This window comes from Streptomyces sp. NPDC093109, assembly GCF_040701725.1.
Lineage (GTDB): Bacteria > Actinomycetota > Actinomycetes > Streptomycetales > Streptomycetaceae > Streptomyces.
Map to the genome: position 1 here is coordinate 56,273 of NZ_JBFBEZ010000012.1, position 112,418 is coordinate 168,690.

Annotated in this window: 105 protein-coding genes and 1 pseudogene (1 of these 106 cut by a window edge); 34 read left to right on the forward strand and 72 right to left on the reverse strand. The window is 71.4% G+C overall.

All coding sequences use genetic code 11. The annotated features are described in order from the left end of the window. Positions 1-1,022: 1,022 nt before the first annotated feature. Positions 1,023-1,163 (reverse strand): hypothetical protein, encoded by a 141-nt coding sequence (locus AB0389_RS14120; protein ID WP_366395642.1) that lies wholly within the window; start codon positions 1,161-1,163, stop codon positions 1,023-1,025. Between the two features lie 601 nt (positions 1,164-1,764). On the opposite strand from AB0389_RS14120, the gene AB0389_RS14125 reads away from it, so the two are divergent. From AB0389_RS14125 to AB0389_RS14160, 8 genes are all read left to right on the forward strand, one after another. Continuing rightward, on the forward strand, positions 1,765-2,232 hold the full coding sequence (locus AB0389_RS14125; protein ID WP_366395643.1) for a hypothetical protein: 468 nt from the start codon (positions 1,765-1,767) through the stop codon (positions 2,230-2,232). Between the two features lie 72 nt (positions 2,233-2,304). Continuing rightward, positions 2,305-2,742, forward strand: a complete 438-nt coding sequence (locus AB0389_RS14130; RefSeq protein WP_366395644.1) for a phage tail protein — start codon at positions 2,305-2,307, stop codon at positions 2,740-2,742. Positions 2,743-2,745: 3 nt separating this feature from the next. Beyond that, positions 2,746-3,477 (forward strand): LysM peptidoglycan-binding domain-containing protein, encoded by a 732-nt coding sequence (locus AB0389_RS14135; protein ID WP_366395645.1) that lies wholly within the window; start codon positions 2,746-2,748, stop codon positions 3,475-3,477. Next, positions 3,477-5,360, forward strand: coding sequence for a VgrG-related protein (locus AB0389_RS14140; protein WP_366395646.1), 1,884 nt, complete (start codon positions 3,477-3,479; stop codon positions 5,358-5,360). Before AB0389_RS14135 ends, AB0389_RS14140 begins: the two co-directional genes overlap by 1 nt. After that, the gene (locus tag AB0389_RS14145) at positions 5,360-5,803 is read left to right on the forward strand and encodes a GPW/gp25 family protein (RefSeq protein WP_366395647.1); all 444 of its coding nucleotides are present in this window, start codon (positions 5,360-5,362) and stop codon (positions 5,801-5,803) included. The genes AB0389_RS14140 and AB0389_RS14145 overlap by 1 nt, the downstream gene beginning before the upstream one ends. Next, a complete protein-coding gene (locus tag AB0389_RS14150; protein WP_366395648.1) occupies positions 5,803-7,761 on the forward strand; it encodes a putative baseplate assembly protein in 1,959 nt (652 codons plus the stop codon). Before AB0389_RS14145 ends, AB0389_RS14150 begins: the two co-directional genes overlap by 1 nt. 116 nt (positions 7,762-7,877) lie before the next feature. Further along, positions 7,878-8,456, forward strand: a complete 579-nt coding sequence (locus AB0389_RS14155; RefSeq protein ID WP_366395753.1) for a phage tail protein — start codon at positions 7,878-7,880, stop codon at positions 8,454-8,456. Beyond that, positions 8,453-9,883, forward strand: coding sequence for a zinc ribbon domain-containing protein (locus AB0389_RS14160; RefSeq protein WP_366395649.1), 1,431 nt, complete (start codon positions 8,453-8,455; stop codon positions 9,881-9,883). The genes AB0389_RS14155 and AB0389_RS14160 overlap by 4 nt, the downstream gene beginning before the upstream one ends. Before the next feature lie 93 nt (positions 9,884-9,976). Here the strand turns inward: AB0389_RS14160 and AB0389_RS14165 are convergent, their stop codons facing one another. Further along, positions 9,977-11,203: a peptidoglycan DD-metalloendopeptidase family protein gene (locus tag AB0389_RS14165; protein ID WP_366395650.1), complete on the reverse strand. Its 1,227-nt coding sequence runs from the start codon at positions 11,201-11,203 to the stop codon at positions 9,977-9,979. A 344-nt stretch (positions 11,204-11,547) separates the two neighbouring features. Beyond that, positions 11,548-12,612, reverse strand: a complete 1,065-nt coding sequence (locus AB0389_RS14170) for a medium chain dehydrogenase/reductase family protein (RefSeq protein ID WP_366395754.1) — start codon at positions 12,610-12,612, stop codon at positions 11,548-11,550. 123 nt (positions 12,613-12,735) lie between these two features. Between AB0389_RS14170 and AB0389_RS14175 the strand changes: the two genes are divergently transcribed. Further along, positions 12,736-13,485, forward strand: a complete 750-nt coding sequence (locus AB0389_RS14175; RefSeq protein ID WP_366395651.1) for a TetR/AcrR family transcriptional regulator — start codon at positions 12,736-12,738, stop codon at positions 13,483-13,485. Positions 13,486-13,627: 142 nt separating this feature from the next. Here AB0389_RS14175 and AB0389_RS14180 read toward each other — a convergent pair whose 3' ends face one another. From AB0389_RS14180 to AB0389_RS14205, 6 genes are read right to left on the reverse strand one after another with little or no spacing between them, the layout of a single operon-like run. Then, positions 13,628-14,869, reverse strand: coding sequence for a chorismate-binding protein (locus tag AB0389_RS14180; protein WP_366395652.1), 1,242 nt, complete (start codon positions 14,867-14,869; stop codon positions 13,628-13,630). Further along, positions 14,826-15,902, reverse strand: a complete 1,077-nt coding sequence (locus tag AB0389_RS14185; RefSeq protein WP_366395653.1) for an alkene reductase — start codon at positions 15,900-15,902, stop codon at positions 14,826-14,828. Before AB0389_RS14185 ends, AB0389_RS14180 begins: the two co-directional genes overlap by 44 nt. Before the next feature lies 1 nt (position 15,903). Beyond that, on the reverse strand, positions 15,904-17,118 hold the full coding sequence (locus AB0389_RS14190) for an AMP-binding protein (protein ID WP_366395654.1): 1,215 nt from the start codon (positions 17,116-17,118) through the stop codon (positions 15,904-15,906). An 11-nt stretch (positions 17,119-17,129) separates the two neighbouring features. After that, on the reverse strand, positions 17,130-18,158 hold the full coding sequence (locus AB0389_RS14195) for a 1,4-dihydroxy-2-naphthoyl-CoA synthase (RefSeq protein WP_366395655.1): 1,029 nt from the start codon (positions 18,156-18,158) through the stop codon (positions 17,130-17,132). Positions 18,159-18,175: 17 nt separating this feature from the next. Further along, entirely contained in the window at positions 18,176-19,909 is a 1,734-nt protein-coding gene (gene menD / locus AB0389_RS14200) for a 2-succinyl-5-enolpyruvyl-6-hydroxy-3-cyclohexene-1-carboxylic-acid synthase (protein WP_366395656.1), read from the reverse strand. Further along, on the reverse strand, positions 19,899-21,461 hold the full coding sequence (locus AB0389_RS14205) for an AMP-binding protein (protein ID WP_366395657.1): 1,563 nt from the start codon (positions 21,459-21,461) through the stop codon (positions 19,899-19,901). The genes menD and AB0389_RS14205 overlap by 11 nt, the downstream gene beginning before the upstream one ends. Positions 21,462-21,912: 451 nt before the next feature. On the opposite strand from AB0389_RS14205, the gene AB0389_RS14210 reads away from it, so the two are divergent. Further along, a complete protein-coding gene (locus AB0389_RS14210) occupies positions 21,913-23,862 on the forward strand; it encodes an FAD/NAD(P)-binding protein (RefSeq protein WP_366395658.1) in 1,950 nt (649 codons plus the stop codon). Between the two features lie 4 nt (positions 23,863-23,866). Further along, positions 23,867-25,315 (forward strand): 3-carboxy-cis,cis-muconate cycloisomerase, encoded by a 1,449-nt coding sequence (gene pcaB, locus AB0389_RS14215; protein ID WP_366395659.1) that lies wholly within the window; start codon positions 23,867-23,869, stop codon positions 25,313-25,315. Here pcaB and AB0389_RS14220 read toward each other — a convergent pair. The 7 genes from AB0389_RS14220 to AB0389_RS14250 form a co-directional block, all read right to left on the reverse strand. Continuing rightward, the gene (locus AB0389_RS14220; protein ID WP_366395660.1) at positions 25,303-26,307 is read right to left on the reverse strand and encodes an o-succinylbenzoate synthase; all 1,005 of its coding nucleotides are present in this window, start codon (positions 26,305-26,307) and stop codon (positions 25,303-25,305) included. The two genes, pcaB and AB0389_RS14220, sit on opposite strands and share 13 nt — an antisense overlap. Beyond that, positions 26,304-26,768, reverse strand: a complete 465-nt coding sequence (locus AB0389_RS14225; RefSeq protein WP_366395661.1) for a helix-turn-helix domain-containing protein — start codon at positions 26,766-26,768, stop codon at positions 26,304-26,306. The genes AB0389_RS14220 and AB0389_RS14225 overlap by 4 nt, the downstream gene beginning before the upstream one ends. Before the next feature lie 90 nt (positions 26,769-26,858). After that, positions 26,859-28,286, reverse strand: a complete 1,428-nt coding sequence (locus tag AB0389_RS14230) for a class II 3-deoxy-7-phosphoheptulonate synthase (protein WP_366395662.1) — start codon at positions 28,284-28,286, stop codon at positions 26,859-26,861. Positions 28,287-28,422: 136 nt separating this feature from the next. After that, a complete protein-coding gene (locus AB0389_RS14235; protein ID WP_366395663.1) occupies positions 28,423-29,349 on the reverse strand; it encodes an NADP-dependent oxidoreductase in 927 nt (308 codons plus the stop codon). A 49-nt stretch (positions 29,350-29,398) separates the two neighbouring features. Further along, positions 29,399-30,106 (reverse strand): bifunctional 2-polyprenyl-6-hydroxyphenol methylase/3-demethylubiquinol 3-O-methyltransferase UbiG, encoded by a 708-nt coding sequence (gene ubiG / locus AB0389_RS14240; protein WP_366395664.1) that lies wholly within the window; start codon positions 30,104-30,106, stop codon positions 29,399-29,401. A gap of 72 nt (positions 30,107-30,178) precedes the next feature. Beyond that, positions 30,179-31,399 (reverse strand): FAD-dependent monooxygenase, encoded by a 1,221-nt coding sequence (locus AB0389_RS14245; RefSeq protein ID WP_366395665.1) that lies wholly within the window; start codon positions 31,397-31,399, stop codon positions 30,179-30,181. Between the two features lie 117 nt (positions 31,400-31,516). After that, positions 31,517-32,509: an aldo/keto reductase gene (locus AB0389_RS14250; RefSeq protein ID WP_366395666.1), complete on the reverse strand. Its 993-nt coding sequence runs from the start codon at positions 32,507-32,509 to the stop codon at positions 31,517-31,519. A 260-nt stretch (positions 32,510-32,769) separates the two neighbouring features. Here AB0389_RS14250 and AB0389_RS14255 point away from each other — a divergent pair, with 260 nt between their 5' ends. Next, complete coding sequence (locus AB0389_RS14255; RefSeq protein WP_366395667.1) at positions 32,770-33,150, forward strand: DUF4267 domain-containing protein; 381 nt, start codon at positions 32,770-32,772, stop codon at positions 33,148-33,150. Positions 33,151-33,428: 278 nt separating this feature from the next. Here the strand turns inward: AB0389_RS14255 and metK are convergent, their stop codons facing one another. The 27 genes from metK to AB0389_RS14390 all read right to left on the reverse strand — a co-directional run bounded on the left by metK (position 33,429) and on the right by AB0389_RS14390 (position 61,356). Continuing rightward, complete coding sequence (gene metK / locus AB0389_RS14260) at positions 33,429-34,646, reverse strand: methionine adenosyltransferase (protein WP_366395668.1); 1,218 nt, start codon at positions 34,644-34,646, stop codon at positions 33,429-33,431. Positions 34,647-34,694: 48 nt separating this feature from the next. Then, positions 34,695-34,943, reverse strand: a complete 249-nt coding sequence (locus tag AB0389_RS14265; protein ID WP_366395669.1) for an acyl-CoA carboxylase epsilon subunit — start codon at positions 34,941-34,943, stop codon at positions 34,695-34,697. Positions 34,944-34,961: 18 nt separating this feature from the next. Continuing rightward, the gene (locus AB0389_RS14270; protein WP_366395670.1) at positions 34,962-36,521 is read right to left on the reverse strand and encodes an acyl-CoA carboxylase subunit beta; all 1,560 of its coding nucleotides are present in this window, start codon (positions 36,519-36,521) and stop codon (positions 34,962-34,964) included. Next, entirely contained in the window at positions 36,521-37,372 is an 852-nt protein-coding gene (locus tag AB0389_RS14275; RefSeq protein ID WP_366395671.1) for an ester cyclase, read from the reverse strand. The genes AB0389_RS14270 and AB0389_RS14275 overlap by 1 nt, the downstream gene beginning before the upstream one ends. Positions 37,373-37,451: 79 nt before the next feature. After that, positions 37,452-38,567, reverse strand: a complete 1,116-nt coding sequence (locus tag AB0389_RS14280; protein ID WP_366395672.1) for a 3-oxoacyl-[acyl-carrier-protein] synthase III C-terminal domain-containing protein — start codon at positions 38,565-38,567, stop codon at positions 37,452-37,454. A 14-nt stretch (positions 38,568-38,581) separates the two neighbouring features. Further along, entirely contained in the window at positions 38,582-40,963 is a 2,382-nt protein-coding gene (locus AB0389_RS14285) for a beta-ketoacyl-[acyl-carrier-protein] synthase family protein (RefSeq protein WP_366395673.1), read from the reverse strand. 47 nt (positions 40,964-41,010) lie between these two features. Continuing rightward, the gene (locus tag AB0389_RS14290) at positions 41,011-42,297 is read right to left on the reverse strand and encodes a beta-ketoacyl-[acyl-carrier-protein] synthase family protein (protein WP_366395674.1); all 1,287 of its coding nucleotides are present in this window, start codon (positions 42,295-42,297) and stop codon (positions 41,011-41,013) included. Next, complete coding sequence (locus tag AB0389_RS14295; protein ID WP_366395675.1) at positions 42,294-42,755, reverse strand: hydroxymyristoyl-ACP dehydratase; 462 nt, start codon at positions 42,753-42,755, stop codon at positions 42,294-42,296. Before AB0389_RS14295 ends, AB0389_RS14290 begins: the two co-directional genes overlap by 4 nt. Then, positions 42,752-44,020: a beta-ketoacyl-[acyl-carrier-protein] synthase family protein gene (locus AB0389_RS14300; RefSeq protein WP_366395676.1), complete on the reverse strand. Its 1,269-nt coding sequence runs from the start codon at positions 44,018-44,020 to the stop codon at positions 42,752-42,754. The genes AB0389_RS14295 and AB0389_RS14300 overlap by 4 nt, the downstream gene beginning before the upstream one ends. Further along, complete coding sequence (locus AB0389_RS14305; RefSeq protein ID WP_366395677.1) at positions 44,017-44,469, reverse strand: 3-hydroxylacyl-ACP dehydratase; 453 nt, start codon at positions 44,467-44,469, stop codon at positions 44,017-44,019. The genes AB0389_RS14300 and AB0389_RS14305 overlap by 4 nt, the downstream gene beginning before the upstream one ends. A 33-nt stretch (positions 44,470-44,502) precedes the next feature. Further along, positions 44,503-45,270: an SDR family NAD(P)-dependent oxidoreductase gene (locus AB0389_RS14310; protein WP_366395678.1), complete on the reverse strand. Its 768-nt coding sequence runs from the start codon at positions 45,268-45,270 to the stop codon at positions 44,503-44,505. A 21-nt stretch (positions 45,271-45,291) separates the two neighbouring features. After that, a complete protein-coding gene (acpS, locus tag AB0389_RS14315) occupies positions 45,292-45,786 on the reverse strand; it encodes a holo-ACP synthase (protein WP_366395679.1) in 495 nt (164 codons plus the stop codon). After that, positions 45,776-46,186: a phosphopantetheine-binding protein gene (locus AB0389_RS14320; protein ID WP_366395680.1), complete on the reverse strand. Its 411-nt coding sequence runs from the start codon at positions 46,184-46,186 to the stop codon at positions 45,776-45,778. Before AB0389_RS14320 ends, acpS begins: the two co-directional genes overlap by 11 nt. Before the next feature lie 165 nt (positions 46,187-46,351). Beyond that, complete coding sequence (fabD, locus tag AB0389_RS14325; RefSeq protein ID WP_366395681.1) at positions 46,352-47,356, reverse strand: ACP S-malonyltransferase; 1,005 nt, start codon at positions 47,354-47,356, stop codon at positions 46,352-46,354. A 256-nt stretch (positions 47,357-47,612) separates the two neighbouring features. Beyond that, entirely contained in the window at positions 47,613-49,550 is a 1,938-nt protein-coding gene (locus AB0389_RS14330; protein ID WP_366395682.1) for a BTAD domain-containing putative transcriptional regulator, read from the reverse strand. Between the two features lie 151 nt (positions 49,551-49,701). After that, entirely contained in the window at positions 49,702-50,175 is a 474-nt protein-coding gene (locus AB0389_RS14335) for a DUF1772 domain-containing protein (RefSeq protein ID WP_366395683.1), read from the reverse strand. A gap of 285 nt (positions 50,176-50,460) precedes the next feature. Continuing rightward, a complete protein-coding gene (locus AB0389_RS14340; RefSeq protein WP_366395684.1) occupies positions 50,461-51,966 on the reverse strand; it encodes a DHA2 family efflux MFS transporter permease subunit in 1,506 nt (501 codons plus the stop codon). A gap of 106 nt (positions 51,967-52,072) precedes the next feature. Beyond that, a complete protein-coding gene (locus AB0389_RS14345) occupies positions 52,073-52,447 on the reverse strand; it encodes a TetR/AcrR family transcriptional regulator (protein ID WP_366395755.1) in 375 nt (124 codons plus the stop codon). Positions 52,448-52,577: 130 nt separating this feature from the next. Next, entirely contained in the window at positions 52,578-53,174 is a 597-nt protein-coding gene (locus AB0389_RS14350) for a TetR/AcrR family transcriptional regulator (RefSeq protein ID WP_366395685.1), read from the reverse strand. Between the two features lie 92 nt (positions 53,175-53,266). Next, the gene (locus AB0389_RS14355; RefSeq protein ID WP_366395686.1) at positions 53,267-54,502 is read right to left on the reverse strand and encodes an ABC transporter permease; all 1,236 of its coding nucleotides are present in this window, start codon (positions 54,500-54,502) and stop codon (positions 53,267-53,269) included. A 98-nt stretch (positions 54,503-54,600) separates the two neighbouring features. Further along, complete coding sequence (locus AB0389_RS14360; RefSeq protein ID WP_366395756.1) at positions 54,601-55,278, reverse strand: ABC transporter ATP-binding protein; 678 nt, start codon at positions 55,276-55,278, stop codon at positions 54,601-54,603. Positions 55,279-55,355: 77 nt separating this feature from the next. Beyond that, on the reverse strand, positions 55,356-56,858 hold the full coding sequence (locus tag AB0389_RS14365; protein WP_366395687.1) for a peptidoglycan-binding domain-containing protein: 1,503 nt from the start codon (positions 56,856-56,858) through the stop codon (positions 55,356-55,358). Continuing rightward, a complete protein-coding gene (locus AB0389_RS14370) occupies positions 56,855-57,835 on the reverse strand; it encodes a hypothetical protein (RefSeq protein ID WP_366395688.1) in 981 nt (326 codons plus the stop codon). The genes AB0389_RS14365 and AB0389_RS14370 overlap by 4 nt, the downstream gene beginning before the upstream one ends. A 99-nt stretch (positions 57,836-57,934) precedes the next feature. Continuing rightward, on the reverse strand, positions 57,935-58,759 hold the full coding sequence (locus AB0389_RS14375) for a hypothetical protein (protein ID WP_366395689.1): 825 nt from the start codon (positions 58,757-58,759) through the stop codon (positions 57,935-57,937). Positions 58,760-58,761: 2 nt separating this feature from the next. Continuing rightward, positions 58,762-59,361 carry a SigE family RNA polymerase sigma factor gene (locus tag AB0389_RS14380; protein ID WP_366395690.1) on the reverse strand — a complete coding sequence of 200 codons (600 nt, stop codon included), beginning with the start codon at positions 59,359-59,361 and terminating at the stop codon, positions 58,762-58,764. Positions 59,362-59,451: 90 nt separating this feature from the next. Continuing rightward, the gene (locus tag AB0389_RS14385; RefSeq protein ID WP_366395691.1) at positions 59,452-60,243 is read right to left on the reverse strand and encodes an SDR family oxidoreductase; all 792 of its coding nucleotides are present in this window, start codon (positions 60,241-60,243) and stop codon (positions 59,452-59,454) included. Positions 60,244-60,357: 114 nt separating this feature from the next. Then, complete coding sequence (locus AB0389_RS14390) at positions 60,358-61,356, reverse strand: Gfo/Idh/MocA family oxidoreductase (protein WP_366395757.1); 999 nt, start codon at positions 61,354-61,356, stop codon at positions 60,358-60,360. 176 nt (positions 61,357-61,532) lie between these two features. On the opposite strand from AB0389_RS14390, the gene AB0389_RS14395 reads away from it, so the two are divergent. Continuing rightward, positions 61,533-62,969 (forward strand): multidrug effflux MFS transporter, encoded by a 1,437-nt coding sequence (locus AB0389_RS14395; RefSeq protein WP_366395758.1) that lies wholly within the window; start codon positions 61,533-61,535, stop codon positions 62,967-62,969. A gap of 17 nt (positions 62,970-62,986) precedes the next feature. Here AB0389_RS14395 and AB0389_RS14400 read toward each other — a convergent pair whose 3' ends face one another. Then, positions 62,987-64,315, reverse strand: coding sequence for a hypothetical protein (locus tag AB0389_RS14400; protein ID WP_366395692.1), 1,329 nt, complete (start codon positions 64,313-64,315; stop codon positions 62,987-62,989). 254 nt (positions 64,316-64,569) lie between these two features. Here AB0389_RS14400 and AB0389_RS14405 point away from each other — a divergent pair, with 254 nt between their 5' ends. Further along, positions 64,570-65,628 carry a small ribosomal subunit Rsm22 family protein gene (locus AB0389_RS14405; protein WP_366395693.1) on the forward strand — a complete coding sequence of 353 codons (1,059 nt, stop codon included), beginning with the start codon at positions 64,570-64,572 and terminating at the stop codon, positions 65,626-65,628. Between the two features lie 25 nt (positions 65,629-65,653). On the opposite strand, the gene AB0389_RS14410 is transcribed toward AB0389_RS14405, so the two are convergent. The 3 genes from AB0389_RS14410 to AB0389_RS14420 are packed head-to-tail and all read right to left on the reverse strand — an operon-like array spanning position 65,654 to position 67,858. After that, positions 65,654-66,235: an HD domain-containing protein gene (locus tag AB0389_RS14410; RefSeq protein WP_366395694.1), complete on the reverse strand. Its 582-nt coding sequence runs from the start codon at positions 66,233-66,235 to the stop codon at positions 65,654-65,656. Positions 66,236-66,275: 40 nt separating this feature from the next. Further along, entirely contained in the window at positions 66,276-66,842 is a 567-nt protein-coding gene (locus AB0389_RS14415; protein WP_366395695.1) for a GNAT family N-acetyltransferase, read from the reverse strand. Beyond that, positions 66,839-67,858: a hypothetical protein gene (locus tag AB0389_RS14420; RefSeq protein ID WP_366395696.1), complete on the reverse strand. Its 1,020-nt coding sequence runs from the start codon at positions 67,856-67,858 to the stop codon at positions 66,839-66,841. The genes AB0389_RS14415 and AB0389_RS14420 overlap by 4 nt, the downstream gene beginning before the upstream one ends. Positions 67,859-68,436: 578 nt before the next feature. On the opposite strand from AB0389_RS14420, the gene AB0389_RS14425 reads away from it, so the two are divergent. The 4 genes and pseudogenes from AB0389_RS14425 (at position 68,437) to AB0389_RS14440 (ending at position 72,839) form a co-directional block, all read left to right on the forward strand. Then, a complete protein-coding gene (locus AB0389_RS14425) occupies positions 68,437-68,859 on the forward strand; it encodes an ATP-binding protein (RefSeq protein WP_366395759.1) in 423 nt (140 codons plus the stop codon). 877 nt (positions 68,860-69,736) lie between these two features. Continuing rightward, a complete protein-coding gene (locus AB0389_RS14430) occupies positions 69,737-70,384 on the forward strand; it encodes a hypothetical protein (RefSeq protein ID WP_366395697.1) in 648 nt (215 codons plus the stop codon). Between the two features lie 1,187 nt (positions 70,385-71,571). Continuing rightward, a pseudogene (locus AB0389_RS14435) lies at positions 71,572-72,009 on the forward strand (NUDIX domain-containing protein); the annotation flags it as partial. Positions 72,010-72,407: 398 nt separating this feature from the next. Then, a complete protein-coding gene (locus tag AB0389_RS14440; protein ID WP_366395698.1) occupies positions 72,408-72,839 on the forward strand; it encodes a hypothetical protein in 432 nt (143 codons plus the stop codon). Positions 72,840-72,997: 158 nt separating this feature from the next. Here AB0389_RS14440 and ddaH read toward each other — a convergent pair whose 3' ends face one another. Further along, a complete protein-coding gene (ddaH, locus tag AB0389_RS14445) occupies positions 72,998-73,816 on the reverse strand; it encodes a dimethylargininase (protein WP_366395699.1) in 819 nt (272 codons plus the stop codon). 156 nt (positions 73,817-73,972) lie between these two features. Here ddaH and AB0389_RS14450 point away from each other — a divergent pair, with 156 nt between their 5' ends. Further along, positions 73,973-74,686: a TetR/AcrR family transcriptional regulator gene (locus AB0389_RS14450; RefSeq protein WP_366395700.1), complete on the forward strand. Its 714-nt coding sequence runs from the start codon at positions 73,973-73,975 to the stop codon at positions 74,684-74,686. Between the two features lie 290 nt (positions 74,687-74,976). Then, complete coding sequence (locus AB0389_RS14455; RefSeq protein WP_366395701.1) at positions 74,977-75,732, forward strand: bifunctional DNA primase/polymerase; 756 nt, start codon at positions 74,977-74,979, stop codon at positions 75,730-75,732. Positions 75,733-75,837: 105 nt separating this feature from the next. Here AB0389_RS14455 and AB0389_RS14460 read toward each other — a convergent pair whose 3' ends face one another. The 7 genes from AB0389_RS14460 to AB0389_RS14490 all read right to left on the reverse strand — a co-directional run bounded on the left by AB0389_RS14460 (position 75,838) and on the right by AB0389_RS14490 (position 83,505). Then, a complete protein-coding gene (locus tag AB0389_RS14460; RefSeq protein WP_366395702.1) occupies positions 75,838-76,761 on the reverse strand; it encodes a hypothetical protein in 924 nt (307 codons plus the stop codon). After that, positions 76,712-77,692, reverse strand: a complete 981-nt coding sequence (gene efeU / locus AB0389_RS14465) for an iron uptake transporter permease EfeU (protein ID WP_366395703.1) — start codon at positions 77,690-77,692, stop codon at positions 76,712-76,714. The genes AB0389_RS14460 and efeU overlap by 50 nt, the downstream gene beginning before the upstream one ends. 34 nt (positions 77,693-77,726) lie before the next feature. Further along, a complete protein-coding gene (gene efeB, locus AB0389_RS14470; protein ID WP_366395704.1) occupies positions 77,727-79,040 on the reverse strand; it encodes an iron uptake transporter deferrochelatase/peroxidase subunit in 1,314 nt (437 codons plus the stop codon). Between the two features lie 2 nt (positions 79,041-79,042). After that, positions 79,043-80,182, reverse strand: coding sequence for an iron uptake system protein EfeO (gene efeO, locus AB0389_RS14475; protein ID WP_366395705.1), 1,140 nt, complete (start codon positions 80,180-80,182; stop codon positions 79,043-79,045). Between the two features lie 302 nt (positions 80,183-80,484). Further along, positions 80,485-81,321, reverse strand: coding sequence for a heme ABC transporter ATP-binding protein (locus AB0389_RS14480; protein WP_366395706.1), 837 nt, complete (start codon positions 81,319-81,321; stop codon positions 80,485-80,487). Next, positions 81,318-82,439, reverse strand: a complete 1,122-nt coding sequence (locus tag AB0389_RS14485) for an iron ABC transporter permease (RefSeq protein ID WP_366395707.1) — start codon at positions 82,437-82,439, stop codon at positions 81,318-81,320. Before AB0389_RS14485 ends, AB0389_RS14480 begins: the two co-directional genes overlap by 4 nt. A gap of 1 nt (position 82,440) precedes the next feature. Further along, positions 82,441-83,505, reverse strand: a complete 1,065-nt coding sequence (locus AB0389_RS14490) for an ABC transporter substrate-binding protein (protein WP_366395708.1) — start codon at positions 83,503-83,505, stop codon at positions 82,441-82,443. Positions 83,506-83,637: 132 nt separating this feature from the next. On the opposite strand from AB0389_RS14490, the gene AB0389_RS14495 reads away from it, so the two are divergent. Together AB0389_RS14495 and AB0389_RS14500 are read left to right on the forward strand one after the other, a co-directional pair. Beyond that, positions 83,638-85,182 (forward strand): HtaA domain-containing protein, encoded by a 1,545-nt coding sequence (locus tag AB0389_RS14495; RefSeq protein ID WP_366395709.1) that lies wholly within the window; start codon positions 83,638-83,640, stop codon positions 85,180-85,182. A 125-nt stretch (positions 85,183-85,307) separates the two neighbouring features. After that, positions 85,308-86,939 carry an HtaA domain-containing protein gene (locus AB0389_RS14500; RefSeq protein WP_366395710.1) on the forward strand — a complete coding sequence of 544 codons (1,632 nt, stop codon included), beginning with the start codon at positions 85,308-85,310 and terminating at the stop codon, positions 86,937-86,939. An 86-nt stretch (positions 86,940-87,025) separates the two neighbouring features. On the opposite strand, the gene AB0389_RS14505 is transcribed toward AB0389_RS14500, so the two are convergent. After that, complete coding sequence (locus tag AB0389_RS14505; RefSeq protein WP_366395711.1) at positions 87,026-87,388, reverse strand: DoxX family protein; 363 nt, start codon at positions 87,386-87,388, stop codon at positions 87,026-87,028. Continuing rightward, positions 87,385-87,966, reverse strand: coding sequence for a cupin domain-containing protein (locus tag AB0389_RS14510; RefSeq protein WP_366395712.1), 582 nt, complete (start codon positions 87,964-87,966; stop codon positions 87,385-87,387). The genes AB0389_RS14505 and AB0389_RS14510 overlap by 4 nt, the downstream gene beginning before the upstream one ends. A gap of 82 nt (positions 87,967-88,048) precedes the next feature. Here AB0389_RS14510 and AB0389_RS14515 point away from each other — a divergent pair, with 82 nt between their 5' ends. Together AB0389_RS14515 and AB0389_RS14520 are read left to right on the forward strand one after the other, a co-directional pair. Next, a complete protein-coding gene (locus tag AB0389_RS14515) occupies positions 88,049-88,906 on the forward strand; it encodes a LysR substrate-binding domain-containing protein (RefSeq protein WP_366395713.1) in 858 nt (285 codons plus the stop codon). A gap of 149 nt (positions 88,907-89,055) precedes the next feature. Further along, positions 89,056-89,493, forward strand: a complete 438-nt coding sequence (locus AB0389_RS14520) for a VOC family protein (RefSeq protein ID WP_366395714.1) — start codon at positions 89,056-89,058, stop codon at positions 89,491-89,493. Between the two features lie 116 nt (positions 89,494-89,609). Here the strand turns inward: AB0389_RS14520 and AB0389_RS14525 are convergent, their stop codons facing one another. From AB0389_RS14525 to AB0389_RS14565, 9 genes are all read right to left on the reverse strand, one after another. Then, positions 89,610-91,517, reverse strand: a complete 1,908-nt coding sequence (locus tag AB0389_RS14525) for a LamG-like jellyroll fold domain-containing protein (RefSeq protein ID WP_366395715.1) — start codon at positions 91,515-91,517, stop codon at positions 89,610-89,612. A 117-nt stretch (positions 91,518-91,634) separates the two neighbouring features. Further along, entirely contained in the window at positions 91,635-92,537 is a 903-nt protein-coding gene (locus tag AB0389_RS14530; RefSeq protein WP_366395716.1) for a phosphatase PAP2 family protein, read from the reverse strand. Positions 92,538-92,559: 22 nt separating this feature from the next. Beyond that, positions 92,560-93,522, reverse strand: coding sequence for a hypothetical protein (locus AB0389_RS14535; protein ID WP_366395717.1), 963 nt, complete (start codon positions 93,520-93,522; stop codon positions 92,560-92,562). Next, a complete protein-coding gene (locus AB0389_RS14540) occupies positions 93,519-93,860 on the reverse strand; it encodes a helix-turn-helix transcriptional regulator (RefSeq protein ID WP_366395718.1) in 342 nt (113 codons plus the stop codon). The genes AB0389_RS14535 and AB0389_RS14540 overlap by 4 nt, the downstream gene beginning before the upstream one ends. A gap of 143 nt (positions 93,861-94,003) precedes the next feature. Beyond that, positions 94,004-95,170 carry an epoxide hydrolase family protein gene (locus tag AB0389_RS14545; RefSeq protein WP_366395719.1) on the reverse strand — a complete coding sequence of 389 codons (1,167 nt, stop codon included), beginning with the start codon at positions 95,168-95,170 and terminating at the stop codon, positions 94,004-94,006. Then, positions 95,167-95,649 (reverse strand): hypothetical protein, encoded by a 483-nt coding sequence (locus AB0389_RS14550; RefSeq protein ID WP_366395720.1) that lies wholly within the window; start codon positions 95,647-95,649, stop codon positions 95,167-95,169. The genes AB0389_RS14545 and AB0389_RS14550 overlap by 4 nt, the downstream gene beginning before the upstream one ends. A 31-nt stretch (positions 95,650-95,680) precedes the next feature. Further along, a complete protein-coding gene (locus tag AB0389_RS14555) occupies positions 95,681-96,232 on the reverse strand; it encodes a GNAT family N-acetyltransferase (RefSeq protein ID WP_366395721.1) in 552 nt (183 codons plus the stop codon). An 89-nt stretch (positions 96,233-96,321) separates the two neighbouring features. Beyond that, complete coding sequence (locus tag AB0389_RS14560) at positions 96,322-96,534, reverse strand: DUF397 domain-containing protein (protein WP_366395722.1); 213 nt, start codon at positions 96,532-96,534, stop codon at positions 96,322-96,324. After that, positions 96,516-97,358, reverse strand: a complete 843-nt coding sequence (locus AB0389_RS14565; RefSeq protein WP_366395723.1) for a helix-turn-helix transcriptional regulator — start codon at positions 97,356-97,358, stop codon at positions 96,516-96,518. The genes AB0389_RS14560 and AB0389_RS14565 overlap by 19 nt, the downstream gene beginning before the upstream one ends. 387 nt (positions 97,359-97,745) lie before the next feature. Between AB0389_RS14565 and AB0389_RS14570 the strand changes: the two genes are divergently transcribed. The 5 genes from AB0389_RS14570 to AB0389_RS14590 all read left to right on the forward strand — a co-directional run bounded on the left by AB0389_RS14570 (position 97,746) and on the right by AB0389_RS14590 (position 100,825). Then, a complete protein-coding gene (locus tag AB0389_RS14570) occupies positions 97,746-98,270 on the forward strand; it encodes a hypothetical protein (RefSeq protein ID WP_366395724.1) in 525 nt (174 codons plus the stop codon). After that, complete coding sequence (locus AB0389_RS14575; protein ID WP_366395725.1) at positions 98,267-98,713, forward strand: DUF6082 family protein; 447 nt, start codon at positions 98,267-98,269, stop codon at positions 98,711-98,713. The genes AB0389_RS14570 and AB0389_RS14575 overlap by 4 nt, the downstream gene beginning before the upstream one ends. Positions 98,714-99,411: 698 nt before the next feature. Then, positions 99,412-100,065, forward strand: a complete 654-nt coding sequence (locus AB0389_RS14580) for a PhzF family phenazine biosynthesis protein (RefSeq protein WP_366395760.1) — start codon at positions 99,412-99,414, stop codon at positions 100,063-100,065. Positions 100,066-100,124: 59 nt separating this feature from the next. Then, complete coding sequence (locus AB0389_RS14585) at positions 100,125-100,523, forward strand: type II toxin-antitoxin system RelE/ParE family toxin (protein WP_366395726.1); 399 nt, start codon at positions 100,125-100,127, stop codon at positions 100,521-100,523. 11 nt (positions 100,524-100,534) lie between these two features. Next, a complete protein-coding gene (locus AB0389_RS14590; protein WP_366395727.1) occupies positions 100,535-100,825 on the forward strand; it encodes a helix-turn-helix transcriptional regulator in 291 nt (96 codons plus the stop codon). 157 nt (positions 100,826-100,982) lie between these two features. On the opposite strand, the gene AB0389_RS14595 is transcribed toward AB0389_RS14590, so the two are convergent. Both AB0389_RS14595 and map read right to left on the reverse strand, forming a co-directional pair. Then, on the reverse strand, positions 100,983-101,675 hold the full coding sequence (locus AB0389_RS14595) for a biliverdin-producing heme oxygenase (protein ID WP_366395728.1): 693 nt from the start codon (positions 101,673-101,675) through the stop codon (positions 100,983-100,985). A 167-nt stretch (positions 101,676-101,842) separates the two neighbouring features. Then, positions 101,843-102,700, reverse strand: a complete 858-nt coding sequence (map, locus tag AB0389_RS14600) for a type I methionyl aminopeptidase (RefSeq protein ID WP_366395729.1) — start codon at positions 102,698-102,700, stop codon at positions 101,843-101,845. A 58-nt stretch (positions 102,701-102,758) separates the two neighbouring features. Between map and AB0389_RS14605 the strand changes: the two genes are divergently transcribed. After that, entirely contained in the window at positions 102,759-103,082 is a 324-nt protein-coding gene (locus AB0389_RS14605; protein ID WP_366395730.1) for a hypothetical protein, read from the forward strand. Between the two features lie 4 nt (positions 103,083-103,086). On the opposite strand, the gene AB0389_RS14610 is transcribed toward AB0389_RS14605, so the two are convergent. Next, positions 103,087-104,403 carry an MFS transporter gene (locus tag AB0389_RS14610; RefSeq protein WP_366395731.1) on the reverse strand — a complete coding sequence of 439 codons (1,317 nt, stop codon included), beginning with the start codon at positions 104,401-104,403 and terminating at the stop codon, positions 103,087-103,089. A 106-nt stretch (positions 104,404-104,509) separates the two neighbouring features. Continuing rightward, entirely contained in the window at positions 104,510-105,196 is a 687-nt protein-coding gene (locus AB0389_RS14615) for a hypothetical protein (protein WP_366395732.1), read from the reverse strand. 94 nt (positions 105,197-105,290) lie between these two features. Here AB0389_RS14615 and npdG point away from each other — a divergent pair, with 94 nt between their 5' ends. Both npdG and AB0389_RS14625 read left to right on the forward strand, forming a co-directional pair. Further along, positions 105,291-106,061 carry an NADPH-dependent F420 reductase gene (gene npdG / locus AB0389_RS14620; RefSeq protein ID WP_366395733.1) on the forward strand — a complete coding sequence of 257 codons (771 nt, stop codon included), beginning with the start codon at positions 105,291-105,293 and terminating at the stop codon, positions 106,059-106,061. A 206-nt stretch (positions 106,062-106,267) separates the two neighbouring features. Beyond that, a complete protein-coding gene (locus AB0389_RS14625) occupies positions 106,268-106,450 on the forward strand; it encodes a hypothetical protein (protein ID WP_366395734.1) in 183 nt (60 codons plus the stop codon). Between the two features lie 68 nt (positions 106,451-106,518). Here AB0389_RS14625 and AB0389_RS14630 read toward each other — a convergent pair whose 3' ends face one another. Beyond that, positions 106,519-107,739, reverse strand: coding sequence for an RNA-guided endonuclease TnpB family protein (locus AB0389_RS14630; protein WP_366395735.1), 1,221 nt, complete (start codon positions 107,737-107,739; stop codon positions 106,519-106,521). A 414-nt stretch (positions 107,740-108,153) separates the two neighbouring features. On the opposite strand from AB0389_RS14630, the gene AB0389_RS14635 reads away from it, so the two are divergent. Continuing rightward, positions 108,154-109,083, forward strand: coding sequence for an SDR family oxidoreductase (locus AB0389_RS14635; protein WP_366395736.1), 930 nt, complete (start codon positions 108,154-108,156; stop codon positions 109,081-109,083). 42 nt (positions 109,084-109,125) lie between these two features. Here the strand turns inward: AB0389_RS14635 and AB0389_RS14640 are convergent, their stop codons facing one another. After that, positions 109,126-109,929, reverse strand: coding sequence for a site-2 protease family protein (locus AB0389_RS14640; protein ID WP_366395737.1), 804 nt, complete (start codon positions 109,927-109,929; stop codon positions 109,126-109,128). Positions 109,930-110,234: 305 nt separating this feature from the next. On the opposite strand from AB0389_RS14640, the gene AB0389_RS14645 reads away from it, so the two are divergent. Beyond that, positions 110,235-112,418, forward strand: partial view of a BTAD domain-containing putative transcriptional regulator gene (locus AB0389_RS14645; RefSeq protein WP_366395738.1) — the 5' portion only. It continues 1,308 nt past the right edge of the window; only the first 2,184 of its 3,492 coding nucleotides appear in the window; it begins with the start codon at positions 110,235-110,237; its stop codon lies beyond the right edge, outside the window.

Here is a 112,418-nt window from a genome sequence, read left to right on the forward strand (position 1 = left end):
GCGTTGCCCGTGCAGCGGCACATCGCCTCTGGCGGCGCGCCGTCGAGTGGGAGCCGCCCGCCGGGCGTTGGGTCCGGCTCGGCTCCCCGATCCGGTTCGGCCACTGGCTCCGGCTCGGCCCCTGGTGCCGGTACGCGCCCGACCGGCGCGGCGCCGAGGCCCGTCACCCCCGCTGGGCCGCCCGTCGCTCCGCCGCGTGTGAACTCCGCGGTGGTCGCCGACTCCACCGCGGGGAAGACCGGCGGCGCGCTGCCGGTGCCGAAGCTTTCCCGTGGTTCTGATGCCGCTCCGCCGGTGCAGCGGCTCGCCGCACCCGGAGCCGGTGACTCCTCGGCACCGACGACTCCGGCTGCGGTTCGCCGTCCCGGTCCGACGTCTACCGCTCCGGCGCCAATCGGGCCGGCAGTTTCCGGTCCGGTGGTTGCCGGAGGTGCGCCGGTGTCGAGTGCTCCTGTGCGGCGGCCGGGTGGTTCCGGTGGCGGCGCTACCGGGGCTGCTCCGACCGGTTCGGTTGGTGCGTCGCCGGTGCAGCGGGCTTCGTTGCCGACCGCGTCGGTACGGCGGCCGGAGACCGATTCTGTGCGGTCGGTTCCCGAGGCCGGTGCTGTGGCCCGCGAGGCGGTGCGGCCCGTGGTGAGTGACGCGTCGTCAGGGTTGGTTCCAGGTCGTTCGGTTGGCGCGCTGCCGGTACAGCGGGCGTCATCGCCGACCGCGTCGGTACGGCAGTCGCCGGAGACCGCTCCTGTCGTCCCTTCGGTGGGTGCCGCGCGATCGGTGCCCGTAGACGGTGCCGCTCCCGCACCCAGGACCACGCCCGGTTCCGTACCCGGCTCCACGCCTGGTGCCGCGGCCGGAAAGCCGGTGCGGCCCGTGGTCAACAACGTGTCCGGACCGGGCCGTTCGGCCCGTGCTCTGCCGGTGCAGCGGGCGTCTTCCGACCGGACACCGCCCCGTACGTCGCCCCAACTGCTCGCTCCCGTCTCCGCCCCCGTCTCCGCTTCTGCCTCCACTTCCGCATCCGCTCAGGCCCCCGTGGCCCCGACGAACACCGCACCCTCGGTGTCGGTGTCGGTGTCGGTGTCGGTGTCGCGGTCGCGGTCGTGGCCGGTGCCGGCCGCCCCGCTGGTGGGTTCCTCGCGGCCGGTCACGGCTGCCGGGTTCACCCCGCCGTCTCCGTCGCGGGCGGGCCGGCAGCCCGCGCGGTCCGCCGCGGCCCCCGTGGCTCCCCGGCACAACGCTCCGGCCGCCGCGCCGCGTCCCCTCGCCGCCCCGGCGGCCGGTGCCGCTCCCCTCGCCATGCAGCGGGCCGCCGTTCCCGGGGCGCCTGCGCTCCCGGGTGTGCGCGGCGCCGTGAAGTCCGCACCGCCCGCACCGTCCGTACAGCCTCCGGCTCCCGCGCCTTCGGGGAGGAGCATCCCAAGTGCTGTTCGCCTGCGCCGCGTTGGGGCCTCTGCCGCCACTGCCACTGCCACGGTCGCTACCGCCGGCGCTCCTCGGCATGCCGTACAGCGTTCCGCGTTGTCATCGTCATCGCCGTCGTCGGCGCCCTCCGCGGCCGTCCGTCCCCCCGCGCCCAGGGCTCCCCGCTCCGTGGAGGCTCCGGCCCCCGTGGCCTCCGCGCCCGTTCAACTCGGCAACGAAGGACACCGGTTCAACGGCGTGGCGGAAGCCTTCCCCGTCATTCAGCGCGCTGTGTCGGCGTCCGCGCCCGTGTCGGCACCGCCCGCCCCGAGCGGGCTCGCCCGTATGCCGGTGAGGGGTGCCTTGAGCGACTCCGGCACCTCCGACGCCTTCAGCCCCCTCGCGAAGCCCGTCGTCTCCCTCGCGCCCGCCCGGTCCGCTCCCGCCATAGCGCTTCCCGTACAGCGGGCGCCCGCGAACCCGGCCGCGCTGCCCACTCCTTCCCGGGCCCTGACCCCGGCTCCGGCCCCCGCCCGGGTGACCGCGCCGCTCCGCGGCACGTCCGTCGCGGTGCAGCGGAAGGGCGGTGGCCGCAGTGGCACCAGAGGCTCCGGCGGGAGCGCCCCGCTGCCGACGGGCAACTCCTCGGGCGGGGGCCACTCGGTCCCGCGCCCGCGCTCCGTGACCAGCCAGTTCAGACCCCGCGAGCTCCAGGAGGACCAGATGACCGAGCTGGTCCACCGGCTGGTCGGGCCGCTGACCCGGCTGCTCCGCACCGAGCTGCGGCTCGACCGCGAGCGGATCGGCAAACTGCGCGACCCCCGCCACTGACCGGACCGGCCGGCCCGCGATCCGCACCACCCCGACCCACCGCACGTGGAACCGTAGGAAGGCGCCACTCCGATGTCCCAGCAACTCGACGCAGGCTCCACCATCTTCTTCAACCTCACCATCGACGGTGAGAGCCTGGGCACCTTCAACGGCTGCGAAGGGCTCTCCTCGCAGGTCGAGATCGAGCAGCGGCAGGAGGGCGGCAACAACGGATTCGTCTGGCAGCTGCCCACCCGTGTCACCTTCTCCAACATCACGCTGACCCGGCCCCTCACCGAGGACACCGGGAAGGTGGCGGAGTGGATCTCCTCCGTGACGACCGGGGTGACCCGGCCCACCGGGCAGATCGCCGCGCTGCGCGCCGACGGCTCGATGGTCGCCCAGTGGGGGCTGATCGATGTGCTGCCGGTGAGCTGGCGCGGTCCTTCCTTCGACCCGTCGAGCCCCTCCGTGGCGACCGAGGTCCTGGAGATCGCCCACCACGGGTTCACGGACGCGGGGGTGGCGTAGCCGATGAGTATCAGCAGCTTCGGCGGCTTCGGCGTGGGCGACAGCCTGGTGAAGGCGACGCTCGCCATCTATCAGCCGCCGATCGGCAGCAGCACCTCCCCGGGTGCGCTGATGAAGACGTTCAACTTCGACTTCAACCCGTCCCAGATGTCGCTGACCCGCAGGGCTCAGTGGAAGACCACACCCACCGCCGCGGTGCGCGACGGTGCCGTCCCGGAGTTCATGGGGCCCGAGCCCCGGGAGATGTCGGTGGAGATCTTCCTCGACCGCTCCGACGACCCGGACAGCAACGATGTGCGCAAGAACGTGGAATCCCTCTTCGCCTGCTGCGAGACGACCACCGCCAGCCTCGCGGCGAACCAGCCCTCGACCCCGTGGGTGGTCTTCGAGTGGGGCGCCTTCTCCACGGCACGCTTCAACGCGTACGTCAGTTCCGTGGAAGCCTCGTACACCCTCTTCAACACCAACGGGATGCCGATCCGCGCCACCTGCCAGGTGACCCTGCACGAGATCCCGGGCAGTGTGCACGGCCAGAACCCCACCTCCGGCGCGCTCACCTCCAGCCGGGTGCACCGGGTCGTGGCGGGCGACTCGCTCCAGTTCCTCGCCTGGCGCGAGTACGGGGACGCCACCGTGTGGCGCACGATCGCCGAGGCCAACGACATCGACGACCCGAAAGTGCTGACGCCCGGCATGGAACTCATGCTTCCCGCCGCCGAAGAGGTCGGCGCCTGATGTCCGACATCGGTTTCTCCAACATCCTCACGGTGAAGATCGCCGGCATGAAGCTCAAGTCGCCGGAGGACAAGAAGCTGGTGGGGGGCTGGGTCGACTTCGGCGCGGGGGTGCCCGGCGCGTTCCAGCTCACCTTCCGTGACGAGAAGAGGGACATCCTCGCCAAGCTGAACGTCAAGATCGGCGTGCCCGTGGTCATCGCACCCCTCTCGGACGGCAAGGGCACGCCGCTGATCACCGGTGAGGTCACCGCGCTGGAGACCGACTACGACCGCACCGGTACGTTCACCGTCATCCGTGGCTACGACAAGGGCCACCGGATGCTCCGGCAGCGCAGGGTCGCGGCGTACAAGAACAAGACGGCCACCGAGATCGCCGTCGAACTGGCCCGCAAGAGCGGCATTCCGGTGGGCAAGACCCAACGGACCAAGGGGCAGTACGACTTCATCAGCCAGGCCAATGTCACCGACTGGGACTTCGTCCAGCGGCTCGCGGACGAGAACGAGATGGTGATGTCCATCAACTCGTTGGGCAAATTCCAGTTCGTCAAGCGGCAGCGGGCGGCCCTGGCGCCCCCGGAGAGCATGCCGAGCGAGAAGAGCGCGCTCATCCTGAAGGGCGGCGAGGAGATCACGCGCTGCCGCGCGGCCGTCACCTCGGCCGACCAGGTCACCGCCGTCGAGGCGCGCGGCTGGAACGTCACCACCAAGCAGCCCCTCGTCTCCAAGGCGCCCGCCCTGGACAACTCGGGCTTCGCCATCGGTACGACGCCGGCCGAGGTGTCCGCCATGTTCGGCAAGGCCGAACTCGTCGAGACCGAGACGCCGTACGACAAGCTGGACGAGGTCAAGCACGCGGCCGACGCCCTGGCGGACGATGTGACCGCCTCCTTCGCCGAGGTGGAGGTCACGGCGCGCGGCAACACCGAGCTGCGTCCCGGGATCGCCGTCACCCTCAAGGAGGTGGGCAAGCCGTTCCAGGGCAAGTACACGATCACGGCCGCTCGTCACACCTTCGGCGACCAGGAGCACTACCAGACGTTCCTGAACGTCAGCGGGCGTCAGTGGCGTTCGCTGTACGGGCTCACCTCCGGCGGCGCCGGCGCGGGCGCGGCGAGGATGCCGAGCGTCGCCAACGCCCTGGTCACCGACATCAAGGACCCGCTGAAGCAGGGCAGGGTCAAGCTGAAGTTCCCGTGGCTGGACGACACGTACGTCAGCGACTGGACCCGTACCGTCCAGTTCGGCGGGGCCAAGGGCGGCAGCATGATCTCCCCGGACGTGCAGGACGAGGTGCTGGTGGCGTTCGACCGGGGCGCCCTGGACCACCCGTACGTCATCGGCGGCCTCTACAACGGCGTCGACAAGCCGGACCGCAACGATGTGCCGGTGTACGAGGGAACCCGCGGCAAGGTCACCCGGCGCACCCTGTCCGACCGCAGCAACAACCGTATCGACCTGCTCGACCAGAGCGTCGGCCGGAAGCGCGGGGTGCGGCTGTCCACCGGCGACAACCGGCTCACCATCAATCTGGACCGGACGAAGACCGAGATCGTCGTCGACAGCAAGGGCAAGGTGTCCATCCGGGGGACCGAGGCCGTGGCCATCCGCGCTGGCGGCAATCTCTCGCTGTACGCGGGGGGCACCCTGACGATCGGCAGCGGCGGACCGATGAACATCAACGCGGCCAGCGCGCTCTCCGTGAAGACGGGCGGCCTCACCTCCGTGACCTCCGGCGGGGCGCTCAGCATGATGGCCGGCGCGGCCATGTCGCTCACCGCGGGGGTCTCCCTCCAGATGACCGCGGCCATCAACATCGGCCTGCAGGCGGTCAACGTCAAGTCCATCGGCGCCCTGACCTCCAACGGTAAGTTGGTAATCTGATGGCGGAACAATTCGTTGGCTCCGGATGGGCCTTTCCACTGCGCATCAGCCCCACCGGCGGGATCGCCATGGTCAGCGGGGACCGCGAGGTCGAGGAGGCCATCAGGCTCGTCCTGTCCACCGCACCCGGTGAGCGCCCGATGCGCCCCGAATTCGGCTGCGCCATCCACGACATGGTCTTCGCCCCCGTCAACGAGGCCACCGCGGGCCGTATCCAGCACGAGGTGCACAGCTGCCTGGACCGCTGGGAACCGCGCATCGAGGTGGACGAGGTGGTGGTGTCCGCCGGCGCGGAACAGGGCGTCCTCTTCATCGACGTCCGCTACTCGATCAGGGGCACCAACAACCCGCGCAGCCTGGTCTTCCCGTTCTACGTGATCCCCTCCCACGACGGACCCGAGGGGTCCGGCACGTCCGACGAGCACTTTGGAAGCGACCGCTGATGGCCCTCCCCTCCCCGAACCTCGACGACCGGCGCTTCCAGCAGTTCGTCGACGACGCCAAGCGTTATATCCAGCAGCGCGCCCCCGAATGGACCGATCACAACGTCTCCGACCCGGGTGTGACCCTCGTCGAGACGGTCGCCCACATGGCCGACCAGATCGTGTACCGGCTCAACCGGGTGCCCGAGAAGAACCACCTCGCGTTCCTGGACCTCATCGGGATCACACTCTTCCCGCCCTCCGCCGCGCGCGCCGACGTCACGTTCTGGCTCTCGGCGCCGCAGGAGCAGCCCGTGGTGCTGGCGACGGGCACCGAGGTCGCCACCGCCCGTACCCAGACCGAGGACGCGGTGGTCTTCGCCACTGAGCGTGAACTCACCGTCATACCGTGCGAGTTGACGAATCTCGTGGTCCATCGGGCCGCCGAGGAGGCGGTCGACCGCACCTCGGACCTCGCCGAGTCCAAGGACGTGCACTGCTTCACCGAGGCACCGCGCCCCGGCGACCGCATGCTGTTCGGGCTCAGCGCCGCCGTACCGGAGTGTGTGGTCGTCCTGGAGCTGGACAGTCAGGTGGACGGTGTCGGTGTCGACCCCAGGCAGCCGCCGCTGACCTGGGAGGCGTGGACGCCCGACGGCTGGGTCGGCTGCGAGGTCGAACGGGACACCACCGGCGGCCTCAACCGCCCCGGCGAGGTCGTGCTGCACGTCCCCGCCGGCCACGCGCTCTCCCGCGCCGGGCGGCGCGAGGCGGGCTGGCTGCGCTGTGTGGTCACCGAGCCGGCCCAGGACCAGCCGTTCTACACCACCTCGCCCACCATCCGCTCCGCCGAGGCGTTCAGCATCGGTGGCACCACCGGCGTGGTGCACGCCGAGACCGTGCGGGACGAGGCGCTGGGGGAGTCCACCGGGCTGCCCGGGCACCGGCTGCGGCTGGCCAACAGCCCCGTCGTCGGCGGCCCCGAGCCGCTGCTCCTCCAGGTCGCCGAGCGCGACGGCTGGATCGACTGGGCGACCGTCGGCCACTTCGCGGGCTCCGGCCCCACCGACCGCCACATCACCCTGGACGCGGCCACCGGCGAGATCGCCTTCGGCCCGTCCGTACGCGAACCGGACGGCACCCTGCGCCAGTACGGTGCCGTACCGCCCAAGGGCGCGCCCATCCGGGCCCGCCGCTACCGTACGGGCGGCGGAAAGGCGGGCAATGTCGCCCGGGGCGCCATCCAGGTGCTGCGCGACTCCATCCCGTACGTCTCCGATGTCGTCAACCGTGAGGCCGCGCGCGGCGGGGTCGACGGCGAGACCGTCGAGGAGGCGAAGCGCAGGGCGCCCATCGCGCTGAGCGCGCAGGACCGTGCCGTCACCCTGCGGGACTACGAGGAGCTCGCGCGGCGCGCGGCGCCCGAGACCGCGCGGATCACCTGCCTTGAGGCCGAGCCGGACGAGCACGGCGCGCACGGTGTACGGGTGCTGGTCGTCCCGCAGGCCGTCTCCGACCCGGGCGGGCGGCTGCGCTTCGAGCAACTCGTCCCGGGCGACGCCCTGTTGGGCCGTATCACCCGGTTCCTCGACGAACGGCGCCTGATCGGGACCCGGTTGGCCGTAGGGCCGCCGTTCTACCAGGGTGTGACGGTCGTCGCGACCGTGCACGCCTTCCGCGGCACCGACACCGACCGGGTCAGGCGGCAGGCGCACGACGCCCTGTACCGCCATCTCGACCCGCTGACCGGGGGAGCGCACGGCACGGGCTGGCCCTTCGGCCGCCCGGTGCAGGCCGGCGAGGTCTTCGCCGTACTGCAACGGGTGCCCGGCGTCGAGCTGGTGGACGAGGTGCTGCTGCACCCCGCCGACCCGCTCAGCGGCAAGCGCGGCGACCCCACGGAGCGGATCGATCTCCAGCCCCCCGCGCTGGTCTTCTCGTTCGACCACCGTGTCCGGGTGATCGGGGACGCGTCATGAGTACGAGCGCCGAAGGGCGCGCGGGAGCCGGCGGGAGCGCGGGCGCGGACGGGAGCGCGAGCCGGAGCGCGCGCGGCTCCATCGACGGACTCGGCTCCTCGGCCCCGCTGGGCGTGATGCTTCCGGCGGTGTTCGCCGACGACGACCTCGCCCAGCGCTTCGTCGCGGGTCTCGACGAGGTCCTCGCGCCGCTCCACAACGTGCTCGACTGCCTGGACGCCTACTTCACGCCGTCGCTCGCGCCCGCGGACTTCACCCGCTGGCTCGGCGACTGGGTGGGCGCGGAGACCGAGGGGCCCGATCCCGCCGGCCCCGACCTCAGCAAGAACCTGCCCACCACACCGGGCACCGGCCACCACCAGGACACCGAGGCGACGGTCGCGCTGCGCGCCGCGGTGACCGCCGCCGTACGGCTGCACCGCATCCGCGGCACCCGGCACGGACTGTCCGAGGCGGTACGGCTCGCCTTCGGTGTGGAGCCGGAGATCACCGAGAGCGGCGCGGCCACCTGGGACGCCAGGCCCCTGGGCCCGGTCCCCGGCGAGGGCCGCCCGCGCCTGCACGTCACCGTACGGCTGCCGGATCCGGGCCCCGCCGCCGAACACCGGCTGGATCGCCTCGTAGCGGCAGCTCGCCCCGCCCATATGCCTTACACGGTCCAGGTGACCGTAGCCGAAAGGACTTCCGACAGGTGACCAGTCAGCAGGCTTCCCCCTCCACACCACCCGCCTCCGCGGCCGGTGGCGGGGGGAACAAGGCGCGTCACTGCGCCGAGTGCGGTACGCGGCCGACCCCGGGGCAGTCCTTCTGCGACGGCTGCGGCGCGGTACTGAGCTGGACCCCGGACACCCCGGACACCCCGGACACGCGGGAACGGGGTGCGAGTACGCCGGCACAGGCGGACGGGGATGCCGGGAGCGCGGATCCGGTGCGCGAGCCCGCGCGCGAACCGGCACACGAGCCCGTACGCGAGCCGGTGCGCGAGCCGGTGCGCGAGCCCGTACGCGCCGATTCGCCCGAGCCCGAGCCGGAGCCGGAGCTCGAAGAGGCCGACACTCTCCCCTCGTTCCCGCCGGTCACCGTCGCCGACGCGGCGGCTGCTTCCTCGGCCGCCGCTGCGGCAGCTCCTCCCGCCGCGCCCGCGCCCGTGTCCCCGGCCGCGCACACGCCCGCGCACACGCCCGCGCACACGCCGACGCCTCCGGCCGCGTCCTCGGACGCGGACGCGAGCGCGCGGGCCAGGGCGCTGCTCGTACCGGTCGCCGACCAGCGCGCCGCCGCACCACCGGCACCGGACGTCGCCCCGGTCCTGCCCGGCATGCCCGCCGCGGCCCGCCCCCGCGTCCAGGCCCCCGTCGAACCGGCCGACGAGACCGGCCCGCCGTGCCCCTGGTGCCAGGTCGGCAACCGCCCCGACCGGCACTTCTGCCGGCGCTGCGGCATGTCCCTCGCGGACCGCCCCGGCGTTCCCGAGGCCCGGCTCCCGTGGTGGCGCCGGCTGTGGCACTTCGGCGATGGACCGGTGCCGTGGGCGGGCGACCGCCCGAGGCTGCGCCGGGGGATCGGCCGTATCTTCACCTGGATCGCGTACGGCCTCGCGCTCGTACTGGTGATCTACGCGGCGTTCAACGTGGGTACGGCGTGGAACGCGGCGCGCGACCACTTCGCGAAGCGGGCCCAGGTCAGCCCGGATACCTACGCGGCGTCCCGCTCCTTCGGCAACCACCCGCCGAAGCTGCTCTTCGACAAGGTCAACAACAGCTGGTGGGGCCCCGGTATCTCGGGCAACGCCGAGGGCGAGTGGGTCGAGGCGCGCTTCGAGGAGCCCGTCCGGCTGCTGGACATCCTCATCACGTCCGGCATCTCCACCAAGGCGCCCGACCTCTCCGAGGCCGCGCTGCCGCACCGTATGGACGCGATCGTCACCACGTCCGACGGCAAGAAGGCCACGCGCCACATCAAGCTCGACCAGGTGAGCGGTCCCCAGCGGCGGAAGTTCCGGGCGGCGAACGTCATCAGCGTCCGGTTCGTGATCCGTTCGGCGTTCAACGTGGGCGAGGACAAGCAGGTCTCGATAGCCGAGATCGAGTTCTTCACCCGCGCCACGACCAGCGGCACGTAGTACCCGGAGACACCCGGCCCGCCTCCCCAACAGACCTCACCGGAGGGCTTGTTGGGGAGGCGGCTGCGTTGTGGGTACGTCCCCCGCCGGTCCTCAGCTGATGAGCCCCTTGGCGCGCAGATACGGGATCGGGGAGATGTCGGAGCCGAACGCGGGCCCGGTGCGTACCTCGAAGTGCAGATGCGGCCCGGTGACATTGCCGGTCGCGCCGGACCAGCCGATGAGTGTGCCGCCCAGGACGCTCTGGCCGACGACGGCCTTCACCTGGGAGAGATGGGCGTACTGGCTGTACGTACCGTCCTCGTGGCGGATGACGACCTGATTGCCGTAGTCGCCGCCTGCCCCGGCCGTCACGACCTCGCCGGGGCCGATGGCCTTGACGGCCGTTCCGGTCGGGACCACGAAGTCGACGCCGGTGTGCAGGCCGGTGGACCAGGACGAGCCACGCTGGTGGTACGGGGTCCCGGCCGGTCCCTGGACGGGCAGGGTCCAGCCCCCGGACACCACGGCGCCGCCGGCCGGCACGACCATCTGGGGGTAGGACTTCATCACGGCCTTGACGTACTGGTACGTCTCCTCGTCGGCCCCGGTCGCGCGCGGTACGCCGCCGTACTTCTCGACGGTCTTCCAGCCCGCGTGCCAGCCGGCCAGGGCCAGTTCCAGGGGGGTGCCGCGGTAGCCGGGATGCTCCTTCGCGGTCTCCAGGAGCGTGCACATCTTCCTGCCCAGGGAGGGTATGGCGTCCGCCGGGTCCAGGATGTCCTTGACGCCGTCCTTGTTGCCGTCGATCCCGTCGACCGCCCAGTCGGCGTCGGAGAACTGCGCGATGCCTCGGGTGACGGGCCGTTCGGTCAGCGTCTCGTCGGGCAGCTCACCGTCGGACGGGCTCTCGGCGGAGGGGCTTTCGTCGGACGGGCTTTCGGCGGACGGCGGACTCTCTTCGCCCGTCTCCTCGTCCGCTGCCTTCTCGTCGTCGGTCCGGGGGTCCGTGAGCGACTCCCCGGCATCCTCCGACCCGCCCGACCCGCCCGATTCGTCCAAGGCGACGGACCGGGCCCTTGCGCTGAAGTTGCTCGCCCGCTTCAACTGCGCTGCCAGCACAGGCGCGGTGAGCGACTTCTCGTCGCAGTCGGCCGCGGCGTCGCGTATGAGCTTCGCGTATATGACGGGCACACCCACGTCGCCCGGCTTCAGCTCGGTGCCGATCGGTGCGGCGGCGTTTCCGTCGGCCGCCTCGCTGTCGTCGAAGGTCCCGAGCATGACGGCTCCGACCCCGATCGATATCGGTGTGAGCACGACCACGACGATGACGGGCACCATCCAGCCAGGGATCCTCACAGGCTCGACACTCCCCCTACTCGACCACCGTGGCGGGTCTCACTATGCCACTACTGATCGTTGGCCTCCGCGGCGGCGGACCGGATGAGCGCGAGACCGGTGAGCAGGGCCCAAATCAGGTAACTGTAGAGGGAGATGCGCTCGGCCAGCCCCGTGGGAACCCATCCGTAGGTGAGCGGGATGTTGAGCAGTCCGACGGCGCCGAGGGCGATACTGGCCGTCCCGAGCCACCGGGGGAGCCCGAGGGACGGCCGGGAGAGTCCGGTGACGATGGCGAGGGTGACGATGGCGAGGGCGGCGGCGGTGAGGGCGGCGGGCCGGAGGCGTCAGGGCGCGAGGATGATCTTGCCGAGGTTGGTGCGGCCGGCGGACTCCGACAGCTCCATCGCCGCGGCGGCCTCGCTCAGCGGGAAGCGGGCGGCGATCTTCGCGGTGACCACACCGTCGCTCAGCAGGCCGAAGACCTGGGCGAGGTCGGTGCGCATCCGGGCCCGGAACGCCTCGCGCTTGGCCGAGCCCGGCTTGCCGAAGCCCGACCAGACGTCGTAGAAGCTCGCGCGCCTGGCGGTGGGCAGGTAGTTCCAGAACGCCAGCTTGGCCAGCAGCGGCATGAAGTCGAGCAGGATGGGCCGGGTGTCGTCGAGCGCCGCGGCGATGCTGTACGAGACCAGTGTGCCGGTGCGGTTGAGCAGCCGGTACGAGAGGCTGACGCTCGCGCCGCCGAGGTGGTCGAACACGGCGTCCACCCCGTCGGGGGCCAACTCCCGTATGCGAGCGGCCAGCTCGGGATCCCGGTAGTCGACAGGCTCCACGCCCAGCGCGCGCAGCGCCTCGTGGTGGCGCGGGTGGGCGGTGCCGAGCACCCGGGCGCCGGCGTGCCGGGCGAGCTGGGCCAGGATCGAGCCCACGCCGCCGCTGACGCCCGTGATGAGGACCGTCTGTCCTTCCCGTACCCCCGCGCTGCGGTGCAGCATCTGATACGCGGTCAGCCCGTTGACGATCACCGTCTCCGCCTCGTCGGCGCCGATCCCGTCCGGCACCTCCACCAGGTCGGCGGCGGTCAGCAGGGCGGCGGTGGTCCAGGCGCCGGTCTTGGTCAGCGCGGCCACCCGGCGGCCGACGAGCGCGCGGTCCACACCGGCGCCGACGGCCTCGACCGTACCGACGAGGTCGTAGCCGGGGACGAACGGGAACGCGGGCTGGCCGTAGTAGCGGCCCCGGCGCATCGCGCTCTCGGCGAAGGAGACGGCGGTCGACTCGACGCGCACCAGGGCCTGGCCGGCGGCGGGCGCCGGCAGTGTGCGCTCGGCCAGCCGCAGGCCGGACGGCGCGACCTTGCCCGGCAGTACCACCTCGGTGGCGGTCACGGTGGTCCCGGTGGCTGCGTTCATCTCGGACATGGCGGACTCCTCGTAAGCTCTGCGACTGTTCGTCACTCGGTTAATGACCGTAACTATGCACCAGCCCATCATGGAGCGTCAACTGATCGCGTTATGGTTCGTTACGATGTGACGATGACTGACGAACCGCGGGTCATCGGCAGGCGCGAGCGGCTGCGGGCCCAGACGCTCCAGGAGATCGTGGACGCGTCCTTCGCGATCATCGACGCGGACGGCGTTCACGCCCTGTCCATCGCGGCGCTGGCCCGGCACATGGGGATGTCCGCGCCGGCGGTCTACCGCTACTTCCCGTCGCGCGACGCGCTGGTCGCGCACCTGGTGACGCTCTCGTACCAGCAGCTGGCGGAGGCGATGGGCCAGGCCGCGGAGGGCGGCAGGCGCGCGCCGGGCACGCGGGTACGTCTGCTGGTCACCGCGTACCGCGAATGGGCCCTGCGGTACCGGCGGCGCTACGGAATGCTGTTCGGCGAGCGCGCGGGCGAACTGCCCGAGGACCGGGCCGAGGACCGAGCCGAGGACCGGGCCGACGGCACCGCCGGCGGGACCCCGCTGGACGAGGCGATGGCGCTGCTCATCGACCTGCTGACAGCCGCCCAGGACACCGCCCAGGACACCGCGCGGGCCCACACCACCAGTGGTGACCGCACACTGGACGGGCAACTGCGCCAATGGGCCCGCTCCCAGCGGCGCCCGGACATCACACCGCCCGTGGCCCGCGCCGCCATCCTGATCTGGTCACGCGTCCACGGGATCGTGAGCCTCGAACTCACCGGCATGTTCGACCACCAGCCCCTGGAGGCGCGACGGTTGATCGACCTGGAGATCGACGGCGCCCTCCAGTCCCTGCGCCCGGCCAACGCCTGACCGGGCGTGCGGCCGGCCGGCCTGTCCGCTCGGCCGACGACCTCCGCGCGCGGGAGGCCAGGGGGTGCCGGTCGGCGACCCGGCCGCCCGATCCGGATGATCCGGATGATCGGAGCGGCAGCCGCCGACCGGGCCCGTGGTATCAGGTGCCGTCTGCCTGTGCGCGGGCGCGGGGGGACGGCTCCACGCCGAGGGCGCGGCGCATGGTCGCGAGCTTCGCCGCGGTCTCGGCGAATTCGATGTCCAGGCGGCTGCCGGCCACGACACCGCCTCCGGCCCGCAGGCTCAGGCTGCCGTGCCCCCGTGAGTCGAGGTCGAGGCCGCGCAGCGCCATGTAGAACTCGCAGTCGCCCCTGCTGTCGACCCAGCCGACCAGCCCGCCGTAGTAACCGCGCGTCGATTCGTTCGCCGTGATCAGGTGGAGCGATTCGGCCTGGGGGACTCCGCACACCGCCGGGGACGGGTGCAGTGCGGAGACGAGATCGGTGACGCGTACGCCGGGGTCGACCAGCCGGCCGCGGATGGGTGTTCCCAGGTGCCATACGCTGGGGACGCCCAGGAGTTCGGGTTCGTCGGGGTGGTCCAGCGCGGTGCAGAAGGGGGCCAGGCCCTTCAGCATGAACGTGACCAGGTGGCGGTGTTCGGCCAGATACTTGTCGGTGAAGAGTTCGGCACGCGCCCGTTCCTCGTCCCGCCCGGCGGGGAGCGACGGGTCGCGCGGGACGGTGCCGGCCAGCGGTGTCATCGTGACGACATCGCCGGTCTTCCTGAGGAAGAGTTCCGGGCTCGCCCCCAGGGTGTAGACGCCTGGGGTCGCCAGGTGTTCGACGAGGTAGCTGTGCACCCCCGGGTACATGTCGGCGATCAGCCGGAACAGGCGCGTCGGGTCGACGGGTTCGGTGGGGAAGAACCGTTCGGTCCGGGCCACGACGATCTTCTCCAGGGTGCTCTCCGGCGAGCGGAGCATCGGCAGCACGCGCTCGACCAGCCGGATGTAGTCGGCTGTCTCGGCGTCGTTGAACCGGACGTCGGGGAGGAAGTGCCCACCCCCGGCGCCACCCCCGGCGCCACCCCCGGCGCCGCGCTCGGCGAGGACCGGCCGGCCCGTACCGCGCTGCCCCAGGAAGAACGACGACGTCCCGGACCCGTGGTCGAACGGCACCGCGCCCGCGACGAGATGCCCGTGGGTGCCCTTCCGTACGGCGGCCTCCGCCTCGGCCAGGTCCGTGAACCGGGTCAGCGGGCCGTTGAGCCCGACGGAGCTGTTCGGGCCGTGCAGCAGGAACCGGGCGGGAGCGGTGGCCGGGTGCTCCGCGGCGGGCCCGTTCCAGAGGTGCGGGTCAGCTATGGATCGGCTGCTTGTTCGTATCTGTCCACCGTTCATAGTCGGTGTATCCCTCGCTCTCGCCCTCGTAGAAGTGCGTGAAGTCCGGAACGGCCAGGGGCGCTCGGCGCCGCAGCCGTTCGGGCAGGTCCGGATTGGAGATGAAGAGGCGGCCCAGGGACACGGCGGACGGTCCCGCGCCGAGCCGGGCCCCGATCCTGCTGACGAGTTCCTCGGCGGACCACTCCAGGTCCGTGCCCAGGTTGTGGATCCAGCCGCCCGTCCGGTGCGTACGGATCCAGTCGAGCACCTCCGGGGCGCTCCTCGATGTGGTGTGGACATAGGCGAGGCGCTGGACCGAGGGGTGGGACAGCAGCGTGGTGTACACAGCGAACTCGTCGCCCTCCGCGGTGCGGTTCGCGGAGAATCCGGGCGACAGCCGGAGCCCCACCCGGCCGTGGCCGACCGCCGCCGAGACGGCCTCGACGACGCGGACGGGGAACCGGCACCGGTTCCCGGCCGGTCCGCCATGGGCGTCGTGACGGAGGTTGGTCCCCGAGCCGAGGAACTGGTGCAGGAGATAGCCGTTGCCGCCGTGGACCTCCACACCGTCGAAGCCCGCCTCCATCGCCATGGCGGCGGCGCGCGCGAAATCCTCGATCGTGGCGTCGAGTTCGCCGTCGGTCATCGCGCGCGGAATGGGCGCGTTCGCGTCGCGCGGGGTGACCGCCGAGGGGGCCAGCGGGGCCTTGCCGCCGTTGACCCGGGGCTGGGCCGTACTGCCGGAGTGCATGAGCTGCAGGACGATACGCCCGCCCCGGCCGTGGACCGCCTCCGTGACCCGGGCCCAGCCCGCCAGATCGCGGTGGTCGATCAGATGGGGGCTGCCGGCGTACCCCTTGCCGATGAGCGAGGGGTTCGTGCTCTCCGTCACGATCAGACCGGCCGAGGCGCGCTGCCGGTAGTACCGCCGCATCAGGTCGTTGGGCGTTCCGTCGGGGTCCGCCCGGCGCCGTGTCATCGGACACATGACGATGCGGCTGCCGGCGGCGATGTCGCCGAAGGTCACCGGTGAGAACAGGTCTTCCGACATGTCATCCTTCCCTGCCGTGGAGGGGGGCGTAGGTGTGGACGGACGGGGCGGCGCTCAGCCGCGCCCGTACCGCGGAACGGTCGATCTTGGCGTTCGGCAGCAGGGGGACGTCCTCGTGGAAGACGATCCGTTTGGGCATCGCGGCCCTGCCCAGACGCAGACGCACCCGGTCCCTGAGGGCACCGGTGTCCGGCGGTGCCGTACCCGCCCGGAGGACGACATGGGCGCCGACCAGCTCGCCCCACTCGTGGTCGGGCAGCCCCATGACCACGGCGCTGTCGACCCCGTCGACACCGAGCAGGGCCTGCTCGACCGCGCCCGCGGAGACCTTGAACCCGCCGGTGTTGATGAGATCGTCGGTCCGGCCGAGCGGGACCAGCCGGTGGCCGTCGTCCCACCGGCCGCGGTCGGAGGTCCGGTACCAGCGCAGGCCACCCTCGGTGGAGAACCTGCTCAACTCCTCCTCGGCGGCGCCGAGATACGTACTCGCCACGGTGTCCCCGCCGATGTGCACGATCTCGTCCACGATCCGTACCCGCACCCCGTCGAGGGGGACTCCGTCGTAGACGCAGCCGCCGCCGGTCTCCGTCATGCCGTACGTCGCGACGAAGTCCGTGACGGCGCCGAGCCGCGCCGCGGTGTCGCCGTCCAGCGGCGCCCCGCCCACCATGACCCGGTCGAAGCCGGACAGGGCCGCCCTGCCGCCGGGATCCGCGAGCAGCCGCTTGATCTGCGTGGGGACGAGCGCGGTGTAGCGTCTGCCCGGCCCCATCCGGCGGGTGGCGGCCACGAAGGCCGGCGCGTCGAACCGTCCGCCGTCGAGCGTGGTGACCCGGTTCCCGCCGACGACGGCGCGGGAGACGACCTGGAACCCCGCCACGAATCCGACCGGGAGACACAGCAGCCAGTCGCCGGGGCCGCCGAGCCGGCGCAGCGACGCCGCGCAGGACGCCAGGAGCGCGCTCCGCGGCAGGGCCGTCCGCTTCGCGGCGCCGGTCGAGCCCGACGTCGACAGCACCGCTCCGGTGCCGTCAGGAACGGCCCCGGGGAGGTCACGGGCCGCGGCGCCGGTGACCGGGGTGATGGGCGGCCCGCCCGAGTGCATCCGCTCGATGGCGCGCATGAGGATGCCGACGGCCCGGGCGGGAGCGGTGGGATCGGTGGGGTCGGCGGGATCGTCGGGCAGTACGACAGCGTGCAGGGGGACGGTCGACACAGCGCGCTCCGTCAGAAGAAGTAGGGGTGGCCGGACCAGTCGGGTGCGCGCTTCTCCAGGAACGCGTTGCGTCCTTCGACGGCCTCGTCCGTCATATAGGCGAGGCGGGTCGCCTCCCCGGCGAAGACCTGCTGGCCGACCATCCCGTCGTCGGGGAGGTTGAAGGCGAACTTCAGCATCCGGATCGCCTGGGGGGACTGGGCCGTGATGTCGCGGCAGTACCCGATCGCCGTACGCTCCAGCTCCGCGTGGGGGACGACCTCGTTGACCGCGCCCATCTCGCGCATCCGCTCGGCGTCGATCTCGCGGGCCAGGAAGAAGATCTCGCGGGCGAACTTCTGGCCCACCTGACGGGCCAGCAGCGCGGAACCGTAGCCGGCGTCGAACGAACCCACGGTGGCGTCCGTCTGCTTGAACCTGCCGAACTCGCGGGAGGCGATGGTGAGATCACAGACGACGTGCAGGGAGTGCCCGCCGCCGGCCGCCCACCCCGACACGGCGGCGATGACGACCTTGGGCATGGTGCGGATCAGGCGCTGCACCTCCAGGATGTGCAGCCGCCCCGCGCGCGCCGGGTCGATGTCCCGCGCGGTCTCGCCGTCGGCGTAGCGGTAGCCGTCGCGCCCCCGGACGCGCTGGTCGCCGCCGGAGCAGAACGCCCAGCCGCCGTCCCGGGGGGAGGGGCCGTTGCCGGTCAGGACGACGGCGCCGACGTCGGAGGACATCCGGGCGTGGTCGAGCGTGCGGTACAGCTCGTCGACCGTCGCCGGCCGGAACGCGTTGCGCACCTGCGGACGGTCGAGGGCGATCCGTACCCAGGGGAGGTCGCGTACGACGGCGCCCCCGGCGTCGCGTTCGACACCCCGGTGGTACGTCGTGTCCCGCAGATCCTCGAAGCCCTCGACGGTCCGCCAGCACGCGGGGTCGAACGGGTTGGAGACGGGGGTGTCCGTGGTGGCCGTGGTGGCCGGGGGAGTCGGGGTCGCCGGGGTCGCCGGGGTGGGGTCCGTGGTGGTGTGGGTGGTGGTGGTCACAGTCATCGTCGGACTTCCGCTTCTCAACTGATCAGGGCGGCCGGGCCGGCCGCCTCGGTCATGACGGGGTGCAGCGCCGCGTCGACCCGCTGCCGTACGGCGGCGTGGATGTCGCGCAACGTCGTGCGGGTGACGGGGACTTCCAGGACGACCGGTCGCCGGGTGCGCCGGGCCGCCCGGATCGCGGCGCCGAGTCCGTCGGTCTCCACCGTCCGGTGCGAGACCGCGTAGGCACCGCACAGCGCGGCGAAGTCGACGCTCTGCGGAGTTCCGTAGATCCGCTCGAAGGTGTTGCCGTAGGGGGCCGACCGGTAGGTGGGATGTCCCTGTTCCAGCAGTTCGAAAATGCCACCGCCGGCGTCGTTGGACACGACGACGACAAGGTTGTCCGGCACCCGTTCGAGAATGCCGGTCTGCAGCGCTGACGCGTCGTGCGCGAAGGTGAGATCGCCCACGAGCGCGACGACCGTCCGGTCGGGGGAGGCCAGCGCGACGCCCACCGCCGCACTGACGTTGCCGTCGATCCCGGCCACACCGCGGTGGGCCAGGGCCCGGCTCCCGGCGGGCAGCGGGCCGCCGGCCAGCGACACGTCCCTGACCGGGTTCGAGGCCCCGAGCCAGAGTGTGTCCCGCGGTTCGAGCGCGGCGGTCACCGCGTGCGCGACGCCCAGACCGGTGTACCGATGGCCCTCGTCGCGCAGGATGTCCGACCAGGCGCCGCGTACGGCCCGGTCCACCCGCCCCAGCTCCTCGGTCCACGACGGGCTCACCGCCCCGCCGAACACCGGGCGCGCGGTCACCACATCGACATGAGGTGCCGCGTAGATCCAGTCGTCGTCCCCGTCACCGACGAGGACCGTGCTGACCTCGGGCCGGGACAGCAGCGCCCCCACCTGCCGGTGCAGTGTGGGGCGACCGCACACCACGACCTGCCGCGGCCGTACGTGGTCCAGCACCCAGGGATGCAGGGTCCGGCGGCCACCGGCGTCGACGGTTGGCTCCACCACACACGGGACGTGCGCGGGGATCGCGCCGAGGTCCGCCCCGTCGCCCGCGATCAGGACCGTACGGTGGGACAGGTCGATGTCGTACGGCGCCGAGGAGTCGCGGTCGCGCGCCGCCGTACGGAGCCACGGCCGCCCTTCCGGCCGGCCGTCGGGGAACGGTACGTGCCTGCTCACCGGCGGCAGCCCGGACGGCAGCGGCACATTGATCTGCACCGGCCCGGGGCGCCCGTGCACCCGTCCGGCGCCGATCGCCAGCGCGTGGCAGATCTGCGAGCGCACCTCACCGTTCAGCTCCGGGCCCGGGTCGGTCCCGGTCGTCAGATGCTGGACGCGCAGCACCTGCGAGGCGAGCAGCCGGGTCTGCTCGACGGTCTGCGACGCCCCGGTCCCCACCTCCGCCGGCGGCCGGTCGGCCGTCACCAGAACCAGCGGAATCCGCGAGTAGTTGGCCTCCGTCGCGGCGGGCAGCAGATTCGCCACCGCCGTACCCGACGTGGTCACGACGGCGGTCGGGACGCCCGTCGCCTTCGTCATGCCGAGGGCGAGGAAGGCCGCCGATCGCTCGTCCAGCCGGACATGGAGCACGATGTCCCCCGCGGCCTCCCGCCGCGACAGCTCGAAACCGAGGGGGCCGTTCCGGGAGCCCGGGCAGTAGACGAACGTCCCGATCCCGCCCCGGACCAGCTCGTCGACGACGACCGCCGCGATGACGGACGGCACCGCGGCCCGCGCGGTGGACTCAGACCGCATGGGGGGTCTCGGCCCGCAGCAGCCGCTCCAGTTGATTGCGCTGGATCTTCATGGTGGCGGTGCGGGGGAACCTCTCGAACGGCAGGATCACCGGCGGCTCAAGCCGGGGCAGATCGGCCACCGAACTCCACCACGCGTCCCAGTCCATCTGGTGCCCGGTGACGACCGAGACCACGGGCTGCGGGTCACCGTCCGGCGTACGGACCAGGACGACCTCGTTCAGGAACGACAGCTTGTCCAGCAGCGAGTCCTCGACGGCCAGCGTCGACCTGACCGAGTCGATCAGGTCCACCTCCCGGTCGTGCAGGGCGAGTTGCCCGGCCCGTCCGACCTCGCCCTGGTCCCCGCTGTTCCACCAGCCGCCCCGCAGGTTCTGCTCGAAGCGCTCCTCCTCGCCGAAGTAGGTGACCGCCCGGCCCCGCGAGAACATCTCGATGGCGCCCTGCTGCCCGCGCGGCAGCGGGTTGCCCGCCTCGTCGGTGACCCGGACACGGGTGAGCCTCGGCATCCCGATGCCCATCCACCGGGCGTCGCTGAAGCGCAGTGTCGTCCGCGTGTGCGCGCGCACCACCATCGGGCCGCATTCGCTCTGCCCGTAGACCTGCACATAGACCGGCATTCGATGGCTCGACGCGCTCAGGTACTTCAGCATCGTGCCCTTGTTGACCGCGTCGAAGGTCGAATGCAGGTATTTGACACTGGAGAAGACCGACGGGTCACGGTCCAGGATGGACGTCCACCGCACCAGGTGGTTCGGGTGCGACTCCAGGGCGACGGGGCGGTACGTGCGCAGCACGGCCTCGACGTTGTCCTCCTGGGGATCCCCGATGTTCAGGAACGAGTGCCCGTACGACATCAGTGAGGTGATGCCGATGTTGAACCTGCTGTGCACCGGGGAGATGTGGAAGGCCACCAGCTCCGTCCGGTCGAGGAAGGAGAAGAGCCGGCGCTGCCAGGTGACCCGCCAGCCCATCGAGGTCGGGGAGTGGGCGATCAGCTTGGGGATGCCGGTGGTTCCCGAGGTGTGGGTCATGTAGGCGATGTCGAGCACGCCCGGCTTCCGGCCGGCGCCCGCGGGACGCGCCACCTCGGTGTCACCGATCTCCAGGGCGTGGAGCTTGCGGGCGTTGTCGACCGAGGTGATGTCAGCGGCCTTCGCCGTGGTCACGTCGTCGTGGATCAGCCACGGCTGCTTGAGCCGCGCCGCCATCACGGTGACCGTACCGGCGTCCAGGTGCGGGGAGATCATCACGGGCACACCGCCCGCGTAGGAGACGGCCACCGCCATGAGGTAGCTGTCGAACAGGGCGGACTTGTAGATGACGACATGGTCACCCGGCCCGATGCCCCGGGCGATGACCTGCTCGCCGCGCCGGGCGACGGCCGTGGCCGCGTCGGCGTACGTCACATGCAGCCCGAGTTCGGGAAACGCGGGCGCCGGTGCGTCGAGATGGATCATCGACGCGGGATATGTGTCCGCCGCCGTGCGGAAGTTCTCGAACAGATTGAGCGGCGTGGACGTGGGCTTCAGAAGATCCCGGAGCGGGAACATCAGCGGTTACCTCCGAACGTCGTCATTTCGATGCGCGGCGCGGACATTTCCGCACCGCGCGCAGAGGGAGGTTCTGGTCAAGATGATTGGCGAGCGTGAAGTGTTCGACAAGTAGGAACTTTCAAGTGCCCGGGGCCGGCGCGGCGCCGCGGACCACCCCGGGGCGCCGGGCACTTGAAAGTTCCTACTTGCCGGTCGCCGCGAATCGGCCGAGCATGAGGGAATGACATTCCGTGCGGACCATTCAGGTCATTGACGGTGGTCCCGCCCGCGTCAAGTGAATGTCGTCGAAACCCCGTCCGTCTTCGAGACCCGTCCGTCTTCGAAAACCCGGCGGGGACGAATGCGACACCGGCGCGGTCGCTCCTCGCATTTCTGCGGAGAAACTCCAGTGAATACCCGGCCGCGGCCCTCCCGGCGCGGCGGGTGTCGACAATCAGAGGGACTTCTGATGCCCGAATTCATCCGTCACATAGGAATCGTCGGCGCCGGACCGCGCGGCCTCTCCGTGCTCGAACGCATATGTGCGAATGAACGGGGCGCGCCCCTGGCCGGCCCCCTGGTCGTGCACCTGGTGGACCCCCATGTGCCCGGCGCCGGCGCCGTATGGCGTCCCGACCAGTCGGAGCAGTTGCTCACCAATACCGTCGCCTCACAGATCACCGTGTTCACCGACCGCAGTGTGCGCATCGACGGCCCGATCGAACCGGGGGCGAGTCTGTACGAGTGGGCGCAGAGTCTCGCCCTGCTGGGCGAGCCGGGCGACTACGACGAACGGACCCTGGCCGAGGCCCGGCGGCTGGGGCCCGACTCCTACCCGACCCGCGCCTTCTACGGGCGCTATCTGCACGACTGCTACCGGGGCATCGTCTCCAAGGCCCCCACCCATATCGAGGTCCGTGAACACACCACCCGCGCGGTCGCCCTGTCCGACGAACTCGGGGTGCCCGGCGGCCCGCAGAGCATCCGCCTGGAGAACGGCACCCTGCTGACCGGCCTCTCCGGCGTCGTCCTCGCCCAGGGCCATGTGGGCAGCAGGCTCTCCGCGCGCCAGGAGCGCCTGGCCGGCTTCGCCCGCGACCACGGTCTGCGCTACATCCCTCCCGCCAATCCGGCGGACGTGGATCTCGACGGGATCGCCGCGGGGGAGAACGTCCTGCTCCGCGGGCTGGGCCTCAACTTCTTCGACTACATGGCCCTGTTGACCGCCGGGCGCGGCGGCCGTTTCGTACGCGGGGGCGGCGGACTCGTCTACCGGCCGTCCGGGCTGGAGCCCCGGCTGTACGCGTTCTCCCGCCGCGGTGTGCCCCACCAGGCGCGCGGCGAGAACGAGAAGGGGCCGTACGGACGTTACTATCCGCGCCTGCTGACCCCGGAGTTCGTCGCCGAGCTGCGCGCCCGCACCACGGACGGCGAACGGATCAGCTTCAGAAGGCACTTGTGGCCCCTCATCGCGCGCGAGGTGGAGAGCGTCTACTACGCCGCCACCCTGCGCGCCCGCGGTACGGCGGAGCCCGCGGTGGAGGCGTTCACCTCCCGCTATCTCGCGCTGCCGGCCGACGCCGATCCGGCGCCGCTGCTGGCCTCGTACGGTGTCGCGGAGGGGCAGCGCTTCGACTGGGCCCGGCTGACCGCACCCTGCGGCCCCCTCGTCTTCGACGGCCACGACGCCTACCGGGACTGGCTCCTGGACTATCTGCGCGCCGATGTCGCGGCCGGCCGGGCGGGCAATGTCAGCGGCCCGGTGAAAGCCGCCCTGGACACCCTGCGCGACCTGCGCAACGAGATCAGGCTGGCCGTCGACCACGGCGGTCTCGACGGCCACTCCCACCGCCATGACCTGGACGGCTGGTACACCCCGCTCAACGCGTTCCTCTCCATCGGCCCGCCGGTCCGGCGCGTCGAGGAGATGATCGCCCTGATCGAGGCCGGTGTGCTCGGGCTCACCGGCCCCGGCACCACGGTGCGGCCGGACACGGCCCCGCCGGCCTTCACCGCCGCCAACTTCCGGGTGCCGGGCCTCCTGGTGTCCGCCCGGGTGCTGATCGAGGCCCGGCTGCCGGAACCGGACATCCGGCGCACCACCGATCCGCTGATGCGCCATCTGCTCGACACGGACCAGGCCCGCCCGTACCGGATCCCGGGGGCGCGGGGGACCGGTTACGAGACCGGCGGCCTCGCGGTGACCGAGCGGCCCTACCGGGTCGTCGACGGCCGGAAACGCGCCCATCCGCGGCGCTTCGCCTACGGCGTACCGACGGAGGCCGTGCGCTGGGTCACCGCCGCGGGGGTCCGGCCCGGGGTGGACTCGGTCACGCTCGGCGACTCGGACGCCATCGCCAGAACGCTGCTCGCCCTCTCGCCCATGCCCGTACAGACCTTCTCCCTTCCACCGAGGTGATCGCGTGACCTTCCCGGACTTCCTCGAAGCACAGCCCGATGCCGGTCTGCTCTCCCCCGTAAGGGCCGGAACACCCGTGGAGGCCGCGGTCGGTGACCTGGCGTGGCTGCAGGCCATGCTCGACGCGGAGGCGGCCCTCGTCCGTGCCCAGGCGCGCCTGGGCACGGTGCCGGCCGGGGCCGCCGAGACGATCCGGCGCGCGGCCCGGGCCGAGCTGCTCGACCTGCGTGCCCTGGCCCTCGCGGCGCGCGAGACCGCCAACCCCGTGGTGGGTCTGGTACGGGCCCTCACCGCCGTCGTGGCGCGGGAGGACCGCGCGGCGGCGGAGTACGTGCACCGCGGCTCCACGAGTCAGGACATCTTCGACACCGGCGCGATGCTGGTGGCGCACCGGGCCACCGGCCTGATCCTCGCGGACCTGGCCCGCGTCGCGGACGCTCTGGCCGGCCTCGCCGAGCGCCACCGGGACACACCGATGGCCGGCCGTACCCTGGCCCTGCACGCGGTGCCGACCACCTTCGGGCTGAAGGCGGCGGGCTGGCTGCGGCTGGTGCGCGACGCCCTGGAGCGGATCGCGGCGGTACGCGAAAGGCTTCCCGTCTCCCTCGGCGGCGCCGCCGGCACCCTGGCCGGATATCTGGAGTACGCGCGCCTGGACGCCCCGGAGGCCGCCGGCGACGACTACGCCGCCCGGCTGACGGAGGCCTTCGCCCGGGAGACCGGGCTGGCCGGCCCCCCGCTGCCCTGGCACACGGTGCGTACGCCGGTCGCCGACCTCGCGTCGGCGCTGGCCTTCACCACCGGCGCGCTGGGAAAGATGGCCGTGGACGTGCAGACGCTCTCCCGTACGGAGATCGCCGAGGTCGCCGAGCCGACCGCGGCGGGCCGGGGCGCGTCCTCGGCGATGCCGCACAAACAGAACCCGGTGCTGGCCGTACTGGTGCGCAGCGCCGCGCTCCAGGTGCCGGCGCTGTCGGCGGGGCTTCTCCAGTGCCTGCTCGCCGAGGACGAGCGGTCGGGCGGCGGCTGGCAGGCGGAGTGGCTCCTGCTGCGCGAGTGCCTCAGGCTCGCCGGGGGCGCCGCGCACACCGCGGTGGCGCTCGCCGAGGGGCTGCGCGTCGACGAGGCGCGGATGGCCCGCAACCTCGGACTGACGGGCAGTCAGGTCGTCTCGGAACGGCTGGCGGCCCATCTCGCCCCCGTCCTGGGCAAGGCGGCGGCCAAGGAGCTGCTGACCCTGGCCTCCGCGCGGGCCACGGCCGAGGCCCGGCCGCTGGACGAGGTCCTGGCCGAGCTGCCGGGCGCCGCCCATCTGCGGGAGCGGGGCACGCTCAAGGAGCTGTGCGATCCGGCCGGTTACCCGGGAGCCGGCGGCGAGTTGGTCGACGCCGCGCTGAGCGAGTGGCGCCGGCGCCCCGGCCGGTCAGGAGCCGGGACGGATCAGCTGCCGTGACCGAGCGGAGAGCGCTCCCACCGGCTCCGTACCCGGCCCAGCCGGTCGTGCCACCACGCGATCCGCCGGGGATCGGCGGGCCGGTACGCGTCGAGCCGCGCCGGGTCGGGCACCGGGGGCGTACGGTGCACCGGGAGATGGCCGTCGACGGGACGCGGCGCCAGGTCCGGGTGCACACTGTCGCCGTCCAGCAGGCTCAGGGTGCCGAGCCCGCAGGCGAAGTCGAGCCGCGGCAGGGCGCCGGCCAGGGCGAGCTGGGCGGCGAGACCGACGCTCGTCTCCAGCGCGGACGACACGACACAGGGCAGGCCGGAGGCCTCGGCGACCCGGAGGGCACGGCGCACACCGCCGAGCGGGGTGCATTTGATCACCGCGATGTCGGCCGCCCCCGCGACGGCCACCTTCAGCGGATCGTCGGCCCGGCGGATGGACTCGTCGGCGGCGATCCGCACCTCGACCCGGCGGCGTACGGCGGCCAGCTCATCGATCGTCGCGCAGGGCTGCTCGACGTACTCCAGGCCGCCGGCGGCGCGGTCGAGCAGCTTGATGCGGCCGATGGCCGTGTCGACGTCCCAGCGGCCGTTGGCGTCGATCCGGAGGTGGCCGCCGGGGCCGAGAGCGGCGCGGACGGCCTCCACCCTGGCGAGGTCCTCGGCGAGGGAGTCCGGATGGTCGGCGATCTTCACCTTGGCCGTCCGGCACCCGGAGCGGGCGACGATCTCGAAGGCGCGCTCCGGGCCGACCGCCGGCACGGTGGCGTTGACCGGGATCCGGTCGCGGACCGGCGCCGGCCAGCCGAGCGTGATCTGTTCGACCGCGGTGGAGAGCCAGGCCGTCGCCTCGCGGTCCCCGTACTCAGGGAAGGGGCAGAACTCGCCCCAGCCGAGCGGGCCGCGCAGCAGCATGCCCTCGCGGACGTCGATTCCCCTGAACCGGGTGCGCAGCGGGATGGCGTAGACGTGGGCCGAGGCGAACTCGACGCCCTCGATCACCGGACGCCGCCGCTGTGGAGGGTGCGCCGCGCGAGCACCTCGGTGATGTTCTGCTCGGCCCACGCCTTCAGGGAGTAGATGATGGGGATCAGGCTCTCGCCGAGTTCGGTGATGCAGTACTCCACCCTCGGCGGCGTTTCGAGATAGTCCTCCCGCGTCACCAGGCCGTCCCGTTCCAGATTCCGCAGGGTCGTCGTCAGAACCTTCCGGCTGACCCCCGGCACCGACCGGTGCAGCTCCCCGGAGCGCATGGGGGACTGTTCGTCCAGGAGATAGAGGATGACGGGCGTCCACTTGGTGGCCAGGATCTCCAGCAGCCATCCGGCCCGCGCCGGAGCGTCGTCCTCCGGGCCGCTCTCCGGGCCGCTCTCCGGGCCGTACTTCGGGCCGCTCTCCGGGCCGTACTCGCGCTCGGTCTCCGGGGCGCGGTGTCGCTCCCGCACGGAAACGGTCATGGTCATGTCGACTCCCGAGTCGGTATCGTCCTGGCGGACGGGTACGTGAGGGGGTGCTCGGCAGGCTCTCGTTCGGTAGAGGGTGACCGGATCGGTTCAGGCGGCGGCCGGGACGGTGGCCGGGACGGTGGATGGAGCGGCGGCCGGCGCGGTGGACGGGCGGGCCGCGGCCGGGGCGTTCCGGTCCCGGTACAACTCGGCCACCTGGAAGGCCAGATCGAGCGACTGGGACCGGTTCAGCCGGGGGTCGCAGGCCGTCTCGTACCGTCGGTGCAGATGGTGGACGAGGATCTCGTCGCCGCCGCCCACGCACTCGGTGACGTCGTCCCCCGTCAGCTCGATGTGGATGCCGCCGGGGTGCGTCGCGAGCGACCTGTGCACCTCGAAGAAGCCCTTGACCTCGTCCAGGATGTCGTCGAAGCGGCGGGTCTTGTGCCCGGAGGAGGCGGTGAAGGTGTTGCCGTGCATCGGGTCGCAGATCCAGGCGACCTGCGCGCCGGCGTCCTTCACGGCCTCGACGATCCCGGGGAGTACGTCACGGACCCGGTCGCGGCCCATCCGGGTGATGAAGGACAGCCGGCCGGGATCGCCGTGCGGGTTCAGCCGCTCGACCAGCGCGACGGCGTCCCGGGGCGTGCTGGAGGGGCCGAGCTTGACCCCGATGGGGTTGCGTACCCGCGCGGCGAACTCGAGGTGCGCGCCGTCGAGCTGGCGGGTGCGCTCGCCGATCCAGATCATGTGGCCCGAGGTGACGTACGGCAGTCCCGTGCGGGTGTCGGTACGGGTGAGCGCCGTCTCGTAGTCGAGCAGCAGCGCCTCGTGGCTGGAGAAGATGTCGGTGAACCGGAACTCCGACGGGTTCGCCCCGCAGGCCGTCAGGAAGGCGAGCGCGCTGGTGATCTCCCGGGCGATGCGCTCGTAGCGCCGGCCGGCCGGGGACTTCGCCACGAAGTCCTGGTTCCACTCGTGGACCTGGCGCAGATCCGCGTAGCCGCCCGTGGTGAAGGCGCGGAGCAGATTCAGCGTCGCGGCGGAGGCGTGGTACATCCGTTTCAGCCGCTCGGGGTCCGGGGTGCGCGACGCGCGGGTGAAGGCGAGTCCGTTGACGGCGTCCCCGCGGTAGACGGGCAGTTCGACGCCGTCACGCGCCTCGACGGGACGGGAGCGCGGCTTCGCGTACTGGCCGGCCATCCGGCCGACCTTGATCACCGGCACCGAGGTGGCGTACGTCAGTACGGCCGACATCTGCAGCAGGGTCTTCACCTTGTCGCGGATCCGGTCGGCGGACATCCCGTCGAACGTCTCCGCGCAGTCGCCGCCCTGCAGCAGGAACGCCTCACCGCGGGCCACCGCGGCCATACGGTCGCGCAGTTGGTCGCACTCGCCGGCGAAGACCAGCGGAGGATACGCGGCCAGCTCGGTGGTCACCGCGCGCAGCGCGTCCGGGTCCGGCCAGTCGGGTTGCTGGGCGGCCGGCGCGCGGCGGGCGGGGTGCGGGGCCATGACGGCCGGGGCAGTGTCCATGGTCGGCTGTCCTCATTCCGTGGGGGCGGCGAGATCAGTGCTGGGGAGTGTGTTTCGCGCGGACGGACATGGCCTTGTCGCGTCGGCCGGCCGGTGGGCCGGACCGCCGGCGGCGTCCCCGCGGACGCCGCCGCCGTCAGTCGAGGGTGACCACGATCTTGCCCCGGGTGTGCCCCGCCTGGCTGAGCCGGTGCGCGTCGGCCGCCTTCTCCAGCGGAAAGACCTCGCTGACCTCGACGACCAGCCGCCCCTTCCCGGCCAGCCGGGCAAGCTCGGCCAGATCGGCGGAGTCGGGGCGGGCGAAGACGTAACTGCCCCCGACGGACCGGACGTTGGGGTCGACCACCGAGGCCAGCCGGCCACCGGTGGCGAGCAGCGGACCCAGTGTGCGCAGGGTCCGCCTGCCCACCGCGTCGAGGATGACGTCCACGCCCTCGGGGGCGAGCGCGGCCACCGATTCCGTCAGGCCCTTGCGGTAGGCGACCGGTTCTCCGCCCAGGAACCGGACGAAGTCGTGGTTGTGCTCGCCGGCCGTACCCAGCACCCGCGCCCCGAGGCCGACCGCGATCTGGACCGCGAGGCTGCCGACACCGCCGGCCGCGCCGTGCACCAGTACGGTCTCCCCGGCGCGCACGTCGAGCGTCCGGACCAGGGCCTGGTAGGCGGCGAGGCCCGCGAGGGGAAGCCCCGCCGCCTGGGCCCAGCTCAGCGTGGTCGGCTTGTGGGCGAGCGCCCGTACGGGAGCCGCCGTGAGCTCGGCGAAGCTCCCCCGGGACAGGTAGTCCTCGCGTACGTAACCGATCACCTCGTCACCGGGGGAGAACTCGGTGACGCCGAGCCCGGTCCGTTCCACCACCCCGGCGACGTCCCAGCCGGGCACGACCGGGAACACCGCGTCCAGAATCGGGGCGAGGTGCCCCTCGCGCCCCTTCCAGTCGACAGGGTTGACGGACGCCGCTCTCACTCGGATCAGCACCGAGTCCGGTCCGACGGTGGGCTCGGGCAGCTCGCCGACCTCCAGTACGTCGGCGTCGCCGAAGCTTCGGTAGAAGACCGCCTTCATCGTTGCTCCTGAGGGGTGGTGGGACGGGGACGCGGTCGGAGTGCGCGGTTCAGCGGCGGGCTACGCCCATGTAGATGGACGAGAGGTCGCCGGTCTTACGGGTGATCAGGCTGCCGTCCTTGCGCGAGCCGTAGATGGCGATGCCCTGGGACTTGCCCACCGGGGTGAGTCCCGCGTCCAGGAGATAGCGGCGCATCTCCTTGGGCTTGATGAAGTCCTTCCAGGTGTGCGCGCCCTTGGGAACGATCTTTATGACGTTCTCGGGGATCCAGATCATGACGAACCGCGACCGGACGGTGCGGTTGATGGTGTCGTAGAGGAAGACACCGCCGGGGGCGAGCACCCGGCGGATCTCACGGACCGCCTGGGCCGGACTCTCCACGTGCTCCAGCACGTCCACGCAGGTGACGATGTCGAACGAGGCGTCCTCGTAGGGCAGGCGCTCGGACTTGCCGACGGTGTACTCGATCTGCTTGCCGGTCTGCTTCGCGTGCCGGTCGGCGGCGGCGATCAGCTTGGGGGACGGGTCGAGGCCGGAGACCTGGGCACCGCGCTCGTGGAGGAACTCGGTGGTGAAACCGCCTCCGCAGCCCACGTCCAGCACCCGCTTGCCCTCCCAGCGGTCCACGAACCGGTCGAAGTACTCGAACCGGGGCGGCTGGAAGGACGCCAGGTTGTTCATCTTCGAGTTGTCGTCCCACCACGAATCGGCGTAGGTGGAGAAGAAGTAGTCGTCCTGGAGCGTCGGCTTGTTCATGATGGGTCTCCTCGTCGGATGCGTTGGGGTGAGGGCGGTGGGGTGAACCGTTCCGGGCGGTGGATGAACCGTTCAGCTCCTGAGTTCCGGGCCGGTGCCCGCGTGCCGGTCGAGCGGCGGACTGAGCCACCGCCGCCCGTAGGCGACCTGGTCCTTCTCGGCGGCGCGGAAGGCCCGGTCCGGCCAGAAGGCGCGCATGAACGTCTCGCGGGCCGCGACGGCGAAACGGTTCTCGACCGCGCCCATCCGTCCGATCCGCCAGGCGATCCTCTGCATCGGTGCGGTACGTGCCATCCGCTCGGTCTCGTAGGCGCGCAGGGCCGCGACCGGGTCGGTGCGGCCCCGGTCGAGGTGCTCGGCGAGGACGAGCGCGTCCTCCAGGGCCTGGCAGGCGCCCTGGCCGATGTTGAAGGTGATGGGGTGCGCGGCGTCGCCGAGCAGCGTGGTCCGGCCCGAACCCCAACGGCGGTCCGGCTTACGGTCGATGACATCGCCGCGGATGACGCCGCCGTCGGGGGTGGCCGCGAGGATGTCCTGGACCGGGCCGGCCCAGCCGCGGTGCCGCTCGGCGAGCATCGCCGCGACCCCGGGCTCGTCCCGGCCCCCGGCGGGGCCGTTGGCCACGCTCATCCAGTGCACGGTGCCCGGCGCCACGTCGTAGTAGGTGAACCGGGTGCCCGGGCCGAAGACGGCGTTGAAGGTGCCCCGGGGGATCGCCTCGTGCTCCAGGGCCGCCTTTCCGCGCCAGGCGATGTAGCCGGTGTAGCGGGGCGGGACGTCGCCGTGCAGCCCGGTGCGTACCGCGCCGTGGATACCGTCCGCGCCGATCAGGATGTCGCCGCGCTCGGTCCGCCCGTCGGCGAACCGTACGGTGACACCGTCCCGGTCCTGGGTGAAGCCGACGACGTGGGTGCCGGTGCGGACCGGCGTTCCGTGCAGCGCGTCGGCCAGCACACCGTGCAGGACCGAGCGTTCGACGGCGATGGTCGGCCACCCGTACCGCTCGGCGAAGTCGCCGACCGGCCAGGCACCGAGCGTCTCGCCGCGCCAGGTGCTGAAGTGGCAGGTCTGCTGGGCGGGCGCGGTCTTGAGCACCGCGTCGGCGAGGCCCAGGTGGGCGAGGGCGATCACGCCGTTGGTCCACACGTGCAGGCCGGCGCCGCCGTCCCGCAGCGACTCGGCGCGTTCGAAGACCAGCGTCTCGAAGCCCTTGCGCTGCAGGGCGACTGCCGCGGCGAGGCCGCCGATGCCGCCACCGGCGATGAGCACACGCCGGATGCGTCCGCTTGCCATCTTCTGTCTCCTCCGGGAAGGGGGCGGTGGTGGTCGATCGGTAGTCTCGCCGCGCCGGGTGGCCGCCCGTCTTGAGCCGACCTTGAATGCCTCGGCAGCGATGCCGTACGGACCCGGTCAGCCGTTCAGATAGGCCATCGCCGGAGCCGGGTAGCGGTCCCCGGCGGCGATACCGGGGGGCGCGACCTGATCGAGCGCGGCGAGGTCGGCCGCGGTCAGTTCGACGGCCGAGGCGGCGGCGTTCTCCTCCAGGTAACCCCGGCGCTTGGTACCGGGGATGGCGACGATGTCCTGTCCCTGCGCGAGCACCCACGCGAGCGCGAGCTGCGCTGGGGTGATGCCCTTCTCCTTAGCCAGCTCCACGACGCCGTGGACGACACGGAGGTTCTTGTCGAAGTTCTCCCCGAGGAAGCGGGGGGCGATCCTGCGGAAGTCGATCTCCGGAAGGTCGTCCGGGGTACGGATGCGCCCGGACAGGAATCCCCGTCCCAGGGGGCTGTAGGCGACGAAGCCGATACCCAGCTCCCGGAGGGCCACGAGCACGCCGTTGGTCTGGATGTCGCGGGTGAACAGGGAGAACTCGGTCTGGACCGCCGTCAGCGGGTGTACGGCGTGCGCGCGCCGGATGCTGGCGGCCGAGGCCTCGGAGAGCCCGAGGTGGCGCACCTTGCCGGCGGTGACCAGCTCGGCGAGCGCGCCCATGGTCTCCTCGACGGGCACCTCGGGGTCGACGCGGTGCAGGTAGTACAGGTCGAGGTGGTCCGTTCCGAGGCGTTCGAGCGTGCCGTCGATACTGCGCCGGATGTAGTCGGGACGGCCGTTGACGCGACCGGTCATGGCGCCGGTCCCGTCGATCTCGGAGCCGACCTTGGAGGAGATCACCACCTGGTCCCGGCGCCCGGCCACGGCCCGCGCGACGAGCCGTTCGTTGGTGTGCGGCCCGTACATGTCCGCCGTGTCCAGCAGGGTGATGCCCAGTTCCAGGGCGCGGTGCACGGTGGCCACGGCCTCGTCCTGGTCCGCGGGACCGTACCCGAACGACATCCCCATGCAGCCGAGTCCCTGGGCGGAGACCGCCAGACCCGTGCTGCCCAGCTTGCGTTGCTCCATCGTGTGCTCCTCCGTCTGATGGGGGAGCCCGGCGGGTCTTCCCCCTGAGCGACCAGTTGTTATCGACGCTAGCATTCGCGGCGGCGATAATCTAGCGTGGTTATTTAATCTAGCATCGCTAATAACCACTGGCCCGAGTTGACCTCGGGAGCGGCCGATCACGCGGCGGGCGTGGTGTGTTATCAGTGCTAGTTTTCCAATCGCCGCTAAGATACCGTGGCCGCATCAGCCGTTCGCCGCCCATGGGGAGGATCCCTGTCATGCTCACGACCATCGCCTACGTACTCGCGGGGCTGGCCGGCGCGGCCATCTGTTTCGTCGGAGTGCACGACCTCCTGGCACCGCAGAAGGCCGCCGCCGGCTTCGGCCTTCCCGAAGGGACGGGCGAATCGCCCACGTCTCATGGCTGGATGTCCGCCAGAGCGGTGCGCGACATAGCCTCGGGGCTGTTCATCTTCATCCTGCTGGCCAACGGCAAGCCCCATGTGCTGGGCTGGATCATGCTGGCCGCCTGCCTGATCCCCCTGGGCGACGCCTGGGTGGTGCTGCGGAACAAGGGCCCCAAGTCGGCCGTCTACGGTGTTCACGGCGGTACGGTCGTGCTGATGCTGGTGATCACGGGGATGCTGCTCGGGTCCTGACGCGGGAACGCGGAAACGCGGGAACGCGGGAACCAGCCCGGCGGAAACAAGCCCGAGGGCGTGTGGCGAGTCGTTTCGAGGAGAGCGCGCCCCGGTCGGCCGGGGCGCGCTCTCCGTGCGGCGGGCGAGGACGCCGGAAGAGCCGCGGCCGGCGCCCGGTCCTGGCCACCGGCCCCCGCCACCGGTCCCGGCAACGGCGACGGGCCCGGCCTGGGGAGGCCGGGCCCGTCGCCGTGCGGGTCGCCGTCGGGCCTGACGGCGTCGCGGTCGGTGTGGTGTCAGGAGGTCGCGATCGTGCGCAGCAGTTCGGCGCGGTCGGTGCGTTCCCAGGTGAAGTCCGGGAGTTCGCGGCCGAAGTGGCCGTACGCGGCGGTCTGGGCGTAGATGGGGCGGAGCAGGTCGAGGTCGCGGATGATCGCGGCCGGCCGCAGGTCGAAGACCTGGCCGACCGCCTGCTCGATCCGTTCCACCGCGACCCGCTCCGTGCCGAAGGTCTCGATGAAGAGGCCGACCGGCCGGGCCCGCCCGATCGCGTACGCCACCTGGACCTCGCAGCGCGCGGCGAGGCCCGCGGCGACGACGTTCTTGGCCACCCAGCGCATCGCGTACGCTCCCGAGCGGTCGACCTTCGAGGGGTCCTTGCCGGAGAAGGCGCCGCCGCCGTGGCGGGCCATGCCGCCGTACGTATCGACGATGATCTTGCGGCCGGTCAGGCCGGCGTCGCCCATCGGGCCGCCGATCTCGAACCGGCCCGTGGGGTTCACCAGCAGCCGGTGTCCCCCGGTCTCCAGGGTGACCCCGGATTCCGCCAGCGCCCGCAACTCGGGTTCCACCACGAAGTCGAGGATGTCCGGGGCGAGCAGCGAGTCGAGGTCGATGTCGGACGCGTGCTGCGAGGAGACGACGACGGTATCGAGCCGTACCGGCCTGTCGCCTTCGTACTCGACGGTGACCTGGGTCTTTCCGTCGGGGCGCAGGTACGGCATGGTGCCGTCCCGGCGTACCTCCGCGAGCCGTTTGGACAGCCGGTGCGCCAGCATGATCGGCAGCGGCATCAGCTCCGGTGTCTCGTCGCAGGCGTAGCCGAACATCAGGCCCTGGTCGCCCGCGCCCTGACGGTCGAGCGCGTCTCCCTCTCCCTCGGCCGCTCCTTCTCCTCCCTCGCCGCCGGTGTCCACGCCGAGGGCGATGTCCGGGGACTGGGCGCCGAGGGAGACGCTGACGCCGCAGGACGCGCCGTCGAAGCCCTTGCGGGACTGGTCGTAGCCGATCTCCAGGATCTTGTCGCGGACGAGCGCGGCGATCGGTACGTAGGCGCGCGTCGTCACCTCGCCGGCGATATGGACCAGGCCGGTGGTGATCATCGTCTCGACGGCGACCCGGGAGTTCGGATCCTCCTTGAGCATCGCGTCGAGGATGGTGTCGCTGATGTGGTCGGCGATCTTGTCGGGGTGGCCCTCGGTGACCGACTCCGAGGTGAACAGGCGGTTGGCCATGGCTTCCTCCGTTGCGGTGGCGTGCTGCGAGTACCGGGACGAACGCCGTCAGGCGGCGTTGCGCCAGCTGCTGGGGGCGCCGAAGCCGCCCGCGTACTCCCGCCGGTGCCAGCGGGCCACGCCGCGGGTTCCGGCGCCGCCGGGCCCGATGGCGGGGCGGCCGTCGGTGGAGCGGCCGTCGGCGGGTCGGGCGTCAGTGTTCGCGGCGGCGCGGGCGAGCAGTACGGCCATCAGGGCCGCCAGCTCCTCCGGTTCGGCGTGGCCGCGTTCGATCCTGAGCAGGCTTTCGGTGGACATGTCGGCACACTCCGGCGGTTATTGGGGTGGGTTGCCGTGCTTGCGGGCCGGCAGGTCCGCGTGCTTGGCACGGAGCATCCGCAGGGCGCGGACCAGGACGCCGCGGGTCTCCGCGGGGTCGATGACGTCGTCGATCAGGCCGCGCTCGGCCGCGTAGTACGGGTGCATGAGTTCGTCCTTGTACTGCTTGACCATCTGCTCGCGCATCGCCTCGGGGTCGTCGGCGGCGGCGATCTTCCGGCGGAAGATCACATTCGCGGCGCCCTCCGCCCCCATGACGGCGATCTCGTTCGTCGGCCACGCGTACGCCAGGTCCGTGCCCACACTGCGCGAGTCCATGACGATGTACGCGCCCCCGTACGCCTTGCGCAGGACCAGCGAGATCCGGGGGACCGTCGCGTTGCAGTACGCGTACAGCAGCTTCGCGCCGTGCCGGATGATTCCGCCGTGCTCCTGGTCCACGCCCGGCAGGAACCCCGGCACGTCCAGCAGTGTCACCAGCGGAATATTGAACGCGTCGCACATCTGCACGAAGCGCGCCGCCTTCTCCGAGGCGTGGATGTCCAGCACCCCGGCAAGCGACTGCGGCTGGTTCGCCACGACGCCCACGACCTGCCCGTCCAGCCGGGTCAGCGCCACGATCACATTGGTCGCCCAGCGCTCGTGGATCTCCAGGTACTGGCCGTCGTCGGCGATCTCCTCGATCACCTTCCGCATGTCGTACGGCCGGTTGCCGTCCGCCGGGACCAGGTCGAGCAGCGCCTCGCAGCGCCGGTCGGCCGGGTCGTCGGTGGGCTCCACGGGGGCGGTCTCGCGGTTGTTCTGCGGCAGCATCGACAGCAGGAACCTGACCTCCTCCAGACAGGTCCGCTCGTCGTCGTAGACGAAGTGCGAGACGCCGGAGACCTCCGAGTGCACATCCGCGCCCCCCAGCCCGTTCTGCGAGATCTTCTCCCCGGTCACCGCCTGCACCACGTCAGGGCCGGTGATGAACATCTGCGAGGTCTCGCGGACCATGAAGACGAAGTCCGTCAGCGCCGGCGAGTACGCCGCCCCGCCCGCGCACGGGCCGAGGATCACACTGATCTGCGGAATCACCCCCGACGCGCGGGTGTTGCGCTGGAAGATCCCGCCGTACCCGGCCAGCGCGGTCACACCCTCCTGGATCCGGGCGCCGGCGCCGTCGTTCAGCGAGACCAGCGGCGAGCCCGCCGAGATCGCCATGTCCATGATTTTGTGGATCTTCTGCGCGTGTGCCTCGCCCAGCGCGCCGCCGAAGATCCGGAAGTCGTGCGCGTACGCGAACACCGTCTGCCCGTGCACCGTGCCCCACCCGGTGACCACACCGTCGGAGTACGGCCTCTTGGCCTCGAGGCCGAACCCGGTCGCGCGGTGCCGCCTTAACGGCTCCACCTCGTTGAACGAGCCCTCGTCAAAGAGAAGCTCGATCCGTTCGCGCGCGGTCAGCTTCCCCTTGGCGTGCTGCGTCTCGGTGGCTGCCGGGCTCGGTCCGGCCCACGCCGACTCCCGTATGGACGCCAGTTCGGCCACCCGGGACCGGGTGCCGGCGGCGGCCATCACCCCTCCACCGACGGTACGAGCGCCGTCTGCGCCGTCCAGCCCAGCCCGGGTTCGGCCGGCGGCTGCTCCGCCAGCCGCGCCCACGGGTCGACCCCGTACACGTCCAGCGCCGCCTGCCGCAGCCAGATGTCGAAGGGCTCGACGGAGTCGCGCAGCCGCCGGCCCGCCCGGCCCGCGTCCCGGGCCTCCACCCGGTGTACGGCGACCTCCCCGGCCCCCGACTCCTGCTTCCAGAAGGCCTCGTGGACGATGCCCGCGCGGCGCCGGGAATCCTCGTACTCCCGCAGCCGGGGACCGGACAGCTGCTTGTGCAACAGCTCCCACCGCGCGGACCTGCCCGGCAGGACCGGCAGCACCTGGGTCGTCGGCGCGGCCGGGGACCTGACCCCGGCCCTCCTGCCCCGGGCGCCGCCGGCCGGGGCGAGCCGCCGCATACCGAGCCCGGCCAGCATGTTGGACTCCACACCGATGCCCCAGCGCTCGGCGATCAGACCCTCCGTCAGCCGCCACACCACCACACCGCGGAACTCCAGCGGCCGGCCGGTCGGCGGCGCGCCCAGGAACTCCCCGAGATGTGTGCCGCGCCAGGTGTTGTGGATGACCACCTGATCGGCGTGGGCGCTCATGTCCTCGATCGTCACGTGCAGGTCGGGGAAGCCGGCCCGCAGCCCGGCGATGGTGTACCTGACACCCTCCAGGCCCTCGGGAGCGCCCGGCAGCGGCTGGTGGTCGACCATCGAGGGATGGTAGATCTCGTCCACGACGGAGAAGTCGCCACGGTTGACGAACTCGTCGAAGACCCTGCGGATGATCGCCTTGTTCTTTTCTTCCTCCGATGTGTCTGCCATCGGTACCGTCCACCCTTCGGTATGCGTCTCACGGAACTGCGTGTGTCGGGCTCACGTGCTGAACGGGCCTCTGCGGGTCTCAGCTGACGGTGGGGGCCGGCGCCTCCCAGGTGAGCGTCAGCCCCGCGTACAGGTAGCGGCTCGCCTCGATCGCCAGCAGCAGCACCGTGTCACCGGGCCGGATCCGGCCCTCGACCCAGCCCGCGTCCAGCGCGAGCGGCACCGCCGCCGAGCCGGTGGCGCCGACGTCGGTGAGGTTCTCGACGATGCTCTTCTGCAGCGCGGCATGGTCCTGTGCGGTGAGCCCCGAAGCCTCGAACTCGCTGCTGAAGTACTCGGCGTTGCCCTCCGGCAGCACACACGCGTCGATGTCGTCCATCGACAGACCGGAGCGCTCCAGCATGTCGTGCAGACCGGCCACGAAGACCTGCGGGCCGAACGCCGCCGTGCCCGGGATGTCCAGCCGGATCTCCATCAGCCGCTTGCGGCGCTGCTGTTCGGCGAGAGGCGCGTCCGTACCGCCGCCGACGACCAGCATGCCCGGCTTGCGCTTGCCGCCCAGGCACTGGGTGGCGAACACCTCGCGGAGCGGGGTGGCCTGTGCCGAACCCGGCTCGCCCGCGCGCAGGACCATGGCCGCCGCGCCGTCACCGAAGGTGTACAGCGTCAGCCGGTCGCGCATCCGCACACTGTGCGGGTCACGGCCGAGATAGACCGGCGCGAGCAGCGGCGAGATGGCCTCGGCGCCGATCACCAGCGCGGTCCTGTAGGTGCCGTCGGCGAGCAGCCGGCGAGCGGTGTCGAGCGCCTGGACGGCCCCCACACAGCCGGCACGCACCTCGATGACGGCGGCGCGCTCCAGCCCGAGATTCTCCTGTACGAAGGTCCCGGCGGCCGGCAGCACATGGTCGGGGCTGGCCGTCGACACCACCAGCAGTTCGATGTCGCCGGGTTCCATACCGGCCCGGCGCAGCGCCTGGCGCGCGGCGGCCGTGGCCATGGCGACCGTACCGCTGCGGTGCTCGCCGGTCTCCGGGTCGACGATCCAGTGACGGCGCCGCACCTCGATGCCCTGGAGCACATCGTCGGGCAGCGGACCGCAGTAGCGTTCCAGTGTGTCGTTGTCGATCGGGTCGCCGGGCAGATCGGCACCGGTGCTGAGGATCGACACATGCCGGTCGGGGAGCAGATACATCGTCCGTTCGCCTTTCAGGAAGAGGACGCGGGGCTGAGTACGAGGCTGATGTGCGTGCCCCCGAGCGAGGAGCTGTTGACCAGGACAGGACCGGCCGGGCCGCCCTCGCGCCAGCCGGTGAGGGCGAGCGCGGCGGACAACTGGGCTCCCGCGCCGACCGGTTCGCCCAGAATCCGCTTGGGCGACTCCACCGGGCAGCCGTGCGGCGCCGCCAGCCGCGCCAGGGCGCGGGCCTCGGGGCGGTCGACGGGGACGAGTCCGGCCGCGTTCGCCCAGATCGCGGTGAGCCGGCCGGTCTCGGTTCCGGCCGCCGCCAGGGCGCCGCGCATGGCGCGCTCGACGCCGGCGCCCGAGCGGTCCCAGCGTCCGACACCGGCCGCGTCGGAGGCGCTGCCGTGACCGGCCAGCACCCCCAGGACGCGGGCGCCGCGCGCCCGTGCCGCCGACTCCCGCTCCAGCACCAGAGCGACGCCGCCCTCGGCAAGGGTGTAGTTCCTGCCCGCCGGGCCGCCGAAGAGCGGCAGACCGCGGTACGCGTCCACCACCTGATCGGTCAGCTCGTCGACGGCCGGGCAGAGCAGCGCGTCGGCACGGCCCGAACGCAGCAGGTCGTAGGCGACGCACAGGGCCGAGGCACCGGCCGCGTGTGCGGCGGTGACCGTCGAGGTGGGCCCCTTCGCGCCGAGCACCATGGCGACCTGGCCGGCGGCGGCGTTGTAGACCGTGTTGGGGAAGATCGCCGGACTGCCTCCGGCCGGACCGCCCGCCACCGTGGGCAGGAAGAAGTCCGCGGTGCTCCGCATCGGCCCGAGCCCGGTGCCGAGGATCACCCCGGTCCGCTCGTCCGGCGTCAGACCGGCGTCGTCCAGGGCGCTGCGGCAGGCCGCGACGGCGAACTGGCCCAGCCGGTCCATCCGGCGCCGCTCACGCGGTGTGGTGTACCGCTCCAGCTCCGCGCCGATCCGGGCCGGACCCGGACCGTACGCGGGACGGCCGGATCCTGCGCCGTCCCGGTAGGCCCGCCACAGATCCGGCGCGCTCGTGGCGGCCGGGGCCAGCACCCCGATGCCGGTGACGACGATCCGCTCCTCCGGGTAGGCGGGCAGCTCCTGGAGCCGGCCGCCGGGCCTGCCGAAGGCCACCGTGGCATTGGCCCCGGCGAAGGCGAAGTTGTTGGAGAGGGCGACATCCATGGCCAGCGGCCGGGCGGCGCCGGGCACCGCGTCCAGACCGCACTTGGCGTCGACGGCCGTGAAGTTCGCCGTCGGCGGGGCCAGTTGCTCGCTCAGCGCCCGTACGGTCACGATCGCCTCGACCGCGCCGGCCGCCCCGAGCAGATGGCCGACCATCGACTTGGTGCTGCTCAGCGCGGTCTTCTCGGCGGCTTCGCCGAGAGCGGCCCGTACGGCGTTGGTCTCGGCCGAGTCGTTCTTGGGGGTGCCGGTGCCGTGCCCGTTGATGTACCGCACGTCCTCCGGGACCAGACCGGACGAGGACAGCGCCGCCCGGATCGCCCGGGCCGCGCCCTCGCCCTGGGGATGCGGCGCGGTGGGATGGTAGCCGTCGGCCGACAGACCGTAGCCGAGCACCTCCGCCAGCACCGGCGCGCCGGCCGCACGGGCCACCGGCTCCGCGACCAGCACCAGCATGCCACCGCCCTCGCCGAGGGAGAGCCCGTCACGGTCCTTGGAGTACGGGGCGGCCGGGCGCGGGGAGAGCGACTCCACACTGTTGAAGCCGGCGAACGCGGTCTCCGTGAACGCGTCGGTGCCGCCGACCAGCATCGCGTCGACCCGCCCGGCCCGGATGGCCTCCAGCGCGTGCCCGAGGGCGTGCGCACCCGAAGCACAGGCGGTGTTGACCGACAGGACGGGCCCCTTGAGCCCGAACGCCGCGCTCAGCGCCTCGGCGATGGCCTGCGGCCCCACCAGCAGCAGCTGATTGCCGTCACCGGGCTCCGCCGCCCCGTCGATGTCACGCCGCAGCACCCGCTCCGCGCTGCGCAGCCCGCCGTTGCAACTGCCGAGCGCCACCCCCCAGCGGTGCGCGGGCAGCGCGCCGGGACGCGGCGGCTCACCCTCGCCGAGGACGGTCACACCCGCCGCGGCCATCGCCTCCTGGGCGGCCAGCAGCGCGAAGTCCAGCGCGGGCTCGGACTCCGAGCCGCCCACGGCGGACAGATAGTCGTAGTCGGGACGCGCGGCCCCCGTCACCTCGCCCCCCAGCGCGGTGCGGTAGCCGTCCATCGGCAGCCCGCGTACGGGACCGATGGCGACGCGTCCGGCCCGTACCCCTGCCCACAGTTCGCCGGCGTCGGCGCCCTGGGCGGTCACGGCCCCGACCGCGGTGACGACCACGCGCAGGGTGCCGTCCGGCCGCCGGTTCTCTCCGTCCATCCGCGGTGCCCCTTCCGTGAGCTTCGTTCCGGTGTCCCGGTCGGCGTTCATCCGGCCCTCCCCAGGGCCACGGCGACCGCCTGCCCCTCCAGGCCCCGGGCGAGCGCGAGTGCCGAGCCGGGACGTGATTCGCGGGCCGCGCCCGGTATCCAGTCCAGGTCGCAGCCGTCGGCCGGGGTGTCCAGGTTCAGCGTCGCCGGGACGACACCCGAGTCGAGCGCCAGCGCGGCCACCCCGACGTTCAGCGCCCCGGCGCCCCCGACCAGATGACCGGTCTGCGGCTTGACGCTGCTGATCTGCGCCGTCCGCGCGGCTCCGCCCAGCGCGTCGTGGAGCGCCCGGGTTTCACTGACGTCGCCCAGCGGGGTCGCGCAGCCGTGGGCGGCTATGTAGTCGACCTCCGCCGCGCCGCCCGCGTCGGCCAGGGCCCGGGTGATCGCCCGGGACAGACCCCGGGCGCGCGGGTCCGGGCTCGGCGGCGGTACGCAGTCGTTCCCGCTGCCGAAGCCGGTGATCTCGGCGTAACAGTGGGCGCCCCGGGCGAGGGCGTGCTCCCGCTCCTCCAGTACGAGCAGGGCGGCGCCCTCCCCGAACACCGAGCCGCTGTGCTCCCGGTCGAACGGGCGGAAGGCCTTCTCCGCCAGGTCGTTGCGGGGCGTCAGCACACCGAGCCCGTCCATCTTGGACATGGACCACCAGGACGTGGCGTCGTCGTAGCCGCCGGCGACGGCCACATCGGCCTCGCCGCGCCGCAGCGTACGCATCGCCCGCCCGATGGCGGTGGCCCCGGAGTCCGCCGTGCCGGCGAAGAAGGCGTTGGGGCCGCGGATGCCGTACTTCTCCGAGATGTGGAACGCGGCGGCGGGCTGGAGGCCCTCGACGAAGAACAGCGGAGCGACCACCGAGGAGGCCGTCCTGCCGAGCTTCGGCAGATCCACCCCGCCGTCCGGACCGCGCACGGTCCCGAGGCTGGTGATCAGCTCCTCCAGCTTCGGCACCTCCTTGTTCCCGCCGAGGAACAGCGCGGTCCGGTAGCCCAGCTCCCGCGCCTCGTCGAGGCCGGCGTCGCGCACCGCCAGGGTGGCCGCGGCGACGGCCAGCTGGTCGCCCCGGCTGACCGTGCGCAGCGAGCGGCGGGCGATGTAGTGCTTCGGGTCGAAGCCGGTGATCTCGGCCCCGATCCGGGTACGGAGCGGCGACGGGTCGTAGGAGCGGATCGGGCCGATCCCGGTACGGCCCTCCAGCAGCCCCTCCCAGGTCGCCCGGGCCCCCTCGCCGAGCGCGGTCACCAGGCCGATGCCGGTCACCACGACACGGCGCGGCGCGGCGCTCATGACGCCCGGCCCTGCCGGTCGTACGGTGCGCCGGCGAGAGCCACGGTGACGCCGCGCGCGGTGGCGACGGCGCGGCCCGCGACCGCGGCCTCGGCGCGCCACTCGGCGGTGTCAGCGGTCCGGGAGAGCCGCTCGACGGTGAGGGTCACCTGGTCGCCGGGGCCGACGAAGTGACGGAACCGCACCGTACGGATGGAACGCAGCAGCCACAGGCCGTCGCCGGAGGCCGCCGCGGCGAGGGCGCCCATGTCCTCCAGGAGCAGCACCCCGGGCAGGATCGGGTGGCGCGGGAAGTGGGTGGCGAACACGGGGAGCGTCCCGGGGACATTGCGCAGGGCGACTGCCCGCAGCCCCGGTTCGAACTCCAGAGTCCGGTCGAAACCGGGCAGTTGAACCGGGCGTGGCCGGTCGGGGGAGCGGTCGGGCGCCGGTCGGGGCCCGGCCGTGGCGGTGGTCATGCGTCCTCCTGGTAGGCGCCGACGACGAGGCTGGTGTTGCTGCCGCCGAAGGCGAAGGCGTTGACGAGTACGGCCCTGACGGGCATGTGCCGGGCGGTGTGCGGCACATAGTCCAGGTCGAGCTTGCGGTCCGGGGTGTCGAGGTTGAGCGTCGGCGGCACGACGGACTCGCGGATGGCCCCGATCCCGGCGAGGACGTTCAGCGCCGCGCCCGCCGACGTCAGGTGTCCGGCCATGGACTTGGGCGAGCTGACCACGAGACGGTAGGCGTCGTCGCCGAACACCTTCTTGATCGCGGTGGTCTCCGACAGGTCGTTGCCGTGGGTGCTGGTGCCGTGCGCGACCACATAGTCGATACCGCCGGTCCCGAGGCCCGAGTCGGTGAGGGCGGCCTCCATGGCCTGGATCGCCCCGGAGCCGTCGGGCGGCGAGTCGGTGATCCGCCAGGCGTTCAACGTGGAGCCGTAGCCGAGGAGTTCGGCGAGTACGGTGGCGCCACGGGCCCGCGCGGACTCCAGCTCCTCCAGGACGAAGGCGACCGCTCCCTCGCCGATCACGAAGCCGGACCGGTCCGCGTCGAACGGGCGGGAGGCGGACGTCGGATCGTCGTTGTAACGGTCCGTCAGGGCCCCCAGCAGGCTGAAGCCCAGCACGTCGATCCAGCTGGTGAGCGAGTCGTAGCCGCCCGCCACCATCAGCTTCGCGTCGCCCTCCTGGATACACCGGAAGGCCTCGCCCAGCGCATGCCCGGAACCGGCGCACGCCGTGCTGATGCCGATCATCGGTCCGGTGGCGTCGATCAGCCGCGCCATGGCGCTGAGCGGCACATTCTGGTCGGCGGTCAGCACCGCGCCGGGCGACTGCCGGAGGAAGGCGTCGGGCCGCCCGGTCTCCTCGCGTACCCGGCCCGTGTCCACCAGCAGCTGGAGATCCGGCCGGCCGACGCTGGCACCCATGGCGACCCCGCGCTCCTCGGCGCGGTAGGTCTCCTTGCCGGCGTCCGCGTGCCGCAGCGCCTCCGACGCCGCCGCGACGCCGAACGCGCCCACCCGGGAGAGCCGTTTGCGGTCCGCGGCGTCCGGGACCGCCTCCTTCCGGTCGAAGCCGTGCACCTGACCGCCGATGCGCACCGGGAAACCGGTGGTGTCGAAGACGGTGAGCGGACCGATCCCGCTGCGCCCGGCGGCCAGGCTCCGCCAGGTGGTGTCCGCGTCGCAGCCGAGCGGGGTGACCGCGCCCATGCCGGTGATGACCACCCGCTTCACCGGACCGGCCCCCCGCCCAGCAGCTGCCCCGCCATCCTGGTGGTGTCCGCCGGGTCGTCCAGGCTGTCGGCGTCGATCAGCGCGCACATGATCGAGCGCGCTTCGAGCACGGTCTCGCCGTCCACCCGGGCCACCCCGTCGATGACGGCGGCCCCGTCGTTCATCGAGACCACGGTGACGTCCAGCAGCAGCACGTCACCAGGGCGTACCGGACGGTGCAGCACGGCCTCGCCGACACTCAGCAGCGCTGCCCGGCGGCGGTGGCCGGTGCTGAGCAGGACCAGCCAGGTACCGGCCTGGCACAGCGCTTCCAGCGCCAGACCGAACGGCAGCGCCGGTCCGTCCGCCGTGTCCTGCCAGTAGTCCTCCTGGCGGGAGGTGACCTTACGGGCGGTGATGTGTCTGCCCGGTTCCCAGGATTCGATCCTGTCGATCAGATGAAACCGCATCGTTTGTTCCTCTCCTCGTGCGCGGACGGCGGATCAGGGGCGACCGATTCCCAGCTGGGAGGACAGCCCGCCGTCGACCAGCACCAGCTCGCCGGTGACATACGCGGAGTCCGGGCCGGCCAGGAACGCGGTCACGGCGGCGACCTGCTCGACGGTCGCGAACTGGCGCATCGGTACCTGCCGGCGGATGCCTCGTCCCCCGTCGCGGTCGAGGATCTCGCTGATCAGATCGGTCGGGACGACGCCGGCCAGCACGGCGTTCACCCGTACGTTGAAACGGGCCAGTTCGATCGCGGAGGCCCGGGTGAAGGCGTTGAGCGCGCCCTTGGACGCCGAGTAGTTGGACTGGCCGATCCAGCCGCGTTCGCCCATCACGGACGAGATGTTCACGATGGCCCCGTCGCGCTGGGACATGAAGTGCTCGGCCACGGCGTGCGTGCAGTGGAAAGCGCCTCCGAAGTTGACCCGCATCACCTCCACCCAGGCGTCCGGGGCCATGTCGTAGATGAGTCCGTCGCTGGTGATCCCCGCGTTGTTGACGAGGATGTGCAGGCCGCCCAGGCGGCGCCGCGCCTCCTCCACCAGCTCCCTGGCAGCGGTCGGATCGGAGACATCGGCGCCGATGGCGACGGCGGTGCCGCCGGCCGCCTCGATCTCCTTCACCACCGCGTGGGCGTCCTCCTCGTGCGAGCGGTAGTTGACGGCCACGGCGGCGCCGCGCTGCGCCAGAGTGAGGGCGATGGCCTTCCCGATGCCTCGGGAGGCGCCGGTGACCAGGGCGACACGATCCTGGAATGTCATGCTCTGCACCTCCTGCTCTTCCTACGGTTTCCGATCGATGGCCAGGGCCGTACCGGCGTCGTGGTCAGGGGTACCGGCCGGTGCCGGTACGGGCCGCTCGTCCGTGCACAGGAGTACGGCGCTGGCCATGGCGAGGCCGGCCGTGTGGCTCAGCGAGATCTCGGCCTGACGCACCCCTTTGCGCCGGGCCACCGCGGCGGCCCCGCCGTGCAGACGCACGGTGGGCCGGCCGCCGATCGCGTTGATCACCTCCATGTCGGTCCACTCGACGCCGGCCGAGGCGCCGGTTCCCAGCGCCTTCATCACCGCTTCCTTGGCCGCGAACCGGACCGCGAGGTGGTTGGGGCGGCGGCGGCCGCGGCTCGCGCAGTACGCCAGCTCCGCCGTGGTGAAGATCCGCTCGGCGAGACCGGGCTTCCCGGCGAGGAGCGATTCCACCCGGTCGACCACGACGAGATCGGTGCCCAGGAGGACCCGGACCGCCGGCGCCTCGCCGTCCCCGGCGTCAGCCGGCATGGGCCGCGGCGGCGCGCTCGGTCAGCAGGTCGAGCAGGTTCCGCACGGTGAACAGACCCAGCACCTGGTCGGCGGTGAGCGGCTCGTCGAGCTGGGAGCGGTCGAACTGCGGCAGCACCTTCTCCAGGTGGGTCAGGCCCGTGTTGTTGACGACCTCGTTCTCGTCGCCGAACTCCTCGTCAGGGATGCCGCCCTGGAGCAGCGCGCCGATGTCGGCCACGGTGATCTTCACGCCGGAGGCGCGCTCGATGCGGAACAGGATGTCGAGGAGGTCGATGGACTCGGCGCCGAGGTCGCCGAGGAGGGTGGCGTCCGAGGTCACCTCGGCCTCGTCGATGCCGAGGGCGTCGGCGATGGCGTCCTGGACGATGGGGAGGAGGTTGGTGATGGTGTCGGTCACGGCGAACTGCCTTTCAGGAGTGTTGCGTGGAAAGGGGAGTGAATCCGTGGTGCGCGCCCGCGCGCTGCTGGTGCCGGTCGCGGCGCTGGTGCCGGGAGGGGCACTAGGGCGTGTTGAGAAGTAGCGCCGTCCGCCCGTAGGCAGGCGGGACTTTCTGAACACGCCCTAGGCGGCGGGAGTCAGGGGCCGGTCGCGCAGCAGGGTCGCCACGCGGCGGGCGTCGTTGGTGCTCCGTACGGAGGCGTCGGTCAGGGACCGGTTGGCGAACCCGCTCAGTACGCGCCCGGGTCCGACCTCGACGTAGTCCGTGATGCCGCCCTGCCGCGCGGCACCCAGCACGTCCATCCAGCGGACGGGCGAGGCGAGTTGGCGGCGGAGCAGGTCCTTGGCCTCGTCCCCGCTCGCCACGGCGCGGCCGGTGACCGAGCTGAGCAGGGTCGACCGGGGATCCATGAAGGTGTATCCGGCCAGCTCCGCGGCGAACTCGTCCTCGATCTCGCGCATCAGCGAACAGTGGAACGGCGCACTCACGTTGAGCAGTACGGTGCGCTCGGCCCCGGCCGCGAGCGCGCGGTGGGTCAGGTCGACGACGTCCTCGCGGTTCCCGGAGACGACGGTCTGGCCGGCCTCGTTGTAGTTGGCCACCTCGACCACACCGTCACCGGCGGAGCTCGCGCACAGCTCCTCGATCCGGTCGGCGGCGAGGCCCATGACGGCGGCCATGGCTCCGGGCGTCCGCCGGGAGACCGCCGCCATCAACTCGCCGCGCCGGCGGGCCAGTCGCAGTGCGTCCGCGGCGGTGAGCACATCCGCCGCGACCAGGGCCGTGTACTCGCCGAGGCTGTGGCCGGCCACAGCCGAGGGGGCGAACCCGCCCTCCTCGCGCAGGACTTCGAGCACCGCCAGGCTGGTCGCCAGGACCGCCGGCTGGGTGATCTCGGTCCTGGCGAGGTCGGCCTCGGCGCCGGTGGTGCACAGCTCGGTGATCTCCAGGCCGAGCACCTCGTCGGCGGCGGCCAGCACCCGGCCGGCGGTCCGCGGGTGCTCCCGCACCAGATGGGCCGCCATGTGGCCCCGCTGGGACCCCTGTCCCGGAAACATCGCCAGAGTGTGCTGCGCCGCCGTCCGTTCGGGTTTCACCGCGGTGGCGGCGGAAGAGGATGTGATCATGACTATTTCCTGCCTGACGGGATTTCGGCTTGGCCGTATCGGCCACACAAGAAATATGACGGAGCCGTCTGGTCACGTTCCTTGAATTGACCTTTAAGGGCCGCGGGAAATCCGGAAAGACTGGTTCCACTGGAAATACGCACGGTGGAACGGAACTTCTCGTTCGTGTGGCGCTCGGGCGTGTGGCGCTCGGGTATACGGCGCTCGAGCCGGAGGGAAAAGTCGCGGGAATGAAGGGAAGGGCGGCGGTGGGCCGTCAGGCGGCGGGCAGCCGTGTCGCGAGGTGCGAGGACCGGGCCGCGCTGCGCGCGTACAGCCGGAGCAGATCATTCATGCGATAGCGAATTCGCCCGGCCGGATCGCGGCCTTCCACATATATCAAGTGCATGCCGACAAGAGTTTCGAAAGCGTCCTGCGCCTTGGCGGGAGGGAGACCCAGCGCGGGGGCGACCCGGAGGTCCATTCCGGTGTGGGCGGTCTCGCCCAGATGCTGGAAAAGCCGGCAGGCGGTCGTATCGAGCCGGTTATAGGTGGACTCAAGACTGGTCCGCAGGTCCAGGGAGCCGTAAGCGAGTTCGTCGAGGCGGCGCTCCTCGTCCGCGATCCTCACCAGCAGCTCCGCGAGCGTCCAGTGCGGCCGGCTCACCAGTCGGTAGGCCACCGCCCGCAGCACCAGCGGCAGGCCACCGCAGTACCGGGCCAGCTGGGCCGCGGCCTCCGGCTCGTCCCGCATCCGCTCCCGGCCCGCGATCCGGACCAGCAGTTCCAGGCTCTGCTCCTGCGACAGCTCGTGCAGCACCCGCAGCCGGGCGCCGGCCTGGGTGCCGAGCGGGACGCGGCTGGTGACGAGAACCCGGCAGGCGTGCCCACCGGGCAGCAGGGGTTCGATCTGCTCCTCGCTGGCCGCGTCGTCGAGTACGAGCAGCACCCGCCGTCCCGACATCCAGTTGCGGTACAGCTCCGCACGCTCGTCCAGGTCGGCGGGGATCCACGCGGGCCGGAAGCCCAGCGCGCGCAGCAGCCTGGTGAGCACCGCGCCGGAGGTGGCGGGCCGGTCGCAGGTGCCGCGCAGATTGACGTAGAGGCGGCCGTCCGGGAAATCCTCGCGGAGGCTGTGGGCCGCCCTGATCGCCAGTGAGGTCTTGCCGACGCCCACTCCGCCGGTGATCACCACGGTCGGCGGCAGGCCGGCGGCGGGTGAGGTCACGGCCGAGCGCAGCCATGCCAGCTCGCTGTCGCGGCCACCGAAGTCGGCGAGGTCCATCGGCAGCAGATCCGGGCTGGTCCCCTTGTGGTCGTCGTCGCCGTGATCGTCGGGGACCGGCACGACCGGTACGGGCCGCACACTCGACACCGCGGGGACCGGGGCGAGCGCGGCCGGGACGCGCGGTCCGACCGTACGGAGCGACGGCACCGGCGCGGTGCCCCACCGCTCGTGGGCCATACCGAGGGGCCGGCCCTGGAGTATCTGCCGGTGCAGCTCGCGCAGGCCGGAGCCGGGGTCGGCGCCCAGCTCGTCGGCGATGAGGTGACGGACCCGCTCGTACTGCTTCAGGGCCTCGGCGACCTGCCCGTTCGCGTACAGGATCCTGATCAGCCGCTCGTGCAGTGGTTCGGCGAGGGGCTCTTCGAGCAGGGCCTGACGCAGTACCGCGAGACCGGACAGGCCGCGGCCGGCACGCACCTCCGCGTCCACCCACTCGGCCAGGACCTCGTGCTTGAGCTGGAGCAGGGTGCCGCGGACGCGTTGTGCCCAGTCGCCGTTCAGCCCCGCGAGGGCCTCGCCGCGCCACAACCGCAGGGCCTGTCCGAGCAGTTCGACGCGGCGGGGATCGTCCGCGTTCAGGGCGCGGGCGCGGGCGACCGTGTCCCGGAAGCTGGCGAGGTCCACCAGATCCGGCCGGATGCCCAGCATGTAGCCGACCGCGTTGCGGTGCACCGTGACCGGTGTGTCCGTGGCGTTGGTCGCCTCCGCCAGCACGCGGCGCAGCCGGGTGACGTAGGTGTAGACCACGCTGCGCACGCCGGTGGGCGGGGTGTCGCCCCATACGCGGTCGATCAACGACTCGATGGTGGTGGGCCGTTCCGGCTCGACGAGCAGGGCGGCGAGGACACTTCTCTGCCGGGCGGGTCCGAGGTCGACCGTCTGGTTTTCCACCCGGAGTTCCACCGGGCCGAGCACTCTGAACTCCATCACAACGCTCCCATGAGGGTAGGGGAGTGGACTAAGGGTGACCTGGGATTCTCCGCCGGGCCCGCTGCGGCTCGAGTCGCCGGACAGGCCTGCTGAAGGTGTTCGCCGGTGCCGGCGGTCGCTGTGCGGCGACAATGGCGCACAGGGCGGGTCAGTGTGTGGCGACGGCGACGCACAGGGCGATCAGCGCGAGGGACTGCAGGGCGACCCGGAGGTTGATGACACCGTCCCAGGTTCTCTGCAGGGATCGCGCGTCGTCGGGGGTGGTTCCCGCCAGGGCCGCGGCCGTCAGGCGCTTGTTCACGGGCGCGCTGATCCTGGCGTACACAACCAGCCAGCCGATCAGCGCGACACTGGCCACGGCGCAGGCCACGGCCTCGGTGGAGCGGCCGTCGACGGCCGCGAGGACCGAGGCGAGCACGGCGGCGATCAGCCCGACCGCACCGGGGACGGGCATACGCCGGTCACCGTACCGATGTACCTGGCCCATCACGCTCGTGAGCGCGGCGTCGTCCACCTGGGCGAGAGCCGGGCGCTGGACGAGCGCGCAGAACGTGTCCGTGCCGTAGACCACCGAGTTGGCGAGAATCGCCACCACGGCCAACACCTGACTGAGCGTTCCCATGAGAGTTTCTTCCATCCTCCATTGGCGGAGCGGCCCTGGCCGGCCGCGCCTGCGGACACACGACGCCAGGTGGCGCCGGCCCGCTCAAGGAGTCCCCTCATCCCGGGCGCTAGCAACGCTAACACTGCTACGTGCGTCGTGCCAGTGCCGCTTGAGACACGCTGGAGAAGTCACACATATTCAACTTCCCTATGTAAAGGGATAGTTGGTCCACAGTCTGCTCCTGGGGCGGAATGCGGTGTGGCGGTCGCGGGAATTCCGCGACCGCCACGCGCCGACAGAACCTCAGTCGGCGTCCACGGCCGCCCCGGCCGTGACCACCCGGCCCGGCGCGACGGATTCCGCTACGGGTACCGGCCGCTCGGCCGCCGGCCGCGGGGCGGCGGGCGGTACCGGCCGGCCGCCCTTGACGAAGAACATCGCGACACCGCCCAGCGCCACGGCCGCCGAGCCCACCCAGAGCGCCGGCGCCAGGCCGTCGGCGAACGACTGCGCGGTGGCCAGGCTGCCCTGCGCGGTGAACACCGCGCTCAGCACGGCCACCCCGAGCGCGCCGCCCAGCTCGCGCAGGGCGTTGTTCGCCCCCGACGCGATGCCCTGCTCCTCGGTGCTCACCGAACTCATCAGTACGTTGGCGATCGGGGCGTAGAACATGGCCATGCCCACACCGCCGAGGATCAGGGCCGGCACCTGCGAACTGTAGGAGACGCCCACGTCGGTGACCCACGCGAACCAGCCGAGCCCCAGGGCCTGGAGGAACAGACCCACGATGACGATCGGACGGCCGCCGATGCGGTCGGAGAGAATGCCCGCGATCGGCGCGACCAGGATGGGCATCCCGGTCCAGGGCAGCATCCGCACGCCGGCCTGCAGGGCGCTGAACCCCTGGATGTTCTGGAAGAACTGGGTCAGCAGGAAGATCGCGCCGAACATGCCGAGGGCCATCAGCAGGCTGGCGATGTTGACGCCGGTGAACGACCGGTTGCGGAACATCCGCATCGGCAGCATGGGTTCGCGGGCGCGCAGCTCCCACAGCACGAACGCCACCGACATCGCCCCGCCGCCGATCAGGGCGGTCAGGATCGGCGCGCTGGCCCAGCCGTCGGCGTTGCCCTGGACGATGCCGTAGACCACACCGAACAGGCCGAGGCTGATCAGTACGGTCCCGACGACGTCGAGCCGGCTGTTCGGGCCCCGGCTCTCGGTGAGCTTCCAGTGGGCCAGCGGCACCAGCAGCAGGCCGATCGGCAGGTTCAGCCAGAAGATCCACTGCCAGGAGAGGTGTTCGACGATCGCGCCACCGATCAGCGGACCGCTCGCGACGGCAAGCCCGTTGACCGCGCCCCAGGCCCCGAGCGCCAGGCCCCGGTGCTTGGCCGGTACGGCGGCGGTGAGCAGTGTCAGTGTCAGCGGCATGACCACGGCGGCGCCGACGCCCTGGACGGCGCGCGCCGCGATCAGGGTGTCGATCCCGGGGGCCACGGCGGCGGCGGCCGACGCCAGGGTGAACAGGGCGAGTCCGGCGATGAACATCCGGCGGCGGCCGAACCGGTCGCCCGCCGCCGCGCCGAGCAGCAGCAGGACCGAGAAGGTCAGAGTGTAGGCGTTGACCGTCCACTCGAGCTCCTGGAGGTCACCGCCGAGTTCCTCGCTGATCGAGGGCAGCGCCGTGATCACGACGAGGTTGTCCAGCATCGCCATGAAGCCGGCCAGGCTGGTCACGATCACAGCCCAGACCACCGATGGGCGCCTGCCCGAAGGCAGTTGACTCTCCGACACGGTCGTATTCATCTCTCACACTCCAGCCAGGCCGTGATCGGGGGACCACGAACATAGTGATTGGTTACTAATTTTCTTGGGCGTGGAAGGCCCTGGCGGGTACCGGCTCAGCCGTCGGTCACCGGGCGCGGCCCCGTCCAGCAGGGGCTCTGTGCCGCGATGTCCAGGGCGAGCAGGGTGTTGATGTACATCCCGGCGGCGAAGAAATCGTTGATGTCTGGCAGGCGGTGCCCATGGCTTCCGGCGCGGTGTCTCCGTCGGGCCCCTCGGAGGCGTCGCGGAAGGTGCTGGTGAGCCGGGTGAAACACAGGTCGGCACAGGCCGGGAAGAGTGCCGTCCTGCCCGGGAACAGCCTGAACAGCCTGAAGACGTACGGCTGCGAAATCCCGGCCCGCCGCGCTGTGCGCTCGGTCGAGGTGCCGTGGTAACCGCCCGTCGAGAACTCGCCCAGGGCGACCCGGGCGATCATCCTGCGACGTTCCTCGGCGCTCATCCTTGCGGACCGGGTGGGTTGGGGAATGGTGCGCTGTTCGCCGACGGGCGCGTTCGGCCGTGCTCCGTCGTCCAAAGGTGGTGGCACGGCATGCTCCTTCACGCTGGTTCCCGGCGGCCCCGCATGTGCGTCAGTCCGCGTCCTGATCGGTCGGCAGCACGATGAACTGCTCGACGAACACGGACAGTCGCTCGTCCTCGTGGCTCGGTCGGAGCCGGCCGCTCCGGTTCAGTGTCACCATGCCGTGCAGTGCGCACCAGACCAGCTCGGAGAGGGTGTCCACATCGCGGCCTGCCGCCACGACTTCCACCGCCCGGCGAAGCTCGTCGAACGCCTCGACCAGCGAGTCCGGCGAGTCCGGCTGACCGAACACCAGGTCCACGGACATGGTGAACATGGCCTCGTAGACCGTCGGGTTCTTGGCGGCGAAGTGTGTATAGGCCCGGCCCAGCGCCCACAGGCCGGCCTCCGGCGAGTCCGCCCGGCCGCGCGCTTCGCGCAGTCCGGTGGCCAGCTCGTCGAAGCCCTCCAGGGCCACGGTGCGGACGATGTCCTCCTTTCCCTTGAAGTGCTTGTAGAGCACTGGTTGGCTGTACTCGATCAGGTCGGCGAGCCGGCGGGTGGTCACCGCTCCCCAGCCCTCCGAATTCGCCAGCTCACGCGCGGTGTTGATGATGAGCTTCCGGCGTTCGGCCTGCTCGCGTTCTTTGCGTTGATGTATGGCCATGCCGTGATGATAGCAAAGCTAGGTTCGCTGCCTAGGATAGGCGTAACATTGCTTCAAAGTCTAGCGTTGGCAACTGCGGCTCCACGGTGCGGTTACGAGGGTGCGCGGAGGGCGTCGACCGGTTCCATTCGGGCCGCGCGCAGGGACGGGTAGAGGCCGGCGATCAGGCCGACCAGGGCGCCGGCCAGCGGGGCGCCGAAGGCGAGGGTCAGGTCGAGGACCGGCGTCCACTCCTTGGCGACGGCCACACCCACCACCACCGCGATCCCCAGGGCCGCGCCCACCACACCGCCGAGCAGGCCGATCGTCGTCGACTCCAGCAGGAACTGGCCGGCGACCTGGCGCCGGGACGCGCCCAGCGCGCGGCGCAGGCCGATCTCCCCGACGCGCTCCATGACGGTCACCAGCGTGACGTTGGCGATGCCGATCGCGCCCACCACCAGGGACACCAGACCCAGGACGAGGAAGAGACCGTTGACGTCGCTCTCGACGTTGTCACGGGCCCTGGACAGATCGGCGGGGGCCACCACGGTGAGGGAGTCCTGATGCCCGGGGGACAGCGCGATCGGCGCCTGACGGGCCACCTGCTGGGCCGCGCCGAGCGAGGTGTTGATCAGTACGTGGGTGACCTTCCGCAGCCCGAGGCGGTCCCCGGCCGTCGTGGACGGCAGCAACACGGAGGTGGACAGCCGCTGTTCGCGCTTGATGCCGCCGAGGATGCCGATCACCGTGTACGACTGGCCCTTGAAGAAGACCGCGGGCGCGTCCTCCACCCGGCTGATGCCGAGCAGCTTCGCCGCCTGGTCGCCGAGCACCGCCACCTGGTCGTGCCGGGCGACGTTGCCGGCGTCGAAGAACCGCCCGGCGGTCATCCTCCCGCGTACACCGGCCGGTACGCCCTCCGAGGCGGCGACCACGGCCAGGGTCTGGCCGGAGGTGTCGCCGGGCGCGTTGATGTCGTTGGCCCGTACCAGCACACTGCCGGTCGCGGGGGAGTCGCCGAGCGCCGCGACCGACTCGACCCCGGCGAGCCGCCCGACCGCCTCGGTCCCCGACCAGGGCACCAGGGGGCCCGAGTCCTCCGAACCCGGCGCCGGAGCCGGCACCTTCACGGTCACCGAGGTCGCGGTGAGCGCGTCGAACCGGCCGACGATCTGGTTGCCGGCCGTGGCCGCCACCCCGATCGTGATCACCAGAGTCGTGATGCCGAGCACCGTTCCGAGCGTGGTCAGCGCGGACCGTACGGGCCGGGCGAGGATGCCCGCGAGCGCCTCCCCCCACAGGTCCCGGGGGTCCATCCACGGGCGGTCGATGCGGCCCTCGCGCACGGTGTCCGGCGTGTTCTCCGGGGCTTCCGGGGTCCCTGGGGCTCCCGGGGCTTCTGGGGTCTCCGGGGCCCGCGCGGCCCGTGTGCCCCGTACCGTTCTCACCCCGCCTCCAGCGTCAGCCGGCCGTCGGTGATCCGGACCCGGCGGCCCGCCCGGCGGCTCACCGTCTCGTCGTGGGTGATCAGCACCAGGGTCATGCCCTGCGCGGTCAGGTCGTCGAAGAGCGACAGCACCGAGAGAGTGTTCTCGCTGTCCAGGTTGCCGGTCGGCTCGTCGCACAGCAGCAGCGCCGGATCGCTCATCAACGCCCGTGCGATCGCGACGCGTTGGCGCTCCCCGCCGGACAGCCGGTCGGGCCGGAAGCCCGACCGGTGCCCCAGCCCCACCCGCTCCAGCGACTCCAGGGCCCGGACCCGCCGGCTGCCGCGCCCGCGTCCCTGGCGGGGCCTGCGGTACGTCTCGGCCATCATCACGTTCTCGTCCACCGTCCGGTACGGCAGCAGATGGAACGACTGGAACACGAACCCGATCCGGCTGCCGCGCAGCGCGGTGCGTTCCGGATCGCCCAGGCCGGTGGTCTCCACACCGTCCAGCCGGTAGGTGCCGGCGGTGGGCCGGTCGAGCAGGCCCAGTGTGTTCAGCAGCGTCGACTTCCCCGAACCGGACGGACCGACGACGGAGAGGTGTTCACCGCGCCGTACGGCCAGATCCACACCGCGCAGCGCCTGTACGGGCGGCACCGAGTCGAACGTCCGCTCCACAGCGGTGAGTTCGATGACGGTGGGCGCGGCGGATGCGGTGGATGTGGTGGGCGCGGCGGGCGCGGTCGGAGCGGTGGGCGTGCTCGGAGAGGTCACTCGCCCACCACCACTTCGTCGTCCTGCGTCAGCTCGCCGCCGCCCGCCGCCTTCACCTCGACGAGCCCGGCCGCGGAGAGCCCGACGTCGACCCGCACATCGGTCATCTCCCCGTCGCGCCGTACCCGCACCCGGGCCTGGCCGTCGGCCGCCGTACGGATCGCGGCGAGCGGTACGGTCAGCACCTTGCCGTCCGAGGCGCCGATCTTGATGGTCACCTTCACCGAGGCACTGGCCTGGCCGGCCAGCGGACCCGGGTCGGCCACGGAGATACGCAGCGGGACCGGGGCCGTGGAGTCCGTGGCGGACCCACCGGCCGACTCCTCCTCGTTCCCCTCCTCCTCGCCGCCCGGCGCACCGGAGCCTGACCCCGCCGCCGGGGAGGTGACGGCGTCGGCTCCCAGCGCGCTCACCTTGCCGACGGCCTTCTTTCCGTCCGCCGTGGTCAGCTCAACGGCCATGCCCTCACTGAGCAGTTCGGCGTCCGAGCCGGGCACGACCGTCTCCACCACCAGGTCCGAGCTGGTCACCGTGCCGACCGGGCCCGACGGGGAGTCCCCGGCCTTCACGGTCACCTTGTCCAGCCGTACCGGCAGCTTCGGGAAGAAGACGACCTCACCGGCCGGGATCTTCGTCCCGTAGGACTCCCGGAAGCCGGCGAGCGCGGCGTTCGCGAGGTTGAGCGACTTCCGCGCCGACGTGAGCTGGAGCTCCCGGACCTGCTTCTGGGCGGCGGACTCCACGGGGGGCGAGGCGGTGCCTTCCCCCTCGCCCGCAGCCGCGCCCTCGCCCGCACCGGTACCCGCACCGGCACCCGCACCCGCGCCACTGCCGGTGTCCGTCGCCAGGAGCAGCGCCTGCTGGGCCGCCGACACCGAGTCCTCCAGCGCCCCCAGCTGCTGCTGATCCGCCAGGCTCGGCTTCTGCGCCGCCTGCCCCTTGCTCGCGTACCAGTTGGTGACCGAGGTGGCCGTGCCCTGCCGGTACGCGCCACTGACCGCCCCCGGGTCGAACCCGAGCCGCCGCAGCGCCTTCTGGAGCTGCCGCACATCGTCGCCGGTGGCGCCGGGCCCCAGCGTGCGGTACATCGGTACGTTGCCGGTGAGCGCGAACACCGGACGGCCGTTGACCATCATCAGTACGTCGCCCTCCTTGACCTTCGTACCGGCGACCGGCGGTTTGGTGACCCGCTGCTCCCCGGCCTCGCCGCCCTCGCCCCCGGACGTCCCGGTGCCGACCTGGCCCGCCAGTGCGAGCGGCCGGGGCGAGGCGAACTCGACGGACCCCGTCGCCACCACGGTCGCGGTGAGGGACTGGCGTTCGACCTTGACGGTCACCGGGCCGGCCTTGGGCGCGCGGCGCGCGGCGGCGGCGTCGGCGGGGGAGTGCACCTGCGTGCCGGCGACCCAGCCGCCCGCGCCGACCAGGACCACCGCGCCGACCACCGCGCCGAGCTTCTTGCGGCTGCTGAGCTGTCGCGCCTTGCCGAGCAGGGTCACGCGCCATCCCCCCAGTACGGGTGGGCCTTCTCCTTGGGGAAGTACGCGGCCCGGAAGTCCTTGCCGCACTCCAGGTCCTTCAGAGCGACGGCGATCTCCTTGGTGAGCAGCGGCAGCGCCTCCTCCTTGGTGAGGGTGGGGCGGTGCTCCGGCAGGGCCGTGGTGATGTCCAGCCGCACCATGGAGGCCAGGCCGGTCGGCTGGGTGGTGGAGACGGGGATGCCCTCGCCCTTCAGGCAGGTCGCGTACTTCTGGGCGAGCTGGACCAGTTCGGCGTCACCGTTGAGTTCCAGTCCGTTCGCGCGGTTCTCCTCCTCACGCGCCGCCCAGTTCTTCTTCTCCTCCGCCTGGCTCTTCTGCGGACCGTACGCCGCTTCGTGCGCTTCGAGGGTGCAGCCGCCGAGCTGCTCCTTCTCCTTGGACTCGGCCGGGGGCCCGTTCAGCGCGGTGTCGTACGCCGCCTTCTGGGCCTCGCTGAACCCTGCCTGGTCGGTGTTGGGAGGGTCGAGGACCTTGCCGCCGGCGTTTCCGCGCGCGTTGCTGCCGGGGGCGTCGGAGTCGTTGGGGTACACGCTCGCCGCGTAGGTGCCGAACCCGTACTTCTGCCGGGACTTCTTCGCCGCCGCGTAGTCCTCCCCGTCGGACACGTTGCTCACGGGGGAGTTGTTCTGCGCCGCCACATGCGGGGTGTAGGTGAAGCCGAGCTTCTTCATGCAGGCCGCGAGGGTGTTCTCCTGGATGTACAGCTTCTTGGTGTAGTCGTCCGCGTCGTCGGGGACGCCGAGCTGGGCCGCGCCGTCGACGGTCTTCGTCGTACCGCCGCCCGCCTTCGAGCCGGAGCCGGTGCCGGAGCCGGAGCCCGAACCGGAATCCGCCGCCGAGTCGCTCGAACCGCCGCACGCGGCCAGCAGCGGCAGCATGCCGACCGCCAGCGCGGTGATCAGGGACGTGCGCAACCTGTTTTTGGGCATGCTCATGCCATCTCTTCTCTCGTGTCTCATTGCTTGCTGTCGGAGCTTGTTGTCGGAGCTTGCTGTCGGACGGGGAGCTACGGGGTGGCTAAGGGGGAGCTGTGGTCAGTCGTCCTTGACGGCGTCGAGGAGCGTCGGGTTGGTGGCCAGGTCGCACAGCTGATCGGAGGTCAGCGCCTGGTCCTGGCCGGCGCGGGAGCCGTCGAGAGCGCCCGCGATCACCTGCACGGTCCAGCCGTCCGGGGTCATGTAGGTGGCGCCCGTCGCCGTCGCCGACCGCGACTGAATGTCCGCCTTGGCGGACGGCGGCTCTGCCACGACGGCGTAGAGCAGCACCGGGCCCAGCTTCCACGGCTTGAAGGAGCACTCCCGCAGCAGGCTGTTCCATCCGGTGGCGTACGCGTCCTCCGCACTGGCAGGACAGAGCGGATCGCCCTTGGCGGACTTCAGCTCAAGCGCCTTCGGGGCGGCGGCGGTCCGTGTGATCGACACGTACAGCTCGTGCGTAGCGCCCCCGGGCGTGGTCAGCAGGAAGTACTGTCCCGGCCGCACCGGCAGCTTCGGTGACGCCGCCTCGACCGTGCCGGTCTTCGGGTGGACGACCGACCGCAGCACCTCCAGCGACGGGTATACGACCGCGTCCTCCCGGGTGGTCCCCGGGTTCGCGGGCGACGCCGTCGTGTTCCCGCCCGCGAGCATCGGCAGCACCACCGCGTACCCGCCGGTCAGGAAGGTCGCCGCGACCGCCGCGGAGCCCAGGGCCGTACCGATACGGCGCCGGCGGCGGATCCGTACGCCGCGTTCGATCGCGCCCGGCACCAGGTCGGGCATCGGCGGTTCCGCGCCGGTGCTCAGTCCGCCGAGGGCCTCGGCCAGGGAGAACCCGTCATCGCCGATGCCTCCGCCGCCGTTCCCGTCCGTGCTGATCATGCTCACCGCTCCGTCTTCGGATAGCTGATTCCGGCGCGCCCGCCCGCACCGGCCCCATTCCCGGACGACGTCAGCGGGGTGTCGCCCAGGACGCGGCGCAGCGTGGCCAGCCCCCGGGACGTCTGGCTCTTCACCGTTCCCGCGCTGCATCCCAGCGCCGCCGCGGTCTCCTCCACGCTCTGGTCCTCCCAGAACCGCAGCACCAGCACCGCCCGGCTGCGGGTCGGCACCTGCCGCAGGGCGGCCAGCAGCGTCAGCCGCAGCTCCGGGTCCTGCGCGGGGGCCACCACGTCGTACTCGTGCGCGGTCGGCCGGTCCCACCACCGCCGGCGCCGGTGCTCGTCCAGGAACGTACGGAAGAGCACCCTGCGGGCGTAACCGTCCGGCGAGTCCATGTGGACGCGGTGCCACACCGCGTACAGCTTCGCCAGCGCCGTCTGCGTCAGGTCCTCGGCCAAGTGCCAGTCGCCGCACAGCAGATACGCCGCGCGGCGCAGATGCGCCTGCCGGCTGCGCGCGAACTCGTCGAAGGCGATGGCGTTTCCGCCGGCACCTCTGGTGACGACGGAGGCGCCGCCGCCTGCCTTGGAGAAGGACTTCATGCCGTATTGACGGACGCTCCGGCCGGGCGGTTGTCACCGATCCGAAGAAAGTTTCCGGGAGGGGTAACCGGGGTAGCCCCGGCCGCGGCCTCAGCCCCGGCCGATGTACGGCATCGTCGTCGCCAGCACCGTCGCGAACTGGACGTTCGCCTCCAGCGGCAGCTCCGCCATGTGCAGCACCGTCCTGGCCACGTCCGCCACGTCCATCACCGGCTCCGCCATCAGCTCGCCGTTCGCCTGCGGCACCCCGCTCCGCATCCGCTCGGTCATGTCCGACGCCGCGTTGCCGATGTCGATCTGGCCGCAGGCGATCCGGTACGGACGGCCGTCCAGCGAGAGGGACTTGGTGAGCCCGGTCACGGCGTGCTTGGTCGCCGTGTACGCCACCGAGTCCGGCCGGGGCGCGTGGGCCGAGACGGAGCCGTTGTTGATGATCCGGCCGCCCACCGGGGCTTGTGCCTTCATCAGCCGGAACGCCCCCTGGGCGCAGAGGAAGGAGCCCGTGAGATTGGTGTTCACGACCTTCTGCCAGGCGGCGTAGGGGAGTTCGTCCACCGGGACGCCGCCGGGGCCCGTGGTGCCCGCGTTGTTGAAGAGCAGGTCGAGGCGGCCGTACCGCTCCCGTACCGCCGCGAAGAGGGCGTCCACGTCCCGGGGGTCCGACACGTCGGTCCGTACCGGCAGCGCCGGACCCGCCAGCGCCGCCGCCGTCTCCGCCAGGGCCGCCGGCTTCCGGCCCGCCAGGACCACGGTCCAGCCCGCGCCGCTCAGGGCGCCGCACACGGCGCGGCCGATGCCGGAGCCGGCGCCCGTCACCACCGCGATCCGCTCCGCCGGAACGCTGCCGCCGCCGTTGTCGTTGCCGCTCGCCACCGTGTTCATGAAACGGAGCGTACGGTCGTACGGTCTCGGGCGGAAGCGTCCACAGGGGCGTCCACCATGGCGTCCACCAGGCCGTCCACCGGCTACCTCACGCGGAAGCGTCCACCGGGTACCTCACGCGGAAGCGTCCACCGGGTACCGCACGCCGATACGGTCCCGTACCGCGTCCAGCGTCCGCATCACCGCGAGCGTCCCCTCCAGCGGAACGAGCGGCGACTCCGTCTCCCCCGCCCGCAGGCAGCGCATCGCCTCGGCGGCCTCGTACTGGAGCCCGTGCATACCGCCGTCCCCGGTGAAGCCGTCCCCCACGAAGCCGTCCGCCGTGAACTCCTCCGGCTCCGCGCCGTTCCTGCGCAGCACGAACCGCTCCGCCGTGAAGAAGCCCCCCGGCACATCGATCCGGCCCGTCGTGCCCGTCACCGTCGCCGTCGCCGCGGTGCCCGCCGTCACCGAGCAGGTCAGCAGCGCTGTCGCCCCCGAGTCCCAGCCCAGCAGCATTCCGGTGTTCAGATCGACGCCCTCCGGCGACAGCAGCGCGTCCGCCCGCACCCGGTCCGGCTCACCCAGCAGCAGATGCGCGAACGAGACCGGATAGACACCGAGGTCCAGCACCGCCCCGCCGCCCAGCGCCGGATCCCGCAGCCGGTGATCGGGCGCGAACGGCCCCTGGAGGCCGAAGTCCGCCTGTACGGTACGGACCTCGCCGACCGCCCCGTCCCGCACCAGCTCCGCCAGCCGCCGGATGACCGGGTTGCAGTACATCCACATGGCCTCCATCAGGAAGAGCCCCCGCTCCCGCGCGAGTGACACCAGCTCCCCGGCCTCGCGCGCGTTCAGCGTGAACGCCTTCTCGCAGAGCACCGGCTTCCCCGCCGCCAGCGCGAGCCCGGTGGCCGCCCGGTGCGCGGAGTGCGGGGTCGCCACGTACACGATGTCGACCTCCTCGTCCGCGACGAGCGCCGCCCACTCCCCGTACGCGCGCGGAATCCCGAACCGGTCCGCGAACGCCTTCGCGGGCGCGTCGCTGCGCGAGGCCACCGCGACGATCTCCGCGTCCGGCAGCTCCCGTACGTCGGTCACGAACCGCTCGGCGATCCCGCCCGTCGCCAGCACACCCCAGCGCACGGGCCTGTCCTGGGCTATGCCCCGCGCGGTCTCTCCCGTGGTTCCGTCCGTGGTTCCGTCCGTGGTTCCGCTCGCTGTCATGACTGCGCCCCCATTAATAGGTCCCGATGACTCCGGCTGAGCTGAGAGCATAGGTGTGTCAACAACGAATCATGGAGCTATGGATGCCGGACGGCGGCCGAACCACAGAAGGACGCGCGACCCGCGAAGGACACATACCGCCAGGACAGAGCCGTCCGGCAGACCTTCCGAACACCACGGAAACCCCCCTCCCCACGAAGATCCCCCTCCCGACGCAGGCCTCGGGGAGCGGCCCGGAGGCGGTGCAGACCCCGCAGGCCGCCCAGACTCCGCAGGCCGCGCCCGTCGTCGCCGCGCGCCGCGCCGGGCTGCTCGTCACCCTCGTACTCGGCGGACTCACCGCCCTCCCCCCGCTCTCCATGGACATGTACCTCCCGGCGCTGCCCGAGGTCACCCGCTCGCTGAACTCACCGGCAGCGACCGTCCAGATCACCCTCACCGCCTGTCTCGCCGGCATGGCGCTCGGCCAGATCGTCGTGGGACCGATGAGCGACCGGTGGGGCCGGCGCAGGCCGCTGCTCCTCGGCATGTTCGTCTACGTCTTCGCCACCGCCCTCTGCGCCCTGGCCCCCACCACCGAACTCCTCATCGGGTTCCGGCTGCTCCAGGGGCTCGCGGGCGCGGCCGGCATCGTGATCGCCCGCGCGGTGGTGCGTGATCTCTACGACGGCGAGGAGATGGCCCGCTTCTTCTCCACGCTGATGCTGATCTCCGGTGTCGCGCCGGTGATCGCGCCCGTCATCGGCGGCCAGGTGCTGCGGCTCACCGACTGGCGCGGCATCTTCGTCGTCCTCACCGTCGTCGGAATCGCGCTGACCTTCGTCGTCTGGAAGTGGCTGCACGAGACGCTGCCGCCGGAGCGGCGCCACAGCGGGGGCGTCGGCCACGCGCTGCGCACCATGCGCGGACTGGTCGCCGACCGGGTCTTCACCGGCTACATGCTGTCGGGCGGGCTCGCCTTCGCCGCGCTCTTCGCCTACATCGCGGCCTCGCCGTTCGTCGTACAGGAGATCTACGGTGCGTCGCCGCAGACCTTCAGCCTGCTCTTCGGCGTCAACTCCATCGGACTGATCGCCGTCGGCCAGATCAACGGGAAGATCCTGGTCGGCCGGGTGGCCATGGACCGGGTGCTGGGCTTCGGGCTGACCGTCATCGCGCTCGCCGCGCTGGCGCTGCTGCTGATGACCAGCGGGGTGTTCGGCTCCGTGGGGCTCTTCCCGGTCGCCGCCGGGCTGTTCGTGCTGATGTCGGCGATGGGGCTCGCGATGCCCAACACCAACGCGTCGGCGCTGATGCGGACCCCGCACGCGGCCGGTTCCGCGTCCGCGCTGATCGGTACGGCGTCGTTCCTGATCGGCGCCGTCGCCTCCCCGCTGGTGGGGATCGCGGGCGAGGAGACGGCGGTGCCGATGGCGGTCGTCCAGCTGGTGAGCGCGCTCGGGGCGCTGGGCTGCTTCGTGGGCCTCGTACGGCCGTGGCAGCAGCGGCGGCCGATGAAGCAGCCGACGGCGCACAGCTGAGCCGTCGCGTTCGAGGGTCAGTCCTCGTCGGAGCGGTGCGGGTAGCCGATCAGATGCGGCCTGTCCCTGCCGTCCGTCCAGCGGAAGAGACCGACGTTCATGGTCTCTCCGCTGGGCAGCCGCACATTGGCGGCCATCGGCGCGGGCGCCGCGTTCGTGAGATCCACCCTGACCGGGCCCCCGCCGCCCGCGAGGGCGTCCGCCGGGCTGCGCACGCTGATCGCGCCGTACGCCGTGCCGTCGTCCGAGACCGTCGTCAGGGTCAGCGGATCGGTGCCGTCCTCCTCCTCGAAGCAGTACGCCTTCTTCTCGTCCAGATCGAAGGCGAGCCGCCCCGCGATCAGGAAGTGGCCGCCCGGCGAACTGACGAGCCGCGGGTCGTCGACCGGCTTGATCGCCGGCCTGCGGCAGCGCACCTGCGTGACGGCCTTGCCGGTCGCCACCTCGTGCAGCACCCACAGATCGTGCGTACGGACGTCCTTCGCGCCCTTCTTCGGCTGCCACTTGGCGAGGAGGTAGCCGCCCGTGACCGAGGCCGGGATCCCGGACGCCGGGTCGGCGTTCTTCGGGGCGGTCTTCCCGCTGTACCAGCCGCCGCGCACCCAGAACCCGCGCGCGCCGCTGACCAGCAGCCCCTTGTCGGTCATCGCCCGCACCTGGGTCAGCTTGCGGCAGTCCGCGCACTTCTTCGGGTAGCCGAGCGAGCCCGGCGGGACCTTGACCACATCACCGGTCTCCGGGTCGACGACCGCGCTGGTGGCCTTGCCGTCGCTGATCAGGATCCCAGGACCGTCCGCGCTCACCACCGGCGCGTCCGTCCACGGCACCTCGACCCGGGTGACGGAGCCGGCGGCGGCGTCGTACACGTCGAGGGAGACGAGCGACTCGGCGGGGCGCAGCCCCTGCGCGTCGAGCTTCCCGTACGACCAGGTGACGAAGTACTCCTGGCCGTCCTTGGCGACGGACAGCAGCCGCGGGAAGCGGTCGCCGGAGGAGAGCGGGCGCGCGGGCTGCCCTTCCCAGCCGTGCTTGCCGGTCGCCGGGTTGATCGTCCGCAGCCGGAACCGGCCGGCGCCTGCCCGTTCGAGGTAGGCGACCCGGTTCGTGGCCTCGGCGACCGCGTACTCGGGGGAGCTGTCCGGAATGTCCCAGCCGCGCGTTGTGTCGTACGCGGACGGCACACTGAGCCGGGGCGCGCGGGCCGCGCTGTCGCCGGTCGCCTGCGGGACCGGTTCCTTGGCCCTGGCCCTGGTGGGTTCCTTGCCGCCGCAGGTGGCCAGCAGGAGCAGCAGCGCCAGCACGATCACCCCGGCTACCAGGGTGATCCGTACGACCCTCTGTCTCATTGGTCCCTCCGGGAGAGCACTGCCGGCCAGCCGAGGCGCGTAGCGTAGCAACTGCGTGTGCCCGTCCCGCCGTTCGATCCCCGGTGACCGGAGCCGGGTGACCGGACCCGGACCGTACACGGACCGTACGCGCGAGTACGGTGCCCGCTTGGGGGTCAGGAGCCGCCCGAAAGCGCGATCGGCTGATCCGGACCGGACCCGGGCCGGCTGCGGGCCAGATTCGGAAGAGAACATTCCGCGTCTACGATTTGCCGGTGAACGCCACCCTCTCCACCCCGGAAGCCCTGCGGGCCGCCCTCGCCGGACTGCTCGAAGGACTGCCGCCCAAGCAGGCCACGCAGGCCGTCGACCGGCTGATCGCCAACTACCGGGGGACGACCCCGACGGACGCGCCCGTACTCCGGGACCGCTCCGACGTGGCCGCGTACGCCGCGTACCGGATGCCCGCGACCTTCGAGGCCGTACGGTCCGCCCTGACGGCGCTCGCGACCGCCGCGCCCGACTGGACCCCCGGCAGCCACCTCGACGTGGGCGGCGGTACGGGGGCGGCGGTATGGGCGGCGGACGCGGTATGGCCGGATGTGCGGGCTCCCGCCGGCACACCGCCCCGCACGACCACCGTCCTGGACTGGGCAGAACCCGCGCTCGCCCTCGGCCGCGAACTGGCCGCCGCCTCCGCGCTGCCCGCCCTGCGCGCCGCCGACTGGCGCCGGGCCAGGATCGGCGCGGCGCTGGAGCTGCCGGCGGCCGACCTGGTCACCGTCTCGTACGTACTGAAGGAACTCACCGCCCCCGACCGCGACGCACTCGTCACCGAGGCCGCCCGCGTCGCGCGCGCCGTGGTGATCGTGGAACCCGGCACCCCCGACGGCTACCTGCGGATCATCGAGGCCCGGACCCGCCTGATCGCGGCGGGCCTGCGCGTCGCCGCCCCCTGCCCCCACGACGGCACCTGCCCCATCGAGCCCGGCACGGACTGGTGCCACTTCGCGGCCCGGGTCAGCCGCTCCTCCCTGCACCGCCAGATCAAGGGCGGCTCACTGCCGTACGAGGACGAGAAGTTCAGCTACGTAGCGGCAGTGCGCTTCGACGCCACCCCGGCGCGTGCCCGCGTGACGCGCAAGCCGCAGATCCGCAAGGGCCAGGTCCTCCTCGACCTCTGCACGGAGAAGGACGGCCTGACCCGAGAAACGGTCACCAAGCGCCACGGCCCCCTGTACCGCGCGGCGCGGGACACGGAGTGGGGGGACGAGTGGGGCGACGAACGGGGCGACGGGCGGGGCGACGGGCGGGGCGACGAGCGGATCCGGTGAGGACCCGTCCGCGGATCCCTGCGGATCAGGGGTTCTCGCCGAGGGCCGAGCGCAGCCAATCGAGCGATCCTGTCTCCAGCACAGCGTCGGCGAGCGCCTGACCGGACGCGGTGGTGATCCGGCCCCGGCTGTTGTCGATCCAGCGCTGCGCGTTGGCATAGCCCTGATCCCGGTACTCGATGCCCTGGATCATGCACTCCAACTTGTCCGCGTCACGCGCGCAGACAGCCTCCGGTGAGTCCTTCGCCTCGTACTCCGCGACGAGTTCGCGGATCGTGTCCGCCAGCACCTCGGGCATGCCGGCCACCTGGTCGGCGGTGATGTCGCGGGGATCGGCCTCGCCCTTGGCGTACTTCTTGCCGAGGTGGTTGACATCCCCCGTACGGGTCTCCTGAGAGTCGTGCCAGACGGCGAGAACCGCGGCTTGGGCCGGGTCCGCTCCCTCCAGCTTCGCGATGACGGAGGCGATGAGAGCGGTGCGCCAGGAGTGATCGGCGACGGACTCGGGGTCCTTGACACCGGCCATCCACCAGCCGCTGCGCCTGGTGGACTTCAGCGTCCCCGCCTCGTACAGGAATCGGGCCACGGCGCTCAGATCGTCGGTCACTGTCGGGCTCCTCTCACGCAGGGGTACGGTACGGCCGAGGTCAGGCGGTGGGTCCCGGGAGGTCGAGCACCATCGCGGTGTAGAACGGTGCCTCGTCCCACGGGTGCGACAGCCCGACCTCGCGGTATCCCCACTTTCCGTACGCCGACCGGGCGGCCTTCGCCTCGGGCTCGGGCCGGACGGTCAGGGTGACGCGCTCGACGTCCAGGCAGTCGAGGAGCAGGGCGTGCAGATGGGCGGCGACCCCGAGACGCCGCCATGCCTTCCGCACGGCGAGTTCGAGGATGACCCAGGTCCGTGCGCCGTCTTCGCGGGTGAAGTCCTCGGCCAGGTCCTCCTGGACGTTGGACCACCACCTACTGGTGGCTGGGAGAAGGTAGCCGTAAGTAAAACCAACGACCTGATCGCCGTCACGCGCGATGACGAGACGCATCCCGGCCTTCCGTACCTGCACCTGGTAGCGCTGGATGAACTCCGCGATGTCGCTGGGGCCTTCGCGGTACGGCGGCTCGGCGTACACCTCCTCGTAGGCCGCGATGAAGTCGTCGAGCCGTTCGGCGGCTTCCTCGCCCTCGAACCGTTCGTAGGCGAACTCGGACTGCGTCACGCCGCTCCCTTCGCCCGGGCGTACTCGGTCAGCTCCCCGACGGCCTGACCTGCGGAGACAGCGTCGCTGTCGCGAAGCAGGCCCGTCACTTCGCGGAGCTTCCGCGTGACGCGGCCGGACTCAACTTCTTCGAGGTGCTCCAGGCTTCCTACGGCATGAGCGGCGCCCTCGTCGACATCGCCGGCCCGGACGAGGCTTTCCGCGAGTCTGAGCCGGTACAGGGCGCGGTTGCGGCCGTAGGTACGGTCCTGGTGGTCGAGGGCGGCCCGGAGGAATTGCGCGGCGGAGTGGTGTTGGCCGAGTTCGGCGTAGAGCATCCCTTGGGAGTAGTCGAGTTCGGCATGCCCGTGGAACGCCGCCCACTCCGGGGCCGGACGGCCACGGCCCGTGCTGCTCCGGTCGACCAGATGCATGGCCTCGGTGAGTCGCCGACCGGCGCTGCGGCCGTCGTTCAGGAGGGACAGGGCACGCGCCTCACGCGCGGCGATGATCGACCGGAGCGTGGGAGAGCCGAGGCTGGTGGCGCGCTCCTGGGCGGCCCTGGCGAGTTCGAGCCCTTCCCGGGGGCGGCCTTCGTGGCACGCCTGCAAGCTCATGGAAGAGAAGACGAGAACTTCGAGGTCCTGGTCTCGTAGGACCGTGGCGGTGGCCAGGGCCTGGCCCCAGTACAGGCGGGCGTTGTCCTGGTCATCGGCGTCGTAGAAGAGCCACCCGCAGTACGCGGCGGCCTCCCCCGCGAGGAGCTGGAGCTGCCGGCCGATGGTGTCCGGATAGGTGCGGGTGTTCAGGATCCGGCGGACACGACGGAGGTGACGGACCGCCAGCGAGCGGACATCGGTCCCGCCGTACGCGTTGTCGAGCTGGAGGAGCGAGCGCAGTCCCTCACGGAGTTCGAGGAGTTGTACGGTTCCAACGGCGCCGGTCGATCCGGTGGGAGTGAGTGGGCGGGGGTGGACCGGCAGGCCCGCGGCGGCTGTCACCCCTACGGTGTCGGCGAGGAACGCGCGTCGGTCCACGGGAGACACGCCTCTCTGTGTGGGGAAAGGTGCACATCCCACAGTGACGCCTGGCGGAGGTCCGGGGAAGCCCAGGATGCTGGGGCTCACTCCGAACATCGCGTGCAGGACCTTCCAGGCCCGGAGCCTCGGCGCGGGCGGCGCCGGCTGCCGCCACCGGCGGAATTGACGGTCGGTCATGGTGGTCGGCTCGCCAAGGACATCCGCCGTCTGCTGGAAGGCCCGTAAGAATTCCGCCGGCTTCGACCACCCGCGCTCGATACACGCCTGCTCGAACGGTGTGACGACGTCCATCCTGTACCCCCAGTGATCTGGTTCATACCGACGGTAGCGCTTGCGTGACGGTGTGAAAGTCCGTCCTGGTCAAAAGTCCGGCGAAAAGTCCGGCTGAACGTCCGGCGTGACCAGTTGCCAGGGAGTTGGCTTGTATGTGAGGGAGGCAGCCCCGGCTACGGTCCGGGGTCTTGTTCTCCGCTGTAGCGATAGCCGCTCGAAGGAGGTTCCGGATGACTGACGCCGCTCCCCTCGGGCCAGTCGGCCGAAGTCCCGTCAGCAAAATCAGGATTGGTTCGCTCGTGATGGTCGAGACCGGCACGGGCACTCTGCCCGCCTACACCGAGACGCTGCCGAGAACCCCGGAGTCCGCGCCCGCCGCCCGCCGTCTGGTGAACCTGGCCCTGGACGTCTGGGGCATGGGCGACGTGCGGGACAGTGCCGAGCTGGTCATCAGCGAGCTGCTGACGAACGCGGTTCTGCACGCACGGCGGGAGTCGGTCCGGGTGACCGTGACGCGGCTGAGCGGCGAGCGGGTCCGGGTCGCGGTGGTGGACCTGTCGCGTAAGCGCCCGCGGCATCGGCCCGCTGACTCGGCCGAGGAGTCCGGGCGGGGCCTGGAAATCGTGGACGTGCTGAGCGGCGGGCGGTGGGGAGTCGACCCGATGGCCTGGGGAAAGCGCGTATGGGCCGAACTGGGCGCTCCGGAGGGCGATCCCGGTGAGTGAACGCGCCCGCCAAATCCTCTGCGTGGTGACGCCGGCCGCGCTCCTCGCATCCCTCGTCCTGACGATCTCGGGCGGGTAGCCGAGTGCCCTCGGCACACGCCTAACCCCGCATGATGCGCACCCCAGAACACATGACCAATCCCCACAAGAAGCGCGATCCCAGCAAGGAGGCGGCCGATGACCCTCACGACACGCGAGAACACGGCGGTGGACGCGGCGCTGCTGCACACCGTGACCCGGCGGGTCATCACCCGCGCGGTCGAAGAACTGTGGCCGGGCAAGCATGTCGTCCTCGGCGCTCAGTGCCCGAGCGTTACGTCGTACGTCTGCCGGGTCACGGTGGACGGAGAGGAGCTGATCGCCAAGTACAGCTGGCTGGGCATGTCCCTGGTGTCCATCCTGCGGGGCGCCGGTGGGACGTGGGAGGAGGTCCAGGAAGCGCAACGTACGTACGTCAGGAGCACCGAGCTGCTGACGGCGCGCGAGGCGCGGAACCTGGAGCTTCTTCGTAGGCTCGGGCGCCCTCGGGTGTGCGGGACGGCCGGCCTGAACGACGGGGTCCTCCTCACGCGGATCGCGGCGGGGACGTCTCTGACCGACGAGCTGGCGGCCCGCCCGTGGGAGACGGGCATTCTCCTCGACGCGGTCCTCCTGGCCCTTGGCGATCTGCACGGTCCGGTCGGCGCCGAGTGTCTGCGCGGTGCGGCGCCGATCGGCGAGCGGTCCATCGTCGGCGTATTCCGCCGGAAGTTCAACGCCCCGAGCGCCAGCGGCTGTCTGCGGGCGCTCGGCCGGGACAGTGGGCTTCCGGAGCAGGAGCGCCTGGAGGTCGTGGAGCTGGTACGGAGCGCGGTGTGCCGACTGTTCCGGATGGCCGGTGCGGTCGGACATCCGACGCGGAGGCGCCGTTACGAACGCCCCCGCTCTCGGCGCCCTCGCGCGGGAGCTGCGCGGGTACGGCGGGACCGTCCTCGTCGTGACGAACCCGGTGGACCTGATGACCCGCCGCTTCGCCGAAGTATCGCGCTGCGCCCGGGTCTTCGGGATCGGTTCGAACCTCGACTCGGCCCGGTACCGGCTGCTGCTGGCCCGGTACGCGCAGGTGTCTCCGGACCTCGTACGCGGCCATGTGATCGGTGAGCACGGTGACCGCGCCGTCGTGTGCGTGTCCACGACCACCGTCGCCGGCCGGCCGGTCACGGTCCCGGTGGACGTGGTCGTGGAAGACCTCCAGCGGAGGCCCGCGTTCATCCGTACCGGTATCGGCCGTACCCGCTGCGGGCCCGCCGGTGCCGTGCTGTCCACGCTCCGTAAGGCCCTCGGCCTTCTCGACGGCGTCGAGGAACTGTCCGTGCCGTACGGGGACGTCTGGCTCGGGATTCCGATGCGCTTCACCGGCGGTACGGCAGTGCCGTGTCTGCCCTCGCTCACCCGTTCCGAGCGTCTGTCTCTGGACTCCGCGGCGGGCAGTCTCCGCGGCGCCTACACCCAACTCCCCGCTCCTGCCGAGAGGATCACTCCATGATCAGCGCTACCCGACTTGAGGCCGCGGCGGCAGCCGTCACCGTCCTCAGCAACCGTCCGGAGGTCACCGACTGGGCGCTGCGGTACTTCGGGCCGTGGTGGAACGCCACTCCGGTCGACCCGGCCGGCGTGTGCGCGGACGCCGTCGTGATCGCGGACGTCGAGCCCGGCGGTTACGAGGACATCACCCGCCTCGTCCACGACGGCCGGCCCACGGAGACCGTGGACTACGCGAGGCACCCGCTGCGGGTGGCACGCGACGGCGAGGACACCGTCGCCACGTCGCCGGACGAGGGGATCGCGTACCGCAGCACGCCGTCCTCCGGCCGTCTCGTCCTCGCCGGTACCGACGCGCGGCCCCTCGCCCTGGCCGCCGCGCGGCTCGCGCGGGAGGCGATTCGCGGGCAGCTCCTGCGGGACGGCTGGGCCGTGCTCCACTCCTCCGCCGTCGTACGGCCGGCCGACGGCGCGACGCTGCTTGCCTTCGGCGGCAAGGGGGCCGGGAAGACCACCACGGCCCTGCTGCTCGCCTCGCACGGCTGGCAACTCCTCGCGAACGACCGGGTGTTGGTCCGGCCGACCGGCGAGCGGGACGTCGAGGTCGTCCCCTGGCCGTCCGCCGCCGCGCTCGGCCTGGGTCTGCTCCACGCGCTCGGCTGGGACGTCATCGCGCGCGAGCACCTGCGGGCCGGGGGCACCTTCCACCCGACTCAGCACCAGGCCGTGACCGACGCGCTGCTCGCCGGTGACCGCACGCCGCTGTGGGAGAAGTCGCGGGCGAAGTCGGGGGAGAACGCGAAGCGGGAGCGGAAGGTCCAGGTGTTCCCTGACCAGTTCCCGGACCTGTTCGCCGTGCCCCTGGCCACCGGTGGGCGGGCGGCGGGACTCCTCTTCCCGCAGGTCGACGCCGACGCGGAGCCGGGCGTTGTCGACGGCGCCCGGACGCTGGGAGAGGCCGACTTCATGTCGGGGGCGACGGAGGACCGGTACCCGGACGTCTTCGGCCAGGCCCGGGGCGTCGACGGCGGCGGCCGGGACAGCGCACGCGCCGAGGTCGCGTCCCGCCTCGCCGTACTGCCGCACCACGCGGTCCGGCTGAGCCACGACATCCCGGCGAGCGCCGCGGTGCTGGCCAAGCTCGCGGACACGGTCGGCCGCTCCCCAGCCCTCAAGCCGGCGCTCGACTCGATGACCTTGTTGGTCGCGGCCGTCATCGTCCACGACAGGGCCACCCACCGCGTCGTCCTCCTCCAGCGCGGCGAGAACGCCAAGTTCGCCCAGGGCATGTGGGACCTCCCCGTCGGGAAGAGCGAGCCGGGCGAGCCCGTCACCGAAACCGCGGTCCGCGAGCTCTACGAGGAGACGGGCCTCACCGTGAAGCCCGAGTCCCTCAAGGTCGCGCACATCATCCACGGCGCCTGGGGCGTCGAAGCCCCCAACGGCTTCCTCACCGTTGTCTTCGCCGCGCACGAATGGACCGGCGAACCCGAGAACCGCGAACCCCGCAAACACTCCCGGGTCAGCTGGGTCGATGCCGACGCCATCCCGCAGGACTTCGTGGACACCACGGCGAGCGCACTCCATCACTACCTGACCGGCGGCGCGGAGGTCTCCTTGGCCGGATGGCCGGCGGTTCGGTCGCCCCGTAGTTTCTGTGTGCAGCAGGCCGGGGCGGCCTGGGGGAAGCGTGCGCGCGCCCACCTCTTTGTCCGTCATGCGACAGGAAAGGTCGTCGATATGGGAAAGGATTTTAATGCCAGTATTTATGGAGAAATATTCTTCATCGTGGGCGGCTTGGTCTTCACTTTTTCTAGTTGGGGGTCTTGGTGGGCAATCCTTCCAGGGGTGTTCACCTGTGGCTGGATCCTGCTTCTTGGCCAGAGGTGCTGGAAGTTGATCCGAAGGGAATGGGGCCCTGGTAGGTGATCCTCGATCCATCGCGTTGTCGACCTCGGGGATTCCGCCACGGCTGGTTCAATATTCCGGCGCGGTAGGCGCTGGATCTGTGTGTGTGGGAGGTTTCTGTGCAGCATGACGGAACGGACGACTTCTCCGGTCTGGATCTGGTCGAAGGCGTTCTTCGCGGGCTGGGCTCGCAGGACGCAGTCTTGGACAGGCGAGGCGTCAACGCCGAGAGCTGGTTCACGGATTGGAGCGGCCTGCTCAAGGGGGCTGATGTCTACATCGGGATCATGTGGGCATCGACCGGCTCGCGGACGGCCAGGCTTCTGCTCGATGACTGGGTCTTCGAGGATGTGCCGATGAACAGTCTCGGAGACCTGATAGCGCACGTCTTCAATGGGACTGCGGCCATAAAGTCGAGACTTACATTTTTCAGGAGATCTCGGATTCTCGCGCTGGAGGTTCCGGTCGATGGCGGTCTCTGCGTGAGTCAAAGAAGAGCCGGCGTGAGCGAAGAGCTTTCTCGGTGGGAGCTGAGGCTGACGGTCGAATAGATTCCGCCGCCGGTTATTCCGAATCGGCGTCCTCTTCCCCCAGGTCGCCGCCGGCGCTCTCCGGCGTCCGGCGTTCCCGTGCTGTGGCTGGGTTACCGCGCGGAGCCGGGAGTGGCGGGAGTGCCGGGAGCCCCCACCGGGCCGGATGGCCGGCCGGTTCAGCCGCCCCGTAGCTCCTGCGTGCAGCACTTCACGCTGCCGCCGCCCTTCAGCAGCTCGCCGAGGTCCATCCCCAGCGGCTCGAAACCCCGCTCGCGCAGCGGGTCGAAGAGGCCGGTGGCGGCCTGGGGGAGCAGGACGTGGTGGCCGTCGCTGACCGCGTTCAGGCCGAGCACCGCCGCGTCCTGGTCGTCGGCCAGCAGGGCGTCGGGGAAGAGGCGGGCGAGGACGGCGCGGCTGCCGGGGGAGAAGGCGTCGGGGTAGTACATGATCTCGTCGGCCGCGTCGTCGAGTACGCACAGGGCCGTGTCGAGGTGGTAGTAGCGCGGGTCGACGAGGTCGAGGCCGATCACCGTACGGCCGAAGAACTCCTGGGCCTCCGCGTGCGCGTGCGGGCTGGTGCGGAAGCCGCGGCCGGCCAGCAGATACGAGTGGGTGAACGCGAAGTCGCCCTCGCCCTCGTTGACATGCACGGGCTCGCGCAGGTCCGCGTAACCGTGCGTACGGAACCAGTCGAGGTGCGCCTCGGCCTCCGCGTACCGCTCCGGATGCGCGAAGCGCGCGCCGAGGACCCGGCCGTCGACGACCGTGGCGCCGTTCGCCGCGTAGACCATGTCGGGCAGGCCGGGGAGCGGGTCCAGCAGCAGGACGGTGTGGCCGAGGGCGCGGTAGCGGTCGCGCAGGTCCTCCCACTGGGTGAGGGCCAGCGCCTGGTCCACCGGCTTGGCCGGGTTCATCCACGGATTGATCGAGTACGTCACCGCGAAGTAGGTCGGCGGGCACATGAGATAGCGGCGGGGTGCGGCGGCGCGAGGCATCGGGGCTCCTCAGGAGTGACAGTGCGGCGGTGCGGGCGCGCGCGACCGTAGAGGTTCGTTTCTGTACCTGTACGTAATGGTCCGCTTGCCGGGGTTCGCGCGCGTGCACCGTTCGGGTGGTTCGTCGGGCTCCCGGGCCGGTCTTAGATTTACGTCATGGCTGACAGCGTCCCCAATGTCCCCAGCGGGGCCCCCGGCTCCTCCCGGGCACTCGACTCCTCCCGGGTCCCCGACTCCTCCCGGCGCAGCGAGCGCTCCCGCCGCGCCATCCACGACGCCGCGCTCGCACTGGTCGGCGAGGTCGGGTACGCGAAGACGACCGTCGAGGGCATCGCGGCCCGCGCGGGTGTCGGCAAGCAGACGATCTACCGCTGGTGGCCCTCCCGCGCCGCCGTCCTGCTGGACGCGTTCGTCGAGCGCGGCGACCGGCCGGCGCGCTCCGCAGGAGAGGCGGAAGGAGGTTCGGAGCCGGCCGGCATCCCCGACACCGGTGATCTGGAGGCCGACCTCAAGCTCGTCCTGCGCGCCACCGTCGACCAGATCAACGACCCCGTCTTCGAGATGCCCACCCGCGCGCTCGCCGCCGAGGGCATCGTCAACGCCGAGCTGGGTGCGGAATTCGTCCGCCGGCTGCTCGAACCGCAGCTCCACCTGTACGTGGACCGGCTCCGCGCCGCCGCCTCCCGGACCGACACGGACGGGGTGGCGGCCGTACGCCCCGATCTCGATCCGCGGATCGCCCTCGAACTCCTGGTCGGGCCGCTCGCCCACCGCTGGCTCCTGCGTACGGCCCCGCTCACCCACGCCTACGCCGACACCGTCGTCGAGTACGCCCTGTACGGCCTCGCCCGCCCCCGGCCCCGTCCCTGACCACGCCGCTGAACGGGGGGCGCGCGGGGGCGCGTGGAGGCATGTGGGGCGGGTGTGGTGAACGACACCGGCTCCCGAGCCCCCGAACCACGCCGTATATCGCAACATAAGCCGCAATAGGTTCCGGTGCGAGGGATGGCCCCTCCTACCCCGGTTGCGGCTCGCGGACACAGGAGGAGCAGGATGGTGCGACCATGGGAGTGTCCGCGGGGGCCGGGCCATGTCCGGACCGGACACGACCTGGTGCCCCCTCCCGGCCAGCGGTACCGGCAGGAGATGTGAGGGGATAGATGGGCGACGATTTCGGCCGCTACCGCGGCACCGAGAGCAGGATTCCCCAGTGGCTGCGCAGGCGCCCCAAGAAGAACGCCGGTGATGCCGCGTTCGACGAGGGAGACGCGGCCGGCCGTGAGGCGCTGCTCCTCGCTGTCGCCGACGCCGGTATGCCCGTCTCACCAGCCGCCCACCCGGTCGGCTACCGATGTTCCTGTGACCGCATCGGCTGTCCCACCCCGGCCAGACACCCGATCTCCTTTGCCTGGCAGACCCAGTCCACGACCGACCGGCCGCAGATCGAGCGCTGGGCGCGCAACCAGCCCGAGGCCAACTTCATCACCGCGACCGGCATGATCCACGACGTTCTCGACGTCCCCCTCGAAGCGGGCAGCCGCGCGCTGGAACGCCTGCTGGAGCGCGGAGTCGACGTCGGTCCCGTGGCCGACTCCGGCGGCGACCGGATGCTCTTCTTCACCGCGACCCGGGGCACCCCGGAGGACGAGGACGAGTGGTGGCCCTGTGAGCTGGACAGCCATCCGGAGACCACGGAGGAGCACCCCGGCCTGCGCTGGCACTGCCGGGGCAGTTACGTGCTGGTCCCGCCGGCCCGGCTGCCCGGCGAACTGTCCGTACGGTGGCTGCGCGGCCCCGAGCATCCGCTGCCGGATCCGCTGACCCTGCTGGAGGCGCTGACCGACGCCTGCGCGCGCTACGCCGGCGAGAACAGCGAGCTGGATCCGCACGCGGTCGCCTGGCCGCTGGGCCGCTGAGGCACCGCGTTCAGCCGTCTACGGGTACACGGGTACGGGTACGGGTACGGGCCTCGCGCTCGGCGCCCGTACCCGTACCCGTACTGCCTACGCTCCCTACGCCCCCTACGACCCCTTCGCCGACGTCACTCCCTGGAGCCGGCCCACGATCTCGACCTTCTGCGACGACGACGCCCCCGCGCGCGGCACCAGCACCGACTGGCTGGAGACCCACTGCTTCGTCAGCGTGCTCGTCACCTCGCCCGTCATCAGCGCCCGCACATCCGCGCTCACCTGCGGCTTTACCCCCTTCGCGCCCGTCTGGCGCTCGAAGTAGCGCGTCGCGAAGAAGACCAGCGCGCCACCGTCCGCCGTCTCCACGCCCAGCGGCGCGAAATCGCCGTCCGTCGCGGCCCGGTCGACGTACTGCGTGGCTATCCCCGGCAGCCGCTCCTTCTTCTTGCGCGCCGCCCGCCACTCGCTGGTGTGCGGGCCGTCCGCGAAGTGCGCCGGAGTGCCGTCGCCCAGGTACGAGGCGTACTCCTTGCTCAGGTTCCCGGGCGCCACCGCCAGCGCCTCGGTGTCCGGCTCCACCGGTACGCCGAAACCGTCCTTGTCCGTCCTGAAGGCCGGGACGCCGTCCTCGGGGACGATGGTCAGATACGGGACCTTCCAGTCCGCATCGGGACCGCTCTTCACGAAGACCAGCATCCAGCGGGTGTCGGCGGCGCCGCCGTCGTCCCGGTCGCGGTTGCTGTCGGTGTCCGCGACGAACCAGCGCGGCCAGCCCGCCTTCTTGAGGATCGTGAACTTCGCGTCGGTCAGCGCCAGCGGCTGGTGCGCGGCATTGCCGCCCGGGGACGTGAGGGACCTGGCCCGCAGCCCGGCCTGGTTGATCGCGCCCAGCGGACCGGCCACCCGGTCCGCGTCGAGCGTCGGATCGTACGCCCTGTCCGCCGCGTTGTACGCGTCGGTGAACGCCTGGAGCGCCTGCTCGGCCTCAGTCGGCGCCGCCGCCGGCAGAACCGCCAACTCCCCGTGCACCGTCATGCATCCGCTCGCCGTCAGCGACAGCGCCGTCACCGCCGCGAGCGACGCCGCCGTCCGGACCGGCCTTCTCAGCCTGCTCATCGGTCGCCTTCTGCTCCTTCACCCCTGCGGGGACCCCCGCCGGACGACCGAACCCTACCGGGGCGAGGAACAGCGCGAGCGTCGGGACCAGATACAGGAACCAGACGACGACCTGAAGCACCGTCGGATCGGGCTGGAAGTTGAACACGCCCTTCAGGAGCGTCCCGTACCAGCTGTCCGGCGGGATCGTCGCGCTGATGTCGAAGGCCGTGCTCGACAACCCGCCCAGGAAACGCGCCTCCTGGAGATCGTGCACACCGTACGCGAGCACACCCGCCGCGACGATCACCAGCATGCCGCCGGTCCAGGTGAAGAACTTCGACAGATTGATCCGCAGCGCGCCCCGGTAGAACAGCCAGCCCAGCACCACCGCGCTCCCGATGCCCAGCAGCACCCCGATCAGCGGCGCGTGCGTACCGTCCGACGACGCCCGGACCGACGCCCACACGAACAGCGCCGTCTCAAGCCCCTCCCGGCCGACCGCCAGGAACGCCGTCGCGACCAGCGCGCCCGTCCCCATCTGGAGCGCCGCGTCCAGCTTGGCGCCCAGCTCCGCCTTCAGGTGCCGTGCCGTACGGCGCATCCAGAAGACCATCCAGGTGACCAGGCCGACCGCGATGATCGACAGCGAGCCGCCCAGCGCCTCCTGCGCCTCGAACGTCAGCTCCTGCGAGCCGTATTCGAGCCCGAAGCCGAAGGCCAGCGCGAGCGTGACCGCGACGCCGATGCCGATCCAGATGGGCCGCAGCGCGTCCCGCCGCTCCGTCTTCACCAGATAGGCGATCAGGATGCAGACGACGAGACTGGCCTCAAGGCCCTCGCGCAGTCCGATCAGATAGTTTCCGAACACGTCGGAACTCCTTACAAAACGGGTGAAGAAGAGGTCAGGAGAGCAGCGTCCGGCCCCACCAGTCGTCCTTGTCCCGGACGCCCGGCGGGATCGCGAAGACCGCGGAACCCACGTGCTGGATGTATTCGTTGAGCGCGTCGGAGCGCGCCAGAGACCGCTGTACGGGAATGAACGCGTCCCGGATGTCCCGCTGGTACGCCAGGAAGAACAGCCCCGCGTCCAGCCGGCCGAGCCCGTCCGTACCGTCCGTGAACGAGTAGCCGCGGCGCAGCATCCGCACCCCGTGGTGGGAGTCCGGGTGAGCGAGGCGCACATGCGAGGTCGGCAGCATGGCCTTCAGATTGGGCTCGTCGTGCTCGCGCGCCTTGCCGACCGCCGCGCCCTCGCCCTTGTCCCGGCCGAAGACGTCCTCCTGCTCCTGGAGGGACGTACGGTCCCAGCTCTCGATCCGCATCGAGATCCGGCGGGCGACGAGGTAGGAGCCGTCCGCCATCCAGTTCTCGTCCCCACTACCGCCGCCGTCCTTCGCCGCAGCCCAGACGTACTTGGCCAGCGCGTCGGTCTCGGTGACGGCGATATTGCTGGTGCCGTCCTTGAAACCGAAGAGGTTACGGGGGGTCTGCGCCCCCGGCGTCGTGGACGACGTCTTGCCGAAGCCGAGCTGCGACCAGCGCACCGCGACCTTCCCGAAGCCGATCCTGGCCAGATTGCGGATCGCGTGCACCGCGACCTGCGGATCGTCCGCGCACGCCTGGACGCAGAGATCGCCGCCGCCGCGCGCCGGGTCGAGGTTGTCGCCGGGGAACTTCGGCAGGTCGGGCAGCGCGGCCGGCCGGTGCTTCGCCAGCCCGAACCGGTCCTTGCCGCCCTTCGTGAACAGCCCCGGACCGAACCCGACGGTCAGCGTGAGCCGGGACGGCTTGAGGCCCAGCGCCTCGCCCGTGTCGTCGGGCGGCGCCTCCGCAAGCCCGCCGTACGCGCCGTCGCCGACCGCGTGCCCGGCCGTCATCCGCTCGGCGGCCCGCGTCCAGTCCTTGAGGAGCTGGATCAGCTCCGCACGGTCGTCGGTCGTCACGTCGAACGCGGCGAAGTGCAGCCGGTCCTGGACGGGCGTGGCGATCCCGGCCTGGTGGCGGCCGTGGAAGGCGACCGCCGCGCCGCTGTCGGCGGCGGCTCCCGTGGTGTCCCCGCCGTCGCCGTCGCGCAGGGCCGCCGCCGCGCCCCCGGCCGCGGCGGCGCCGAGCGCGAGCCCGGCACCGCCCCAGCCGAGGAGGGCGCGGCGGGAGGGCGCGGGTTTCCCGTCCGTGCCTCGGTCCGTGCTTCGCTCGGTCGATCCGCTCTGTTCCATGGCTACTTGACCACGGCCGCGGCGAGCTTGGAGAGCGGCTCGGCCAGCGCGTTGACGCCGTCCGACAGCTCCTTGCGCTGCGCCTCGGTGACCTTCTCGTACGAGGTGAACTTGTAGGAGTCGGCGCCGTCACGGTACTTGTCGAGCAGCTTGTTCAACGCGGCGAACTGCTTGTCCAGTTCGGTCACGAGCGCCGGGTCGTTCTTCTGGGCGACCGGCTTGAGCAGCTCGTACGACTTCTCCGCGCCCTCGACGTTCGCCTTGAAGTCCACCAGGTCGGTGTGGCTGTACCGTTCCTCCTCGCCGGTGACCTTGCCGGCGGCGACCTCGTCGAGCAGTTCCTTCGCGCCGTTCGCCATCGACGTCGGGGTGATCTCCGCGCGGCCGACCCGCTTCTGCCAGTCGAGCAGGTCCTTGTCCAGCTCGTTCGCGAGCGATGTCGCGTCCGTGCCGAGCTTCTTGTCCTGCCAGAGTTCCTTCTCCAGCCGGTGCCAGCCGGTCCACTTCTGGCCGGACTCCAGGCCGTCGGCGCGGGTGTCCACCAACGGGTCGATGTCGCCGAACGACTCGGCGACCGGCTCCGTACGCTCCCAGCCGATGCGCGAGGGCGCGTACGCCTTCTTCGCGGCCTCGATGTTCCCGGCGCGCACGGCGTCCGTGAAGACCTTGACCTTCGGCAGCGTCTCGTCGGCCTGCTCCTGGACGTACGTACGGTACGCGGCGACCGCGGCGTCCATCTCCGGGCTGCGCTTGGCGGCCGTACCACCGGTGACGGTGACCTTCTGGCGGATGCCCTTGCCCTTCATGCCGGGCTTGCAGGCGATCTCGTACGAGCCGGCCTTGACCTCGGCGGTGATCTTCGCCTTGGTGCCGGGGCCGATGTTCTCGCGCTCGGTGACGATGCGGTCGTCGGGGAAGAGCAGATAGACCTCGGTGACCTTCGAGCCCTTGTTCTCGACGGCCAGTTCCACATGGCCCGAGGGGAACTCCGTTTTCGACACCTCGCAGGCGTCGTCCTTCGCGACGACCTGGACGGCGCCTGCGCCGGCCTCGGAGTCGCTCTTCGCGGTGCAGCCCGTGACGGCGGCCAGGGCGGCGACGGCCGCGGTGGCGGTGACGACGGAGAGACGGACGGGTCGCATACGGGCTCCACGATGGAAGGGAATTCGGAAGGAGTACGGCGGGATGTGGCGAGATCGAGCAGGTGGCAACGGCCGGAAAACGCGGGTTCAGCTGGGATAACTTAACCGAGGCTTACCTTAGTTATCCCGATTCGTCCAGTGATTCACCTCTCATTTCCACCCTTGAACGGCCCCTGTGCACAGCGAAATCACAGGAAACTCTCGGACCGGAATCGGTCCGGCCAAGAGCGTCCCAAGGGCGGGTCAAGCGCCCCGCCAAGCGCCCCGTCAAGCACCCCGTCGGGCGTCCCGCCGGGCTCCCGTCACGCACCCCGTTTCGGGATCACCAGCGGAGTGCCCGTCCGGGGGTGCGGGAGCACCTCGACGGGCTGCCGGTAGACCCGGCTCAGCAGTTCGTCCCCGAAGACCTCGGCGGGCGGCCCCTCCGCCGCGATCCGCCCGTCGTGCAGGACGGCCGTCCGGTCCGCGTACGCCGCCGCGAGCCCGAGATCGTGCAGTACGACGACGACGGCGTCGCCCGCCGCCGCGCGGTCCCGGCAGATCCGCAGCACCAGCTCCTGGTGGCGCAGGTCCAGCGCGGCGGTCGGCTCGTCGAGCAGCAGCAGCGGGGCCCGCTGGGCGAGCACCCGGGCCAGCGCCACCCGGGCGCGCTCGCCGCCGGAGAGCGCGGAGAAGGGGCGCGGCGCGAACGCGGTGACCTCGGTGGCCGCCATCGCCTCCGCGACGGCCGCGCCGTCCTCGTCCTCCAGCGGCGTCCCGGCCCACGGCGCACGTCCCATCCGTACGACGTCCAGCACCGGGAACGGGAAGGACAGCGTCGCCGCCTGCGGCAGCACCGAGCGGCGCAGGGCGAGTTCGGGCGGGCTCCACGCGCCGACGGGCCGCCCGTCGATCCGTACCTCGCCCCGGTCCGGCCGCAGATCGGCGGCCAGGGCGGCGAGGAGCGTCGACTTTCCGGCCCCGTTCGGCCCGACGAGCGCGAGCACCTCGCCGGCGCGGGCGGTCAGCTCGATCCCGGCGAGTACGTCGCGCCCGCCGAGCCGCAGATGGAGCCCGGTGACCTCGGCGACGGGGGAGCCGGGGGCGACGGGGGAGGGGAGGACGCGCGAGCGCGCGGCGAACAGACCTCTGAAGCTCATGCCCAACCACCCTGCTTACGCCGCGTTCGACGCAGCAGCCAGAAGAAGAACGGACTCCCGAACAGCGCCGTCAGCACACCCAACGGCAGCTCCGCCGGGGCAGCCACCGTACGGGCCGCCAAGTCGCCCGCGATCAGCACCACCGCCCCGCCGAGCGCGCTGCCCGGCACCAGGAAGCGGTGGCCGGGGCCGTTCGCCATCCGCAGCAGATGCGGGACGAGCAGCCCCACGAACGAGATGATCCCCGCCACCGCGACCGCCGCCGCCGTCAGCAGCGCGACCACCAGGACCAGCGTGATCCGCAGCCGTTCCACATCCACGCCCAGGTGCCTGGCGGGCCGTTCGCCGAGCGCCAGCAGGTCCAGCTTCCGTGCGTAGAACGGCGCGACCGCCAGCCCCACCAGCGCGCACGGCAGCACCGCGAGCACCTTCGGCCAGGTCGCCTGGGCGAGCGAGCCGAGCTGCCAGAACGTGATCTGGGTGATCTGCGCGTTGTCCGCGAAGAAGATGAACAGCCCGATCAGCGCCCCCGCGAACGCGTTGACCGCGATACCGGTGAGGATCAGCGTGACCACCTCCGTACGGCCGCCTGAGCGCGACAGCGCGTACACCAGCAGCACCGTCGCCAGCCCGGCGACGAACGCGAAGACCGTCACCGTCCAGTTGCCGAAGAGGGTCAGCCCCAGCCCGATCGCGCCCACGGCACCCGCCGCCGCGCCCGCCGAGATCCCGATGACGCCGGGCTCGGCCAGCGGATTGCCGAACACGCCCTGCATGAGCGCGCCCGCGCAGCCGAGGGAGGCGCCGACGAGGAGGGCGAGGACGACGCGCGGGAGCCGTACGTTCCACAGGACGCTCTCGCCGACACGGTCGAGCGCAGCGCCGCCGAGGCCCATGCGGTGCTGGGCGGAGGAGACGATGTCGCCGAGGGGAATGTGGTACGCGCCGATGCCGGCGGAGAGCAGGCAGAGGACGGCGAGCGCGACGATCAGGGCGACGGTCAGCAGGGCCGTACGGCCGGGCAGGCGGCGGGAGTTGGCGGCGGGGGCGTCGCCGGTGCCGGCGTCGGGGGCGGTGCCGACATCGGCTGCGGTCGTGGTCGTGGGTGTGGTCGTCACGTCACTTCCCGTTCCCGCTCGCGGTTCCGTACAGCTGCTCCACGATCGACTTGAGCACCTCGTCCGTGCGCGGCCCGTAGTTCAGCAGCACCCCGTCGGCGTACGAGACGACCCGGCGGTCCATCCCGGCGGGCGTCTCCGCGACGCCGGGGATCTTCACCAGCCCGTCGATCCCGCCCACCGAGGCGAGCCCCTTCGTCATCACGAGGATCGCGTCCGGCGCGGCCTTGGCGAGCGCCTCGCTGGTGATGGGCGTGAAGTCCTTCGACAGGCCGGACTCCTTGCCCGCGTCGACCGCGCCCGCCGCCTCCAGCAGCGAACTCGCCCCGGACTGCGCGCCGCCGAGCAGATAGACCGCCGCCGAGCCGCGCAGATAGAGGAACGCCACGCGCGGCTTGCCGCCGTCCTTCCCGTCCCCGGGCGCCGGGATGTCCTTCTGTACGGCGGCGATCCGGTCCTCCGTACGCTGCTTCAGCTCCGTGCCCGCCGCCTTGACGCCGAGCATGGCGGCGACGGTGTCGATGCGCTCGCCGACGTCGGTGAGGCTCTTCGCCGGTTCGACGACGACCAGCGGGATGCCCGCGTCGCGGATCTGGCCGATGGCCTCGGCCGGTCCCGTGGTGGTGTCGGCGATGACGAGGGTCGGCCGCAGCGACAGCACGCCCTCGGCGGAGACGTCGTGCGCCCGGGTGACCACCGGCAGCTTGGCGGCCTGCTCGAAGGTGGCGGTGATGTCGCGCGCCACGACCTTCTCGCCGAGGCCGAGGGTGAAGACGATCTCGCTCAGCGCACCGGTGAGCGGCACGATCCGGTCGGTGGAGGTGACGGTGACCTTCCGGCCTTCGGCGGAGGTGACCGTCACGGGAAGCTGCGGCTTCGGCGCGGTGGCGAGGGGCTCGACGCGGTCGGCGGCGGCCTCGGCGGACGTCCCGGCGCCCGTCGTACCCGTACCGCCGCCCGCTCCGTCACCGCCTCCGTCACTGCCTCCGCCCCCGCCGCAGCCGGTCGCGGTCAGGGTGAGGAGGAGCACGGAGAGGAGTGCACCCGACAGACGTGTTCCGCGCACGGAGCACACCATCCTGTTCTTTTTCCGGGGCCGGAAGGGGTTCCAGCAAAGGCCGGATATAGCTTAGGTTAGCCTTACCTCGCTTACTAGGCCCGGGGCTCTATTCGGATTACCAGTGATGGGTGAGAGTTGATGCAGTCCTTCAGACCCGTGCGCGGACTCGGACCCGTGCGCGCACTCGTTGTCGCGCTTCTCCTGGCGCTCCCGGTGGCTCTGCTGCCGGCCGCCGGTGCGCAGGCGGCGGACCGTACGGTACGGGGCGGCAGGCTCGACTGGGGAATCAAATCCTCATTCCAGAGCTATATCACCGGGCCTATCGCGCAGGGCAGTTGGACGCTGACGGGTGGCGCGGCCACGGTCGGCGGCAGTCAGTTCCGATTCCATTCGGCGACGGGAACGTACGACCCGGCGACGGGCGCGTTCCGGTCGGGGTTCTCCGGCGGGGTCCATTTCACGGGCCACAAGAAGTCCGACGGGACGAATGAACTCGACCTGACCATCAGCAATCCCGCCGTCCGGATCTCCGGCGGCAGCGGCACCCTCTACGCGGACATGGTCAGCAGGGCGCGGGGAACCGGCAAGGTCACCACGTCCGCCCAGGTCCCGTTCGCGTCGCTCAACCTCTCCGGGATCAACATGAAGGGCGGCGGCAGCCCGATCGCCCTCAACAACGTTCCGGCGACGCTCACTTCGCAGGGCGCGACCGCCTTCGCCGGGTACTACACGGCGGGTACGGAGCTGGACCCGGTGAGCCTGTCGGTGGACGTACAGGCGGAGCAGCGGACGGCGACGCCGACACCCACGCCCACCCCGTCGGCCATCGCCTCCGCGTCGGAGAAGGCCGACAAGGACAAGAACAAGGGCAAGGAGAAGAAGGCCGCGAAGTCCTTCCAGGACGCGGCCGTCGACTGGGGTGTCCGCCGTACGTACCGCGAGTACGTGACCGGCGCGATCGCCCAGGGCGAGTGGAAACTGTCCGGCGGAGCCCTGGACGGCGGTGCGCTCTTCCGCTTCCCGAAGGGGAAGGGCACGTACGACGCGGATGCGGGTACGCTGAACGCTTCCTTCGCCGGAACGGTCCAATTCACCGGCACCGGACTGGATCTGACGCTGAGTGAGGTGGCGGTAAAGGTGACGGGGGAGACGGGCAGGCTGTACGCGAAGGTGGCCGACGCGGAGTCCGAGCCGAAGCCCACGTCGGAGTCGGAGTCGAAGTCCGGGTCGGAGTCCGAGTCGAAGTCCGCGTCCGACGCCGTACCGCTGATCACCTTCGAGGCGAAGGACTTCACCCCGAAGGACGGCCTCGCCGCCCTCACCGAGGCCCCCGCCAAGCTCACCGCGCAGGGCGCCAAGGCGTTCGGCTCGCTCTACCCGGCCGGTACGGAGATGGACCCCGTCTCGCTCGCCGTCACCACGGACACGAAGGCCCAGCTGCCCGCCCTGCCCGACCTGGGCAGTGACACGGCGACCGCCTCCCCCGAGCCGACCGCCACCGAGAAGACGTCCGCATCCCCCGCCCCCACGGGAGATGCCACCGAGACGGCGGCTTCCTCGTCGTCCGTGGGCACCGGGACGTACGCGGCGATCGGCGCGGGAGTGCTCGTCGCGGCGGGCGCGGCGTTCTTCCTGATCCGCAGGCGGCGGGGCGCGGCGACGCCTCCCGACGCCACCCCCTGACACCGCCTCCGGCCGCCACGTCCCGTCCCGCCCCGCCCCCAAGACCCCACCTCCCCCGCAAGGCCGCTCGCCCCCACACACGTAGCGCGACACACACGTATCCGTCTTCAAGGAGACCACCCACCATGGCAGCAGCAGTAACTCGCCGCCCCAGAAACTCCAGAGCGATGGCCGCCGCGATCGCGACAGCGGCCACGCTCGGCATCACCGCCTTCACACTCCCGGCGCTCGCGGCGGCGCCCTCGGCGACTCCGACGCTGGCGCTGACGGACTCCACCCTGGAGTGGGGGCTCAAGGAGTCCTTCCGCAAGTACGTGACCGGGATAGCGGCAGGCACCATCACGCCCACCGACGGCGCCACGCAGGCCGACGGCAACGGTGTCCTCACCTTCCCGAACGGCACCGGCAGCTACGACCCGACCACGCACGCGCTGAAGACGGCGCACGAGGGAACGGTCCGCTTCAGCTCCGCCGCGCACGGCTTCGACATCAAGATCACCGATCTCAAGGTCGTCACCAGCGGGACGACGGGCTCCATCCAGGCCGACGTCACCCTCAACGGCGCCACCCAGGACGACATCGACCTCGCCTCGATCGACCTGACCGGCCTCCGCCCGGAGACCGGCGAGGGCTCGCTGACGTACAAGGACATCCCGGCGACGCTGACCGCCGACGGCGCCAAGGCGTTCAACGGGATGTACAAGGAGGGTACGGAGCTCGACAAGGCGACGCTGTCGGTCAAGTACGCGACGGGCGGCGGCACCGACCCGGACCCGTCCGACACACCGACCGACGAGCCGCCCACCTCCGAGCCCCCGACCTCGGAGCCGCCCACCTCCGAGCCGCCCACGAGCCCGCCGCCGAGTTCGGGGAACCCGAGCCCCACCCCCACCGGGTCGGAGTCGAGCGGTTCCGCCTCGCCGTCCGCCTCCGCCTCCACCTCCCCGTCCACCCCGGCGGCCGAGGACGGCAAGATCGTCGACGGCAACCTCGACTGGGGCCTCAAGGAGTCCTTCCGCTCGTACGTCGTCGGCCCGATCGCCAACGGCAAGGTCGAACTCAGCGGTGGCGCAACGCAGTCGGGCAGCGCGTACCGCTTCCCGAAGGGCACGGGCGAGTTCGACGCCGACGCGCAGACGCTGGACGCGTCCTTCGGCGGCAAGGTGCGCTTCGTCGGCCACGAGACGGACGGCGAGTACCTCCTCGACCTCAACCTCAGCGGTCTCCAGGTCAAGGCGGCGGCCGGCAAGGCGGTCCTCTACGCCGACATCAGCACGAAGGACATGACGACCCACAAGGTCACCACGTCCGACGCCGTCCCCTTCGCCACACTGGACCTCCCGGCGGGCGACCTGGCGGCCAAGGACGGCGTCCTGACGCTCGACGCGGTCCCGGCGACCCTCACCGCCGACGGTTCCAAGGCGTTCAGCGGCATGTACACCGAGGGCACCGCCCTCGACCCGCTGACCCTGGCCGTCTCCCTGGGCGACGGCAGCTCCCTGCCCTCCGCGAGCGCCACGCCCAGCAGCTCCACCTCCACGGGCAGCACGTCGGGCGGGAGCACCTCGGGCTCCACCACGGGCGGCTCGACGACCGGCGGCTCCACCACCGGCGGCACCGGCGGCTCGCTGGCCTCCACCGGCTCGGACGTCCCGGTCGGCTCGCTCCTCGCGGGCGCCGGCGCCATCGCGGCGGCGGGCGCGGCGGTCGTCTTCGCGGCCAAGCGCCGCCGTGACGCCCTGGACGAGACGGCGTAACACACGCCATCACACGCCATCGAGGCCCTTGGTCCGCACGGTACGGTGACGTGCGCGCCAGGGGCCTCGACGCTGTCATCGTCAGGTCACAGCCAGGTCGTCGCCAGCAGGGCGGCCACGATCGCGGTGAGGAAGAGCGTGACGTTGAGGGCGACCTGTCGGTCCCCGAGCCTCAGATGAACGACAGTCGCGCCGATCTGAAGCACCACGAACCCCACGGCCGCCGTCAGGGCCAGCCCGGGTGCGACGCCGGTCAGCGGCGGGAGGATCAGCCCGACGGCACCGGCCACTTCGACCACCCCGAGGGCCCTGACGGCCGGCATCGGCACGGTGTCCACCCAGGCCATCATCGGCCGGAGCCGCTCACGGCTCCGGACCACTTTCACCCCGCCTCCGTAGAGGTAGAAGAGGGCGAGCAGGCCGGCGACGATCCAATATGCGACGTTCACGGTGTGCGCACACCCGGCTTCCGGCCGGGGCCGGCTGCGGGCTCGGTGGCGAACTCGGGCGCCGGCACAGTGGCGTAGCGGCCCATCAACTCGGCGTGTGCCTGCGGCGCCAGGGCCTGGCCACCGGCGAGTGTGTCCCGCAGGTCGCGGAAGTACTGGACGTACAGATCCGGGGTGAACACGCTGAGCATGACGGCGGGTTGATCGGTCACGTTGGCGAAGGCGTGCGGCGCTCCGGGCGGGACCATCACCAGGGTGCCGGGGATCGCGTCGTACTCCTCCGTCCCCACCGTGAAGCGCACTGTGCCGGAGATGATGTAGAAGCCCTCGTCGTGCTGGGCGTGGCGGTGCTGCGGCGGTCCGGGCGTGTGCGGCGCCAGGACGGATTCGGCGAGGCCGAGGCGGTGCCCGGTGGTGCTGCCGTCTTCGAGGAGGCGCATGCGCGTGGTGCCCAGGACGATCGTCTCGCCGTCGCCGGGACCGACCACCGACACGGGGGGATCGGTAACCGGCTTACTGGTCCTGGTGTCACCAGTTGCCTTACCAGCTGCCTCATCAATTGCCTCATCAGTCGTCATACGCCGATTCCACTGCCCGGGAGCCCCGGCCGTCCAAGACCTGTTCCGCGAAGCCGATACCGAACGGGTATCGTCCCCGGTCATGGAGGTACGTACGCTGCGCTATTTCGTGGCCGTCGCCGAGGAGCTGCACTTCGGCCGCGCCGCCGCCCGGCTGCACATGAGCCAGCCGCCGCTGAGCCGGGCGATCAAGCGGCTGGAGAGCGACCTCGGCGCCGTGCTGCTGCACCGCTCGCCCGCCGGTGTCACCCTCACCCCGGCCGGGGCGGTGCTGCTGGACGAGGCACGTACGCTGCTCGACCGGGCCGACCGGATACGCGAACGGGTGGCGGCGGCGGCCGGCGCCGCGACCGTCACCGTCACCGTCGGCATCCTGGGCGACAGCACCGACCCGGGCGCGAAGCGGCTGGCCGCCGCCTTCCGCCGGCTCCATCCGGATGTCGAGGTCCGCGTCCGCGAGACCGATCTGACCGATCCGACCTGCGGGCTGCGCGCCGGACTGGTCGATATCGCCCTGACCAGGGGGCCGTTCGACGAGACCGGTCTGAGCGTGCGCGGGCTGCGCGCCGACCCGGTGGGCGCGGTGCTCCGCGCCGACGATCCGCTGGCACACCGCGCGACCCTGAAGCTGGCCGACCTGGCGGACCGGCAGTGGTTCCGGTTCCCGGCGGGCACCGACCCCGTCTGGCAGGCGTACTGGAGCGGCGGCGAGCCGAGGGAGGGGCCGGTGGTGCGCGCCGTCCAGGAGTGCATGCAGGCCGTGCTCTGGAACGGCACGGTCGGCATGACCCCGCTCGGCCACGACCACCCCGAGGAACTGGCCGTGGTGCCCCTGACCGACATGGCCCCGAGCGGGGTGGTGGTGGCCTGGAACGAGGCCGACGCGAATCCGCTGATCGGCTCCTTCGTCCGGATCGCGACGGCCGCCTACCGCGCCTGACCGGCGGGACGCGTACGACGCGCCGGGACGTGTACGACGCGCCGGGACGCATACGGCTCGCCGGGACGCGTACGGCCCGCCGGGACGCATACGGCTCGCCGGACGAATATGGTTCGCCCCACCTCAGGACCCGCCTCTACGATGTCCCGATGGCGTCATCGATCAAGCAGGTCCAGATCACCTTCGACTGCGCGGACCCCGAGCGCGTCGCCCGTTTCTGGTGCGAGGTGCTGGGGTACGTCGTACCGCCGCCACCGCCGGGGTTCGCCACCTGGGGCGACTTCGACCGCTCCCTGCCGCCCGAGCGCCAGGGTTCGGCGTTCGCGTGCGTGGACCCCTCGGGCGAGGGCCCGCGACTGTTCTTCCAGCGCGTTCCCGAGGGCAAGACCGCCAAGAACCGGCTCCATCTCGACGTGCGGGTCGGCACCGGCCTCGTGGGCGAGGAGCGCCTGGCCGCGCTTGAGGCCGAGTGCGCCCGGCTGATCCCGCTCGGCGCCGTACGCGGGCAACTGCTGCGTGCCGACGGATTCAACGAGTCGTGCCTCAATATGCAGGACATCGAGGGCAACGAGTTCTGCCTCGACTGAGCGCGGGCTACCGGTCATGCGGGACCTGTGCTGTGTCCTGGAGTGCGGCATACGCACTCCAGGACACATGACACCGGGCGCCCGGCACTCGGCACCCGGACCCGGGCCCCAACGGCCTACGCGTTCCCGTTCCCGTTCCGGCTCCGGGCGGCAGATGTCATGAACTCCCGCGGTTTCAGGGCGCGTTTGACGATGCGCGTGTCACCGATCCAGCCGTAGAAGCCCTGGCCGAAGGCCTCGTTGAACTGAGTGCCACCGATGACGAAGGGCTTGCCGAGGGTGGCGATGCCGGTCGACGGCTGCGCGGGGTTACGGGCGATCCTGGAGCCGTCCACGTACATCACGGTGCGGCGGCCGTCGTTGACCACGGCGATGTGCATCCAGCGGCCCACGGGGACGGCGTGGCTCCAGGAGGTCGGGTCGGCGTTCTGCCGGTGCGGGTAGACCACGAACTGGAGGAACCGCTCGGGCGACAGGTTGAGGCTGCACGTCGGCTCGTCGGGGGACCAGCCGGTGGTCTTGCCCGCGTCCCCGTTGCGGCCCTCCCAGCTCATGATGCCCATCCAGGCGTGGTCGCCCTCGAAGGGCTCCGGCAGCCTGATGAAGGTCTCCAGGGTGTAACCGGCGGTGAATTTCTCGGAGTTCAGGGGGGCTCGGGAGGAGGTGGTCAGGATGGCGCCCCGGTTCGGGTTCTTGCCGCCGTCGAAGCGGAGACTGGCGTGCGCCGGCTGGCCCCGGTGGTGGTCGTCCGACCAGGTGAGCGCCTCGGGGCCGCTGTTCGACAGGCGGGAGGCGGTGAGGCCGTTGCCGTGTCCCGACAGATCGCGGATCACCGCGCCCGTCGCGACGGGGCTGCCCGCCCTGCCCGCCGCGGCGGCGCCCGACGCGTCGAAGCGCCAGTACGCCACGGTGTCGCGCGGCATGACGGCCTTGGCCGGGCGCGGTCGCGGCGGCACGACCGGCGCGAAGCCGGAGAAGCGGCGCTCGAAGTCGATGTCCAGGGTGAACCGGTCGACGGGGCCGGTCAGTTCGATGGTCTCGGCCTCCAGCGGCGTCCTCTTCGCCGGGTCCCGGGCGAGGAACCAGGGCGAGAACGTCTCCACGTCGATCACACCCCGCGCCAGATCGAAGCCGTAGTGGCGGATCATCCCGGCTCCGCCGTAGTAGCGGTCCTGGTAGTTGGTGATGTGGACGTGGACATCGTTGCCGGAGTCGTTGGTCAGGACCGTACGGCCCGGCGGCCAGTAGTGACCCCCGAGGGCCAGGAAGATCTGGTCGTTGCCCCGGACGATGCCGTTCCACAGGCGGGTGCCGTTGTCGGAGAGCCGCGCGACGCCCTGGTCGTCGGCCCAGGCCAGGTCATGCGTGGTGAGTACGGCCGGCAGCGTGGGACGCGCGTCGAGCACCCCCTGCGCCCAGCGCAGACCGGCCTCCGAGACCCGCCAGTCCAGGGCGAGGACCAGCCACTGCCGCCCGGCCGCCCGGATCACATGGAAGCTGTTGTACCCGTCGGGCGAGGCTCCGCCGAACGTCGGCATGCTCGCGTAACGCCGGGGCCCGAAGCTCTTCAGGTAGGCGCTGTCACCCCGCTGGTCGGTGCCGCCGTTGATGTCGTGATTCCCGGCGAGCACCGAGTAGGGGACCTTGCCGTGGATGACGCCGAAGGTCTCGGCGGCGAGCTTGATCTCCTGCTCGGTGCCGTGTTCGGTGACATCGCCGAGATGCGCCAGGAACGCGATGTTCCCGCTCTCGCGCTCGGCGGCCAGGTAACGGAACGTCGCCCGGAGCGGCTCGGGGTCCGAGCTGTCGGCGTCGAAGAGATACTGCGTGTCCGGCAGTACGGCAAGGCCGAAGCGCGGGCTCGACACGTCGAACCGGCCGCCTGCGGAGGCCGCGGAGGCCGCCGCCTGTGCGTGTGCGGGCTCGGCGCCCAGCACCGAGGCCGCCGCACCGGCGGCCGGAATCGCGACGGCGGCCTGCAACAAGGCACGTCTGTCAGGCCGGTTGGGCTCTGCTGCGCTCATGCTTGACTCCTGTGAGAGTACGGGAGGGACCAGAGCGAACTGTGGTGAATGGCTGTGGCCGTACGGCGGCGGAGAGTTGAACAGTGGCCGATACGGCCCTCGGGCGGGCGGCGGCGCTCACCGCCCGGTGCGTGCGGGCCTCTGCGTGGTGGTGAACCAGAACAGGGCCGCGCACAGAAAGCCCGCCGTCGCGAAGACCAGCGACTGCGTGAGGGAGTCGTCCCGCGCGCCCGCGAGGAGCGCGCCGACCGCCGACACCGCCAGGGCGACCGCCGGCAGCGTACGAGAGTGCCGCGTAACGCCCGGTGCGTCGGCCGGTGTGTCGGCCGGTGCGTCGCCGGGTGTGTCGACTGTCGCGTCGCCCGGTGCGTGGGCCGGTGCGTGGGCCGACGGCAGCAGCCGGACCGCGAGGCAGTAGCAGGCGCAGGCCAGCAGCGTGGAGCCCAGCACATCGCTGGACCGGTGGTGGTACGTGGCCAGGACGGCGGCGGCGATGACGGCGATCCACAGCATGCCGGCCACGGTGACGTAGGGGCGGACGCGCGGGGAGGCGACGAGGACGGCGCCGAGGGCCAGCGCGGCGGGGATGGCCACATGCCCACTGGGGAAGCTCGACTCGATGAGCGACTCGCGCGCGCCGACCAGATCGGGGCGGGTCAGGATCATCCTGGCGACTTCCTTGCCGCCCATCGTGGCCACGACGACCGCGATCGCCGCGACCCCTTGCCACCAGCACCTGCGTACCAGAGTGACGATCGCGATGGCCGCCATGCCCACGAGCAGGGTGGGCATCGCGGTGTGCTCCAGCGGCGGCAGGGCCGACGAGCCGTAGGCCGCCCCCGACCAGTCGTAGATCCAGGCCGGCTTGGCGCCGACTTCTCCCGCGCCGAACAGGGAGTTCTCCGCCCGCTGCCCGAACGGGGTACGGACGGCGATCAGATAGACCGCCAGAAACCCAAGGAGGCACAGCGGAGCCGAGATCCGGGCCCGCAGCCGCTGCTGTGTTGTCGCTGTTGTCATCGAAGTCATCGTTGTTTTCTCTTCAGTGTCCGAGCAGTGCGCGGTCCTGCCGGCGCTGGGCGGCAATCACCAGGACGGGGAGGGGCGCGATCAGGAGGAGGAGGACGACCAGGTCAGGCAGGGACGCCATGAACCAGTTCGGCCGGTCGACGATCGCCTGCGTGCGGACGAGCGCGAACACCGCGACCGGGACCAGCCACCGGTAGTCCCCGGTGGCGGCCGTCGCCACCCACGCGGCGAGCAGCGCGCCGACTTCGACGGCGAACAGGCCGCGCTGGAAGGCCGGACTGACGGCGGTGATGTGCAGCCCCCCGGCCACGAACATGGCGAGCGCGACGGGGACCAGCCAGCGGTACGAGTGACGCCGCAGCCGGCCGGGCCGGCGGGCGGCCAGCACGGCACACGCGGCGACCAGCGCCCCCGACAGCGCCAGGTCACGGGCCGTGATCGGGGCGCCGAGACCGTAGTAGCCCATGCCCACCTTGCCCTCGTCGCCGAAGAGCGTCGTGGTGTTGAACGTGGCACCGGCGCAGACCATCGCCACCGCGGCCGGCAGCGCGATCCACGCCTTGCCGCGCAGCAGGGCGACCAGACAGACCAGCGGCAGCAGCCCGTACGGCAGAAGCCGCGTCCGCGTACCGGGCCCCTGCGCCCACGGGTACCAGCCGGAGAAGCGGAACGCGATGGCGTGCATGCCCGGATCGATGCGCAGCGCCCAGTGCCACACATCCTGCAGATACGGCACCAGCGCCAGCGCGGCGAGGGCGAGAGCGGTCAGATGGATGCCATCCAGCCACCACGGCCGGCCCGTATCGTCCACAACGGCCCGCGCACGCGCCCGCACCCCGCCCCGCACCAGGGCGACGAACTCCCGCGGCGGAGGCCAGGACCGGCCGGGATACGCCTCGGCCAGGCAGCCCAGCAACTCCTCCCCCTGCCGGGAACGGTGGGGCTCGGGATAGACGGCGAGCAGCACACGGTTCATGCCGGCGACACCCCGGCATCCCGCGCCCGCCCGATGACCACGGCCGCCGCCTGCTGCATCCGCAGCGCCTCCTGCGCGAGCATCGCCGTACCGTCCCCGGTAAGCCGGTAGTAGCGCCGCGCCCGCCCGTCCACGATCTCCTCATGATCATCGACCACCAGCCCGGCCCGCTCCATCCGCTCCAGCGCGCCGTAGAGGGTCCCGACAGCGATCCGAAGCCGCCCGTCGGTGGCCTGCTCGGCGGCCTTGATGATGCCGTAACCGTGCAACGGCCCATCCATGAGCGCCGCGAGGATGAAGTACTGCGGTTCCGTCAGGGACGGTTTCTGGCGTGTCATACGGCGAGCATATATCGAGCCACGAAATATATCCGTCGGCCTGTTGTCACCGTTCTGCCACGGAGGATCGGCGGTGGAGCGGGGACGTCCGAGCGTGGACGTCCGAGCGGGGACATCTGGGCGTGGACGTCAGGGCGTGGACGTCAGCGGAAGGACCGGAAGAAGGTACGGACGTCGGTGGTGAAGAGGCCGGGCTGCTCCATCGCGGCGAAGTGGCCGCCCCGGGGCAGTTCGGACCAGTGGACGATGTGGTGATCGCGCTCGGCGAGCCGCCTGACCGGGCGGGCGGCATCGGCCGCGAAGACCGCGACGCCGGTGGGCGTGGCGGGGCGCCCGGTACGCGCCGGCCGCGACGGATGGGCAGCCTCCCAGTAGTGACGAGCGGAGGATCCGGCGGTCGCGGTGAGCCAGTAGAGCATCACATTGGTCAGCAGCCGGTCGCGGGACACCGCCTCCTCGGGCCGGCTGTCGCTGTCCGTCCACTCCATGAATTTCTCGACGATCCACGCGAGTTGCCCAACCGGAGAGTCGGTCAGCGCGTAGGCCAGCGTCTGGGGGCGCGTCCCCTGGATCTTGGCGTACCCCGACATCTCGGGCTCCGCCTCAAGGAGCCGGTTCAGGCGGGCCCAATCCGCCTCGGTGAGTTCGGCGGCCACGGCGGGATCGTCCGGGGGCAGGGTCAGCAGGGTGTTCAGATGGATCGCGACGACCTGCTCCGGGGCGAGGGCGGCCAGCTCCAGAGTGATGGCATGCCCCCAGTCACCACCCTGCGCACCGTAGCGCCTGTACCCCAGCCGCCGCATCAACTCGGCCCAGGCGCCCGCGACCCGAGGGATGTCCCACCCGGGCCCTCGGGTCGGCCCGGAGAGGCCGTACCCCGGAATGGAGGGGACCACCACGTCGAAGGCGTCGCCCGGCGAACCACCGTGCGAGCGTGGATCGGTGAGGGGGTCGATGACGTCGAGGAACTCCACTACGGACCCCGGCCAGCCGTGGGTGATCAGCAGCGGCAGCGCGTCCGGCTCGGGGGAGCGGACGTGCAGGAAGTGAACGTCCGCCCCATCGATCGTGGTGATGAACTGCGGGACGCGGTTCAGCCGCGCCTCCTGCTCCCGCCAGTCGTACGCGGTACGCCAGTAGGCGGCCAGCTCCTTCACGTAGCCGAGCGGCACCCCTTGCGACCAGCCGGGACCCGTGGACTCGTCCGGCCACCGCGTGGCGTCCAGCCGGGCCGCCAGATCATCCAGGGCGGCCTGAGGAACGCTGAGTTCGAAGTGACGTACCGCCGCGAGCGCGTCGTCCTCGTTCATGAGCGGTCCCCCTCATCCCCCTCATCCGGCTCGCCCGCGAGCGTGCGCGCGGCAGCGATGTCGTTCTCGTCCCAGCCCCAGTGCCCCGGGTCCTCCTGCTGCCTGGCCTGCTCGTCGATCCACCGGTTGTGCGCTTCCCAGGCCGCCTGCTTGCTGGTGCCCAACGCGGCACCGATCTGAGACCACGACGCCCCTGCCCGACGCGCGGACCGGACGGACAACTGACGTCCGTAACCGGCCTTGCGCGCGATCACTTCCCCCAGCCCGAGCGCCTCCAGGGCCTCACCGCGCGTCAGCGGCGCCGCGTCGGGATCGAGCGGCGCGGCCGGGGGCGCGGTCGGGGTCGCATCCCCCGCCGCGCCCTCGTCCTCGTCCGCGCCGTACGGCGTCGCGAGCGCGTCGCGCGTCCGCAACGCGTCGTAGCGCGAGACCGCGGTCAGCAGCGTGTACTGACGCTCAAGGTCATCGGGTGTCGGCATGCCCCGAGTGTCTCGTCAGGCCACCTTGACGTCAAGGTAGCTTGACCCGCGATCTGGGCGGCCCGTTGAAACGGTCTTCGAGATCATCGATGCGCTCGGCACGGCGGGCCATGAGGTACATGGGACCGTGGGTCTTCTGCATGGTGTGAACGACGGTGAAGTTCTGCCGTTCGTAGTACGTCACCAGGCCGGGGAACCGGCACCCACGACGGACCCACAGCTTGCCCTCCCGCGCGGCGCGGTCGACGGCCCACAGGGCGATGAGGGTGCCGGGTTTGAGGCGGGCCGTCTCTGGGTGGGTGATGGTGGTGTAGAGGTAGAGCGACGGCTCGGCCAGCTCCTCCTCGGTCCAGGCCATGGGGGGAGTCGTATCGGTTACGGTCGTGCAGCCGACCGGCCGGCCGTCGGCTTCCAGTACGTACATGGCCCCGTCGGGGTTCGTCGTCTGCGTGCTGACGAGGTCCACGTCAGCACGCCAGCTCGGCAGTCCGCGCTCCTCCAGCCAGGTCGAGCGGGCGAGGACGATGTCTCGGACCGCGTCGCTGTCCTCTGCGCGGGCCGGACGGATTGTGAACTTCACCACGAATCCACTCTGCCACGCGAACGCGACCGGGCCCCGTCACTCGCGTCAAGCAGTGTGCGAGTGGCGGGGCCCGGGGTGCTGAGGTGGGCTCAGCGGGTGGTGAAGGTGTCCGACTGGACGGCCTGGATGAAGGTGGTGAAGGCCGGGGTGGGGAAGTGGAGTGCCGGTCCTTGGGGGTTTTTGGAGTCCCGTACGGGTACGGTGCCGGGGAAGTTGCTGGCGGCCTCGACACACTCGCCACCGGACGAATTGCTGTATGTGCTCTTGTGCCAGACGGCGGTACTCAGGTCGACGGGTCCCACGAGACCTCCTCCAACATCTGCGTGATGAACTTCCGCGACTCGGCCGGTGACAGGGCCAGGTCACGCACCGCATCGTACCGGAGTTGCAGTTGCTGAACCGGTGTCGGTTGTTCGATGAGGTCACCACGGAGCGCGTTCTCTGTGTATGCCACTGTGCTGCCGTCCGGCGCATTCAGGAACATGACGTTGGTGCTGTCCAAGCCGTGTGGTCCGATAGCAAGCGGCAGTACTTGCAGGGCGATTGTGGTGCGCTCGGTCATCGTGAGGAGATGCTCAAGCTGCTCCCGCCACTCCTCCCTATCTGGCAATGGCGAGCGCAGCACGGCCTCGGACAGAATCGTGCGGAAGTGCGGCGGGTTCTCACCTTCCAGCAACGCACGACGCCCTATGCGCGCCTCGACCTGCTGCTCCAGTTCAGGGCCGTTGATGCGGTCCGCCGCGAGAACAGCCCTCGCGTATCCCTTCGTCTGGAGCAGACCCGGCAGGACGCTGACTCCGAAGTGCCAGAGGCTGACTGCCTCTGCCTCAAGAATCATGTACCTCCGGTAGCGCTCACGGAACTGCGACGGGTCCGCCATGGCCAGTTCCCACAGCGTCAGCAGCATGGGAGCCGTTCCGTAGTACTGGTCCAGCGCCTGCACTACCTCGGCGCTGCCCAGGCTGTCGCCGGTCTCCATCTTGCCGAACAGCGAGTGGTCCCAACCCAGGGCCTCGGCCAGTTTCCGCAGGCTGAGCTTCTTCTGCTCGCGCAGCAGGCCCAGTTCCTCGCTGAACCGCAGACGCGGTTCCTGGCTTCGGCCCGTGATGATCCTTCTTCCTGCCATCTGTGCTGACCTCCTGTGGGGGCACGTTGAACGGGCGGACGGGAGCGGTGCAGCGGCTCCTTGTCGACAGCTATTGAGCCAATCTCGCGGTGCATTCTCGTAGCTGTCCGAACACGCAACGTAGTTCACGGGTCAGGTCTCGAACCACCGGTTCGGGAGAAGGAGCGGGCCAATGGCGACAAGTAGCCAAATGTACGAGCCTCAAGCAAGTGCTCCTGAACCCGTCGCCGGTTGCGAGTTGTGCCGTTGGTGGGCGCGGAGGCGCGAGAACGCGCGGCGGGGGATCGGGGAGGCGACCGTCGAGGAGTGTGACGAGCGGATCGCAACGCACCCCCACCGCAGGCGACTTGGTTCCGGTGGTCCCGCCGAGAGCTGCGGGTCGGCGCCGTGAACGGGCGGGTGTACGTGTCGACCGTGGTGGCCGAGGGCCCGGTGAACGGGACTGTGGTGCGGGTGGTGCTGGGCGCGCGGCGGACGTATACGCCCGAGGGGGCCCTTCACTGGCTGCGGGGGCAGGCGTACCGGATCGCCGACGGGCTCGACCCCGACCCGTACGCGGCGTGGGTGGCGTACTCCGGGCCGGTGCTCGTGCCCGTACCCGTGGGGGCTCAAGTGCCCCACGTTCCCTCGGTGTTGCGGGCGTGGTGTGACGACCACGGGCAGCAGGACGCGGCGCGGCGGCAGCTGGTGTGCGGTGACCGGCTGATCGTCAGCGCGGCGGATGCGTCGGGCCGTTACACCCTCACCACCGTACCGACCGCGCTGCCGGAGCTGTCGGTCGTCGAGTGTGGCGTCAGAGGTCGGCGGCGGCGTCGGCGGCGCTGGTGGTGGCCGTTCCGACGTACGCGCCGGCGGCGGCATGCCCGGTCGTCCACCCCACCGCGTGTCCCACATATGGAAGGTTTCGTATGAAGTCCGCAGTCCCTCTCGCTCTGTTCGCGGTTTCGGCGGTCGGTGTGGTGCAGATCGCGCTCGGTGTGCGGCAGCACCGTGAACGGTGTCGGCTGGTCACCGGTGAGATGCACGCGCGGCTCATGGCCGATGACGAGCAGCATCCGGCGTTGGCCGCGTTGTGGGCGTCGTTGGCCGCGTTCGCCGCTGAGGAGCGTACGTATCAACTGCACTGTCGGCGCTGGTTACTTCTGTGGTCTCTTCAGCACCGGACCGGCGCGGTTGCCTCGGGTGCGATCCGGCGTGTGGCGGCGGATTTCATGCGGCATCCGGAGAATCGGGCTGCGTGGGAGTACGCGCGGCACACACTGCTCGGGGAGGTACGGGACCGGGCGGACCGGCGGTTCGTGCGGCTCTTCGATGACGCGTACGACGACTGGTGCGCTGCCCGGGAGGCGTCGTGAGCGGCTCGGAGTGGATCATGGGCGAGGCTCCTCGGCTTGGGCTTCCGGGGCTGGAGCCCGTGCCGGTGGCCGGGTGCGAGGTGTGTACGGGGCTGGGGGTGCGGCGGGAGGAGGCGCGGTGTTCCGGGGACCTGTCCGGTGTGAGTGACCGTAATGTGGAGATCCGGCGTCACCCGCACCGGGCCGCGCACCGGCCCGCCTCGTGAGGCGGCTGGAAGCCGTGGCGGTCACGCTGGGGGCCGTCCTCGGGATCCTCGCCCTGGCCGTCGCGGTCGGGCGTGGGGCGCGGGGGTTGTGACGGGTGGTGAAGGGGGCACCGCAGGGGGTATGTGTCCGGACGTAAAGCGCGATTTGTGCCGCTGAGCGAGACCCGCGCTGTGTGTTCCGGCCCGCCACGCGGCGTAAATCGTGCAGTCCGGGCGCGTGCCCCCGGAGGGGACCCCGGCGACGACCCGCACGTGGTTACCGGGCTCGGCCCACAGAGCACAGCCCCGGCGGCTACGCCGCCCCGCCCGGCGACGACCCGCACGTACGCACCGGGCTGAGCCCAAGACGGACCACGGCCCCTCGCCGGGAGGCGACCCCGCCCCGCCCGGCGGCAACCCGCACGCGGTCACCGGGGCTCGGCCCTCACAGACCACAAACCACAGACCCGACGGCTCCGCCGTCCACCGTGTTTGAATGCCCGGGTGGCTGACATCTCTGACCTCGACGTCCTCAGCGTCTTCTGCGCTGCCGACGGGCGGCACGGCAACACGCTCGGCGTCGTCCGCGAGGGGCGGTACCACCCCGACCGGGCGGACCGGCAGGCGATTGCCGCCCAACTCGGTTACAGCGAGACCGTGTTCGTCGACGACCCCGATCTCGGCGTGGTCGACATCTACACGCCGGGACTGCGGCTCCCGTTCGCCGGGCATCCGCTCGTCGGGGTGGGCTGGCTGCTCGATCTGGAGGTGGTGAACCCGCCGGCGGGGGAGGTGTGGGTCCGCCAGGACGGCGAGTTCACGTGGATCACCGCCCGCGCGGAGTGGGCGCCGCCGCGCACGCTCCAGCAGTACGGATCCGCCGCCGAGATCGACGCGCTGCCCGCGCCGCCGCCCGGTGAGGGCTGGCTCTACGCGTGGGCCTGGGAGGACGAGGCGGCGGGCCGCGTCAGGGCCCGCGCCTTCCCGCGCCGGGGTGACGGCATCGTGGAGGACGAGGCCACCGGCGCGGCGGCGCTGCTGCTCACGGCGCGGCTGGGCCGCGCGCTGAACATCACCCAGGGCCGGGGATCGCAGCTGATCACGGCGCCAGGACCGGACGGAACGATCGAGATCGGCGGCCGGGTCCGGCTGCTCACGGCACCTTGACCATTTACCTGGGCGACGCGGCGCTTGCTCAGAATATTAGCCTGTGCTAATCTATTGGTGTGGGTGAACCCTATGAGCTGCGGTTCTTCGGTGACGTGCTGGATTGGATCAGGACGCTCGCCAAGGAGGACCCCGAGAACCATCTGCACGTAATGGCCGCCCTGGAGCGGCTCCAGGACGTAGGTCCGGCGCTCCGCCGTCCGACGGTGGGGGCGATCGAAAAGAGCCGCTACCGGAACATGAGGGAGCTGCGTCCGCGCAACGGTGGCACGGTGAGTATCCGGATGCTCTTTGTCTTCGACCCCGAGCGGCGGGCCATCTTCCTGGTGGCGGGCAACAAGGCGGCCGGACGGCAGTGGGCGGCCTGGTACCCCAGGGCGATCAAAGAGGCGGACAGCAAGTACACGGCCTACCTTGAGGCTCTGGAGCAGGAGAAGAAGGAAGGGCAGGGCAGATGAAACTCGGTACCATGGCCGACCTGACGGCCGACATTACGCCCGAGAAGCGCGAACGTATCGAGGCCATCAAGGCCGATATGGTTGACCAGGAGCGCGGCTACGAACTTGCCAGTCTCCGCAAGGCCCAGGGCTTCACGCAGGTCCAGGTCGCCGCGGCGATGGGAGTCACGCAGGGGCGCGTCAGCCAGATCGAGCGGGGCGCCGCGCGTCTGGACACCTCGACCATGGCCGCGTACCTGCATGCGATCGGTGGCGAGCTGACCATAATGGCCACAGTGGGGAACTTGTCCGTACGGCTGTGAGTGCCTTCCTGGCCGCTGGGCCGGTTTCCCGATCCGGTCTTCGCCTGTCGAGCGGCGAAGACCCCCGGCGCAATGCCGGAGGTCTTCGCGGCCCGCGCCCGTCGGCGGGCCCGCGCCACCTACGGGCCCGCACCCCGCACCCGCCGGCTCCGCCGGCCTACGCGCTCAGCGGGAACTCTTCACCCAGCTCGCGGAAGACCGCCCCGTTGAAGTCGAACGCCCGCTTGCACTCGTCGATGATCCGCTGCTTCTCCAGATCGTCGGCCGCCACCGCGTCCAGCAGCTCCCGGTAACCCCGCTTGAACGCGGCCGGGTTGGTGATCTCCTCGAAGACGTAGAACCGGACCCCGTCGCCCTTGCGCTCGAAGCCCCACGTCTTCTCGGCCTTGTCCCGGATGATCTGGCCGCCCGAGAGGTCTCCGAGGTAGCGCGTGTAGTGGTGGGCCACGAAGCCGCCCGGCCAGGTCCGCGCGCACTCCTCGACCCGCGCGGCGTACGCGGCGGTCGCGGGGAGCGGCACCAGGCCCTCCTGCCAGTCGGAACCGCCGCGCAGATGCGCGAGGTCGCGCTCCAGCTGGGCGGTGCGGGCCAGCTCGGGCTGTATGAACGGGCCGGCCACCGGGTCGTTACGCAGCGTCTCCGACGCGCTCTCCAGCGCGCGGTACACGAACCACAGCTGCTCGGTGTAGCGCGTGTACGCGTCCACGCCGAGCCGGCCGCCCAGCAGATCGCTCATGAAGCTCGATGTCTCCGCCTCGGTGTGCTGCGCGTGCGACGCGACACGGATGAGCGTGGAGAAAGGAGTGGGCGTGGGAGCGGACGTGTGCGGGGCGGTAGCGGTTGCGTCCAAGGCGGGCCTCCGGAGACCGAATGGGGACGGGAGCAGGCGAATGCCGGCCGAACGGCGGCGACACGCGTCGCCGCCAGGACCGATACTCTTACTTAGGTTTACCTAAGTCAATGGTTTCCGACGTCCTGTCGGTAAAAAACCTACCCCGCCCTCACCCTCCGGCAACCTCAGGGCAGCGTGAGAATCTCCGCACCCGTCTCCGTCACCACGAGCGTGTGCTCGAACTGCGCGGTCCGCTTGCGGTCCTTCGTCACCACCGTCCAGCCGTCCGCCCACATGTCGTGCTCGTATGTACCGAGGGTGAGCATCGGCTCGATGGTGAACGTCATCCCGGGCTGGATGACCGTCGTGGCGTGCGGGCTGTCGTAGTGCGGGATGATCAGCCCGGAGTGGAAGGACGAGTTGATCCCGTGCCCGGTGAAGTCCCTGACGACGCCGTAGCCGAACCGCTTCGCGTACGACTCGATGACCCGCCCGATGATGTTGATCTGGCGGCCGGGCCTGACGGCCTTGATGGCACGGTCCAGCGACTCGCGCGTCCGCTCGACCAGGAGCTTCGACTCCTCGTCGACGTTTCCGCAGAAGTAGGTGGCGTTGTTGTCGCCGTGCACCCCGTTGATGTACGCGGTGACGTCCAGGTTGATGATGTCGCCGTCGCGCAGCACGGTGGAGTCGGGGATGCCGTGGCAGATGACCTCGTTGACCGAGGTGCAGAGCGACTTGGGGAAGCCCCGGTAACCGAGGGTGGAGGGGTACGCCCCGTGGTCGCACATGTAATCGTGCGCGACCCGGTCCAGCTCGTCCGTGGTCACCCCCGGCGCGATGTGCTTCGCGGCCTCCTCCATCGCCTGCGCGGCGATGCGCCCGGCGATCCGCATCAGCTCGATCGTTTCGGCGGTTTGCACTTCCGGCCCGTTGTACGGGGTAGGAGCGGGCTTCCCGACATACTCGGGGCGCCGGATTTTTCCGGGAACGGAACGGACGGGAGAGAGCTGCCCCGGTACGAGCAGTGACTGGCCAGACATGCCAGCGAGTCTAACGAGCGGTCGTGGGGCAGCATGGCGTCAAGGGAAGGAGCCGATGATGGCCCTGTTCAAGAAGCGCACGGTCGGCAAGCCCGGCGAGTGGTACTACTGCCTGAAGCACCAGAAGGTCGAGGAGGGCCCCGAGTGCCCGGCCCTGAACCGCTTCGGCCCGTACCCGACCCCGGAGGCGGCGGCGCACGCGATGCAGACCGCCCAGGACCGGAACCTGGAGTGGGAGACGGACCCCAAGTGGCACGACGCGTCGAAGACCGCCGAGGGTGACGACGCGGACGACGCGGACGGCTCGGGCGACGCGGGCGACTCGGATACGGGTACAGGTACGGGTACGGGTACAGGTACGGGCACCGGCAGCGGCTCGTAAGCCGTTACGCGGTCCCGGCCGCCTCGGCCGAGCCCGCCGCCCCCGCCGCGTCCGCCGCCTCCTTCTGAGCGCGGCGGCGCAGCGCGTCCTCGTCCGTGTCCGCGTGGTACGTCAGCAGCTTCGGCACCACGGCCGACAGCAGCCCGACCGCCGCCACGCACGCCAGCCCGCCGCTCCAGACGGCGGTGCGCGTACCGGTCCAGCCCGCCATGGCACCCGCCCGTACCTGCCCCAGCTGCGGACCGCAGCTGTACGAGAGCACCTCGATGCCAGCGAGCCGGCCCCGGAACTCCTCCGGGATGGTCTGGTTCCAGATCGTGGCGCGCCCCAGGCCGCTGATCGCGTCGCCGCCGCCCGCCACCACCAGACAGAGCAGTACGAGCCAGATGTTCGACATCCAGCCCGCCACCGCGATCCCCAGCCCCCAGCCCGCCGCGCCGAACACCACCATCAGGCCGTGCCGCCGGACCCGCGAGGCCCAGCCGCTGGTGAGGCTCACCAGAATGGACCCCAGCGGGATCGCGCCGTACATCAGACCCAGCGCCCACTGGGCGTCCAGGTCCTGTGCGAGGAACGGGAAGATCGCCAGCGGGAACGCGAAGAACATCGCGCCCAGGTCGATCACGTACGTACCGAGCAGGACGGGCTTGCTCCACGCGTACCGCGCGCCGTCCACGATCGAGCGCAGCGACGGGCTGTCGGCCTCCCCGGAGGGCGGCGCGGGTGACAGACGCAGGCACATTAGTACAGAGGCGACGAAGCCGACGATCGTGATGGCGTACGCCGTGGCCGTGCCCGCGTACGCCACGACCACACCCGCCAGCGACGGGCCCGCGACGGCCGCGATCTGCCAGCGCAGCGAGTTGAGCGCGGCGGCGGCGGTGAGCTGGTCGTGCGGGACGATCCGGGCCAGCAGCGAGTCCAGCGCGGGCCGTTGCAGCCCGGCCAGCGCGGAGACGCCGGCGGCGACCACGTACAGCGGCCAGAGCGCGGGCTCGGGCAGCAGGGCGTTCATGAGGAGTACGACGGCGAGCAGGCCGAGCCCGGCCTCCGTAAGGAGGATGACGCGACGCCGGTCGGTGGCGTCGGCCAGGGCGCCGCCGTACAGCCCGAAGACGATCAGCGGCACCAGCTCTACGGCGCCCATAGCGCCCACCGCGAGCGGGGAATCGGTGAGGTCCTTGATCTGGAGGGGCAGCGCGATCATGGCCATCGAGCTGCCGAAGAACGTCACCAGCCCCTGCACCCAGAGCAACCGGAATTCCCGGGAGGAGCGGAAGGGGGTGAGGTCGGGCAGGATCGCGCCGAGTGTTCTGGTCACGAGGTGCCATATTCGATTGTGGGGAGGGGGAAAGGCAAGCGGCTTCGGGACGGCTCGGGACGGCTTCGAGGCGGCTCGGAGCTGCTTCGGGACGGCTCGGGACGGTTCACCAGCGGGACGGGGGCGGCGCCGTCAGCTGGTCCGCCAGCCGCGACAGCCGGTCCTGGAAGCGGCGCCGGCCGCGCGGGGCGGGGAGGCTGTTCTCGCCGGTGGCCGCCGAGACGAGGTGCTGCACGGTGTCGAGGTCGACGCCGTGGGCCGGGTGGGTGGCTGTTGTTCCTGCGTCCGCCGTGGCCGTGGCGACCGGCGGGACCAGTGGGACCAGTGGGACCGGTGGAACCGGCGGGAGCACGGACAGCGCGTCGTGCGCCAGGCCGCGTACCTCGGAGTCCCCGCCGTCCAGGGACAGTACGGTCGCACCGGCGCGCCGGGCGTCGCGCACGCGCTCCAGCAGCCCGCCGTCCGGCCGCTCGGGCGCCACGATCAGCAGCGTCTCACCCCGGCCCGCCGCTTCGAGCCGGCCGAGGCCGACGGCCAGGTGCGCGGGGTCCCCGGGGCGCACCCGGTGCCGTACCAGCGTCGGATTCAGCTCCGGCTGCCCGGACCAGGCGGCCTCGTCGACGAGATGCGCGGCCAGGTGCCAGGGCTCGTACGCCGCAGTCCCGACCAGCAGCAGCCCGCCGCCCTGCGGCACTACGGAGGCCCGCAGGGCACCCGCGAACCGCCGGGCCGCGGCCGGCCATTCCGTTCCGGCGAGGACTTCGCGGAGCAGTGCGACACGTACGGCATCCATGGGGCCGCATCCTGCCGCAGGGGAGTGAGGGGCGTGGCGGGTCGGCGGGAGTTCACTCGAACGTGACCGTTTGCCGGTAGGTAGGGTCGGGTTCATGACTTCAACGGACAGCGGCAGCACACCCACAGCACCGGTCGCGGCACCTGCCCAGGCACCTGCCCAGGCACCCGCCAAGGCGCCGGCCAAGGCAGCGGCCAAGGACCCCTGGGATCTCCCGGACGTATCGGGACTGGTCGTCGGCGTACTCGGCGGAACGGGCGACCAGGGGCGTGGCCTCGCGTACCGGCTGGCGCTCGCCGGACAGAAAGTGATCATCGGCTCCCGCGCGGCCGAGCGCGCCGAAACGGCCGCGACGGAGCTGGGCAACGGGGTCGAGGGCGCCGACAACGCGGAGTGCGCGCGCCGCAGTGACGTGATCATCGTGGCCGTACCGTGGGACGGCCACGCCAAAACCCTGGAGTCCCTGCGGGAGGAGCTGACGGGCAAGCTCGTCATCGACTGCGTCAACCCGCTCGGCTTCGACAAGAAGGGCGCGTACGCCCTGAAGCCGGAGGAGGGCAGCGCCGCCGAGCAGGCGGCCCTGCTGCTGCCGGACTCCCGGGTGACGGCCGCCTTCCACCACCTCTCGGCGGTACTGCTCCAGGACCCGTCGGTGGAGCGGATCGACACCGATGTGCTGGTCCTGGGCGAGGCACGCGCCGACACGGACCTCGTACAGGCGCTGGCATCCCGGATCCCGGGCATGCGCGGCGTCTTCGCGGGCCGGCTGCGCAACGCCCACCAGGTCGAGTCGCTGGTCGCCAACCTGATCTCGGTGAACCGCCGCTACAAGGCACACGCGGGCCTGCGCATCACGGACGTGTAGCCGGGGCGGGTGGCGGGTGGCATGTGCGCGTGCCTGGGCGGGTGCCGGTGCGGGTGCGGGCGTGGGGAGGCGGAAGGCATGGGGGACACTGGACCCGTACGACCGCACCCCGCGCCGCACCGGACCGCACCGGACCGCACCGGATCCGGTCACCGCACCGGACCCGGACCCCCGGACTCCGGAGAACCCCGACAGGAGCCGCCTCCATGCCCCGTCTAGCCCTGTACGCCCTCGCCGTCTGCGCCCTGGCCATCGCGGCGGCTGTGGTCTCCTTTATCCAGGGCAACTGGCTCGGCATCGTGTGGGTACTGCTGGCAGGCCTGTCCTCCAACATGGGCTGGTACTACTTCCGCAAGGCAAAGCTCACGGGCGGTACGACAGCGAGCTAGCGGCGGCGGCCGGGTGCATGCCGGAGGCGGTGGCGTTCCAGGCGGTGAATTGACTTCCGCTCCTCTCCCTACAGGGAGAGGATTCCTGCCACGGTCGGCTGACCGTCTCGGTGGGTTCCTGCTTCTTCGCGCTGTGCCGGGACAGGTCCCGGTCTTACCTGCGCTCGACAGGCCGTGACCGCCAGTCCGGCGGCCTTGGCGACGTTGACCGCCGCGTTGATGTCCCGGTCCAGCCACACATGGCACGCCTGGCACCGCCACACGCGTACGTCGAGAGGCTTCGGGCCGTCCTTGACGCCGCACTGCGAGCAGACCTGAGAGGTCGGCTCGAACCGCCCGATCCGGATAAGGGCGCGCCCATACCGGGCGGCCTTGTACTCCAGCATCGCCACGAATGCCGACCAGCCCGCATCATGGACAGACTTGGCCAGGCGCGTACGGGCAAGTCCCTTCACCGCCAGATCCTCCACCGCCACCGCTTGGTTCTCGCGGATGATCCGTGTGGAGAGCTGATGGTGAAACTCACGCCGCGCGTCGGCCACCCGCGCATGAGCACGGGCGACCTTGACCCTGGCCTTCGTCCTGTTGCGGGAGCCTCTGGCCTTGCGGGACAGACGGCGCTGCTCCCGCTTCAGCTTCTTCTCCGCCCGGCGCAGAAAGCGCGGGGATTCGATTTTCGTGCCGTCCGAGAGGACGGCGAAGTGGGTCAGCCCGAGGTCGATACCGACGACCTGCCCGGTCGCGGGCAGCGTCTCTTCGGGGCCTGTCTCCACGATGAAGCTCGCGAAGTACCGCCCGGCCGCGTCCTTGACCACACTCACCGTGGACGGCACCGACGGCAGAGCCCGGGACCACTTCACCCGCACCTCACCGATCTTCGGCAGGGACAGGTCACCACCCGGCGTGATCTTCCACCGGGCGTTCGCGGTGAATCGCACGGCCTGCCGGCTGTCCTTACGGGTCTTGAACCGCGGCACACCCATCCGCGGGCGCTTGCCCTTCAGCCCGTCGAAGAAGTTCCGGTACGCGGTATCCAGGTCCCGTAACGACTGCTGGAGCACAACAGCGGACACCTCGCCCAGCCACCCGCGTTCACCGGTCTTCTTCGCCTCGGTAATCAGCAGCTTCGACAGGTCCCCGGTCTTCGGAAACACCCCACCGGCAGCACGCGCGGTCTCACGGGCGCGCAGTGCGTCGTTGTAGACCACTCGCGCGCACCCGAACGCCCGGGCCAGCGCAGCGCGCTGAGGCCCGTTCGGGTAGAGGCGGAAGGAGTATCGAAGCTGCACGACAATCACCGTACAACAGTCGGCTTATGATCGAATATCAGAACATTCGTACTGGCCGTCACCGTACTTTCGCCCCGCACGCTCATGTGGTTTTCGTAAATCGAGCAGCACCCCCGTCCGCTCCGACCAGCAGGTCAGAGCACTTCTCAGAATCGCTTCACCACCGGGCTGAAGCCCGGTGCACTGCGATTAGTTCCGGTAGCGCTGGATGGCGTCCTCGTATACGGACAACGTGGGTTCCTCTCTCCGGTGCGGGACTGGACCTGATCACCATGCCGCGTCCCGTGAGGGGCGTCGATTACCGCTGAGGTAATCGAAAAAGGCGACAGAAGTTGTCCGGTTTCCGGGACACCATCAATGCATCGGTCGTGGGTAGCCCCAGTGGCACCAGCAGTCCTGGATACGGAGACAGCCATGTCAGCAGCACACCCTCACCCCCCACTCGCCGGCAAGGTCGCGCTCGTCGCCGGTGCGACCCGAGGCGCCGGTCGCGGGATCGCCGTGGCGCTGGGGGCGGCGGGGGCCACCGTCTATGTGACCGGCCGCAGTACGCGTGGGCAGCGTTCCGAGTACGACCGTCCCGAGGTCATCGAGGACACCGCCGACCTCGTCACCGCCGCCGGTGGCCGGGGGATCGCCGTGCCGGTCGATCACCTCGTACCGGCGCGGGTCCGGTCCCTCGTGGACCGTATCGAGGCCGAGCAGGGGCGGCTGGACATCCTCGTCAACGACATCTGGGGCGGTGAACTCCTCGTCGAGTGGGACACGCCGCTCTGGGAGCACAACCTCGACAACGGTCTGCGGCTGCTCCGGCTCGCCGTCGAGACGCACGCGATCACCAGCCACCACGCGCTCCCGCTGCTGTTGCGTACCCCGGGCGGGCTGGTGGTCGAGATGACCGACGGCACCGCCGAGTACAACGGGAAGACCTACCGCGACTCGTTCTTCTACGACCTCGCCAAGGCCGCCGTGCTCCGGATGGGCTTCTCGCTCGGCCACGAGCTGGGACCGCGCGGTGCCACCGCCGTGGCGCTCACGCCCGGTTGGCTGCGCTCGGAGCTGATGCTTGACCACTTCGGGGTGACCGAGGAGACCTGGCGGGACGCGCTCGCGGCCGAACCGCACTTCGCGATCTCCGAGACGCCGTCCTACGTCGGCCGTGCCGTCGCCGCCCTGGCCGCCGATCCCGAGGTGGCCCGCTGGAACGGCGGCTCGCTCTCCAGCGGCCAACTCGCCCTGGAGTACGGCTTCTCCGACCTCGACGGCAGCCGGCCGGACGCGTTCCGCTACCTGGCCGAGGTCCAGGGGCCAGGCAAGCCCGCCGACGTGACCGGTTACCGCTGAGCCGTCGTTGGGCCCCGCTACTACCCCGCCGCTGTCCTGCCGTTACCCCGCCGCTCCGCAGGCGAACTGGTCCCGGCTCATCCAGAAACTGAAGATATTGCGGCCGCAGTAGCTGTCCAGCTCGGATACGCCCAGGCCGCGCAGGATGGCGTGGATCGCGTCGAAGAAGGCCGCGTTGACCTCCGGGATGAAGAAGAGCAGGACGAAGACGACCAGCAGGCCGTACGGCGCGAAGGGTTCGACCTGGCGGCGGACCTTGTACGAGAGCCACGGCTCGATCACGCCGTACCCGTCGAGGCCCGGCACCGGGAGGAAGTTGAGGATGGCCGCCGTGACCTGGAGGAGGGCGACGAAGCCGAGGGCGTAGCGGAAGGCCGTCGGGACGCCGTCCAGGGCGTGCAGCCAGAAGGGGGCGGTGCAGACGAGCGCGAACAGGACGTTCGTCAGCGGGCCCGCCGCCGAGATCAGGCTGTGCTTCCACCGGCCCTGGATCCGGCCGCGCTCGATGAAGACCGCCCCGCCGGGCAGGCCGATGCCGCCCATGATCACGAAGATTACCGGCAGCACGATGCTCAGCAGCGCGTGCGTGTACTTGAGCGGGTTGAGGGTCAGATAGCCCTTCGCGCCGATCGTGATGTCACCGCTGTGCAGCGCGGTGCGCGCGTGGGCGTACTCGTGCAGGCAGAGCGAGACGATCCAGCAGCCCGTGACGAACAGGAAGACGGCGACGCCGAGGCTCGCCGCGTAGTCCGTCCAGACGGCCCACCCCGAGACGGCCGTGACGGCGGCGATGCCCAGGAACACGGGGGAGACGCGCCGGTCGCTCTTCCGGATGGCGGTGGTCATGAGTGGATCTCCCGCGATCGATGGTGCGATGGTGAGGCCGACGGTCGTGCCCGACCGACGGTACAGCCGGACAGCCGGTGCGGGCGCCGCGAGCGACACGCGCACACGCATGTCAAAAACGTCTCGCTTATGGCCGCGAGTTCCAGGAATGCTGTACCTATGGCGGCGCTGTGGAAGGTCATGTACGACGGAACCGGTGCTCGATCCGGAGCCGGTGTCCGACGTGAAGCCGATGTCCGACGCGGAGCCGGTGCTTCCGGGGATGCGGGGCGATCGCTCTGAGCGCCGTCACCGACAATGGACGGATGCGTGTTTCCGTCCTCGGCACCACCCGGGCTTTTCATGCCGACGGCACCCCCGCCGCCCTCGGCGGCACACGGCTGCGCGCGCTGCTGACCGTGCTCGCGCTGCGGCCCGGCCGTACGGTCCCGGTCGGGGAGCTTGTCACCGAGGTGTGGGCGGCCGATCCGCCGGCCGACGCCGTGGGGGCGCTCCAGGCGCTGGTCGGGCGGTTGCGGCGGGCGCTGGGGGCCGCGGCTGTGGCCTCGGACGAGGGTGGTTACCGGCTGTGTGCCGGTGCGGAGGATGTCGATATCCACCGGTTCGGCACCCTCGCGGATGAGGGGGCGCGCTGTCTGGCGCAGGGGGACGCGGTCAAGGCGGCGGGCCTGCTCGACGACGCGCTCGCGCTCTGGCGCGGGCCGGCCCTCGCCGACCTTCCCGACCGTACGGCCGAGGCCGCCCGGTGGGAGACGCGGCGGCTGGACGCCCGCCGTACGCGGCTGACCGCCGCCCTCGTACTCGGCGAGGCCGAGAAGGCGCTGCCCGAGCTGGTCGAGCTGTGCGGGCGTTTCCCGCTGGACGAGCGGCTCCAGGCGCTCCGTATCCGCGCGCTGCGCGACGCGTCCCGCCCGGCGGAGGCGCTCGCCGCGTACGAGGAGGTCCGCCGCGCCCTGGCCGACCGGCTCGGCACGGACCCCGGCCCGGAACTCCGCTCTCTGTACGGGGAGTTGCTCGGCGGCAGCGGCAGCGGCAGCAGCGGCAGCAGCAGCGGTACGGACCGTACGCCCCCGGCCGCCCCCGCCGTATCCGCCCCCGCACCCACCCCCGCCCTCACCCCCTCCGGCAACCTCCCGGCCCGGCTCACCAGCTTCGTCGGCCGCGAGAGCGACATCGAGGCCATCCGGGGCGACCTCGGGCAGGCCAGGCTCGTCACCCTGCTGGGGCCCGGTGGCGCGGGCAAGACGCGGCTGTCGCAGGAGGCCGCCGAGACGGTGGCCGGGCAGTGGCCGGACGGGGTGTGGCTGGCCGAGCTGGCGCCCGTGAAGGACGCGGAGACCGTGGCCGAGGCCGTACTGACCGCGCTCGGCGCCCGGGAGACCGTGCTGCGCGGCGCCGCCGGGGCCGAGGAGCTGCGGGGCGTGGACCGGCACGCCACAGAACCGCTCGTCCGGCTGGTCGAGCACTGCGGGCGCCGCCGCATGCTGCTGCTCCTCGACAACTGCGAGCATGTGATCGAGGCCGCCGCCGCCCTCGTCCACGAGCTGCTGGCGCACTGCCCCGGGCTGGTCGTCCTGGCCACCAGCAGGGAGCCGCTCGGCGTGCCCGGCGAGGTGGTGCGCCCCGTGGGGCCGCTGCCGCCCGATCCGGCGCACCGGCTGTTCGCGGAGCGGGCCCGTACGGTACGGCCCGACTTCGATCCGGCCGGCGAGACCGAGGCCGTCGCCGAGATCTGCCGGCGGCTCGACGGGCTGCCGCTCGCCATCGAACTGGCCGCCGCCCGGCTGCGGATGCTCACCCCGCGCCGGATCGCCGACCGTCTCGACGACCGGTTCCGCCTGCTGACCGGCGGCAGCAGGACCGTACTGCCGCGCCAGCAGACCCTGCGCGCCGTCGTCGACTGGTCCTGGGAGCTGCTGGACGCCCCGGAGCGCGCCGTGCTGCGGCGGCTGTCCGTCTTCACGGGCGGCTGTGGGCTGACGGCGGCGGAAGAGGTGTGCGCCGACGACGAAGGCGTACAGGGTGGTGTCGCGTCCCGCGATGTCGCCGAGCACCTCGGCTCCCTGATCGACAAGTCCCTCGTCGTCTCCGCTCCCGCCCCCGACGGCGCGGACATGCGCTACCGGCTGCTGGAGACCGTCGCGGAGTACGCCGCCGAGCGGCTGGACGAGGCAGGGGAGCGCGCCGTCACCGAGCGCAGCCATCTGGTGTACTACCGGGAGCTGGCCCGGACGACCGACCCGGAGCTGCGTGGGTTCGGCCAGCACGCCGCCATCGCCCGTTTCCGTGTGGAGTCGGGGAATCTGCGTGCCGCGCTGCGCCGTGCCGTCGACGAGCGCGACGAGCAGGAGGCGCTCTGTCTCGTCCTCTCCCTCGCCTGGTACTGGCAGATGCTCGATCTGCGGGGCGACGCCCAGCTGTGGGCGCGTGCGGCGGCCGGCCTGGGACCCGACCCGTTCGCCAGGCCCGTCCGGCCCGCGGTGCCGCTC

What these genes read in the sequence shown, in the direction of transcription:
- AB0389_RS14290 (WP_366395674.1), bottom strand. Translation starts at nt 42,297, where the DNA reads ATGAGCGCCGCGCCGCGCCGTGTCGTGGTGACCGGCATCGGCCTGGTG.
- AB0389_RS14230 (WP_366395662.1), bottom strand. Translation starts at nt 28,286, where the DNA reads ATGGACACTGCCCCGGCCGTCATGGCCCCGCACCCCGCCCGCCGCGCG.
- AB0389_RS14520 (WP_366395714.1), top strand. Translation starts at nt 89,056, where the DNA reads ATGGCGTCATCGATCAAGCAGGTCCAGATCACCTTCGACTGCGCGGAC.
- AB0389_RS14235 (WP_366395663.1), bottom strand. Translation starts at nt 29,349, where the DNA reads ATGAAGGCGGTCTTCTACCGAAGCTTCGGCGACGCCGACGTACTGGAG.
- AB0389_RS14380 (WP_366395690.1), bottom strand. Translation starts at nt 59,361, where the DNA reads ATGAAGTCCTTCTCCAAGGCAGGCGGCGGCGCCTCCGTCGTCACCAGA.
- AB0389_RS14545 (WP_366395719.1), bottom strand. Translation starts at nt 95,170, where the DNA reads ATGAACGAGGACGACGCGCTCGCGGCGGTACGTCACTTCGAACTCAGC.
- npdG (WP_366395733.1), top strand. Translation starts at nt 105,291, where the DNA reads ATGACTTCAACGGACAGCGGCAGCACACCCACAGCACCGGTCGCGGCA.
- AB0389_RS14615 (WP_366395732.1), bottom strand. Translation starts at nt 105,196, where the DNA reads ATGGATGCCGTACGTGTCGCACTGCTCCGCGAAGTCCTCGCCGGAACG.
- fabD (WP_366395681.1), bottom strand. Translation starts at nt 47,356, where the DNA reads ATGATCACATCCTCTTCCGCCGCCACCGCGGTGAAACCCGAACGGACG.
- AB0389_RS14515 (WP_366395713.1), top strand. Translation starts at nt 88,049, where the DNA reads ATGGAGGTACGTACGCTGCGCTATTTCGTGGCCGTCGCCGAGGAGCTG.
- metK (WP_366395668.1), bottom strand. Translation starts at nt 34,646, where the DNA reads ATGGCCAACCGCCTGTTCACCTCGGAGTCGGTCACCGAGGGCCACCCC.
- AB0389_RS14635 (WP_366395736.1), top strand. Translation starts at nt 108,154, where the DNA reads ATGTCAGCAGCACACCCTCACCCCCCACTCGCCGGCAAGGTCGCGCTC.
- AB0389_RS14385 (WP_366395691.1), bottom strand. Translation starts at nt 60,243, where the DNA reads ATGAACACGGTGGCGAGCGGCAACGACAACGGCGGCGGCAGCGTTCCG.
- AB0389_RS14335 (WP_366395683.1), bottom strand. Translation starts at nt 50,175, where the DNA reads ATGGGAACGCTCAGTCAGGTGTTGGCCGTGGTGGCGATTCTCGCCAAC.
- AB0389_RS14245 (WP_366395665.1), bottom strand. Translation starts at nt 31,399, where the DNA reads ATGGCAAGCGGACGCATCCGGCGTGTGCTCATCGCCGGTGGCGGCATC.
- AB0389_RS14165 (WP_366395650.1), bottom strand. Translation starts at nt 11,203, where the DNA reads ATGGTGCCCGTCATCGTCGTGGTCGTGCTCACACCGATATCGATCGGG.
- AB0389_RS14540 (WP_366395718.1), bottom strand. Translation starts at nt 93,860, where the DNA reads ATGACACGCCAGAAACCGTCCCTGACGGAACCGCAGTACTTCATCCTC.
- AB0389_RS14270 (WP_366395670.1), bottom strand. Translation starts at nt 36,521, where the DNA reads ATGGCCGCCGCCGGCACCCGGTCCCGGGTGGCCGAACTGGCGTCCATA.
- AB0389_RS14275 (WP_366395671.1), bottom strand. Translation starts at nt 37,372, where the DNA reads ATGGCAGACACATCGGAGGAAGAAAAGAACAAGGCGATCATCCGCAGG.
- AB0389_RS14350 (WP_366395685.1), bottom strand. Translation starts at nt 53,174, where the DNA reads ATGGCCATACATCAACGCAAAGAACGCGAGCAGGCCGAACGCCGGAAG.
- AB0389_RS14340 (WP_366395684.1), bottom strand. Translation starts at nt 51,966, where the DNA reads ATGAATACGACCGTGTCGGAGAGTCAACTGCCTTCGGGCAGGCGCCCA.
- AB0389_RS14460 (WP_366395702.1), bottom strand. Translation starts at nt 76,761, where the DNA reads ATGACGGTGCACGGGGAGTTGGCGGTTCTGCCGGCGGCGGCGCCGACT.
- AB0389_RS14500 (WP_366395710.1), top strand. Translation starts at nt 85,308, where the DNA reads ATGGCAGCAGCAGTAACTCGCCGCCCCAGAAACTCCAGAGCGATGGCC.
- AB0389_RS14330 (WP_366395682.1), bottom strand. Translation starts at nt 49,550, where the DNA reads ATGGAGTTCAGAGTGCTCGGCCCGGTGGAACTCCGGGTGGAAAACCAG.
- AB0389_RS14295 (WP_366395675.1), bottom strand. Translation starts at nt 42,755, where the DNA reads ATGACCACCGCCACGGCCGGGCCCCGACCGGCGCCCGACCGCTCCCCC.
- AB0389_RS14280 (WP_366395672.1), bottom strand. Translation starts at nt 38,567, where the DNA reads ATGTATCTGCTCCCCGACCGGCATGTGTCGATCCTCAGCACCGGTGCC.
- AB0389_RS14640 (WP_366395737.1), bottom strand. Translation starts at nt 109,929, where the DNA reads ATGACCACCGCCATCCGGAAGAGCGACCGGCGCGTCTCCCCCGTGTTC.
- AB0389_RS14170 (WP_366395754.1), bottom strand. Translation starts at nt 12,612, where the DNA reads ATGAACGCAGCCACCGGGACCACCGTGACCGCCACCGAGGTGGTACTG.
- menD (WP_366395656.1), bottom strand. Translation starts at nt 19,909, where the DNA reads ATGCGGTCTGAGTCCACCGCGCGGGCCGCGGTGCCGTCCGTCATCGCG.
- AB0389_RS14625 (WP_366395734.1), top strand. Translation starts at nt 106,268, where the DNA reads ATGCCCCGTCTAGCCCTGTACGCCCTCGCCGTCTGCGCCCTGGCCATC.
- AB0389_RS14310 (WP_366395678.1), bottom strand. Translation starts at nt 45,270, where the DNA reads ATGACATTCCAGGATCGTGTCGCCCTGGTCACCGGCGCCTCCCGAGGC.
- ubiG (WP_366395664.1), bottom strand. Translation starts at nt 30,106, where the DNA reads ATGAACAAGCCGACGCTCCAGGACGACTACTTCTTCTCCACCTACGCC.
- AB0389_RS14285 (WP_366395673.1), bottom strand. Translation starts at nt 40,963, where the DNA reads ATGGACGGAGAGAACCGGCGGCCGGACGGCACCCTGCGCGTGGTCGTC.
- AB0389_RS14130 (WP_366395644.1), top strand. Translation starts at nt 2,305, where the DNA reads ATGTCCCAGCAACTCGACGCAGGCTCCACCATCTTCTTCAACCTCACC.
- AB0389_RS14590 (WP_366395727.1), top strand. Translation starts at nt 100,535, where the DNA reads ATGGCCGACCTGACGGCCGACATTACGCCCGAGAAGCGCGAACGTATC.
- AB0389_RS14175 (WP_366395651.1), top strand. Translation starts at nt 12,736, where the DNA reads ATGACTGACGAACCGCGGGTCATCGGCAGGCGCGAGCGGCTGCGGGCC.
- AB0389_RS14155 (WP_366395753.1), top strand. Translation starts at nt 7,878, where the DNA reads ATGCTTCCGGCGGTGTTCGCCGACGACGACCTCGCCCAGCGCTTCGTC.
- AB0389_RS14265 (WP_366395669.1), bottom strand. Translation starts at nt 34,943, where the DNA reads ATGTCCACCGAAAGCCTGCTCAGGATCGAACGCGGCCACGCCGAACCG.
- AB0389_RS14575 (WP_366395725.1), top strand. Translation starts at nt 98,267, where the DNA reads ATGAAGTCCGCAGTCCCTCTCGCTCTGTTCGCGGTTTCGGCGGTCGGT.
- acpS (WP_366395679.1), bottom strand. Translation starts at nt 45,786, where the DNA reads ATGCCGGCTGACGCCGGGGACGGCGAGGCGCCGGCGGTCCGGGTCCTC.
- AB0389_RS14225 (WP_366395661.1), bottom strand. Translation starts at nt 26,768, where the DNA reads ATGACCATGACCGTTTCCGTGCGGGAGCGACACCGCGCCCCGGAGACC.
- AB0389_RS14450 (WP_366395700.1), top strand. Translation starts at nt 73,973, where the DNA reads ATGGCTGACAGCGTCCCCAATGTCCCCAGCGGGGCCCCCGGCTCCTCC.
- AB0389_RS14425 (WP_366395759.1), top strand. Translation starts at nt 68,437, where the DNA reads ATGGTCGAGACCGGCACGGGCACTCTGCCCGCCTACACCGAGACGCTG.
- AB0389_RS14550 (WP_366395720.1), bottom strand. Translation starts at nt 95,649, where the DNA reads ATGCCGACACCCGATGACCTTGAGCGTCAGTACACGCTGCTGACCGCG.
- AB0389_RS14535 (WP_366395717.1), bottom strand. Translation starts at nt 93,522, where the DNA reads ATGAACCGTGTGCTGCTCGCCGTCTATCCCGAGCCCCACCGTTCCCGG.
- AB0389_RS14345 (WP_366395755.1), bottom strand. Translation starts at nt 52,447, where the DNA reads ATGAGCGCCGAGGAACGTCGCAGGATGATCGCCCGGGTCGCCCTGGGC.
- AB0389_RS14210 (WP_366395658.1), top strand. Translation starts at nt 21,913, where the DNA reads ATGCCCGAATTCATCCGTCACATAGGAATCGTCGGCGCCGGACCGCGC.
- AB0389_RS14525 (WP_366395715.1), bottom strand. Translation starts at nt 91,517, where the DNA reads ATGAGCGCAGCAGAGCCCAACCGGCCTGACAGACGTGCCTTGTTGCAG.
- AB0389_RS14185 (WP_366395653.1), bottom strand. Translation starts at nt 15,902, where the DNA reads ATGTCGGAAGACCTGTTCTCACCGGTGACCTTCGGCGACATCGCCGCC.
- AB0389_RS14510 (WP_366395712.1), bottom strand. Translation starts at nt 87,966, where the DNA reads ATGACGACTGATGAGGCAATTGATGAGGCAGCTGGTAAGGCAACTGGT.
- AB0389_RS14255 (WP_366395667.1), top strand. Translation starts at nt 32,770, where the DNA reads ATGCTCACGACCATCGCCTACGTACTCGCGGGGCTGGCCGGCGCGGCC.
- AB0389_RS14370 (WP_366395688.1), bottom strand. Translation starts at nt 57,835, where the DNA reads ATGAGCATGCCCAAAAACAGGTTGCGCACGTCCCTGATCACCGCGCTG.
- AB0389_RS14250 (WP_366395666.1), bottom strand. Translation starts at nt 32,509, where the DNA reads ATGGAGCAACGCAAGCTGGGCAGCACGGGTCTGGCGGTCTCCGCCCAG.
- AB0389_RS14135 (WP_366395645.1), top strand. Translation starts at nt 2,746, where the DNA reads ATGAGTATCAGCAGCTTCGGCGGCTTCGGCGTGGGCGACAGCCTGGTG.
- AB0389_RS14565 (WP_366395723.1), bottom strand. Translation starts at nt 97,358, where the DNA reads ATGGCAGGAAGAAGGATCATCACGGGCCGAAGCCAGGAACCGCGTCTG.
- AB0389_RS14605 (WP_366395730.1), top strand. Translation starts at nt 102,759, where the DNA reads ATGGCCCTGTTCAAGAAGCGCACGGTCGGCAAGCCCGGCGAGTGGTAC.
- efeB (WP_366395704.1), bottom strand. Translation starts at nt 79,040, where the DNA reads ATGGAACAGAGCGGATCGACCGAGCGAAGCACGGACCGAGGCACGGAC.
- AB0389_RS14530 (WP_366395716.1), bottom strand. Translation starts at nt 92,537, where the DNA reads ATGACAACAGCGACAACACAGCAGCGGCTGCGGGCCCGGATCTCGGCT.
- map (WP_366395729.1), bottom strand. Translation starts at nt 102,700, where the DNA reads ATGTCTGGCCAGTCACTGCTCGTACCGGGGCAGCTCTCTCCCGTCCGT.
- efeO (WP_366395705.1), bottom strand. Translation starts at nt 80,182, where the DNA reads ATGCGACCCGTCCGTCTCTCCGTCGTCACCGCCACCGCGGCCGTCGCC.
- AB0389_RS14205 (WP_366395657.1), bottom strand. Translation starts at nt 21,461, where the DNA reads ATGTTCCCGCTCCGGGATCTTCTGAAGCCCACGTCCACGCCGCTCAAT.
- AB0389_RS14140 (WP_366395646.1), top strand. Translation starts at nt 3,477, where the DNA reads ATGTCCGACATCGGTTTCTCCAACATCCTCACGGTGAAGATCGCCGGC.
- AB0389_RS14195 (WP_366395655.1), bottom strand. Translation starts at nt 18,158, where the DNA reads ATGACTGTGACCACCACCACCCACACCACCACGGACCCCACCCCGGCG.
- AB0389_RS14400 (WP_366395692.1), bottom strand. Translation starts at nt 64,315, where the DNA reads ATGAGACAGAGGGTCGTACGGATCACCCTGGTAGCCGGGGTGATCGTG.
- ddaH (WP_366395699.1), bottom strand. Translation starts at nt 73,816, where the DNA reads ATGCCTCGCGCCGCCGCACCCCGCCGCTATCTCATGTGCCCGCCGACC.
- AB0389_RS14495 (WP_366395709.1), top strand. Translation starts at nt 83,638, where the DNA reads ATGCAGTCCTTCAGACCCGTGCGCGGACTCGGACCCGTGCGCGCACTC.
- AB0389_RS14375 (WP_366395689.1), bottom strand. Translation starts at nt 58,759, where the DNA reads ATGATCAGCACGGACGGGAACGGCGGCGGAGGCATCGGCGATGACGGG.
- AB0389_RS14395 (WP_366395758.1), top strand. Translation starts at nt 61,533, where the DNA reads ATGCCGGACGGCGGCCGAACCACAGAAGGACGCGCGACCCGCGAAGGA.
- AB0389_RS14145 (WP_366395647.1), top strand. Translation starts at nt 5,360, where the DNA reads ATGGCGGAACAATTCGTTGGCTCCGGATGGGCCTTTCCACTGCGCATC.
- AB0389_RS14180 (WP_366395652.1), bottom strand. Translation starts at nt 14,869, where the DNA reads ATGAACGGTGGACAGATACGAACAAGCAGCCGATCCATAGCTGACCCG.
- AB0389_RS14150 (WP_366395648.1), top strand. Translation starts at nt 5,803, where the DNA reads ATGGCCCTCCCCTCCCCGAACCTCGACGACCGGCGCTTCCAGCAGTTC.
- AB0389_RS14480 (WP_366395706.1), bottom strand. Translation starts at nt 81,321, where the DNA reads ATGAGCTTCAGAGGTCTGTTCGCCGCGCGCTCGCGCGTCCTCCCCTCC.
- AB0389_RS14305 (WP_366395677.1), bottom strand. Translation starts at nt 44,469, where the DNA reads ATGCGGTTTCATCTGATCGACAGGATCGAATCCTGGGAACCGGGCAGA.
- AB0389_RS14455 (WP_366395701.1), top strand. Translation starts at nt 74,977, where the DNA reads ATGGGCGACGATTTCGGCCGCTACCGCGGCACCGAGAGCAGGATTCCC.